The sequence below is a fragment of the Synechococcus sp. MIT S9220 genome (assembly GCF_014304815.1).
In the GTDB taxonomy this organism is placed as follows: domain Bacteria; phylum Cyanobacteriota; class Cyanobacteriia; order PCC-6307; family Cyanobiaceae; genus Synechococcus_C.
Map to the genome: position 1 here is coordinate 393,791 of NZ_CP047958.1, position 104,950 is coordinate 498,740.

A 104,950-nucleotide genomic window follows, 5' to 3' on the forward strand; every position below is an offset into this window, starting at 1 on the left:
CAGTCACGTGGTCCTTCTTCCACGCCCACATCCTTGTGGTGGGCGGCTGACCTTTCCTGAACTTTCCCTCTAATGGCAACGAAATTTCCTTCGTTCAGCCAGGGTCTGGCACAGGACCCGACAACCCGCCGCATCTGGTACGGGATCGCCACGGCTCACGACTTCGAGAGCCATGACGGAATGACGGAGGAGAGGCTTTACCAAAAGCTCTTCTCCACCCATTTCGGGCATCTCGCGATCATCGGTCTCTGGGTTTCGGGAAACCTGTTCCATATCGCCTGGCAGGGCAACTTCGAACAGTGGGTCGCCGACCCTCTGCACGTGAAGCCCATTGCTCACGCAATCTGGGATCCCCATTTCGGTCAAGGCGCCATAACCGCCTTCACCCAAGCGGGAGCCACATCGCCAGTGAACATCGCCTACTCAGGCCTGTACCACTGGTTTTACACAATTGGCATGACCAAGAATGCCGAGCTGTATCAGGGTTCCATCTTCATGATGATCCTGTCGGCCTGGGCACTCTTCGCCGGTTGGCTGCACCTGCAGCCCAAGTTCCGCCCGTCACTCGCATGGTTCAAGAATGCTGAGTCGCGTCTGAACCACCACCTGGCTGTCCTCTTCGGTTTCAGCTCTATTGCCTGGACCGGACACCTGGTGCACGTGGCGATTCCTGAATCCAGGGGTCAGCACGTTGGGTGGGACAACTTTCTGAGCGTGATGCCTCACCCCGCCGGTCTTGGACCTTTCTTCACCGGCAACTGGGGTGTGTATGCACAGAATCCTGATTCAGCGGGTCAAATCTTCGGTACGGCCGAAGGCTCTGGAACTGCGATTCTCACCTTCCTCGGTGGCTTCCATCCTCAGACAGAAGCTCTCTGGCTCACTGACATCGCCCACCACCACCTGGCGATTGGTTGCCTGTTTGTGATCGCTGGTCACATGTACAGGACCAACTTCGGTATCGGACACTCCATCAAGGAGATCCTCGAAGCTCACAACCCTCCCAAAGGCACTCCCGGTGATCTCGGCGCTGGCCACAAGGGTCTTTACGACACCTTGAACAACAGCCTTCACATGCAGCTCGGCCTGGCTCTTGCTTCGCTGGGTGTGGTCACCTCCTTGGTGGCACAACACATGTATGCGATGCCGTCGTATGCCTTCATCGCGAAGGCCTACACGACACAGGCTGCTCTCTATACGCACCATCAATACATCGCCATCTTCCTGATGTGCGGTGCGTTCGCCCACGGAGCGATCTTCTTCATCCGTGACTACGACCCCGAAGCCAATAAGGACAATGTCCTGGCCCGGATGCTTGAGCACAAGGAAGCGATCATCAGCCACCTGAGCTGGATCACCCTCTTCCTTGGTTTCCACACGCTTGGTCTTTACGTTCACAACGACGTTGTTGTGGCGTTCGGAACACCTGAGAAGCAGATTCTGGTTGAGCCCGTCTTTGCCCAGTTCGTTCAGGCCGCTTCCGGTAAGGCGATCTACGGTTTCGACGTTCTGCTCTCCAATTCCGCTGGTGCTGCAGCCAATGCCAACGCTGCTTACATGGGTGGCTGGATGGATGCCATCAACGGGAACACCGACGTGTTCTTGCCGATCGGCCCTGGTGACTTCATGGTTCACCACGCCATCGCTCTTGGTCTGCACACCACAACTCTGATCCTGGTCAAAGGTGCTCTGGATGCCCGTGGCTCCAAGCTCATGCCAGACAAAAAGGACTTTGGTTACTCCTTCCCCTGCGACGGCCCTGGCCGTGGTGGTACTTGTGACATCTCTGCCTGGGACGCCTTCTATCTGGCAGTCTTCTGGGCCCTGAACACAATCGGTTGGGTCACCTTCTACTGGCATTGGAAGCACCTGGCTATCTGGCAGGGCAACGTGGCTCAGTTCAATGAGTCCAGCACCTACCTGATGGGTTGGTTCCGCGACTATCTGTGGCTGAATTCCTCCCAGCTGATCAACGGTTACAACCCCTTCGGTAGTAACAATCTCGCCGTTTGGGCCTGGATGTTCCTGTTCGGCCACCTCGTCTGGGCGACTGGATTCATGTTCCTGATCTCCTGGCGTGGTTACTGGCAGGAGCTGATCGAGACCATTGTTTGGGCTCATCAGCGCACACCGCTCGCCAACCTTGTTGGCTGGCGCGACAAGCCTGTGGCTCTGTCCATCGTTCAGGCTCGTGTTGTGGGTCTCGCCCATTTCACGATTGGCTACATCCTCACGTACGCCGCCTTCCTGATTGCATCGACATCCGGCAAGTTCGGCTGATCAATCCTGATTGCCCTCACTGCAGGGCAATCTTTCATTCACCCCTGTCCAGATCATCTGGCGGGGGTTTTTTGTTGGCTAAATCTGAATGGCGGAGAACAATTCAGCCGTTGATCAGCCGCTAAAAAGAATGTCGAGCGTTCGCAGATAAGTGTGGAGTCCTGCGTCCTGAATCGGCAGCACATAGGCATCTGTACCTGACTCGTTGTGGTGGGAATGCCAGTAGCCCGGTGGAGTCACAAAAGCGGCACCAGCTGCCCAATCTTCTCTGTGTGGGTTTCGGATTCTTCCCTGATCATCGAGCTCAGTGCCAATCAGGGTGTAGCAACCGGGTTCGCAGTTCACGGCGAAATCCAGGGCGATCGATTGGTGGCGATGGGGCTTTTGTTCCTGTCCTGCGGGAAGAATGCCGAGCATGGCCCAAAGGGTGTGACTGACCGTTCTTGTTTGGGGAAACGCTGAATTACCCAGCAGCACGCTGACTCGGTTGGCACGCGCTCCGCTGGGGCTGGCTGCGATCTCAGCCAGTCGCCTCTGGCTGTCGTGATGGCTGTAAAACGTTGGCTCAAAACGGGCTTCATTGGGAGTCACACCCAGAAAACGCAGCAGTGGCGCGTCGTGCACCCAGTAGAGAGCCGCTTTGCCAGAGCAGCAGTGAATGGCATCTCCTCCGGCGGGGAGAACGAGCATGTCGCCCTTGCTCCACTGGAAGTGTTCGCCGCAAGCTTCCGTGTCTCCCTGGCCATCGGCCACGAAGAACAACTGGCTTGTTGCCACCGCGGCAGTGCGCAGCTCGTCGCCATCCAGTCGGATGAAGTTGGCGCACAACGATGGGCCGGTGGCAGGTCCACTGCACTGCAGTTCTTCGCTCAGATCCAGAGGCATCACGGCACTGCCGTTCTGGGAAAAGAAAGCCGGGGAAAAGGAGCGATAGGGAACGGTGCCCGTCAGTCCGCTGCGAATCGGATTGGCCGCTTCGCCGTAGGAGAAATACTGAGCCTGAGCAGATGACGTTTGGCGATTCGTTGCGCTGCTCAGCATGCCGTGTCGTCTCAGCGCTTCAGGGAGCACACACCTTACAAATCTGTGCGTCTGGTTTTCGTATGCAAAGCGTCATGGCTTTGATCGATCTCAGTCACGTTTTGATCCTGTTGTCCGCGTCTACTGGACCTTCACCGCTTTGGTTGAGTTCTGGATGTCATTCCCTTCCCTTCCCCCCAAGCTGGAGCTGGTGGTGCTGCTGGTTGGCGTCGCGGCCGGTTACAACCTCACCTTGCAGATCCTGCCCAGAGAGCGAATCGATCTGGCTCAGCTTGAGGCGGATGAGCAGATTGCTGAGCGTGCAGCACCTCAGCCGCCATTTGCTCCGACGACGTTCGCTTCGATCGCGACTAGGGCGTTAGCCGCTGAATCGTCGTCCGGCGGGGCGTGCCTTATCCCTCCTGGGGGTGGCCCTGCTGTGAACGATCGTTTTGAGCCCTGTTGAAATCAGCCGTCCAGCTCCGGACTTGCCGCATCGACTCCTCGCCAGCGCTTGAACAGCAGATAGGTTGCCGGCACGATGAAGAGTGAGAGCAGCGTGGACACCAGCAGCCCGCTGAACACAACGGTGCCGATGCTGATGCGGCTGGCGGAGCCTGTGCCTGTGGCGAGCAGCAATGGCAGAAATCCGGCCAACGACGTCACTGCGGTCAGCAGGATCGGTCGCATCCTGTTCAGCGCTGCTTCCTCGATTGCATCCGTCAATGCGACGCCTTGCTTTAGACGCTGATTGGCGAATTCAACAATCAGGATTCCATTCTTGGCGGCCAGGCTCACCAGCACCAGCAGGCCCATCTGGGCGAAAACGTCGAGGCTGAGACCGCGCAGCTTCAGGCCGATCAGTGCTCCCAGCAGTGCCATCGGCACTGTGAGCAAGATGATCAGTGGGTCTACGAAGCTTTCATAGAGGCCCGCCAGCAACAGATACACCACCGTGACGCCAAGGCCGAACAGCACCCAGGACACGGATTCCGCCCGGGTCTCCTCTCTGGCAAGACCGGTGAAGGCGAGACCCAGGTTGTTGCCTCCGGTCTGATCACTGATCGACTGCAGGAGATCGATGGCCTGGCCGCTGCTGATCCCCTCCGCTGTGACGGCAGTAATGCTGATGGATCGGTTCTGGTTGTAATGGGTGATTCGATTCGCTCCTGAATCACGCTTCAGCCGCGCAACGTTTGCCACAGAGACCAGATCGCCGCTGCGGTTGCGCACCATCAGGCTGGTGAGATCTCCAGGCGTGCTGCGATCTGTTCCCTCCAGTTGGAGATAGATGCTGCGGATTTCCCCTCCCGCGAAGGTGTCATCAATGAAACGGCCTCCGATGGCGGTTCCGATGTCCCTGAGAGTGGGACCCACCGGAAGGTCCAGAGCAGCCATCTGGCTTCGGTCCAGCTCTAGTCGCCATCGTGGTGAGCTTGCATCGAAGCGCGTGCTGACGCGCTGGAATTGTCCGGAGTTCTGGGCAGCAAGGATGAACTGTTGGGCCTGGGTCTCGAAATCCTGCAGGCTCAGCTGGCCGCTACTGCGATCCAGCAATTCCATCTGCAGGCCCGATTCGCTGCTGAAACCGCGCACTGTGGGCGGTGTGGTCACGATCACCTGAGCATCGGTGATGCGTCGTCTCAGCTCGCTGTTCAGGCGCTGCTTCACAGCTTCACTGCTGTTCTGCCGCCCTAAGCGTTCTTTCATGGGTGTGAGGCGCAGATAGAACGATCCCGTGTCCTCGCCTCTCTGTCCGAACGAGCTTCCGGCATAGAAATTGCCGCTGCGGATCAGGGGCTCTTCGGCAACCACCTCGCGGATGCGTTCCATCACAGCCTCGGTTCGTTCCAGGCTTGCCCCCTCCGGAAGCGTGAAATACCCGCGTACCTGGCCCTGATCTTCGTTGGGGATGAAGGAGGTGGGGATCGTCGCCAGACCAATGCCGGTGAGCATCAGGCCTGCCAGCACCAGAGCGACCACGGTTCTGCCACGCGTTAGCCAAACCGCCAGCGTCCGTGCGTAAAGACGTTGCAACCGGGCCATGCCCGATTGCAGTCTGCGACTGATCAACCTCAGCGGTCCTGGCAAGCGTCCGTCGCCCTGTCCGAGCACGCGGGCGCAGGCCATCGGAGTGAAGGTGAGGGCATTGAACGTTGAGAACAGAATGGCGCCACTGATGGCCAGTGCAATCGGTTGATATAGGCGGCCTATGGAGCCAGGGATCAGCAGAACAGGCAGGAAGACTGCAGCCAGAACAAGCGATGTGGCCAACACGGCGCCCGCTAGTTCTGCCATGGCATCTTCCGCAGCCCCCTTCGGCTCCTCGCCCCGCTCGATCCGACCTGCGATGTCTTCGCTGACGACAATGGCGTCGTCGACCACGATGCCTGTGGCCAGCACGAGGCCAAACAGGATCAGGCTGTTGAGATTGGACCCGCTGAGGCGCACCACCACAAGACTGCCGATCAATGCCACAGGCACCGCCAGGCCAGGAATCAAGGCAAGGCGCCAGCGTCCCAGAAACAGCACCAGCACTAGCAAAACCAGCAGCACCGCGTCCCTGAGGGTGTCTCTGGTGCGATCGAGATTGGCCTGGACGGTTTCGGCCACATCCACGATCACCTGAACATCCAATCCGGGGGGAAAGCTGCTTTCCAGGCTTTTCAGCCTGTCTCGAACCGCACGGCTGACTTCCAGTGCATTCGATCCATCCCGCTGGAAGATGCCAACAGCCACGGAGCTTTCGCCCTGAAGGTTGAGGGCGCTGCTGCCGTAGCTGCGTTGCCCCAGCTCAACGCGACCCACATCCTTCAGCCGAACTAGGCCTCCGTTTTCGGTGCGTTTCACCACCATGGCTTCAAAGTCGGCCTGGCTGCGTAGACGCCCTTCGGCATCCACCGGCAGGCTGAACAACTGCCCTGCCGGTGCCGGTGCCTCACCCAGATTGCCCACTGCGGCAAGAACGTTCTGCTCTGCCAGAGCATTGGTGATGTCGTTGGTGGAGAGATTGAACTGCTCCAGCCGACTGGGATCCAGCCAGAGTCGATAGGCGAGCTCGCTACTGCCAAACACACGGATGTCGCCAACTCCAGGCGTGGTTCGCAGGCCTTCACTCAGTCGCTGGTCGAGCCAGCCACCGATGAAGATCGGCTCATACAGCCCGGGAGGAGCGCTGAAGCCGAGGATCAGCAGGAGATCATTCGTGGAGCGGTTCACATTCAGCCCCTGCCGCGTCACGGCCTGGGGCAATCGGCGGCTGGCCAGGTTGACCTCGTTCTGAACCTTGATCGCGTTGAGTTCTGGGTCGCCAGCCTCGAAGCGCAGGCTGAGACTTGCACTGCCCTGTCTGCTGTTAGAGGTGATGCTCTCCAGGCCGTCGAGGTCACTGAGCTGGTTTTCCAGTACTGCTGTGACGCTTTGCTCGACAACTTCAGGACCTGCGGCAGGAAAACTGGCGCTCACGCTGACGCGGGTGGGAGCCAGTTGAGGCAGGTCTTCCAGCCCGAGGCCCACCAGAGACACCACACCCGCCAGCAGCACCAGCAAGCTGCAGACGATGGTGAAGACGGGCCGTCTCAGAAATGGCTGGGAGATGGACCGCAAGTCGGCAACCGCTCAGCAAGGGCCCAGATCCTGGCAGCAGAAAGCCCCAAATGAGTCATCGATGACGTCATCCGGGGCATCTCAAACAGTGATTTCAAGCTTCCATTTTGAAGTTTGAAAGGAGTGAATCAGCCGACTGGCGCGACACCACCAGCGATCTTCGCCAAGTAGAGCAACGGAGTTGCACTTACAAGGAACCAAGCAAATGCTGCTCCCCCGCAACCACCAAGCCAGAAGCCACTGGCAAATTCTGACCAGCCTTCTTTCGTGAAGAGGTCAGACGGTGGATTGTCGATGGTGGCGTCAGCGGGTTGGACCTTGGGTCCGTTGCCAGCGGTGCCATAGATGGACAGACATACAGTCAGGATCGACACCAATCCGATCGAAGCAAGGAGTCCTGCTGTGGATGCGTAATCGCTGTTTCGGAGAGGACCGCAGACGGCGAAGGGCCCATACAGCAGATACCCATGGGTCATGCCGATTTCCAGGCCGCGTCTGTTCGGCGAGAGCGATGGTCGATAGATCGGTAACGCGTTGAGGAACGCCTTGACGAAATAGCTGCTGTTCACCGGGGTGGCGAGATTGCCAACCGTTGGATCGGCGACGGGGGAAACAGACATGGATGAGGAAGCGGTGGGTGGGCAGTGCGCTTGATCGTTGGCTGAGGCCTGCTAGGGATTAGTCGGCGGTGGTTTCGATCAGGTTGAACATCAGAACCATCACGACAGCTGGACCCAAAACCCCAGCCAGTGGGATGAAAACCGAGGGCATCCAGGCAGCGGCGAATTCTCCAGTCATGGCAGCGACCCAAATGTCTCCAGTTACTGTAAAGACTGCCTTTCTGGTGGTCTTCGACCGATCGGGTCGGTGACATAAAAATTCAATCCGTTTGGCCTCCGTCGCCCTGAACCCATGAATCAGCTGCTTGCAGGTGGTGCCGCCCTTGTGCTGGTAGTCGTGCTCTGGAGTCTTGGTCGACGGCCTGGAAAAACGCTGTTGAGCAGCACGGATGCAACCTCTGTGGCAGCCATCAACAGAGCCCAGCTGGGATTAGTGCAGGTTTCATCGCCGCAGCAGAACCCTGAGACTCAGGAAGGATCTGGCCAGGGAACCGGCGATTTGGCCCCGTTCCAGCCTCCAGTCAGCAGCGCTGAGCGGATCTCACTTGAGCGTCGGTTACGCGAGGCGATGGATCAAGGCAACCCAGACCAGAGGCTTGAGGCCGTGAGGGTGGCGGGTCAGTGGGGGCATGCCTCCGTTCTGCCGCTGCTGAGGCGTGGTCTGCGTGATGCTGACAGTCTTGTCGTCGAAGCCGCTGCAACAGCCATTGAGCGTCACCGTGGAGCGACCCGACCGTCTCCGACTCAGGTGGCCCGGCCCCCTCGCAACGTTGCCCGGATGCGATAGATCGGGCGCCCCTGGCTTTCGTGGTAGGTCCGGATCAGCAGTTCTCCCAATAATCCGAAACAGAACAGCTGAATCCCGGCCAGGCCGAGTACGACAGCCATCGTGAGCAGTGGCCTGTTGCCGATGTCTTCACCCGTCAGTTTGATCACCAGCAAATAGGCGCTTGCCACCAGGCTTGTTGCAATGGCGACGAGGCCTCCAAACCCAAAGACGTACATCGGCCGGGTGAGGAAGCGTTTCATGAACCAAACCGTGAGCAGGTCCATCAGGACTCGAAAGGTGCGATCAATTCCGTATTTGCTGGTTCCGTACTGACGCGCACGGTGATTCACCTTCACTTCTGTGATGCGGGCTCCTTCGATGAAGGCCAGCGCCGGCAGAAAGCGATGCAGCTCGCCGTACAAGCGCATGTCGGACAGCACGTCGCGGTCATAGGCCTTGAGTGAGCAGCCATAGTCATGCAGGCGAACCCCAGTGACGCGCCCGATCAGACGATTGGCCAGCCTGGAGGGAAGTTTTCTCTGGAGCTCGGCATCCTGGCGATCAAAACGCCAACCGCTCACCAGGTCATAGCCCTCGCGCAGCTTGTTCAGGAGCAGGGGGATGTCGGCGGGATCGTTCTGTAGATCACCATCGAGGCTCACGATCACCTGCCCCTGAGCGACATCAAAACCTGCCGCCATGGCAGCTGTTTGACCGTAGTTCTTGCGCAGCAGAACACCCACCAGCTCCGGCACTTGCTCACTGATGCTTTCCAGCACTGATGCGGTGTTGTCGGTTGAACCGTCATTGACCAGCACCAGTTCAAAGTGCTCTCCAATGGGTCGCAGCGCCTTCAGCAACTGGTCCACCAGCTCAGGCAGGCTTTCCTCTTCGTTGTAGAGCGGCACCACAACCGAAAGGTCCAGCCCAGCCGTCATCAGGATCCGATCGAGATCCATGCAACCTAATCGGCGCCTGACGGACTAACTCTGAGCAGACAAGGCAAGCAGAGAGTCAGACCATCAACAGGAGCCGTTAGGGCAGGGTGCTGCCGTCATGGCAGCGCGTCACCCTGCCTGCACCCCGCAGTTCAGCCCTGTAGTGACTGGCCACGGGGTGTAGATCCTGGGGATTCAGGCTGTCGATGCCGATGCCATTGCGGCCATGTTCAATCCCCGAGCTGTGGATGTAGCGGCCGTTTTCGAGATGGATGCCGACGTGCGTGCAGCGCTCAGGTGTGCCGAAGAAGATCAGATCACCGGAGCGCAACGCGTTCACATCATTCGCTTGCACCGCCAGCGGCTTGCAGAACTGTTCCTGCTGATAAGCATCTCTGGGCAGCCAGATCCCAGTGCTAGCAAAGGCTGTCTGCACAAGGCCGGAGCAGTCCAGGTCAGGCCCGATGGTGCCTCCCCACAGGTAGGTGTTGTTGAGCCCGGCAGCGGCTTGCAGCCACTTCAGAACCGTATTCAGACGGCTGGTGATCTCCGAGCTTGAGAGCAGGCATGGTTGCCAGGCCTCGCAGGCCACAGCCTGATCCGCCAGTTCATCCATGGATAGCCAGCAGGGGTAGCCGTCCTCGAGTAGCACAACCTGCAAACGCCCCTGATTTTCGTGGCGCAACGGTGCAGCGACCTTGAAGCATCGGCCTGCTGCGGCCTGGGTGGCCAGTCCGCTCTTTGTTGGGGAGGCGTAGCCGTTCTGGCCACGCAGCAGTTTCCAGCAGCTCCCTGGGCTGATCAGGTCCGGAGTGATCGGGGTGCCTAGGGTCGGCATTGCCAGTAGCCAGTGCCATGGCGTTCTACCGTCCCGAGCCGGCGATGCAGCAGCACCTCGTTGCTCTGATCGACAGGCTGGCGGCCGATGGCCGTCCCGGTCTGCACGATCAGATGGCAGTGTCCTGGGTGCGTTACGACACCATGTTTCCGACCAATGGCAGCGGCACCGGTGCGGCTTGGGCTGACCAGAAGCTCCTCTATCCCGCGAGTGTGGTGAAGCTGTTGTACGCGGTGGCGGCCGAGCACTGGTTGCAGCGGGATCTGATTCCAGACAGCGATGAACTTCGTCGTGCGCTCCGCGACATGCTGGCTGACTCCAGCAATGACGCCACGGGGTTGATCGTGGATCTGCTGACCGGCACAACAAGTGGTCCGCCCTTGCGTTCCCCTGCTTGGGAGCAGTGGCAGCAGCAGCGCCGCCGAGTGAACGACTGGTTTCATGGTTTCGGCTGGCCTGAGTTGGAGCGCGTCAACTGTTGCCAGAAAACCTGGGGGGATGGTCCCTATGGACGCGAACGAGTGTTCTACGGGGAGAACAACAACAATCGCAATGCCCTCTGCACAGCCGCTGTTGCCAGGATTCTCGAGGCTGTCATGACCGATGGCGTGCTCTCACCTCCGGCTTGTCAGCGACTTCGAGCCCGATTGGCGCGTTCACTCGGCAAGGCAGACCGGCTCGAAGATCCTGAGAATCAAGTGGATGGGTTCCTCGGCGAGGGTTTGCCGGAAGGCAGTCAGCTCTGGAGTAAAGCAGGCTGGATGAGTCAGGCTCGTCACGACGCAGCATGGTGGTGCATCGACGGGCAGGCACCTTGTCTGTTGGTGGTCTTCAGCGAAGGTCAGGAGCGCGCCGGCGACGACCAACTGCTGCCACTGATGGCAAGGGAACTCGCTGCCTATGGAGCCGATTGACGACTCACTGTTCAATTCAACGGAGAGGGAGGGATTCGAACCCTCGACAGAAGTTGCCTCCTGTAACTCCTTAGCAGGGAGCCGCTTTCAACCACTCAGCCACCTCTCCAGCGGCCCGCCCACCATATCAAGAGGGTGCCCGTTCAGACCACCAGTCGCGGTAGGCGGTGCTTGAAGCCGCACAACACCTCCCAGGGGATGGAACCCGACAGTTCTGCCCAGTCCTGAGGGCGGATCACCTGCTGATCATCCTCTCCCAGCAGCGTGACCACATCACCGCTCTCAAGATCAGGATGGTCGGTGACATCCAGCATCAGTTGATCCATGGTGATCGCACCAACCTGAGGAAGGGGCTGGCCACGATGCAGGGCGTGGATTTGCCCTGACAGGCAGCGGCTCACGCCATCGGCGTAGCCGATGCCGATGACGGCCAGCCGACTGGGCCGACTGGTGACGAAGCGGTGCCCGTAGCTCACCCCCACACCTGCTGCGACCTCACGGATCAGACTGACTCGAGCTTTGACGGTCATCGCCGGTTGAAGATCCAGGCTCTGCTCCAGATGGGCACTGGGGGCATGGCCATAGAGAGCCAATCCCACGCGCACCTGATCGTGATGCAGTGATCGATCCCGCAGGGTGCCTGCTGAATTGGCCAGATGTCGCTGTAAACCCTGCTGTCGGTGTTTGCGTGTTACGGCTTCGAAACGCTCTTGTTGCAGGCGCGTAATCCGATCGGCATGCCCTTCAAGTTCGCCATCGGCCAGGGCGAGATGGCTGTAGACCCCACCCAGATTCAATTGATCGAGCTGGAGGATCGCTTCCGTCAGGCGCTCCCCGTCCTCCCAGTGGCAGCCAAGCCGAGTCATGCCGGTGTCGAGCTTGAGCTGCACCGTGAACTCTCGGCCGCTGCCACTGGCGAGGTTTTGGCAGAGCAGTGCCTCGCGCATGCTGCTCAGCGTGGGCATCAGCTGCCAGTGCAGACAGGCGCGCAGCTCTTCGGGTTGGGTGAGGTTGCCCAGCACGAGGACCGGTAACTCCAGCCCGGCCCGTCGCAATTCAATTCCCTCTTGCAGGGTGGCGACTCCCAGGCTGGTCGCCCCCCCGCAGATGGCGGCCCTGGCAACTGTTTCGGCGCCATGTCCGTAGCCGTCAGCCTTGACGACCGCCATCAGGGAGCAGTCGGATGCCAGCAACTGCTTCAACGCTCTGGCGTTGTGTTCAACGGCTGAAGCCGACACCTCCATCCAGGCTCGCTGTCGCGGGTCAGCGCCAGCAGCCGTTTCAGGGCCGGTAGGGCTGGGGCGATCGGCGGACAGGTCAGGCATCGGGACTGGGTAGTGAAGGTCACAAAGCTGCCCTTGTGACCCCGATAGCATGGCGTGTAATCAGGGAGCTGGCATGGGCCAGGTTCTCGTTCTCAATGCGTCCTACGAGCCGTTGAACATCACCACCTGGCGTCGAGCCGTCGTGATGATGATCAAGGGCAAAGCCGAGGGTCTGGAACACGATTCCAAACACCTTGTTCGCAGTGATATGCATCTGCCAACGGTGATCCGTCTGCGTCAGTTTGTGCGAGTGCCCTTCCGCCAGGTGCCACTGACACGCCGCAATCTGTTTCAGCGTGACAATCACACCTGTCAGTACTGCGGCAGCCACGAACTCCTGTCCATCGACCATGTAATCCCTCGCAGCCGAGGTGGAACCGATGCCTGGGACAACGTGACCACGGCTTGCACCAGTTGCAATGTGCGCAAAGCCAGTCGTACTCCCTCTGAAGCCGGCATGCCTCTTAAACGGGTTCCGCGGCGTCCCCTCAGCAGTTTGAGTTTCGAGGCTGTTCGCCAGATTGATTCAGGTCGCCACAGTGAATGGGCCAAATATGTGATCGGCGCCTGAACCGTTCTGGTTAATCGTCGCTCTGTTGGCTGAGTTGCTCCAGTTTGCTGCGCTGTTCCTCGGCGACACAGGCACCGATGACATCTTCCATTTGTCCTTGAAGAACGGACTCAAGGCTGAAATTTCTGCCGAGTCGATGGTCGGTGACCCTGTTGTCTTTGGCGTTGTAGGTGCGGATCTTTTCGCTGCGGTCTCCCGTACCCACCTGGGAGCGTCGGGCTGAACTCTCCCGTTCATTGGCTTCGGCGAGCTGTCGCTCATAGAGCTTGGCTCGCAGAATCTCCATGGCCCGTTCGCGGTTCTGGAGCTGGGAGCGTTGCTGCGTGCAGAACACACGGATGCCGCTCGGTTTGTGCAGCAGGTCGACGGCTGTCTCGACTTTGTTCACGTTCTGTCCGCCGGCTCCTCCTGATCGAGCCGTGCTGATCTCTAGGTCACCGGGTTCGATCTGAACCTCCACGGGATCGGCCTCAGGCATCACAGCCACCGTCGCCGTGGATGTGTGCACACGGCCCTGGGATTCGGTGGCAGGGACACGCTGTACACGATGCACACCGGCTTCAAATTTCAATTCGCTGAAGACGGCATCGCCTTTCACGGAAAGAATCAGTTCCTTGTAACCGCCAAGGTCGGCTTCGCTAGCGCTCACGGGCTGGACCGTCCAACCACGACGGCTGCTGAATCGCTCATACATGCGGGCAAGATCTCCGGCCCAGAGCGAGGCTTCATCGCCGCCGGCACCGGCTCTGATTTCCAGCATCACACTGCGTTGATCGCGCGGATCCTGGGGCAGTAATGCAAGCGTCAGCCGCTGGATCAGTTCGTCATGGCGTTGCTCCAGAGACTGCAGTTCGAGCTGAGCGAGTTCTTCCATCTCGGCATCGCCGCGGCTTTCACGCAGCAGCGTCCGCGCCTGTTCCCTTTCCTGGAGAACGTTCTGCAGGCTGGTGTAGTCGATGACCAGCGGTTCAAGGCGTGAACGCTCTTTGGCCACCGACTGCAGACGATCCGGGTCTGAAGCCACATCGGGGTCAGCGAGCTGGCGTTCCAGATTGTGGAAACTGCTGGTCGCGGCCTCAAGACGGCTGATCAGAGTTGAGGAGTCCATGGCCTCAGAAGCATGGTCGGCAAAGGACCTGATGGTGATGTCCTTTCAGAAAAAAGCCCCGAAAGCAGAGCTTGGTCTGCATTCGGGGGCAAAAATCCTGGCGATCGATCGCTTCTGCGTCGATTGCAGAGCGCATCAGGCTTCCTTCTTCGCCTCGTCCTTGGCGGGAGCTGTTTTCTCCTCGTTGACACTGGCGGTGCTGCCCATGCCGTACTTGCGCATGAAGCGATCCACGCGGCCCTCGGTGTCGAGGATTTTCTGGGTGCCTGTGAAGAACGGATGGTTTCCGCTCCAGACGTCCACATGGATTTCGGGCTGTGTGGAGCCAGTGGTCATGACCACTTCTCCATTGCAGATCACCTTGGCGTCGGGATACCAGGTGGGATGAATGTCGGGCTTGGGCATGACAGGGATCAGCGCTTGGAGAACTGGGGAGCTTTGCGGGCTTTCTTGAGGCCGTACTTGCGACGTTCCTTAGCCCTAGGGTCACGGCTGAGGTGACCTTCCGTTTTCAGAGGCTTGCGGTTGTCGGAGGAGAGCTCGCACAGAGCCCTGGCAGCTCCCTGCTTGATGGCATCAGCCTGTCCGGTGAGACCACCACCTCTGACGTTGACGAGCACGTCGTATTCAGTGGTTAGACCCAGCGTCTGCAACGGAGCCTTGACGGCAGCGATGTAGGCGGGGTTGTAGTTGAGATAGTTATCTCCAGGCCGGCCATTGATGGTGATCGTGCCGTTGCCGGGGATCAGGCGAACGCGTGCAACTGAGGTCTTACGGCGACCTGTGCCCCAGTAAACGACGGAATTAGACGTGCTCATTTGGCGGAAGCGGCGGGATCAAGCTGCAGGGGCTGAGGCTGCTGGGCGGAATGCGGATGATCGGCACCCTTGTACACCTTCAGTTTGCGGAACATCTGGCGACCCAAAGCGTTGTGGGGAAGCATGCCCTTGATGGCTTTTTCCACGATTCGCTCAGGAAGACGCTCCTGCAGATGAGCGAAGGTCTCCACCTTCATCCCACCGGGGCGTCCGGAATGCCTGCGGTACAGCTTCTGTTGCGGCTTGCTGCCACTCACCTTCACCTTGTCGGCGTTGACGACAACGACAAAATCGCCGGTGTCGAGATGTGGGGTGTAGCTGGCTTTGTTCTTGCCGCGGAGCACGGAAGCAACTTCGGTCGCTAAGCGGCCGAGCGTTTGATTCTCAGCGTCCACCAGATACCACTGGCGGTCGATTGAATCGATGGAGGGGACGGAGGTCTTGTTCATCGCGCCGGCATGCCGGTTCGGTTATGCCCCGTCGCGAGCGACGAAGCTGGGCAGGGAGCTTCAGTCACGCCGTGGCGTGCTGGACGGAGCTCAAAGAACGACTTTACCTGTCGGTGGTTCCCCCACTGATCGAGTCAGTTGAGTGGAATCGACCGCTTAGGTACTGATTGGCCATGGGGGAGGATCCTGGGGTGGGTCCTCTGAGGCCAGAAAAAACGTCGGTTGACAATCGTACCAGCCGCCCTTGCTGAAGATGGTGTCCGGATAGCCAGCGCGCAGCAGGCAGAGTCCCTGCGCTGGTGCTCCATCTTTTACTTCACTGCGGCGACGTTCTCTCCAACGGCGTTCAAAGTGCTCCGGGGTCAGTCGGTGCTCTCCCACAGCCACGAGCTGGCCCGTCAGCAGACGCACCATTCCATAGAGAAAACCGCTGGCCTGGATCTCAAAGTGAATCAGGTCTCCTTGACGCTGAATGGACACGTCCTGGATCGTTGTGCGTGAGTGGGATCGTCGGCTTCCTGTGCGTTGGAACGCTGCGAAGTCGTGAAGTCCCAGCAGGCCACGAAGCGCCTGTTCCATCGCCTTTTCATCGAGCCGTGTCTGATAGCGATGCCAGCTCCAGGGCGCCAGAAACAGGTTCGGCCTTCGACCGTTGTAAAGGGTGTAGCGATAACGCCGGTAGCTGGCGGAGTAGCAGGCGTGCCATCCAAGAGGGCGTTCCACCGCTTCTCGCACCCGGATCGAGGACGGCAAACGGCCATTGAGAGCTGGGGCCCAGCGCCTGGCTGGAATCGGTCCGCAGCTGTCGAAATGCACCACCTGGCCGGATGCATGCACGCCAGCATCCGTTCGCCCCGCTGCCACGGTCTGAATCGGCCGATGGGGGTCGAGCGCTGAGATGGCCTCGTCGAGCACCGATTGCACACTGGTGCCGTTGGGTTGACGTTGCCATCCACAAAATGAAGACCCCTCGTACTGGAGACTGAGAGCAATCCTTTTGAGGCGGATGCCGACAGAATCAGCCGAGGGTTTCAGGATGGTGATTTCCGTGATGCTGGAGCCGGACTTCAGACCAGTTCGATGATGGCCATCTCGGCATTGTCCCCACGACGACGCACGGTGCGGGTGATGCGGGTATATCCACCTTTGCGATCGCTGTAGCGATCAGGAGCTTTCTCGAACAAAGCATGCACCAGCTGCTTGTCGTAGACGTATCCCAGAACCCTGCGCCGGGAGGCAAGACTGCCCTCCTTGGCCAGTGTGATCATCCGTTCAGCTTCGTCACGCAGTGCTTTGGCACGAGCTTTGGTGGTGGTGACGCGACCTTCGCGGATCAGCTGAGTTGTGAGGCCGCGAAGCATGGCTTTGCGTTGGTCAGCGGGGCGTCCCAGCTTTGGGACTCGGCATTGGTGACGCATGGTTCTGAAGGGGCTGCAGTAAAGGGCGGGTAAGAGTCAGACGCTGGTGCGGCTTTGGGGGATCTGGATGCCGATCCTTTCAAGCGCTTCAATCACCTCATCAGCCGACTTGGAACCGAAGTTCTTGATCTCCAGTAGGTCCTCGTAGCTGAAGCCCATCAGATCGGAGACGGAATTGACCTGAGCGCGCTTCAGACAGTTGTAGGCACGCACAGAAAGATTCAATTCCTCGAGAGGAATCTGAGCTTCAGCTGTGGGCTCAGGCTCTACCGGAACTTCTTCCACCATGGTGACGGTGGCGAGCGGTTGGAAGAGCTCGATCAGCTGGTTTGCGGACTGAGCAATGGCATCGTCAGGTGTGATCGAACCATCGGTCACCACTTCCATGCGCAGGCGCTCTCGAGCGGAACCACCCTCAGCTACTGCCGTTTCATCAATGGTGAAGTTCACCCGGTGCACGGGCATGAACACGGAGTCGATCTGCAGAAGATCGATGGCACTGGTGTCTTCGTTATGACGATCCACTGGGCGATAGCCCACGCCGCGTTCCACATGAACCTCGAGCTCGAGGCTGTAGCCATCGCTCACCGTGGCGATCACGCGTTCACCATCCACCACCTGGACCTGGGAGGAGAACTGCAGATCGCGGGCTTTGACCGTTGCAGGGCCAGCAACCACCAGCCGGCCGATCTCCAGATCGTTGGTGCGGCTGTTGACGGTGATCTGCTTGCAGTTCAGCAGAATGTCGAGCACGTCCTCCCGAACTCCCGGGATGGTCGCGTACTCGTGATTGACGCCGGCAATGCGGACTGCTGTAACCGCTGTGCCTTCAAGGTTGCCCATCAGCACACGCCGCAGGGAATTACCCAGGGTTGTGGCCTGGCCCCGCTCAAGGGGGCCGATGAGAAACACACCGGTTTGGGAGCGATCGTCAGCGATCTGATGCTCGATACGGTCGATCTGGTATTGCAACACGGTCTGAGTCGGGGGAGAGAGGGACCTGAACGGGGACGCGTTGGCTCAGACGCGCCGACGCTTGGCACGGCGGCAGCCGTTGTGAGGCAGTGGAGTGACGTCACGGATCAGCGTGATTTCCAGACCTGCAACCTGTAAAGCACGGATCGCGGTTTCACGACCTGATCCGGGGCCACGCACAAGCACTTCGATCTGGCGCATGCCCTGCTCGAGAGCTCTGCGGGCGGCTGCTTCAGCTGCAGTCTGAGCAGCAAATGGTGTGCCTTTGCGTGCACCCTTGAAACCGCTCGCACCTGCCGAAGACCAGGAGATGACTTCTCCAGTGGTATCGGTGATCGAAACAATCGTGTTGTTGAAGGTGCTTTGGATGTGGGCAACGCCGTTGGGAACGTTGCGCTTGGCCTTCTTGGGGCCTGATTTTTTAACTGTTTTGGCCATGGGCCTGGAGATGGAGGGGGCTTAAGGAACTGAAGGGTCCGAATGGGCCGAAGCGGCTTACTTCTTCTTGCCGGCCACGGTCTTGCGAGCTCCGCGACGGGTCCGCGCATTCGTGCGAGTTCGTTGTCCACGCACCGGGAGGCTCATGCGATGGCGACGACCACGAACGCAGCCGATGTCCTGCAGGCGCTTGAGTGCCATCCCCTCCTGCCTGCGCAGGTCACCCTCGATGGTGAAGGCCTCGGTGGCACCGCGCAATTTCTGCACATCACCGTCTTCCAGATCTTTCACCCTGATGTCGGGGTTGACACCAGCCTTGGAAAGGATGGTTCTGGCCCGTGTTGGGCCAATTCCGTAGATGTAGGTGAGGGCGACTTCGATCCGCTTTTCGCGGGGAATGTCGACACCAGCAATCCGTGCCACTGAGCAATTAATCGAGGTGGACAATGACTTCCTTTGCCTGGGAAGTCTTCAATTCAGGGTGGCAGGGACAGGGACCCTGCCTTGAGACAGCAGACCGAGGCTTCAGCCTTGGCGTTGCTTGTTGCGAGGGCGCTTCTTGTTGATCACGTAGATGCGACCTCTGCGCTTGACGATTTGATCGTCAGGGCTGATTTTTTTAACTGAGGAACGCACCTTCATGGGGCGAAGCTCTCCATTGTTGCAAACAGCTAACGTACCACAGCGGGTCAAGCAACGATGCTTTCAATTCGCTCAGCAATGGCGTCAACACTGCCGTTGGCTTGCACTCTGGCCAGCAGGTTCTGACTGCTGTAGTGATCAATCAGAGGAGCTGTCTGCTGCTTGTAGACCTCAAGACGGTTGCGGATCACCTCCTCGTTGTCGTCAGCACGACCGCGGCCCAGCAGTCGCTCGATCAGAACTGCATCATCCAGCTCGAGCAACACGACGCTCTCAATCGCTTGATCGAGTTCCTGAAGCAGTGGCGCCAGTGCCTCGGCCTGCGCCACGTTGCGCGGAAAGCCATCCATCAGCCAGCCCTGGCCATTGAGAGCAGAGAGCTGTGCTTTGACGATGGCCAGCACCAGGCTGTCTGTGACCAGTTCGCCCCGGTTCATCACGGCTTCCGCTTCCTTGCCAAGCTCACTGCCTGCGGCCACCTCAGCTCTGAGCAGATCGCCGGTGGACAGGTGCCGAAGACCGTGCTTTTCGCAGAGGCGGGCCGCTTGCGTGCCTTTGCCGGCACCGGGCGGGCCCACAAACAGAAGACGTTGTTTCATGGCGATTCTGGGTGGTTGGGGTAGACGAGGTCAGCAGGTGTTGAGGATCCACCGCTGTTGTGTTGTTTCGGAGCGACTGCTCGAACGTGCCGTGTTACTGGCGCACCATTCCCTCGTAGCGCTGAGAGATCACGTAGGTCTGCACCTGCTTGGCAGTGTCGATGGCAACACCCACCAGGATCAGCAGTGAGGTGGCTCCAAGTCCCTGGAACGTCTGCACATTGGTTGCTCGTTCCACGGCGGAAGGAATGATGGCGACAGCGCCGAGGAAGAGTCCGCCAAGCAGGGTGAGTCTGTTTTTCACACCTTCGAGGTAATTCGCTGTTGCTGTTCCAGGCCTAACGCCTGGGATTGCCACCCCTCCGCGCTTGAGATTGCTGGCGACATCCACCGGGTTAAAGGTCAGGGACGCATAGAAATAGGAGAAGCCGAGAATCAGGGAGAAGAACACCAGGGCATAAGGCCATGGATTCGAGCTGCCTGGATTCAGGGCAGTGGCTGCTCTGATCAGAAAAGGGTTCTGGCTGAAGTTGGCAATCGTGATCGGCAGGAAAATCAGGGCCGAGGCAAAGATGATCGGCATCACGCCGCCGGCATTGAGCTTCAAGGGCAGGTAGCTCTGGCGATTAGGCAAGACGGCACCGCCGCCCACCTGACGCTTTGCACTGACGATCGGAAGCCGGCGTTGTCCTTCCTGCACAAAGATGATTCCCACGATCGTGACCAGGAACACCAGAACCAGGATCACGATTCCGAACACGTCGTTGCGATCACCGGTTTGGGCCTTCTCAATCGTGGAGCCGAGAGCCTGAGGCAAGGTGGCCACGATGTTCAGGAAGATCACGAGTGAGGCGCCCTGGCCAATGCCTCGTTCTGTGATCACTTCACTCAGCCACATCACTATCATCGATCCGGTGACCAGCGCGAGTGCCGTCTGCACCACGAACACAGCAACGGGAAGTCCCTCCATTGCATAGGGGCGCAGGATCATGGCGAACACCACGCTCTGAATCAGACCCCAGCCGAGTGCGACGTAGCGGGTGATCTGAGCGAGTTTGCGACGACCCGCTTCTCCCTCATTTTTCTGCAGATCCTCCAGCTGCGGAAGGGAGGCTGTGAGTAGCTGAAGGATGATCGAGGCATTGATGAACGGCAGAATCCCAAGAGCAAAGATGCCCAGGGTGGAGATGCCGCCACCAGTGAAGATGTCGAGGAAACCAATCAGCTGTCCACCCTGTTGGATGAACTGTTCGAAAGCCACACGGTCAATGCCTGGCATCGGGATGTAGATGCCGAGACGCACCAACATCAGCAGGCCCAGAGTGGTGAGAACCCTGCCTCGCAGCTCAGGGTTCTGAACCAGCTGGGTGATGACTTCAGTGGCGCTGGGATTTCGTCCCCGACTGACGAGCATGAAACAGAGATTGGGGTGATTGAGCTTGATGCAGCAAAGCCGTCCGCGGATGATGATCCGGCGGACGGCTCAGACGTTAGATCTGTAGAGGTCGATCGACGGATCTCAGTCCAACAGTTCGCAGGTGCCACCGGCTGCTTCGATTTTGGTTCGTGCCGATGCCGTGAAAGCGGCGGCTTGAACCGTGAGCTTGGCCTTGAGTTCCCCGTTGCCGAGGATTTTCAGCGGGTGCTTGGGGCTGGTGACAACACCATCCTTGACCAGTGAGTCGAGGTTGACGGTGCTGCCGGCCTTGAGCTCATTCAGTGCTGACACATTCACAACGGTGAAGTGTTTGGGATTCACCAATGTGAAGTGCTTCAGCTTGGGCACGCGCCTGTAAAGAGGCATCTGGCCACCCTCAAAACCGGGACGGGTGGGCCGGCCGGAACGGGATTTCTGGCCGCGCATGCCGAAGCCGCAGCTCGCACCCTGGCCAGCGGCAATGCCGCGACCTTTGCGCAGTTTGCGGCGTCGGGCGCCTTTGTTGGGCTTTAGGGAATCAAGTCGGAGAGTCATGGGGAATCAGGAATAGATCTGCTCGAGGGAGATCCCCCGTTCCTTGGCGGTCTCCTTATGTGTGCGGAGACTATCGAGAGCCACCATGGCAGCTCGGGCGTTGTTCAGCGGAGTCTTGCTGCCCAGTCGCTTGGCCAGCACATTTTTAATGCCGGCAAGCTCGAGAACTGTGCGAATCGAGCCGCCTGCAATTACCCCGGTTCCGGGAGCTGCGGGGCGAATCAACACGCTGGCTGCGCCATCGCGACCATTGGACAGGGTCGGAATGGAGTTGTGACGTGTTAGAGGCACTTTGACGAGATGCTTCTTGCCGTCTGCAACACCTTTGCGGACTGCACCGATCACGTCGCCGGCCTTGCCAACGCCGACGCCGACCTGACCGCGCTCATTTCCGACAACAACAATGGCCCGGAAGCTCATCTTCTTGCCGCCCTTCACGGTCTTGGACACGCGGCGGATCTGGACAACCCGCTCCTGCCACTCGGAATCACGCTCCTGGTTGCGTCGGTCACCACGGCGTCCGCCACGTCGGTCACCACGGTCGCGGCCTCCTCCACGGCGTTGCTCCTGCTGCTGCTGGCCTTCAGCTGCAGCAGGAACATCGGCCGCCGAGGGCACGTCGTTGGGATTGGTCTGGGGGTTGGAATCGGTCATGTTGAGAGCAGGATCAGAACTGAAGGCCCGCTTCCCGGGCGGCGTCGGCAAGGGCTTTCACCCGGCCGTGATACAGGTTGCCGCCGCGATCGAAGACCACCTGTTGGATGCCCTTGGCAAGGGCGCGTTTGGCCACCAGTTCACCGACGGCTACGGATGCATTGCAGTCGTTGCCGTTGGCTTTGAGACTAGTGCGCAGGTCCTTGTCAACGGTTGACGCTGAGCAGAGTGTGCTCTGGGCGTCATCGTCAATGACCTGGGCATAGATGTGGCTGTTGGAGCGGAACACGGCCAGGCGGGGTTTGCCGGCGGTGCCGCTGAGGTGACGACGCAGGCGTCGATGACGCTTCTGGGTCTGTTGTTTACGGGAGAGGGTCGACATGGTGGGTAAAGAAGAACGGCGTCTAGTAGTGGATTACTTTTTGCCCGACTTGCCTGCCTTGCGGAGGATCCATTCGCCCTCGTACCGGATCCCTTTGCCCTTGTAGGGCTCGGGCGGACGGATGGAACGAATTTTGGCGGCTTCATTACCCACCAATTCCTTGTCGATCCCCGACACAGTCACCTTGGTGTTGTTCTCAACTTTGAAGGTGATGCCGTCAGGAGCTGCAACCTCGACGGGGTGGCTGTAACCAGCAGAGACGACCAGGGTGGTGCCTTTCACCTGAGCCCTGGAGCCAACACCAATGATTTCCAGGCTTTTGCTGAAACCGCTCTCGACGCCAACAATCATGTTGTTTACGAGAGCGCGGCACAGGCCATGGCGCTCACGGGAGGTGCGCTTGCTGCTGGTGGGAGACAACACGATGGTGTTCTCCACCTGATCGATGCTCACGCCCTCAGGCAGTGTGCGTTTGAGTTCTCCCTTCGGTCCCTTCACGGTGACAGCGAGGCCGTTGAGGCTCACGGTCACCTTCTCAGGGATGGGGATGGGGGCTTTACCGATACGTGACATGGTTTTGGCTCCAGATCAAAGGACGTAGCAGAGCACTTCACCGCCCACGCCCTGCTTTCGGGCATCGCGGTCGCTCATGACACCCTTGGAGGTGGAGATGATCGCCACCCCCAGTCCGCCGAGGACCTTGGGAAGGCCGCGGGTGTTCTTGTAGATGCGCAGACCAGGCTTGCTCACCCGCTGCATGGAACGGATGGTGGGTTGGCGGTTCTTGCCGCTGTACTTCAGTTCCAGCACCAAGTTGGTGTGGACTCCCTCGCCTTCTTCGCTGATCTCAGCGATGAAGCCTTCCTGCTGCAGCACTTTGGCGATGCTGCGAGACATGCGGGAGGCAGGTACTTTCGTGCTCTGGTGACGTTTCTCACTCGCATTGCGAATGCGGGTGAGCATGTCGGAAATAGGGTCGTGATTGGCCATAGTGGTTTCCGAGGAGGGCTTAGTTGCTGCGGAACGGCATTCCCATCTCGCGGAGGAGGGACCGGCCCTCTTCATCCGAACGGGCAGTGGTCACGATGGTGATGTCCATGCCCCTGATGGCGTCGATCTTGTCGAAGGAGATCTCAGGGAAGATGATCTGCTCTCTTACCCCCAGGGTGTAATTGCCACGTCCGTCGAAGCTTTTGGGGCTGACGCCACGGAAGTCACGGATGCGGGGCAGTGCCAGGTTGATCAGTCGCTCCAGGAAGGCGTACATGCGATCGCCGCGCAGAGTCACGGCACAGCCGATCGGCATGCCTTCGCGGATCTTGAAGCTCGCGATGGCTTTCTTGGCTCGGGTCACCACCACTTTCTGGCCGGTGATCTGAGCAAGTTCGTTCACCGAGGCCTCTAGGGCCTTGGCATTCGCGGCAGCTTCGCCAAGTCCCCGGTTCACGGTGACTTTGACCACCTTGGGGACTTCATGGATGTTGGAGAGACTTAGATCTTTCAGCAATTTGGGCTGAATGGTCTCCCTGTAGCGCTGTTTCAGTGACATGGCTGGGGAATGGGACTTCTGGGCTTGGTCAGAAGGCGGATCGGGGTGATCAGTCGATCACCTCGCCGGTTTTCTTGAGGCGGCGCTTTTTGCTGCCGTCCTTCTCAGTGATCAGCTCGACTCGGCTGGTCACCTTCTTGTCTGTGGAGTAGATCATCACGTTGGAGGCATGCAGTGAAGCCTCTTCAGTGACGATCCGACCGCTTTCACCCTCCTGAGTGGGTTTGACGTGGCGGGTGCGCATATTGACGCCCTCCACGATCACGCGGTTTTCATTGGGCAGGGTGCGCAGGACCTCTCCGGTCTTGCCCTTGTCCTTGCCGGTGATCACCTGAACGGTGTCGCCTTTGCGCAGACGCATCTTGATGCGCTTCGCTGCGGCGGATTTCGGAGTTGCAGTTGCCATCTCAGATCACCTCCGGAGCGAGGGAGACGATTTTGGTGAAGTTCCGGTCGCGCAGTTCGCGTGCCACAGGTCCAAAGACACGAGTGCCCTTGGGGTTTTTGTCGTCGTTAATGATGACGGCAGCATTGTCGTCAAACCGGATGGAGTTGCCGGTGTCACGACGCAGCGTGGCTTTGGTGCGGACCACCACTGCCTTGATCACATCGGACTTTTTCACGCCCATGTTGGGCATGGCGTCCTTCACGGTGGCCACGATCACGTCGCCCACATGGGCGTAGCGACGATTGCTTCCCAGCACGCGGATGCACTGGATGCGCTTGGCTCCGCTGTTGTCAGCAACGGTGAGAAAAGATTCCTGTTGAATCATTTGTTGACCTCCTCAGCCTTCGGGCTGTGGCTGAGAACCTCAGCGATGGCCCAGCGCTTGTGACGGCTGAGAGGACGGGTCTCGGTGATGCGAACACGGTCACCAACGCGAACAGTGTTGTTCTCGTCGTGAGCTTTGTAACGGGTGGTACGGCTGACCGTCTTTTGGTAGATGGGGTGGGGAAAGCGGTTTTCCACCGCAACCACCACCGTTTTGTCCATCTTGTCGCTGACGACGGTGCCGACCCTTTCCTTGAGTGCCATAGGTATGAAGCGAAGGATCAGGAGGCGGTGGAGCTAAGGCGCTCCTTCTGCACCGTCAGCAGTTGGGCCAGCTTGGTGCGGCTCTGCTTGAAGCGGTGGGTGTTGGCCAGCTGCCTTGTGGCTTGCTGGAAGCGCAGATCGAACAGCTCTCGGCGGAGACTGACGATTTGCTCTGTGAGGTCTGCGTCGGAGAGCTGACGCAGTTCGGAGGCATTGGGACGGGCCATGGTCAGGACTCCACGGTGGCGGCAGCAGCGGCCGGAGCTTGCGCACCGGATGTCTGCTCCTGTTCATCGAGAGTGATGAACTTGGTCTTCACAGGAAGCTTGTATTGCGCGAGGCGCATGGCTTCCTTGGCGATTTCGGGGGTGATTTCTTCACCACCCATCTCGAACAGGATCCTGCCCGGCTTGATCACCGCCACCCAGAATTCCGGGTTGCCCTTACCTGAACCCATTCGGGTTTCGGCAGCGCGCATGGTGACCGGTTTGTCAGGGAAAATCCTGATCCAGATTTTTCCGCCACGCTTGACGTAGCGGGTCATGGCACGACGGCTGGCCTCGATCTGGCGCGAGGTGATCCAGCCGCATTCCTGTGCCTGCAGAGCGAACTGACCGAAGGCGATGGTGTTGCCACGAGTGGCGACACCGCGCATGCGGCCGCGTTGCTGCTTACGGAATTTGACGCGTTTTGGACTCAGCATGGTTCAGGCCTCCTGTTCAACCCTCGTTGGAGCGGTCTTCGAACTGTTGGGGCCTGCGACCGGCCCGACGCCGCGGGGTTGCCCCCACTGGCAGCTGTTGCTGGGCTTCGTCGCCCAGCACTTCGCCTTTGAACACCCAGACCTTGATGCCGAGCACCCCATAGGTGGTGCTGGCGACCTTGGTGGCGTAGTCGATGTCAGCGCGAAGGGTGTGCAGAGGCACCCGACCTTCTCGCGTCCACTCGGTACGAGCGATCTCAGCACCATTTAGGCGTCCTGAAACCTGGATTTTCAGGCCCAGAACACCCGCTCGCTGTGCTCGCTGCACGGCCATGCGGATCGTGCGACGGAATGCCACACGTTTCTCAAGTTGCTGAGCGATGTATTCGGCAAGTAGGAAAGCGTCGGCGTCGACACGCTCGACCTCGACCACATTGATCCGAACCTGACGGTTCAGATCACCGACGGTTTTCTGGATGCCGGAGCGCAGCTCTTCGATGCCACTGCCCTGGCGTCCAACCAACACGCCGGGGCGTGCGGTTTTCAGCTCAACTTCGAGCTGATCGGCCTTGCGGGCGATCAGCACATCACTGATACCGGCGGAGCCGTATTTCTTGTGGATGAACTTGCGAATCCGATCGTCCTCCTGAAGGAGGCTCGGATAACTCTTGCTGGGTGCGTACCAGCGTGACCGGTGCTCCTGGGTAATCCCCAGGCGTAAGCCGGTTGGATGGATTTTGTGTCCCATCAGTCGGGGTGCTCGGGGGTCAGGAGTCGGTCTGGGGTGCCACAGCAATGCTGATGTGGCAGGTCTGCTTTTTGATCGCGAAAGCGCGACCTTGGGCACGGGGGCGGTAGCGCTTCATGGATGGACCCATGTCTGCGCTGGCCTGGGAGATCACCAGGGTTGAAGGGTCAAGTCCGAGGTTGTGCTCGGCATTGGCCACTGCAGAACGCAGAACCTTGGTGATGGGACCCGTGGAGCGGTAAGGCATGAACTCGAGCATGATCAGCGCATCGCGATAACTGCGACCGCGGATCTGATCGAGAACCCGCCGGACCTTGGACACGGAGCCGCGGATGAAGCGACCGTGGGCTTGGGCGGTAGTTGCCGTTGGGGATGACGTTGTCATGGTCTCAGCGGCCTCCTTTCTTGTCTTTGATGTGGCCTTTAAAGGTGCGGGTGGGGGCGAATTCGCCAAGCTTGTGGCCCACCATCTGTTCAGTCACGAAGACCGGCACGTGGGTGCGGCCGTTGTGAACCGCGATTGTGTGGCCGATCATCATCGGCAGGATCGTGGAAGCCCTTGACCACGTTTTGATCACCGATTTGTCATCGGCGGCGTTTTGCTTTTCAACCTTGCGAAGCAGGCTGTCGGCAATGAAGGGGCCTTTTTTAAGTGAACGTCCCATGGCGGATTAAGCGAACGACAGAATGGTGAGCAGCATCATGAGTCGCGTCCGCCACGGCTCCGCTTGGACGTCTTGCGACGTTTGCGGAGGACGAACTTGTTACTCGGCTTGTTGCGCTTGCGGGTCTTGAGTCCCAGCGCAGGCTTGCCCCAAGGGGTTACAGGACCGGAACGCCCGATCGGAGCTCGGCCTTCACCACCACCATGGGGGTGGTCGCAGGGATTCATCACACTGCCTCGCACCTGAGGTCGGCGTCCGAGCCAGCGCCGGCGCCCAGCCTTGCCAAGGCTGGTGTTGCGGATCTCCGAGTTGCCGACTTCGCCGATGGTGGCGTAGCACTCACGGCGCACCAGGCGAACCTCAGTGGATGGCAGTTTCAGGGCGACGTAATCGCCCTCCTTGGCCATCACCTGAGCGCTGGCTCCGGCAGTTCGGACCATTTGTCCACCGCGACCGGCGTAAAGCTCGACACAGTGAACGCTGGAACCGAGGGGAATGTCAGAGAGCGGCATGGCGTTGCCGATCTCGATAGGAGATTCAGGCCCTGAGACCACCGTCTGACCGATGGTGACTCCTGCTGGAGCCAGGATGTATCTCTTCTCACCATCGGTGTAGAAGAGAAGGGCCAGCCGCGCATTGCGGTGCGGGTCGTAGTGAATGGCGGCCACCTTGGCGGGGACGCCGTGCTTGTTGCGTCGGAAATCGACGATGCGGTATTGCCGCTTGTGGCCACCGCCACGATGGCGACAGGTGATCACGCCGCGGTTGTTGCGTCCCTTGCGGCGGTGCTTGGACACCACAAGCGAACGCTCCGGCTTGCGGCCGGTGACTTCACTGAAGTCGGTGACGACCCGGGTGCGGGTACCGGGTGTGTAGGGGCGGAAGGTACGGATTGCCATGACGTTTCAGACCCCTCAGGACTCAGGGAAGAGTTGGATGGAGTTGCCCTCAGCGAGGCGCACCACAGCCTTCTTCACCTGAGAGCGCTTGCCGGCAAATTTGCCGACCCGACGACTGCGGCGGGGAGGATTCATGGTGCTTACGCCGGTGACCTTGACATCGAATAGCTGCTCAACAGCGGCTTTGATGTCGGGCTTGGCAGCTCGGTGGTCCACCTCGAAGGTGTACTGGTTCAGTTCCAGTGCTCGGGTGGCTTTTTCTGTGATGAGGGGCCTGCGGATCACATCCGCCAGGCGTCCTGTGAAGCGCTCAGTCATCTCCGTAGACCTCCTGGATGGTTGCGAGTGCCTCTTCGCCCAACACCAATGCATTGGCGTGGAGCAGATCGAAGACGTTGAGCTGGTCAGCAGTGATCAGCTTGACCTTCTCGAGGTTGCGAACGGACCGTTTCACAACTTCGCTAGGGGCGGTGAGCACAATCAAAACCTTCGCGTCGGCAGCAACTCCGAGGCGCCCGAGTGCGTCAACGACTTCACGGGTTTTTGGCGCTTCGAGGGCTGCCCCGAAGTCCTTCACCACAATCACGTCGTCGATGCGGGCCATCAGCGCGGTGCGCAGGGCCAGACGACGCTCCTTGCGATTCATCGCAAGGTTGTAGGTGCGTGGCTTGGGACCAAACACGATGCCGCCGCCGGGACGCAGAGGCGTACGGATCGATCCCTGACGGGCACGACCGGTTCCTTTCTGCTTGTAAGGCTTGCGTCCGCCACCTCGTACTTCGGCACGGGTGAGGGTGCTTGCAGTTCCCTGACGGCTGTGGGCCTGCTGGCGCAGCACCGCACGGTGCATCAGGTCAACGGCAGTGGTTTCCTTGGCCACCTTCAGGTCAATGGAAGCCTTGCCGGTTTCCTTGCCCTGCCAGTCACGAACAACACAATTGGCCATCACTTACCTCCTTTGGTGGGCTTGGCACCCACACGATTGGCGGGCCGGATGTTCAGAAGAGATCCAGGCTTGCCAGGAACAGAGCCCTTGACCACGAGCAGGTTGCGGTCGCTGTCCACCTTGAGGATCGTGAGGGCCCTCGTGGTGATTTTCTTGCCGCCGTAGCGACCAGCCATTCGCTTGCCGGGGTAGATCCGACCAGGTGTGGTGCCGGCGCCGGTTGAACCGGGCTCACGATGGTTCTTCGAGCCGTGGGTCATCGGACCTCGGCTGAAGCCATGACGCTTTTGATAACCGGCGAAGCCACGACCCATGGTGTCGCCGCTGACGTCAACCTTCTGGCCTGCCTCGAAATCACCCACGGTGATTGCGCCACCCAGCTCGAGACCCTTCAGGTCGTCGACGCGATATTCACGCAGGTGGCGGAGGATCCCCTCGCCGGATTTGGCGAGGTGACCCTTCGCGGGCTTGTTGATCAGCTTTTCGCGTGTTTCGCCAAAACCGATCTGCACGGCTTCATAGCCGTCAGTTTCAGTGGTCTTGAGTTGGGTAATTCGGCAAGGCCCCGCCTCGATCAAAGTGACCGGGACGGCTTTGCCTTGCTCGTCGAAGAACTGGGACATACCCAGTTTCTTCCCAAGGATGCCGATGGACATGGGAGGTAATGACGCCAGCGTGGACAACCTCAGCTGTTGCAACTTGACGCTGCTGGAGCTGTGGCCTGAAGGGCGCTGATTGAGATGACGCAGTCATGGCCGAAAGCTTCAACGGAAACCGCTGGGGCAATTCGGATTGGGGCTAGCGAGCGAATCAGCTGGCTGGGACTTAATCAACCGGTGAAGGTCGGTAGTTTCCCGGCAATGCAACGAATGAAATCGCTGAATTGCACTGGCCTGAAGATCCGGCGCACACGCCGGACCTGCTCTTGGAACTGGAGGCCCGGCTAGCGGACGGGCACAGATCGGCAGAGCAAACAAAAACCCTACACCACTGCCTTCCGGCTTCCATTCATCCCTGATCAGCTGCCAGACTCATTCCATCTGGACTAATTCCATGCCGCTGCTGCTTTCAGGTCGGGGTTTCCGCCGTGAACTGGAATCCGCAGGTGTCATGGCAGTCCATGCTCCCCTTGAGGGCGGCGCAGAGACGCGCCTGCTGAGGCGACTGCGTGCCGCTGGGTACCGCACTCAGATCACCTCAGCACGCGGTTTCGGAGATCCGGAGGTGTTTCTGTTGCAGAAACACGGCGTGCGCCCTCCACACCTTGGACATCAAAGCGTTGGCCGTGGTGCGGCGGTTGGAGAGGTGCAGGAAGTCATGCCTCAGCTTGGAGAGATTCTGCTTGGAAACAAGCCGGTCGTTCTCTGGCTGATCGAGGGGCAGGTGCTGTCTCGATCGGAATTGCTGTCCCTCTGCGACCTTTGCCGGCGTGAGCCGCGCTTGAAGATTGTGGTGGAAATGGGTGGTGCACGCAGCCTGCGCTGGCAGCCGATGACACGGCTGCTGGGAGCCTGACCACCTGTCTTCTGCCGGTCACCGGTTCACAGACCGCCGGTGATGAAGCCCTCGGGGAGGGGCGTTGGGTCAAATTGATCTGTGGGGCCAGTAATCAGGATTTGGCTGCGGTTGCAGACCTTTGTGCCCTGTATGCCGTGGCCGGCGTTCAGTGTGTCGACGTGGCAGCCGACGCCGCTGTCGTCAATGCTGCTCGCACCGGTCTCAGCTGGGCTCGGGAACGCACTGGTCACTCCCCCTGGTTGATGGTCAGCGTCAGCGATGGACGTGATGCCCATTTTCGTAAGGCTGTCTTTGACCCGTCCCGTTGCCCACCTGATTGCGCGCGCCCCTGCGAGAGGGTCTGCCCGGCTGATGCCATTCATGCCGGTCCTGGTGTCGACCCCAACCGTTGCTACGGCTGTGGGCGCTGTTTGCCGGCCTGCCCCCTTGGCCTGATTGAAACCTCCGATCACCGAGTGGGGCTCGACAACCTCGCCCTTCTGCTGGCCGAGCTCCAACCCGATGCGATTGAGGTTCATACCGCACCTGGGCGTGAGCAGGACTTTGATCGCACGCTTGAGCAGGTTGCAGCTGCCTCGATTCCTCTGCGCAGGCTGGCGGTCAGTTGCGGTCTTGAGGGGCATGGTCTTCGCTCCGAAGATCTGGTCACGGAGCTGTGGGGTCGCCATGAGGCCCTGCGCAAGCATGGTTTTCGACCTCTCTGGCAGCTGGATGGACGTCCGATGAGCGGCGATGTCGGTGCAGGCACGGCCCGTGCGGCACTGCGGCTCTGGCAACAGGTGCGGACCAGCGCACCTCCGGGGCCGTTGCAGCTGGCGGGAGGCACCAATGGCGCGACGATTGGTTTGCTGGACGGCCTGGGGCTGCCGCGTTCCAGTGGTCCTGCAGGCGTCGCCTTTGGTGGCATGGCCCGTTCGATCGTGCAACCTCTTCTGCAGGAGGCGGAATGCCGCCGGACCACCCTGCGTGACTGGCCCTTCGGCTGGGAGCAGGCCCTGGCGCTGGCCCGTGATCTTGTCATCCCCTGGCTTTCACGCCCCTGACGGTCCCGATTGGGGCCCCAATCCTGCTAGAAGGCGTTTAGGTCCTGATGAGCACTGGGAGCCTGGGCCATGAGTACCGAGCGCATCACCGATGATCTGCAGCGGCTGCTCGCGTTGTTGCCCACCGCAGTTCAGGAAGCTCTTGCATCCGCTGAACGTCGTGATCAGCTGCTTGAGGTCGTGCTCGATCTCGGTCGGATTCCGGAAGCGCGCTATCCAGGTCGCTCGGTTGAACTTGGTGGCCGCTGCCTGGAGCGCAACGATCTCGAAGAGATGGTGAGCAGGATCGGCCAGTTCGGTGCTGATAATCGTGCCGGCATCGAGCGAACACTCCATCGCATCAGCGCCGTCCGTAATCGCAGCGGGGATGTGGTCGGCCTCACCTGTCGCGTTGGACGCGCCGTTTTCGGAACAGTCGCCATCGTTCGTGATCTGCTCGACAGCGGTGAGTCACTGCTGCTGATGGGACGCCCCGGTGTGGGCAAGACCACAGCTCTTAGGGAAATTGCCCGTGTGTTGGCCGATGATCTGCACAAGCGGGTCGTTGTGATCGACACCAGCAATGAAATCGCTGGTGATGGAGACATTCCACATCCTGCAATCGGTCGTGCCAGGCGCATGCAGGTGGCCAGGCCCGAACTTCAGCACCAGGTGATGATCGAGGCGGTTGAAAATCACATGCCCGAAGTCATCGTGATCGATGAGATCGGTACTGAGCTGGAAGCTCAGGCGGCACGCACGATCGCCGAGAGGGGAGTGATGCTTGTGGCCACCGCCCACGGCAATGCACTCGCCAATCTGATCAAGAATCCGACACTGTGCGATCTGGTGGGGGGGATTGAGTCCGTCACCCTTGGCGACGATGAGGCACGCCGGCGCCGAACGCAGAAAACCGTTCTGGAGCGTGCTGCTGAACCCACCTTCCCGCTCGCTGTGGAGATGCACAGCCGCCATCGCTGGGCAGTTCACGACGATGTCGGGCGCACCGTGGATCTGTTGCTGCGTGGACAAAGCCCCAGGCCTCAGCAGCGCGAACTGATGGCGGACGGCGGCGTCAGGCTTGTCGACCCAGAGCCTTCAACGCCGCAGCCTCCTCAGCGGCGGCCTGCCCTGGCCGTTGTTCCTTTGCCCGATCCCAGGCGTTCCGTTCCCAGGGACCATGCTCCCGAAAAGTCCACCGTTGATGAGGCTCCGCGTGCGCTGAAGCTGCAGGTGCTCTGTTGTGGACTCAGTCAGCAGCGACTCGAAGAAGCTGTCCGCTGCCATGGTTGGCCTGTCAGTGCTGTTGACGATCTGGCGAGTGCGGATGTGCTGCTGAGCGTGCGTCGAGGGTTAGGACGGCAGCCCGAGCTTCGCCGACAGGCAAGGGAGGCCGGGGTACCGATTCTTGTGATCAAGTCAGATTCTCTGGCCCAGGTGGAGCGAGCTCTTGAGCGACTGCTCAACCGCCAGCCTCTGCCCAGACAAGACCATGAGTCTGAGAGGTCATTCGTTCATCCGGATCGAGGCGACGCCTTGGCGGCTCTCGAGGAATGCCGTCTTGCAGTCGAGCAGATTGTGATGCCGCAGGGGCGTCCGGTTGAACTTCTACCTCGCAACGAGAACGTTCTTCAGATGCAGGCAGATCTTGTGGCGCGTTACAGCCTTCAGAGCGATGTCTATGGATCCAGTGATCAGCGCCGGCTCAGGGTCTTCCCGCCATGATCTCGCACCTGGATGCTCGGATGGATTGACGAAGGTCACTCCGTTGTGAGTAACTATTTGAACCCCAGAGTTGACCTCCGTAGGGAGTTTCATCACTGGAATCAATGGGCCGTCGCCAAGCGGTAAGGCAGCGGGTTTTGGTCTCGCCATTCCTAGGTTCGAATCCTAGCGGCCCAGTTTTTCTTGATCCTCAGTGCGGTCACCCAGTCTGCTGGTCTTCGATTTTGACGGCGTGATTGTGGATGGGATGAACGAATACTGGTGGAGTGCTCGTCGTGCCTGCCTGCAGCTCAATCCCGCTGTCGATCTTCCTGAGTCCACACCGCCACAGTTCCGGCAGCTCAGGCCCTGGATTCATCACGGTTGGGAGATGGTGCTGAGCGCGGCATTGATTTCCGAGCAACGCGGTCCTCTCGATCAGCTCGGGGTCCAGGCATTTGTGCACGACTACACGGCGCAATGCACAGCTGCCCTGGAGCGTTTCGGCTGGACTCCTGCCTTGCTGCAGCAGACCCTGGAGATTGTGCGGGCCGATGCCGTGCGGACCGATCGGGACTCATGGCTGGCTCTGCATCAGCCCTATCCGGGAGTGCCTGAGCGTTTGACTGCTTTTTCGGAAGAGAACATGGCCTGGGCGGTGCTCACCACCAAGGCACGGGATTTCACCGCTGAGCTGCTCGCCTCGATGGGGCTCAAGCCAGAACGGCTGGATGGGCATGAGTCGGGATCCAAGCCTGAGGTGCTGCGCCGCCTGGCCTGCGACTGGACACTGGAGGGTTTTGTCGAGGACCGTCGCCCCACCTTGGAAACCGTTCGAACCACCCCAGGCCTCGAAACCCTGCCCTGCTGGCTGGTCAGCTGGGGCTACCTGAGACCCACGGATGTGACGGACCTCTCCAGTGGAATTCGCCTATTGAGGCCAGAGCAGTTCGCAGCCCCCTTGGCGGACTGGCCCTGATTCGATAACGTACATCTGTACTACGTGAGACGGATGGCCTGGATCGGGGCACTGGATGATCTGTCCGGTCTCTGATCCCACCGAGGCGTCGGTTCATCCGCCGTCCCGATCAGCTGCCTGCGGCGTTCTTCTGCTCCTTAACTGTTTCAGCCATGCCAGCCGACGTGAAAGCCTCCCAGTCCTCCGGCGGAGATGTCCGCCCCGGTGAGCGCGATAAAGCGCTCAATCTCGTGCTCGGTCAGATCGAGCGCAACTTCGGCAAGGGTTCGATCATGCGTCTCGGGGACGCATCCAGGATGAGGGTGGAAACCATTTCCACTGGAGCTCTCACCCTTGATCTCGCCCTCGGTGGTGGGTATCCCAAGGGACGAGTCGTTGAGGTCTACGGGCCCGAAAGTTCCGGTAAGACCACGTTGACCTTGCATGCCATCGCCGAGGTTCAGCGCAATGGAGGCGTCGCGGCCTTTGTTGATGCCGAGCATGCACTCGACCCGGTTTATGCCGCATCGCTGGGAGTGGATGTGGAAAACCTGCTGGTTTCTCAGCCGGACACCGGCGAGATGGCGCTGGAAATCGTGGACCAGTTGGTCCGTTCTGCGGCTGTCGACATCGTGGTGGTTGACTCTGTCGCCGCTCTGACGCCCCGTGCTGAGATCGAAGGTGAGATGGGCGACCTTGCCGTGGGCAGTCAGGCCCGTCTGATGAGCCAGGCGATGCGCAAGATCACAGGCAATATCGGCAAGTCCGGTTGCACGGTGATTTTCCTCAACCAACTGCGTCTCAAGATTGGTGTTACCTACGGCAACCCAGAAACCACCACCGGTGGTAACGCTCTCAAGTTTTACGCCTCGGTGCGTCTTGATATCCGCCGTATTCAGACGCTCAAGCGCGGTACTGAGGAATATGGCATCCGCGCCAAGGTGAAGGTGGCCAAAAACAAAGTGGCTCCTCCCTTCCGCATCGCGGAATTCGACATCCTCTTTGGTCGTGGGATCAGCACGCTGGGTTGTCTGCTTGATCTGGCGGAGGAGACGGGCGTCGTGACTCGCAAGGGTGCCTGGTACAGCTATGAGGGCGACAACATCGGTCAGGGTCGTGACAACACCATTGGTTGGCTGGAGCAAAATTCGGAGGCCAAGGATGCCATTGAGGTTTTGGTGCGTCAGAAGCTGACGGAGGGTTCGGAAGTCACGTCCAACTCCATGCGTCCTCTTGCTGCTGCGGCACGCTCGGCTGCTGCCAAGCCTCTCGCCAAGTCCGCTGAGGTTGCTGCGCCGTCGAAGGACGCAGCCTGATTAGCCCTGCTTGAGCTGTGAGGAGCTGCATTCGCTGCGGCTTCTCTGCAGGTTCCCTGTGATGCGCTGAAGTTCCTGAATGGCTTCAGCGCCTTCGAATTTCACCAGTTCGCGGCCGTTGCGGGATTCGACCCAGCTGATGCCGAAGTCAGAGACCAGAAAGCGCACCATATGTTGCTCGCCAAGCTCGGCCATAAATGAGGCTCCACTTCCGTGCTGGCCGTCATCGCAGACGTAGCAGGTTGCTGTGATGCCCTGTTTGCTGAGATTTGTCGCAAGAGCCTGAAGGCTCATGACCAGATCTTGGACGACCGAGCGGTATTGCTCGGCAAGTCGGAGGAACACGCAGAACACCATCCAGGTGCATATGAGCCTAAAGGTTTTCTTCCGAATTCAGGGCTGAGGTGAGCTTTCGCGGCTTTATGGGCTGTCGGCAAGTGTCCAGAATCCGGCGGCAGGCCCGATGAAGCGCACCACCACCCAGAACAGCACCAGGGCTGCGATGCCGATCCAGGCGCCTCGTGTGGTGATGGACACGAATTGCGTGGCCTGCGCTCGAGTCAGCGGTAGCCAGGCGATAAATCGCTCAGCGTCCTTGGGATCGGGCTTGCTCTGGCGAGGTGGCAGTCCCTGACTGGCACGGCGTCGTGCTTCTCCCATCTCAGGCCTCACAAGCTGTTGGTCAGCCTAGAAGTGAATGTCAGTCTGGCCGAAGTCTCTGCAACGAGTCCCAGGGTTCCAGCGCACGCAGCACCTGCTCTCCCCAGCTGCGTCCTCGGACCCGTCCGTCGAGGATGGCCAGCCGACCACCGCTGCGTCTGAGCGAGGCAATAGCAGGGATCAAAATGGCCAGTGCTTCGGGGAGCAGAAGCGTGCGAAACCAATCACGCCTCTGGCGCTTCAGCAACTCCACACGGGCTGCGGTCAGAGGGTCCTCCAGGCTGGCGATCGGCAGCATGGCTGCAATCAGCTGTTCCGGGTCCGGAAGCAGATGCTGATGACTCAACCACCAGTTCCAGCTGCAGCAGATCACGCCGTTGGACTCCGGTGCGGTGCTTTCCAACGTGACCCTGCTTCCGAATTCCGCTGCAAGCTCGCTGCAGAGACGCTGACGCATACATGGCGCATCCACCAAGACTGCGGTTAATCCCGTTCGGCCAAGGATCAGGCGTCGGCTCTGCTCCAGAAGATGGCCGGCGAAAATTTCAGTGTTTGGCAGTGGCTGACGCCTCGGCAGATAGATCGGCAATGGCTCTCCACGCGGTGCATCGCGTAGATCGATTCGCAGCTCATCGCTGTCGATGCTCGGCTCTTCGCCATGACGTCGACAGCCTCCATCTGCGTGGATCAATGTCCAGGGATGCTTTAGGAAGAGCGATTCCAGCGTGATCAGTGGTTCAAGCGGTTGCAACTGCCAGCTCCACTGCAGGGTGTTCGAATCCACGCGAGCCCAGCTGGCCCAAGATGACCTGTCCATGGACATCAGCTGGCACCAGGGTTCTGGTGTTGAACCCAGCAGCTGCAGCAGATCGCGAACCCGGGTCAGAGCGCTCTCGGGCATGGCGAGGTCGCGGTTCGTTCCGCCACCAAGGGCGACAAGCTGGCGGCTCAGGCGTTCATGCAGATCCAGCAAACCCTCTCCTGCGGAGGGAAATGCTGCTCGCAGTTCCTCCCAGTGACAGGATTCGATGTTCACGGTCATGGCCCGTCGCAGACGGTCTTGAAGCCACTCCGCCTCGGGAACAACAAGATGATCGTCAGGACGGAGCTGTCCGCGGCGATGGACATCCAGAAGCTGTTGGGGTGTCAACAGCCAGATCTGGTTTCCAGGCGGGGGATCAAAGCCTGTCCAGCATCCCAGCTTTAATCCGCTCTCCAGCAGGCGCGGCCGTTCAACATGCAGCAACCGCTGGTGTTGAGTCCGGTCGAGAACCAGCACGGTGTGATGGCTGCGGAGGCTGAGCGGCACCAGCAGGGCTAGCCACCAACGGTCGCTGCTGCCCGCAGACAGCTGGATTCTGGTTCGATCCTGGCGTCGCAGACTTCGGCCTACCAGGCGACTCAGGGTCAGTTGGTGCTCCCATTGGCCCGCTTCTCCTCGAAGCAGGTGCTTGAGCTGCTGATGGGCCTGGACTTCCAGCATTCAAAAAGCCTAAGAACCGCCGGGCCCCTTATCGGTTCAGGCTGAGCTGTTCCGATCCCTGCACAAGTCGAGCAACATGGGCTGGATGTGGACAGCAGTGATGGATCAGGAGCGGATCGCAGAACTCGCTGGTGTCAGCAGGGTCGGTGTTGTGGGTCTTGGCCTGATCGGTGGCTCGATCGGGCTGGATCTGCGTGCTCTTGGGGTGAGCGTTCAGGGCCTCGTGCATCGCGACAGCACAGCGGAGCGTGCCCTTCAGCGCGGGCTTGTCGATACTGTCAGCTGCGACCCTGCCTGCCTCGCGGGATGTGATCTTGTCGTGCTGGCATTGCCGCTCGAGGCCTTGCTGCAGCCGCAAGATGTGCTGCTTCAAGCCCTGCCGTCTGAGGCCGTCGTCACGGATGTGGGGTCGGTGAAGGGAGCCGTCCTCGATGTCTGGAGAGATCGCCATCCCCGCTTCGTGGCGTCTCACCCCATGGCAGGGACTGCGGAGTCAGGAGTGGACTCCGGTTGCCGTGGTCTGTTCAGAGGACGCGCCTGGGTTGGAACTCCAGAGGCTGAGACAGATCCCGAAGCTCTGACTCAGGTGAGAGCTTTGGCTTGCTCGCTCGGTGCGCACTGGATCAGTGCGGATCCGTTCATTCATGACCAGGCCGTTGCCCTGATCTCCCATCTGCCCGTGATGGTGAGCGCAGCACTGCTGCGCGTGCTCGGGGAGGAGCGAGACCCACGCGTGCGCGATCTTGCGCGTCAATTGGCGTCCAGTGGTTTCGCGGATACAACGCGGGTTGGTGGCGGCAATCCAGCGCTGGGAACGGCAATGGCTTGCCGCAATACCTCTGCATTGCTGAAGTCTCTTGCCGCCTATCGATGGAGCCTCGAACAGCTTGAAGAGGCAATCCTCAACGGCCATTGGGCTCAATTGGAGCAGGAGTTGGAAAAGACTCGCGCCTTGCGTCCAGGGTTTCTGGAGCCCCCTTCTGATCCAGTTAGCCCGCAAGCCTGAGGGTCAGACCTCGCGCAGCCATCAATTGCCTGCATGCCATCAGTGCGGACAGGCTGACGCCGGCGGTGCCCTCTCCGGGATGAATGGAATCACCGCACAGCCACAGCTGGGGAATCGGTGTGCGGCTGGCCAGTCCAAAGGGGCCGAAGCGATCTGGGCTCTGCCCAAGACCACCCACCACGCCATCCGGACGACCGGTCCAGTGGGCGAATCCTCTAGGAGTTGCCAGCTCCTGATGCAGCCAGGAGTCATCCGGCAGTTTCAAAGCGGCGTTCACGTCTTGTCGAATGGAATCCCGAAGCTCCCGTTTGCGTTGCTGGTAAGCCTTCTCATCCATGTCATGCCAGCCCTCCGGCGAGGTGAAGACGCTGGCGATCACGGTGGCCTGGCCCTCCGGGGCTCGTCCGTCACCCTCGTGGCTGATCGACAAAAAGAGTGAACCGGGGGAGTTGCCGTCGCGCTGCAGGTGTCCAGGGCATTCGTCCGGCAGGTGATGCCGTTCCACAGCGCCGTAGAACACAATCGCTCCGCTCGGTGCTTTGAGGCTGTTCAGGTGCTTGCGGTACGTGTCGGGCATCTGTTCCCGATCCGGAATCAGGCCTGGCAGACACTGCGGAGGAAGGCTGCAGATGATCTCGCTGGCCTGCAGGCATCGTTGCGCTGTCCCAGGAGCTTCAACCGTGACCGACCATCCAGATTGATCGCCATCGCGCTCCAGTTTGAGAGCACGATGGCGCAGAAACACACGTCCACCATCGCGTTCCAGGGCTGTCTCCAGCCGGTGGCTAAGGCTCTGCATCGATCCGTGCAGATGCCACAGACCGAGTGGGGCCTGGCACATCTGTAAGACCGTGGCGCCATAGAGAGCTGCTGTGCGGTCACTCGGTTGCTGTGAATACAGCCGTAGCTGGAGGTCGAGGAAGCGTCGCAGTCGCCGGTCTCCAGCGCATCCGCTGAGGGTCAGTAGATCAGACACCGTGAGCAGACTGAGTGGGGCACAAGCCAGATTTCCGGGGGTCAGGGCAGCCAGGGTGCGTCCGAAATCCCAGCCAGTGCGAATCGGCAGCACTGGATCAGCTGCAGCAAACTGCCAGTTCTGACGATGAATCCAGCTGCACAGCTGCCAAAAGCGTTCGCTGCCAGGGAATTGCTGGTTGCGCTCCTGGCGCCAGCGCTGAGGATCGTGCCAGAGATGCACCGGTGGCGACCCGTCATTGAGGTCCACCACACATCCGGGGTCCAGCTGTTCGGCTTCCGGAGGTTGGATGTCCAGGTGCTGGAAGAGCCGTGCATGACTTCCTCCAGGTTCCAGTCCCGCAACCTGTGTTGCGCCCACATCAAAGGTGAACGGACCCCGTCGGAACGTTCCAGCACAACCACCAAGCTGGTGGTGTGCCTCCAGCAGGGTGACGCCCAAACCCTCATGGGCCAGCAGGGCTGCGGCGGTGAGACCGGCAATGCCGCCACCGATCACGATCACGTCCTGGACTGGTTCCATCGCGGCATGCTGGCAGCAGAGTTAGATCAGCGTGGATGCGTGATCAGCTGGAACAGGCACTGGCGGCTGCCCCTGAGTTGCTTGAGGGACGACAGGTCGTTGATGTGCTCAGTGTGGGCGGCAGCAGTGTGGGTTCCACGTGGCGGCTGAACCTGAACGATGGTGAGCAACTCTTCGTCAAGGTGGCCGAAACGGCCAACTTGCTTGCGGAACAGTCCGGTCTGCAGGCGTTACGTCACTGGGCAGATCCAGCCTTGATCGAAGTGCCTCAGGTGCTCGGCTGCTTGCCAATGCCTGAGAACTCAGCCTTGGTGATGGCCTGGTGGGATGCCAGTAGCGGCGATCAGTTCTGTCTTGGCCGGGGACTGGCGCAGCTCCATCGTGCGTCGGCTGAGGCCGGACCAGGTCGTTTTGGCTGGGATCGTGATGGCTTTATCGGTCTTGGTCCCCAGCCATCCGGATGGCGTGACAGCTGGGGCGATGCGTTCACCCAACTCAGACTTCAGCCCCAGCTGCGTCTGGCCTCTGAGTGGGGGCTAGCTGTGCAGGACTGGGAGCCAGTGCTTGAACCGATCGCTGCATGGCTGAATCGTCATGCCCCTGCACCCTGCCTGGTTCATGGCGATCTATGGGCTGGCAATGCAGCGGTGTTGGCTGATGGTCGTGGTCTCTTGATTGATCCCGCCAGTTGGTGGGCTGATCGCGAAGTGGATCTGGCCATGACCCATCTATTCGGTGGATTCTCTCGTCGCTTTATGGAGGGATACAGCCGTGAATGGCCACTGCCAGCGGGGGCAGAGCAGAGAATCGAGGCTCTCAATCTCTATCACCTGTTAAATCACGCCAACCTTTTTGGCGGTGGATACCAACAACAAAGCCGCAGGATCCTGAAGGATCTGCGGCTCGCCTTGCTCTGAAAGGATCGTGAATGAACCTGATGGCTCATGCCAACCAAGTGGCTTCAGCCCAGGTACTCCTTGCGAAGCGTCTGAATTCTGTCAACTAGAGCATTGCGCTTGTCGCTTGTGGTGAGATTCTTCCAGCTCCATTGCCCAACCACCACAACGCCGAGCAGTTCCAGCAGGCCCGGGACAACCGGCAGCAAATTGATCGTGTCGAGAATGCCTTTGATCAGGATCTGGGCAACGATCACAGCGGCAAAAATGCCAACAACCTTGCCGATGCGCCCTGCCTGGCTCCAATCGACCTTGTCGAGAGTTTCGTTCACCTTGCCGAGGACGTCTTTGTAGCGCTCGGCGAAGGCGATGTTGTCGCCTGTGGCGCTTTCAGTCGACTGCGTAGTGGTTTCGTCGCTCATGACGCCTAGGCTGGCTACTAATACTCCGCGACGATATCGGCAAGATCACTGGAATGCCATGCCGGCTCCGTATCGATCTCGATTGTCTGATGATTCTCAGGGCTTCTCTTGGAGCTGTATCACCGGAAGAGGGTTGCGCATTGCTGCTTGGGGAGTCAGCACCTGATCTCAATGTGCGCTTCGTGTGGCCCTGTTGCAATGTCTGGCGCCCTGGTTTCGGCGGATTCAACGATGCGATCACGGGAGACCGAGATCAACCGCTGGTTTCTGCTTCGCGCCGATCACGTTTCGCACTCGATCCTCGTGAGCAAATCGCTGCCCAGCGTTGGTCTCGCCAGAGAGGTTGGCGGGTTCTTGGCAGTGCGCATTCCCATCCAGAGGGCCAGCCGCTGCCCAGTGCACTGGATAGGCAATGGGCTGCCGGCGAGGGAGTCATGGTCATTGATGCCGGTGTCGCCGGCGTCCGTGCCTGGTGGTTACAGGGGGCCGGGCCGGGGGGACCTGACAAGCCTGTCAGTGCTCTTTCGTTGGTTGTCCACAGTCAGGCAACGGTGGGAGACACTGTGATGTCGTGTCCCGATGGCGTCTTTCTGCCTCTGCAATGACGGAACACCTTCCAGATCCCGATCTGAGTGCTCAGGAGCGTGGACGTTATGCCCGTCACCTCACACTCCCGGAGTTTGGGGTTGCTGGTCAGCGCCGGTTGAAAACAGCATCGGTGTTGTGTGTTGGCGCTGGTGGGCTCGGCTCGCCTTTATTGATGTACCTGGCGGCGGCTGGTGTTGGTCGCATCGGCATCGTTGACGATGACCGAGTGGAGGTCTCCAACCTTCAGCGGCAGGTCATTCATGCCGAAAGTGGCCTTGGCCAGCTCAAGACGGATTCCGCTCGTCAAAGGATCGTGGGCTTGAATTCCCATTGCCTGGTTGAGCAGCACGCTTGCCGGCTCACCACCACCAATGCCATCGAGCTGGTCGAGGGCCATGACCTGGTGGTGGATGGGTCCGATAACTTTCCGACTCGCTATCTGATCAACGACGTCTGTGCCTTGCTCAACAAGCCGTGGGTGTATGGCTCCGTCCAGCGTTTCGAAGGTCAGGTCAGTGTCTTCAACCAAGGCCCTCAGTCGCCGGATTACCGCGATCTGGTTCCGGAGCCACCGCCCCCTGGCCTTGTTCCCTCCTGCGCAGATGGTGGAGTTGTTGGGGTGATGCCGGGATTGATCGGGCTGCTTCAAGCCACCGAAACCATCAAGTTGCTGGCAGGACTTGGTGAATCTCTGGATGGGAGGCTGCTGCTTGTGGACGGCCTGACCATGCGTTTCCGTGAGCTGCGTTTGCAGCGCCGCCCCCAGCGCCCTCCCATCACAGGCCTGATCGATTACGAGGCGTTCTGTAGCGTCGACGATTCTGGCCGTCTTGAGGGAGCGTCAAGCGTGAGAAGCATTTCCGTGAAGGAGCTCAGCGCACTGTTGGACGACGGCGGTGAGCTGGTACTGATTGATGTGCGCAATCCCTCGGAGGCAGACGTGGCCGTGATTCCACGATCGCAACTGATCCCGCTTGCACAAATTGAGAACGGAGAGGGGATCGAGGAGATTCGTCGCCTTGCGGGTCAAGGTCCGATCTATGTGCATTGCAAGCTGGGAGGGCGTTCTGCTCGGGCGGTCGAGCTGCTGTCCCAGCAAGGAATCGACGCCACCAATGTGGCGGGAGGGATCGATGCCTGGTCGCAGCAGGTTGATCCTGGAGTTGCTCGTTACTGAGGCTGGATCAGGCCGTCAGTAGTCAACCCCACGCTTGAGGTCGACTCCCTGTTCGGCGTAGTGCTTGTGGCACACCATCTCAGAGTGAACACTCGCCAGATCGAAGTAGGCCGGTGGGTGTTTGCAGCGCCCTGTGATGATCACTTCAGTTTCGGAGGGCTTGCGCACCAGGGCTTGCACGATGGGTTCGACCGGTAGCAGTTCCAGGTCAACGGTGGGATTGAGTTCGTCCAGGATCACGGTCTTGTAGAGGCCGCTGGCGATTGCCGCTCGGGCAATTTCCCAGGCGCGTTCAGCCTCCACGTAATCGATCGGTTCCTGTTGACCACGCCAGACGATCGCGTCCCGTCCAGAACGCAGGTGGTCGACCAGGTGCGGATAGCTCTCACGCAGAGCTGCAATCGCAGCATCCTCGGTGTAACCGTTGCCTCCCTTGAGCCATTGCAGGATCAGCACGCGATGACTTTTGTCCTGACTGATGCCTCGACCGATGGCCTGGAGACCTTTGCCCAGGGCGCTGGTCGACTTCCCTTTGCCTTCGCCGGTGTAAATCTCGATTCCACCCGGTGACGGGAATGGAAGCAGCGAATCATCTTTGGGCTCGATCCGTCTGTGGGCCCGCATCTCAGAGTGCAGATCGGCGATCTGAATCAACGGTTGGGGGGCAGCGCGTCCGGTCACGATGATTTCCATGCCCTCCGGTCGTGCCGAGAGGGTCTTCACCACGTCGTTGATATCGAGCAGACCGAGATCCAGCACCGGGTTCAGTTCGTCCAGAACCACAACGGAATAGAGGGCGCTGGCAATCGCGCCTCGCGCGATGTCCCAACCTCTCTGGGCTTCCTGTTGGTCGAATTTGGTGGCCTCGTCAGCATTGAAGTAGTCGGCGCGCCCTGTCCGGACCTGATCGATGAGGTGGGGGAAACCCTGCTGCAATGCTTCGATCGCTGCATCCTCGTCGTAGGCCCGTCCAGGCCCTTTGAGGAATCGCAGCAGCAGAACCCTGGTTCGCCGTTGTTCGCAGATGCCCAGACCAATCGTGCGCAGCACAACACCAAGTGCGGCCTGGCTTTTGCCCTTGCCTTCTCCGTCGTATACATGCAGCTGACCCAGGCTGCGTTCACGGCTGTCGGCAGCTGTGACGATGCCGATGCCTGGCTTGCTGTTGCGTCGGGTTCCGCTCGAGCTATCGGATGACTGGACTGCGTCCATCGTCGATTCCTGGATGGCGCTTCTTACGATCGGAGCATAACGAGATTCCTATTTTCAGCAGTGGCTTTCGAGACCTTGCGCCTGCTGGAATCTTTGTCGGTGGAGGATGAGCTTCGCCTGAAGCACCTTCGTGAATGGATCCTGGGCTGTGATCGCGTGTTCGTGGCTTACTCCGGTGGGGTGGATAGCACCTTGGTGGCTGCCATCGCCCAGGAACAGCTTGGCGACTGCGCGTGTGCCATCACCGGCGTGTCGCCTTCGCTGGCTCCTCATCTGTTGGCTGAAGCGCGTCAGCAGGCGCACTGGCTGGGAATCCGCCACCGTGAGGTGGAAACCAGGGAGCTCGAAGACCCCGCCTACAGCAGCAATCCCACGGATCGTTGCTATGCCTGCAAACGCGAGCTGCACAGTCATCTCGCCCCCATTGCTGAGGCTGCTGAAGGAGCAAGGGTGCTGGATGGTGTGAATCTCGATGACCTCGGCGATCATCGGCCTGGCCTACAGGCGGCCAGTGAAGCAGGTGTGGGTTCGCCGCTGGCGGATCTGAAGATCGATAAGTCCTGCGTGCGACGACTGTCCAAGGCGCTGGGATTTCCCTGGTGGGACAAGCCGGCTCAGCCTTGTCTGGCCTCACGTTTTCCCTATGGGGAAGCCATCAGCCATGACCGGCTCAGACAGGTTGGTCATGCGGAAGCCTGGCTGATCGAACGGGGCTTCGCTCGCGTGAGAGTTCGATCCCAAGGCCTTTCGGCCCGGATCGAGGTCCCTCAGGAGCGGCTTGCGGAACTGCTTGCTCCTGAGCTCAGAGACGCATTGGTTCGGGCCATGCTCGAACTCGGCTTCACCAGTGTGAGCCTCGATTTGGAAGGGTTGGTGAGTGGAAAACTCAACCGGGTTATCCCCGGTTGAGGGCCGATTCAGCCGGCCTGGACGCTCGGTGTCCGTTCTGCTTCAGCCACGGCTGACGGTGTTTCACGCAGAAAGCTGCGCATGGAGTGGCGCCCTGCGCCCAGCTCTTGCCTGAGGTGTTCACAGGCTGATTCGGGCATGGTGTGATCTCCGCAGGTGAACACATCCACTGCTGCGTAACCGTTTTCAGGCCAGGTGTGAATGGAGATATGGGACTCGGCAAGGAGCGCCAGCCCGGTCACACCCTGAGGTTCGAATCGGTGGGTGATGAGGTTGAGAAGAGTGGCACCAGCACGTTTCGCTGCCATCGTGATGGTGGTCCTCAGGAAGGCTTCGTCGTTGAGCTTGCGCTGATCGCAGCCGTAGAGCTCAAGGATGCAATGTTTTCCCACCATGTCAGTCGCACTCGTCTGACTGGGGCTGGGGGCTGAAATGGTCAAAGCGTCGTCCCATCCCGGGTTGGGATGCAGGCAGGACAGGGTCTGCTCCATCAGGGCATCGAAGAAAAGAGCTCCAGACCCTAGCTTTTTCTCAGTCCGTTTCTCAAGTGATCAGCGTTGAGAATCTGCGAACGCTGCCGCCATTGGCCTTCGAAGGCGTCCAGGTGCGTAGCGCTCACCAGGCATTGATGGGAATCACCCACGGCTTCCAGCAGGGTGAGCTGGCGACGCGGATCCAGTTCCGCCAGCACGTCATCCAGCAGCAGCAGAGGGGGATGACCACACAATTCACCCACCAATTCCAGTTCGGCCAGCTTCAGTGCCAGCACCACGGTGCGCTGCTGCCCTGCAGATCCGAAGCGGCGAGCTGCAGTGCCATTGAGCATCAGATCGATTTCATCGCGATGGGGTCCCACCCTGCAGCTGCCCAGCCTCTCCTCGTCTGGCCGCTGCCGCTGCAGTTGCTCTTCGATGGACAGCCGCCAGGTTTCCTCGGCCTCTTCCCCTTCCAGCACGCTTCCAGGCGAGTAGCGCAGTTCAAGTTGTTCATCGCCCTGGCTGAGACGTTGCTGCCAGGCTGCGGCGAGGGGCTCGAGTCGTGCCAAGGCACGGCGACGGCGGCGGTGAATGCGTGTGCACACCAGTGCCATCTGGGTGTCGAAGCTGTCCAGCAGCACGTTCCGTTCCAGCGACGTGCCGAGCCCACCTCGTCTCCAGAACTGACTGCGTTGTCGCAGCAGGCGGTTGTAGCGACCAATCAGGTCGCCATAGACCGGTTCCAGTTGCAACACGACCCGATCGAGCCACTGACGCCTCAGTGCTGGCTCTCCACGCACCAGATGGAGATCCAGCGCACTGAACCCAACACAGCGCAGGGGGCCGATCAGATCCATCTGACGCTGCAGCACCTTGCCGTTGCGTCGAGCCTGTCGTCCTCCCCGTCGCCGCAGTTCGAGTTCGACCACATCCTCATCAAGGCAGGTGGCCTTAAGCAGAGCGCGGGAGGCATCCCAGTGGATCAGATCCGCATCCTGGCTGGATCGATGTGAGCGCAGGCTGCCCAGCAGCTCCACTGATTCGAGCAGGTTGGATTTGCCAACGCCGTTGCTGCCGATCACCAGCAGACGCGGCGCATCAATCTCCAGCTGCAGATTGCAGTGGTTGCGGAACTCCTGCAGTTCGAGCCGGAGAAGCCGAATCGGTCCGGGTGCGGTGTGTGGCTAAGGTAACTGGAGCGTGGTTGTTCTCCCAGCCGCCGCGTGGGCATGTAGCTCAGTTGGATAGAGCATCAGATTCCGGTTCTGAGGGTCGGGGGTTCGAGTCCCTCCATGCTCGTGTTCAGAAAGATCGACCGGTTATCGCAGCCGCAGGCCCATCGCCCTGATCCCGCCAGGATCAAGAATGAAGCCGCGCGATTTCAGTGCATCCAGCGCCTCGGCAGGTGCTGCAATCGAAATGCTGCATCCGGGCAAATCTCTGCGTAAACAGGCCAGTGAACGGTGAACCAGCACCTCCAGCAATCTGGCTTGATCAGGTCCTGAAGCGGCTGCCAGGTTCCAGAGATTGGCATTCAGCGCCTGATCACTGGTGGCTCTGACGAAGCCCACAAGCCGCTGCTCTTCACTGTCGAGGATGCTCAGGTGCCAGATGCTGCGTTGCAGTGCCAGCGGCCAGCGTTCCACCGGGTGGGGTTGATCGCCGCAGTCTTCCAGCAGGGCATTGATGCTGTTCCCATCGGGAACGAACTCCATGCTCACGCTGTAGCGCTCTGGGAGCCGTGGAACGGCGGCCTGTTGGCGAAAGGGAAGCAGTGCCACCGCGACTCAACCGGTGTTGCGCATGCCTGCGGCAATGCCGTTGATGGTGAGCAGGGCGCCGCGCAGAAGCTCACTGCGGCTGTAGGTCCGACCGTCGCCGTCACTCGGAAATTCGCTCATCGGTGGCTGACGGTTCTGATCACGCAGGCGTTTGAGTAAGGCCACCTGCAAGAACCCCAGCGGCACGATCGTGCGGTTGCGCAGGTTCACCGACAGCTGCAGTGCCGGGTCGGCATCCAGCAATCTGTCCTGTCTGGTGATGTCCAGAACCAGGCGTCGAGTGAGTGTGTATTCATCAGCGATCGTCGTGTAGATCCGTTCAAAGGCATCGCGATGGCTTGCACTGCCGAGGCTGGTCACGTAGTGACGGGCCAGATCGAGATCGACTTTGGAGAGAGTCATCTCCACTTTGGAAATCAGCATCCGGAAGAAGGGCCAGCGCTGGTGCAGGGTGCGCAGCAAGGTCATCTGCTCTGGATCAGCTTCCAGCTCTTCACTGAGAGCTGTGCCCACACCGAACCAGCTGGGCAGCAGGAATCGGCTCTGGGTCCAGCCAAACACCCAGGGAATCGCACGCAGGCTGGACAGATCCCTGGCGCCGGATTTGCGCCGTGCTGGACGACTGGAGATCTGCAGTTTGCTGATCTCTTCAATTGGAGTCACCTGCTCGAAAAAGGCCACTAGGTCGGGATTGTCATGCACAAGGGCCCGGTAGTGGCGTCGTGAGCATTTCGCGAGTCGAGCCATGAGCTCGTTCCAGCTTGGGGTGGCATCCAGCTGATTGGTGACCAGGCTGTTTTGCACCACTGCTGTGGTGACCGTTTCAAGGTTGTAAAGAGCCAGCTCAGGCAGGCTGTACTTGGAAGCCAGCACTTCGCCCTGCTCGGTGATCTTGATGCGTCCCTGCAGCGTGCCGCTCGGTTGGGCCAGGATTGCCTGGTAAGCGGGGCCACCGCCTCTGCCGACGGAGCCTCCACGGCCGTGGAACAAACGCAGGGCCACACCATTGCGAGCAGCCAGATCCTGCAGCGCAATCTGAGCCTTGTGAATTTCCCAGTTGCTGGAGAGGAATCCAGAGTCCTTATTGCTGTCGGAATAACCGAGCATCAGTTCCTGGAGCGGCAGTCCCTGACTGCCCACGCGAGGCAACAGGTTTCTGTACAGCTTTGTCTGGAAGAGCTCGCCCATCACTTCAGGAGCTCGTTGAAGATCCTCCACGGTTTCGAACAGAGGAACCACCAACAGATCGGCATGGCCAGCGGAGGGATCCACGAGGCCCGCCTCCTTGGCCAGCAGCAGCACCTCCAGTAAGTCGGAAACGCTGTGACTCATGGAAATGACGTACGTGCGGCAGATGCGGCTGCCGAATTCGTCCTGAAGGCGATGCAGCATCCGGAACACATCCACCGTTTCCGCGGTGGTGGCAGACCAATCCACTGCAGGAGGTATCAAGGGGCGACGCGTCTGCAGTTCCTGCAGCAACCAGTTCACGCGCTCCGGCTCATTCAGGTCTCCATAGGCCTGGTCTGGATTGAGATATCGGCTGAGTTCATCCAGCGCGTCACTGTGCCGCGTGCTTTCCTGACGGATATCGAGCCCCGCAAGCGAGAAGCCGTAGATGTGAACCTGTGTGAGCAGGGTGTCGAGGGGCTCACAAGTGAGATCAGTGCTCACCAGGCTTGTGCGGATCAGCTCAAGATCACTGCGGAATTCGGCGACCGACCCGTAATGGAGGGCTTCGCTCGGCTGATTTTCGGGAGCAAACGGCTGGAGGCTCTCAGCCGGAGCTCGCCATCCGGCATCGGCCAGCTGATCATTTCTCAACTTGGTGAGACGCAACCGTTCGAGCATGAAGCTCATCTTTAAGCGGTAGGGCTCGAGGCGGTAGCGAGTGGCTCGCTCCTCGTAGACCTCCGGGAAGCGAAACCGATCCATTTCCAGTGATTCGAGCAGCGAAGCACTCACCTGACTCCACTGCATCGAGATGCTGAGCTGGTCGCGCAGGCTCTGGACGGCACTGATGTAGCGGTCCAGCATCAACTGACGCTGATAACAGGCTGTCCGCCAGGTGATGTCTGTAGTGACGGAAGGGTTGCCGTCGCGATCGGATCCCACCCAAGACCCGAAGGTGCAGAAGGAGGACGGGGGCAGCTGTACATCGGGGTAACTACCGGAGAGTGCGGTGGTCAGACGGCGACGCAGCTGCGGCATGGCGTCGAACAGAACCTGCTGGAAATAGTGCAGGGCGTAATCGACCTCATCGAGCACGGATGGCTTGAACTGGTGCAGTTCATCCGTACGCCACCAGAGCCTGATTTCCTCTTCCAATTGAAGACGGATGCCGTCGGCTTCGCGTGGACTGGTTTCGAAGGCGGTTTCCAGCTGTTGCAGGAGGCTGGCAACACGCCGCTGCTTGTGCCTCACCGTGTGACGCACGATTTCCGTGGGATGGGCTGTGAAGACCAGTCGGATGTCGAGCTCCTGAAGCAAGGTCTCCAGCTGTGCGGGAGGCACGTTCAGGCGCCGCAGGCGCTCAAACAGTTCGCTGAACGTGGCGGGTTCTGTCTGAGTTGCCAGTGGTGGAGTGAAGGGATCAACCTGCTCGGCCAGTTCCTGAGAGCGGACGATGCTTTCGAGGTAGCTGTCCTCCTCGATGCGCTGCTCGAGGATGTTCACCAGCTGGAAATACAGCGAGAAGGCTCTGGCCGCTGCAATGGCTTCCGACAGGTCCATATCTCGAATCAGCGAGACCACGGAATCCGAACTGACGGCACTGGGTTCGGGTAAGGCCGGATCACTGAGCTGCTTCATGCGCAGCAGGCGTTCAGCCTGTTCCGCAGGGCATTCGCTGCGCAGCACGGTTTGCCACAGGTCTTCCACCAGAGCCAGGCGCTGCTGCAGCAGATGGCCATTGCCAGATGTCTCCTGCACCGCAGCCCTGGGCTGATCGCTCGCAGGAATCATTGCGGGGGAGGAGGACATCGAAAGCGGGTCGGGATCTGGAGTCGTCATGATCATCCCAAAGAACGTTCGGCCGGCGTGCACACTCCACGCATCTCCTCCTCTTGCATGGCCGTGATGCTCTCTCGAAGCACCGATTCGATGCTTTCTCCGGAGTGGATGCCCTGCAGCCATCGCATGGCCTGATTGCCTTCTTGTAAAACGGCTGAGAGTGGTTCGAGTTGCTGCTTCAATCCAAGCTCTTCAGCCAGCGGCGTCACGCTGTCGATTAGCTGCTCCAGCCAGTCTCTGCAGGAGCGTTCGCGTCCGTCGCGCCAGTTGTGCAATGTGGCCTCAAGACTGGAACGGGCCGCGGCTCGATCGTTGCTCATACTCAGCTCTTCCAGTTGCTGAAGATTGAGTGCACTGCTTTGCAGGGGGTCGTGCTGTTCGGGCTGTCGCAGCACCTGCTGCACCCGTAGTTCCAGAAGAACGGTCACTGCAATCAGCACCTCTGGGTCGGTGATCAGATCGCAGATCCGCAGCTCAAGACGATTCAGTTGGTGCGGACGGTCCGGTCCGTTCGGTCGCACGGAGGTCCAGAGGTGCCGGACGTTGTGCATGGAACCGGCCTCAATCTGCTGATTGGTCCAGGAGATGAAGTGCTGGTGGTCAAGGAAGAGAGGAACGCGTGCCGGCGTGAGCGGGAACTGGAGCCAACGCTGCGAATGCGCTCCGGTGATCCGGCCGTTGAGGAAGGGTGAACTGGCACTCAAAGACAACAACAGAGCCGCTTCACAGCGCACAAGACGCAGAGCAGCGAACAGTTCAGCTGGATTATCGATCCCCAGATTGATATGGATGCTTGCTGTCACCACTGCTGTGCCGTAGGTGGCTTCGATCAGTGAGTGATAAGGGTTGTCCGGGTCTGAACGCTCAAAACGGTCGGTGTCCCCGAGGCTGAGGGTGCTGCCTGGCAGCAGGGTGAGATCTTGCTCCATCAGCCAGCGACGCAGCTTGCGGCGAGGAGAGAGCAAGGCCTCTGCAATGCCGTCGTAATTGGCCTGCGGATCGGTCACATATTCAAGATTGCGGTGATCTGGCTCCGTCACGAAGCCCTCGAGCTCCCGCTTGGCACGGGCTGCGATGCCGACATTGCGGCCATCGGGTCGGCCGGTGAACAGCTCGACTTCAAAGCCTTTGAGCAACCTGTTCCGGCTCATGCTTCGACGTCCTCGAGACAGGCCAGCGCTGTGAGCATCCCGCGCGCCTTGTTGAGTGTCTCCTGGAACTCTGCTTCTGGCTGGGAATCGGCCACGATTCCTGCTCCAGCCTGCACTTGCAGGGTCCAGCCACCGTGGGATCTTGGTTGTACCACCATGGTGCGGATCGTGATGGCGGTATTGAGTGCTCCGGCCAGGTCCACCGAGCCGTAGACACCGGAGTAGGGACCACGGGCGTCGGGTTCAAGCTCGTGGATCAGCTGCATTGCCCTGATCTTTGGAGCTCCGCTCACAGTCCCTGCCGGGAAGGAGGCCATCAACAGATCCCAGATGTCCTTGCCAGGGGCAAGACGCCCCTCCACTTCGCTCACGATGTGCATGACATGGGAATAACGCTCGATCACCATCAGTTCGCGCACGGAGACCGAACCGGGCGCACAGACCCTGCCCAGGTCATTGCGTCCCAGGTCAACGAGCATCACATGCTCGGCGCGCTCCTTGGGATCGGCCAGCAGGTCGGCTTCGAAGTTCCTGTCTTCAACAGGATTACTGCCTCGGGGCCTCGTACCGGCAATCGGTCGCAGCACCGTCCGGATCCCACCCTGATCCGGTTCCGCTTTCACCATCACCTCGGGACTGGAGCCGATCAGCTGCCAGTCACCGAAGTCGAAAAACGCCATGTAAGGCGAGGGGTTGATCATCCGCAGACTGCGGTACAGATCCAGCGGTGGATGATCGACATCAACGCTTAGCCGCTGACTCACGACGAGCTGGAAGGCATCACCAGCAGCAATGTGATCACGCGCCTGGTCCACCGCCTGGTGGAAATCCTCCTGGGTGCGATTGCTTCGGGTCTCTGGGGTTGCACCTTTGTCTGGTCTCCAGTTGAGAGGTCGCACCGGCGGTAAGGGGGCTGCCATGCGCTCGCGCAGTGAGTTGATGCGCGCCAACGCCCCGTCCCAGGCATCCTCAGGACTTGTGGCTGCATTGCGCTGTCCGCTGAGGTCTCCGTAGGCAACAGCGGTAATCAGGCGTTTCACCTGGTCGAAGATCAGGATGCTGTCCATCAGCATCCACAGCCCATCGGGCGGACCATCGGCGCTCGCGGGATGGACAGGAACGCTGGGCTCGATCCAGCGGATCAGCTCGTATCCCCACATTCCATAGAGCTGGCCCAGCGGAGGCAGCCCCGGCAGCGTTGCAGGCCGGTAAGGCTCCAGACAGCTTTTCAAGCAATCGAAGGGGTTCCCGCTGAAGGTCTCGCGGTGATTGTCTCGCCAGGTCCGCTCCAGCCCATCACGCGCTGCTGACAACGTCCAGACAGGGTCACAGGCCACCACGCTCCAGCGACCGAGGGTTTCGCCACCTTCAACAGATTCCAGCAGCACACCAGGTGGTCGTTGATGTCCGACCTTTAACCACGTGGTCAGCGGGGTCTCGAGATCCGCAGGCCAGCTGCAGGCCACGGGGATCATCGTGGCGCCTGATTGAGCGGCTTCCAGAAAGGCTTTGCGGTCGGGACTGAGCATGAAGAAGTCGTCGAAACCGACCGCCGACCATCATGCCGTTCAACAGAACGACGGGATGGATTTAAGCGAGGAGGGGATCAGGTATCGAACGTGTCGCGGCCACTGAACTTGATCTTGGCAGGATTGGTGTTCTGGCCGATGCGGCGTGGGTTATGGCCCACCATTTCACGACCCTCATTGACTTTTTCGGGGAAGACGCCGTCCTTGGGATGCAGGAATTCAGTGTCGCCACCGGGGTAGATCCGGTAAATCTTGTAGTCCTCGATCCGGGGCTTGAATTTGGTGCGCAGCTGGGTGCCCAGCGCCAGGCACTGTTCCTTACGAGCGAAATACATGATGTTTTCGCCGGTGTTCATCACGGCAGCACCGCCGGTTGGCAGCTCGAAGACCTGATCGGTTTTGCTGCTCCAGGTGATTGCGTATTTCTCTTCTGTTAACGCGGAATTGAGCAGGCCACCGGTGCTTCCGATGTACTGGGGAAGCTGTCCTGTCAAAGGAGTTGATGTCATGGCTGTCCTGAGGAAATCCGCATGCCGATCTGTTTGGAAAGTAGCAAATGATTCGGCTCCGATTTGGTGATCTGACCCGGACCTTCACACCCGTCAACAATGATCGGCGATCGGAAAGAACACCGTCAGCCCGCGGTCCCTGCGCTGGGTGAGGCGTCCGCCAAGTCGTTCAAGCAGTCGACGGGTTGCCGTCTGGCTCAGCTGCAGCCCACCCGTGCTGGTGTTCCAGCTGAGAACGGGACCAAGGTTTTCCTGCGACAAGTCGTTGGCGTCGGCTGCTGTGGTGGAGAGCTGATCAGGTGTTCTCGTGAGAATCTGCAGCTTCAGGCGCGCACCAGCAGGTTGAAGGGTCAATTCAAGGCTGCTTCCTGCCGGCAAGCTGCGGCTGCAGCGGTCAATCAGTCCGCCAAGCATGGGCTCCAGTCGACCTGGATCGCTCAGCACAGGGGGAAGCCCACTCTCCAGGTTCAGCTCGAGATGTAATCCCCGGCGTTGCAGCTGCTGTTCCCATCCCGGCGCCAGAAGATTGAGCATCGCTCCAAGGTCGGTGCGGGCCAGCGTGGATGAGCTATGGGGCTGCCGCTGCAGTTCGGCCGCCTGAAAAATCAGCCCGAACCGATCGATCTGCTCGCTGCATTCGGTGTCGATCTGCTGCAGGCGACCGAGCACCTGCTCTGGAAGGTCACGGCGGCGCAGCAGGGAACGGATCAAGGTGCGGATGGTGGCCAAGGGTGTGCGCACTTCATGCGTGATGGCCTCCAGCAGCGACAGCTCAGCATCCTCATCTCCGTTGTCGTTAGCAGGCTGTGGTGGAGGTGGTGTGGATTTGGGCCCCTGCGCTGTCTGCAACATGACCGTGGGCGCCATTCCAGCGAGCCGCTCCGCCAGACGGGGCCAGAAGCGTGTGGCCAGATCGCTGCTGCTCTGCAAAGGACCGAGTTGTCGAACCGCCTGTTGCAGTTCGTCGGCTTGTTCAGGCGCATCCAGGCGCAGACGCTGTTCAACCAGCGTCAGGGCCTGGCCAAGGATGTCGGGCTCGCTGCGCATTAGCAGCTGCCGCTGTCCCTCTTCGCCATGGAGGGCCAGGGCCACCTGGAGCCGGCTTGTGATCACGATCAGCAGCGGATCGTGACTGTCGGACTCTCTCAGGGGCAGGCGCTGGAAGTGCTCGTTGGACGTGGCCAATGCGACCTGGCTTTGTCTGGCATTGAGGCGATCCGGTGGGAGCAGGGTTGATCGCTCGGCGGCACTCAGGACATCCAGGGCCTCAGGTGCCCAAACCCAGCCTTGAAAACGCTGAAGCAGATCGGGGGCGTAAAGGGCTGGCAGCGGTGCCGCCAGCCAGATGCCTGCGGCAGTGTTGTCTTGAATCTCCAGCAGATCCTGCAGCACTTCCAAGCCGCCCCACCACAGCCGTCTGGCATTGGTGTCGCTGGCCTGGCCGGGAGGGACACCCGTCGCCATACAGGCCTGAATTGACTGCAGCAGCGGTGTGGAGTCCTTCAACGGATCAGAGCTCGCCTTGCACGCCTTGCCACGGATAGGCAGAGGCCAAGGGCGATGAAATTCACCACCATGGCGCTGCGTCCGTAGCTCATGAAGGGCAGTGGAATTCCGGTGACGGGCCCAAGGCCGATGGTCATGAAGATGTTCACCACAACCTGGAACATCAGCATCGTGGCGACGCCGATTACCACCAACGATTCGAAGTCGGTTCGAGCTTTTCCTGCCACCTGAAGCATGCGCCCCATCAGTAGTGCGAAGCCGACAACCACCAGAATTGTGCCCACGAATCCCAGCTCCTCACCCAGCGCACTGAAGATGAAATCGGTGTGCTGCTCGGGGATGAAGCGCAGCTTGGTGAGTTGTCCCTGCAGCAGGCCAGTGCCGAACAGTCCTCCAGAACCAATTCCCACAGTGCTCTGCAGGAGGTGATAGCCACCACCCAAGGGGTCCTTGGTGGGGTCGAGAAACAGCACTAGTCGGTCGCGCTGATAATCCTGCAGGCCATTGGCCCACAGCCAGGGAGTCACCAGTGCAGCTGCACTTTGAACCGCCAGGACAAGAGCCAGCGCGACTTTTTTCCAGGGCAGAGACCGGTAGGCGATGCCCAGGGTGAATGGGATCCAGGCGGCGAGTCCCCAGGGGAACAGTCCTGCGAGCAGGGCCGTGATCAGGGGGGAGAGCAGCAGAACCAGCCACTCGAAAGGCATTCCCGACCAGTAGAGCATCGTTAACAACAGCGCCCCGAACACCAGCGACGTGCCCAGATCGGGCTGGATGAACACCAGCACCCAGGGGAGTGAAATCACACCTACTGGTCTGAGCAGATCCACCGGGCGTTCAACAGGGTGTCGATCCAATACCGCTGCCAGCAGCAGGATTGCTGCCAGCTTCGCGAATTCGGAGGGTTGCACATGCACGCCCCCGATGCTGATCCAGCGTTGTGCGCCTAGTGCTGTGGTGCCGATCATTCGAACAGCGACGAGGCTGATCACGGTGAGTCCGTAAATGGGGATCAGCAGGGGGCGGAGTCGCAGCAACGACAACCTCGCCAGCACCAGTGCGATTCCCACGCCGACACCGGCAGTGATCCAGTGGTGATACCAGTCGGCGTAATCGGCCTGACGCTGCGTGCTGGCGATCAGAAGTCCAGCCACGGCCACCATGGCGAGCGGTACTCCCCACAGAATCCAGTCCCGCTCGCGTCCTCGACCCCGCCGTTTGTCGGGCCTTCTGAACAGGGGTTGTCCACCGAGGCCGACTCCGGACACCATGATCAGGCTTCGTTGGTCACCATGGGTGAGAGACGATCTGCCAGCGCCAGAAATGTCTTGGCGCTGACCGAGTCGGGCTTTGACAAGGTGATCGGTTTGCCCTGATCGCCGCCTTCCTGAACAGGCATCTCCATGGGAATTTCAGCGAGTAGGGGGACGTCGAAAGCATCGGCCAGCGTCTGGCCACCGCCTGTGCCGAAGAGGGCATATCTGCGATCGGGCTGGTCTGGCGGAATGAACGCGCTCATGTTTTCGACTACACCCAGCACCGGGATATTCATCTGGCGAAACATCGCCAATCCGCGTCGCGCATCCTGAAGGGCCACCTGCTGTGGGGTGGTCACGATCACGACGCCCGCCATGGGAACAGCCTGGGCTAACGACAATTGGGCATCGCCGGTGCCAGGCGGCAGGTCAACCACCAAGACATCGCGCTCTCCCCACTGCACTTGATAGAGAAACTGGCGAATGATCCCGTTGAGCATGGGTCCGCGCCAGATCACGGGCTGGTTCTCTTCAATCAGCAGCCCCATCGACACCATGGCGACGCCGCAGGTCTCGATCGGCTGCATGCACTGGTTGTCTCCACTGCCGCTCACCTCAGGCGTACGGTCCGCCACCCCGAGCATGGTTGGGGCGTTGGGGCCATAAATATCGGCATCCAGAAGCCCTACCTTCAGTCCACGCACGGCTAGAGAACAGGCCAGATTCACCGCCACCGTGCTCTTGCCAACGCCACCCTTGCCGCTGCTCACCGCGATGACATGGCGGACACCGGGAATCGACTGTCGTTCGGCGACCTGGCCGTGGCCAGCCTGTCCGATTCCTCCCTGGGAGGGTGGTTGCCCGAGTTCGATCTGGACATCGTCGATGTCCTCCAGTTGCAGCAGTCGCTGCCTCGCACCGCTCACAATCTGATCACGCTGGTTCTGTGCGAATCCAGGCAGGTTCAACCGGATCACTGCCCTTGGAGGCGTCACCCGCACCTGGTCGAGCCAACCGAGGTCCAACAGAGAACGGTCACTTCCCGCATCGCGGAGGTCGCTGAGCGCCTGAGTGGCCTGTTCCGCAGTGGTCATGCGTCCCATTCGTTGGCTGGATCCTAGGGGCGCTTTTCCATGACAGTCCTTCACACGAACTTGTCGGAGACGGCGCTGGGCTGAAATGGTCAGGAGTTCAACGACACTGTCGACCATGGTCCGTTCCCTGCTTAAGCGTCTGAAGGGCCGGATGCTCGGGGCCGTGCCCTCGTCGTCTGCGGCTGTCTCGGGAGAGCGTCCCCCCGCCGACTCCCGCGAGCGTGCCCGTGCGCTGGTGATGGGCCTGCAAGATGAGATCTGCTCAGGCCTCGAAGAGATCGACGGCGTTGGCAAGTTTCAGGAAGAGAGCTGGGATCGGCCTGAAGGAGGCGGTGGGCGTTCCCGCGTGATGCGTGAAGGCCGCATCTTTGAACAGGGAGGCGTGAATTTCTCTGAAGTGCATGGCAAGGAGCTGCCACCTTCAATCCTTAAACAGCGGCCTGAAGCCAAAGGGCATCCATGGTTTGCCACCGGCACCTCCATGGTTCTGCATCCCAGAAATCCATTCGTTCCGACGGTGCATCTCAACTACCGCTACTTCGAGGCTGGACCGGTCTGGTGGTTCGGAGGTGGTGCTGATCTCACGCCTTACTACCCCTTTCTTGAGGATGCCCGCCATTTTCATCGCACCCATCAGCAGGCTTGCGATTCAGTCGATGAGCGTCTTTATCAGGTGTTCAAGCCCTGGTGTGACGAGTATTTCTTCCTGAAGCATCGCCAGGAGACGAGGGGGATCGGCGGCATCTTTTACGACTACCAAGACGGGTCTGGGCGTCTTTACCGCGGCCAGGATCCTGAAGGCCCAGCTGCTCGCAAAGCGGCTGAGATCGGTTCAGTGAATCTCTCCTGGGAGCAGCTGCATGATCTGGCGAGGGCTAACGGAACGGCATTCCTTCCTGCTTATATGCCGATTATCGACAAGCGCAATGGCCTTGCTTACGGAGACCGTGAGCGTCAGTTCCAGTTGTATCGACGGGGCAGATATGTGGAATTCAATCTGGTCTGGGATCGAGGAACCATCTTCGGATTGCAGACCAATGGCCGCACGGAATCGATCCTGATGTCTCTGCCGCCTCTAGCTCGCTGGGAATATGGCTATCAGGCCGAGGAGGGGTCTCGTGAGGCCCTGCTTACGGATCTGTTCACCCGTCCACAGCAGTGGTTCGACGATCCATCGCTTGAGGAACGTTGTCGTCCACATCAGGCGGTGAACTGAGCCTCTGGGTTGCTGGGCCCGGGGTCCCCCCGATGCCCAGCTCAATGGCTTCAACGATGCGAAGGGCCAGCGCGGCAACTACTGCCTTGCGACTGTGCGGAGCCCGCAAAGCCCGCTCCAGCTGTCCCTCCAGTTTGCCGATCTCGAGAATGCTGATGCCTCGCCTGGGTGCGCCGAGACCGCCGCGAAAGTTGATGGGATAGCGCCCGAAATTGAGGGCCAGGCTCTCGTCAATCCTTGTCGCTGGACTGCGCAGGTTGGGGATCAGGCCAGAGCCGACGCCGTGGCGGCCGTAGGCATCGAAATGGATCTCCAAGGCGTAACCACCTGCATCGTGGTGACGTCGCCCCACCGACCAGTTGGTGCGTGGATCCTCTTCATTCGCAATCGTGAGTTGATCCGGTTCATAGGAACGGATCTTGAGTCCGCGAGCCTGGCCTGTTGTCACCACGGCATCACGAACCCGCCGATTCCAGAACAGTTCATCGCGCATGCGCGCATCCATGGGGCGGGCTCCCCCACGGTCAACAGCTGCGCCCGAAGTCCCGGCTCCCTCGATTCCCTGGGAGTCGGCATGGCCTGCCAGAACCAGAATCTCCATGGACTCTGAGGGTGTTGCTCGGCCCGTCCAGCTGGCAGGCAAGCCAACCCTGACTCCCGTGAGGGGGTCGTCGTCCTGGGGGTGTGGAGTTTTGGCGGCCGTTGCCATTACGGCTGACAGGATCAGTCCAGCGGTCATCAATGCCGCGGGCAGGACCAGCCGTCGCGGAGTCACGTCAGATCGGTGAGGACAGCAACGCGCCATCGCTGGCCAGTTCCAGCGGATCGGCAAGGGCGAGCTCAAGGGCGATGAGCTCATCACGATGAGCACGCAGGCGAAGTGTGCTGCCTTCGCCTGCCTCAGACTCGATGAGCCGGATCTGAATCTCCTCCACGCGTCTTGCTCGGCGGGTGTAGATCCACCCGGCCAAGGGACCAAGAGTGGCAATCAGCAGAGGCCACCAATTCAAGGATGGGTTCATCTGTCGCACGACCAGTCCAAGGCTGCCAGCGCCGACGGTTCCCAGCAGTGACAGCAGGATTGCCAGAGGGACACTGCTGTCGACCTGGCCTCTGTATTCCAGCAGGCAGCGATCGGCATCCCCGCCCTGCTGGCTCCAGCCCCGCTGCTTCAACCAGGCGTCGAGGCCATTCAGCACTTCCACCGGAGGCTGCGGTGATCGAACTTCCACAACAGTGGTTCGATCCTTGCTGGCAGCTCGCAGGAAGAAGACCAGTCCAATCCCCAGCAACGCTGTGAGCAGCAGAGTGGACGTCTGGGGGGATGGCATCCGGCTAGCTGCTGTCCGAACAGAGGACTGTTCTACGTGGTCAGTGGCTAGGGGGTCAGTGGATCGTGTTCATGAAGCCAGCGGCTCCAGGGTTCCATCAGGCGTTCAGCCTGCCCTCTGGCGTCCTGATGCAGATGCAGCATGCGGCGGGGGCGACCCCTGCTTGGACAACGCTTGGTGTAGGAATCAAGCATTTCCTGCTGCTCGAGAAAATCGACCGCCTGATGCAGCACCGTTTCGGAGAGCCGCAGCTTGGGATGATCACTCTGCAGGCGCTGAAGCAGTCCGGAGGGGTAGGTGTCGTTCTGCAGTAGGCAGTCCAGAACCCAGCAGACCGCCAGCTCGAGATCCAGGAAGAGCGGCGGGGGCTGCTGGAAATAGTGTTCGATGTCCGCCAGACAGGAGCGCGTTGGTTTGCGTTGGGTGAGCATGAAAACAAGCTGTCTCGATTTTGTCTAACTCGGTCTCGTTCTGATTTTCAAGCGCTCAGTTAAAACTCGTTCGATTGCCTGCTGAGGCCAGAGTGGTGGTTGGTTGTCGTCCCTTGCTTTCCTTCCATGGCTGAGATCCCTAATGAGCCCTGCGCATTCGCAGTCTTTGATGGAGACCTGGATCAGGACTGGTATGACCGCTTCGTCCAGGCGAAGGCCCTTGCGGTCGACACCGAAGCCATGGGACTGATTCATGGACGTGACCGACTCTGTCTGGTGCAGATCTGCGACGACAGAGACCAGGTTGCTTGCATTCGCGTTGGTCTCGGCCAGACGGAGGCCCCGCGGCTGAAGTCACTGATGGAGGCTCAATCCATTGAAAAGGTGTTCCATTTCGCCCGGTTTGACGTGGCAGCGCTGGCCACGGGGCTTTCGATCCGAGTCAATCCTGTGTTTTGCACCAAGGTTGGGAGTCGTCTGGCACGCACCTACACCCCGCGGCACGGCCTCAAGGATCTGGTCATGGAACTGGTCGGAGTTGAGCTGGATAAACAGGCCCAGAGCAGTGATTGGGGCAGGGTTGATGAGTTAAGCGACGCCCAGCTGGCCTACGCCGCCAACGATGCCCGTTATCTGCTGCCCGCGCGCCGCCAGTTGGAGGTGATGTTGCGGCGAGAGGGTCGCTGGGAGCTGGCGCAGCGTTGCTTCGCATGCGTTCCAGTGATGTCCGATCTGGATCGTTTTCGCTTTGTCAACACCTTCGAGCACTGAGCGGTTTCAGTCTTCGAGCATGAAGTGTTGATCCATGGGCTCCGCCTCCAGCAGCGTGTCCAGGTTGCTGCCCGCTGAGCCCTGGCCCTGTTCGGCTTTCGCTGCATCAAGCAGGCTTGTTGCCACGGCTTTTCGGGTTTCCACATCCCGTGCACCGTCCATGGCTGCTTGCTGGTCGACCCGTCTGCGGGCAGAGGCCTGGCTAATGCTGAGCAGACTTGCCAGTTCCGCGCAAAGCCTCAGATAGTCGCGGTCCTGAATGGCGGCCATGGCGGTGGGAAGGAGATCCTTCGTTCTGAAGTGAAACCCAGTATCAGCGTTCGGGTGCGAGCTGGCTGATCACGTCCCTGGCAATGGCTTCGCTGCCGCCGGCCGGGCCCATCCTCTGGCGCCCCATACGTCCCATCTCCTGCCGCAGCAGAGGGTCATTGAGCAGCTGGGCAAGACGGCGGCCCAGCTCCTGTTCCGATTCACAGGTGCGGACGGCGCCACCCAGAAGTCGGCTCTGCCTCTCGGCAAACCCACGGGTGAACTGCGGACCACGACCTGGCAAGGACAGGGCTGGGATTCCCAGTCCCACCATTTGTTCTGTGGCTGTGCCGGCGGTGGCAACACCTGCTTCCGCCCAAGCCACCCACTGTTGGAATCGCCCTGGTCCAATCAGGAGAAGCACCGGCCCGTTTACCCAGCATTCGGCGGCTTCGAGGGCGCTGCTTGGAGGAGGGCAGCTGCGGAATCCAAGGTTTTGCAGCAGTTCACCCAGCTCGTTCTGATGGGGGCTGGAGCCAAGGGCTGCCAGAACGGCCAGAGGCACGGGGCTTGGCATCTGCAGGAGTCCGCTGATCAGGCGGCGGAAGTTGTTCAGTGCCTCGGGCATCCGGCTGCCGCACAGCAGCAGGATGCGTCGGCATCGCTCCAGGCTGGCCGGGGGGTCTGATGGGATAAGCCCATCCATCATTGGGTTCCCGGGGCTGGTCGCGTTGACGCCGTGGCGGCGCAGTCCCCTTGCGGTGAGACGGTCGCGCATGGCAACCAGGCGGCAGCCACGCCGTTTCATCACATGCCATTCCCAGGGATCCCACTCGCTGCCTTTCAGTGCGTGATAGCGATCACTCAGGGCTTGTCCTGGCCCGCTGCTCCAGGTGTAGTCGCTCTTGGGCGTGCCGATGAACCCAAACGGCCGACGGGTGCTCCAGGCCATCAGCAGCGGCAGCAGGTCTCCCACGGCCAGGATTGCAGCAGTGGACTTGCGCTCCTTCTGCAGGCAGATCCATTGCTTCCAGGTGAGCAGCGGCAGACCGGCCATGAGATCTGAGAGGAGAGCGCCCAGGCTCTGATTGCTGAATCCTCCGCTGGGAAGTCGTGCTCCCGGACCGATCTTCTGCACCCAGCCGTTGTCAATTGCGCCCTGAAAGCAGCTGCCCTGGCCGACGAGAGGAAGCACCTTCACGGTCCAGGCCGGTTGCAGTCGGTGCAGCGCTTCGATGATTTTCAGTGCGATCAGATCCTCGCCGTGTCCGTTGCTGATCACCAGCAGGGCAGGGGCGGTCTCGCTGATACGATCCGCCAGTGGAGCGGATTTGCTCCGAGCGGCGGCATGGCCAAGTGGTAAGGCAGAGGATTGCAAATCCTTTATCCCCAGTTCGAATCTGGGTGCCGCCTTCGTTCTCATCACACGGTCTGGATGATCAGAGTTGTGCTTCAGCACTGACCTGTCCTCCTGCTGGTCTATCGGCACGACAGAGAATGCGTCCTGTACGGACGCTGCAGTTCCCCAGGCTCACAGCCCAGGCCTTCGGCAATCCTTCAGCCAGCCCATCGGCGTTGTAGTTCGCTTCGGACACACTGTTGATCCTGCCTTGCCAGTTGGCCGTGTTCAGTTGGCAGTTGCCTCGGCTGCACTTCAAAACGGGCGTTGTTGACAACTCCGACACCACGAATGTGAGCCTCTGGCTGGAGCCTGGCTGATCGCCAGCTCCAACAAAGCGGATGCTGATGACCGCCGGCGTTCGGCCATCGATCTGAATGAAACGGCAACCACGCTTTTGTCCATTCATCGGCTGGAAGCGACAGTTGCTGCTTTTGGTCTGATATCGACCTGAAAAGGATTCGAGTTGGGGTTGAGCAGCGAGGGGGGAGCTCAGACCAAGCAACAGAGCGCATCCAAGGGCCGCGTGTTGGTGGAGGGGTAGGACGCGCATCACTTCAGTAGTCGCTGTCGGCCACGCACATGCCGATGCAGCTGATGCCGTTGCTGGAGGTGCGACCACAGTGAGAGCAGAGCACACGCTCATCTGCAGCACCGCTGGCTGAATCCTGCGCGGAGCCCTCGTCCCGCCGATTGCGAGCTGTTTCGGCAGCAGTGAGTGACATCACATGGACCGTACTGAAGCGATCATGGCGTGCAGCGATCCACGGCGTTGTGACAGGAATCGGATTCGGGACTTGGGCCTGGGGCAACCAACTGCTCTGGGGCTATCGCTCCGAAACAGACGATCCAGAACTGAAAGCAACGTTTGCAGCGGCCGTTACTGCCGGATTGCAGCTCGTGGACACGGCGGACTCCTATGGCACTGGTCGATTGAATGGTCGAAGTGAAGAGCTGCTGGGTCAGTGTCTGGAGGGCCTTGAGCTCTCGTCCCGCAACAACCTCATCGTTGCCACCAAGTTGGCTCCATTCCCCTGGCGCCTTGGTCGTCGCGGCCTGGTGAAAGCATTTCAAGCCAGCCGGCAGCGTCTACGGGGTCAGCTCGATCGGGTGCAGCTGCACTGGAGCACAGCCCGATACGCCCCATGGCAGGAACGACCACTGCTTGACGGTCTCGCTGATCTGGTGGACCAGGGTGAAGTGCGTGAGCTTGGTGTGTCCAATGTCGGCCCCCAGCGTCTAAGGCTGCTTCACGATCATCTGGCGCGTCGGGGTGTACGGCTGGCCAGTGTGCAGGTGCAGCTGTCACTGCTTGCGCCAGAACCAATCAGACCTGGCGGCATCCTCGACGTGTGTCGCGACCTCGGTGTGGAGGTCCTGGCTTACAGCCCTCTTGCTCTTGGCGTTCTGGCGCGACACCCTGGCTGGACACCCAGTGATGCAACGCTCTTGCGTTCGGGGCTGTTTCGGCGCCTGTTGCCGGATTCTCTCCCTCTGCGTCAGGCGATGGCTGACATGGCGCAGGCAAGGGGGGTAAATCAGATGCAGGTGGCCCTGAACTGGTGCCGGGCTCACGCAACCTGCCCGATTCCTGGATTTCGCCGACCCGCTCAGGTCGAGGATGCCAAGCAGGCACTTGGCTGGACCCTCACCGAGCAAGAGCGCAGTCTGCTCGATCAGCTCAGTCTCGATTGTCCGGTGCGCATGCCGGACAATCCGTTTCAGAGCGCTTGATCGGTTGGTTCCGGATCTGGACTGACGACCACTGGCAGTGATGATGCCTGGGGTTGCAGGGAAACCACCTTGAGTGGTGGCTTGATGGCAGGTGAAGGTTCTGCCGCCGACTGTTCGCAGGCTGAGAGTGCTTCCTGCAGCAAAGAATCAAACGTTGCGCCCGGAAGGCGGTGGCGTGCTATCTCCAGGAATGTTCGAGGCAGAGACTCTCCTGCAGCGCGGCGAACGGCGGGATTGTCCCGGCGCTGTTGTTGCTCCTCCTCGATTGCTCTCAGGAAACGATGGGTGACATCGCGCTTCGTGCAGGCCTTGATCAACGTGTCACGGTCACCCTGAACCTGCTCCAGCTCGGTGATGCGACGCTCAAGACTAAGGAGAACTTCCGCAGCTTCTTTACTGATGTTGGCCAGTTGCCCATCAGAGAGAAAGGGCATGTCGGCAACGAAGACCTTGCCGTGGTCCTTCAGCGCCAGAAAAGTCGGTCTTGGTCCGCCCTGACGGTGAGCTCCGCTTTTGTCATATCCAGAACTGACCGGGCGTCTGGGAGGTGTGGGACCTGCCGACGAACGTCGTCGGGTCGTGCGCTGAGGTCTATCAAATGGCATGGCTTACTAGGGCGTATGTCGCGACGCATTGATCGATGCAAGATCGATCTGTCTGCTGGGAGACTAACGGGGTTAGAAGGCCTCAGTGCGCTTTGTCCTCCAGCTGTTGGAGATTGTTGGATCCAGGTCTGGTTCAGGCGGGTAAGCCGAGCACTGGGGAGTCGTCATGGCCAGTCATGGCCATGATCTCGCCGATGTCCCAAGCCTTGAAGCCCTGTTGTTCACAGTGTTCGATTGCCGCTTCGACCGCCGCGCCAGGAAGCACCAGGCAATAACCAATTCCCAGATTGAAGGTGTGCCAGAGATCGCGCTCCTTGATCTCTCCGTGAGATTGCAGCCAGCTGAACAGTTCCGAGCGCGGCCAGCGTTCGGGGGCCACCTTGGCGATCAAGCCGTCAGGAAGGCAGCGGGGCAGGTTCTCGGGAATGCCTCCGCCTGTGATGTGGGCCATGGCATGCAGAGGAGTGCCTGATTCGATCAATCGCTTCACCAGTGCCCCGTACAGATGGGTTGGCTTCAAGAGCGCCTGAATCAGAGGTTGATCATCGGAGCCGAAGCGTGTTTCGGCCGATACGCCATTGGTCTCGAGAATTTTGCGCACCAGGCTGAAACCATTGCTGTGAACTCCGCTGCTGCTGACCCCAACGATGCGATCGCCGGCTTGAACTTGGCTGCCGTCAATCACCGCATCCTCGTCAACGACGGCCACGCAGAAACCCGCCAGGTCATAGCGGCCTGGTGGATAAAAGCCCGGCATCTCTGCTGTTTCACCGCCGAGCAGTGCGCAGCCGCTCTGGCGGCAGCCATCGGCAATGCCCTCGACCACCGTGGCCATGGCATCAGGGCTCAGGGCTCCTGTGGCCATGTAGTCGAGGAAAAACAGGGGTTCGGCGCCGCTGGTGATGACGTCGTTGACGCACATGGCAACCAAGTCGATGCCCACGTCGTGATGGTTGTGATGTTCCTGGGCGAGTTCAAGCTTGGTGCCAACGCCGTCGGTTCCCGACACCAGTAGTGGACGTTTCAGCCCTTGCGGCAGCCGGATCATGCCTCCAAAGCCGCCCAGCCCGCCGACCACCTCTGGACGATGCGTCGCTTCGACACCGGTTTTGATCCGCTGCACGAAAGCTCGCCCAGCTTCCACGTCCACACCGGCGGCTCGGTAGTCCATCAGCAGCAGTAGTTCTGCCTTGATCCTCTCCCCTCGTGAGCGGGGCGTTGTGTCGTGCTCTTGTGCCGCTGCGATCGCTGGTCCCCTGGTCATCAGTGGGGCTTGTTGTTCGGATTGCCTGAGCTGATCAATGGCCCCTCGGTGCGTTGTGCTTGCAACCCAGTTGCTGCATCCTCTCCGGGCGGCTGATCAGCGTCTTGGCCTGCTCGGCGTGAGCTTTTCCCTGCCGGCAGGGGCGTCCAGACATTTTTACGTTCAAGCGACTTTCATTCGCTTTGGTCGCGGTGTTTTGGCCCTTAACGGCCGAAGCAACGGTCTTTCCCAGACCGCCGTTGACCCACCTCTTATGGCTCGTTTTTTTCCTGCCATTGCTGCATTTGCTGGAGTTTCGCTCACAGGCCTCGCTCTCTATCCGGTGCTGGCGAGAGACCTTGATGGCTTTGGGATCACTGACCCTCTGGACCTTGTGCTGCCTTCCGAGCCTGTTTCCGCTCTCGAAGTCGCTGAACCATCGATCGAGGCGCCACTGGATCCACTGGTCACTGATCCAGTGACAGCCATTGCCGAGCCTGAGCCAGTGGTGGTTCCGATTCCGCCGCAGCCACCCAAGCCTGTTGTTCCGCTTGTGATCTCCACGCATTCGGGCGAAGCCAGCTGGTATGGCCCCGGTTTCTATGGGAATCGCACCGCCAATGGAGAGGTGTTTCGCCCGGGAACAATGACTGCCGCTCATCGCACCTTGCCGTTCGGTACGCGTGTGCGAGTGACCAACCTCTGGAACGGTCGCAAAGCAGTGGTGCGCATTAATGATCGTGGCCCATTCGCTGGGGACAGGGTGATTGATCTGGCGCATGGTGCTGCAAGCGAGCTGGGGTTGACGAGCAGTGGCATTGCCCAGGTTCGTCTTGAGGTGCTTCGCTGAGCCTTCGCGTCCTCCGAACTCGCTCAGAACTCACGGCCTGGCGTGCATCACGGCCTGGCCCGATTGATTTTGTTCCCACGATGGGGGGGCTGCATCAAGGTCACGCCCAGCTGATCCAGCGTGCGGTTGCTGGCTGCCCGGAGCCGGGATCCGTTCTGGTGAGTGTGTTTGTCAATCCTCTGCAGTTCGGAGAGGGGGAGGACTTTGATCGTTACCCCCGCTCCTTCGAGGCTGACTGCCTTCTGGCACAGCAGGCCGGTGCGTCAGCAATCTGGTGTCCGGATGAGCGCCAGATTTATCCGCAAGGTGTCGCGTCGGGTTGGAGGCTGCAAGCGCCGTCAGCTTTGCAGTCGGGTTTGTGCGGTCCCTGGCGACCAGGCCATTTCGATGGAGTTGCCACCGTGGTCAGCCGCCTGTTGGCACTGGTCCAGCCAAGACAGCTCTGGCTGGGTGAGAAGGATTGGCAGCAAATCGCGATCGTGCGCCGGATGGTGAGCGACCTGGGATTGTCGGTTCGGGTCAGGGGATGTGCCACCGTGCGGGAGCCCGATGGTCTGGCTGCCAGTTCGCGCAATTTGTACCTGCTTCCAGAGCAGCGACGTAGCGCGGTCTCGATCGGAGTCGCTCTCCGTCGTGCTGCGACGCAACTTCAGAACAGGCTGGCTAGCCAGGGGGATGTTCTGATCCAACTCAGACGGCAGCTCGAAACCGCAGGCCTTGAGGTGGAGTATGTAGAGGTCGTGGATCCATCCACGCTGCAGCCTGCTGCGGAAACACAGTCCTTGCGACTTTTGGCCGCGGCCGTCTGCTCTGGATCCACACGCCTGATCGATCACATTTTTGTCATGACCCGCTCTCCCATCGTTGCCATCGATGGCCCCGCCGGTGCTGGAAAGAGCACGGTTACCCGGGCCTTCGCTGAACGCATGGGTCTGCTGTATCTCGATACCGGCGCCATGTATCGGGCCGTGACCTTATGGGTCCAGGAGCATGGGGCTGATCCGGCCAACGCAGACGCCGTCGAGCGGCTTCTGAGCGGGTTGGAGGTGGATCTTTCGCCGTTGCGGAATGGAGTGCAGACCGTTTATGTGAACGGCAGGGATGTCACGGATGCAATCCGTGATCCCAAAGTCACCGGTGCGGTGTCGTTGGTTGCTGCCCATGCTTGCGTTCGGGCACTGCTGACGCGGCAGCAGCAGAGACTCGGTGAGAAGGGAGGCCTGGTGGCTGAAGGCCGCGATATCGGCACAGCTGTGTTTCCGGATGCCGAGCTCAAGGTGTTCCTGACGGCGACTCCTGAAGAACGGGCTCGTCGTCGTGCCAAGGATCTGGAGACGCGCGGTCATGCCGTGCCTGCGCTCAGCGAAATCGAAGCGCAGATTGTTGAGCGAGACCGACTCGATAGCACCAGAACAATTGCGCCGTTGGTGCAGGCGGATGACGCCACCGAGCTGATCACCGACGGGATGGGGATCGAAGCCGTGATTGACGCACTCGAGGACCTGTTCCGTGGGCGGGTTGCTGAAGAGGTCTGGCCCACTCCCGAGCGCTGATCGCTGTTCAGGGCTGGATGGTTGCTGTTTAATCCTGTGCGCTCAGTTCATCGAGCATCGCTGCGCAGGCATCTTCCAGTAGATCCAGCACATGATCGAAGCCGGCATCCCCTCCGTAATAAGGGTCAGGAACTTCGCTTTCGCTATAGCGCTCTCTGTAGCTGAGCATCGGCCGGATCTGGGCGGTGGCCCTTTCCCCCCCCTCTCGGGCTAGGCCGCTGACAGCCCTGAAATTGTCGTCGTCCATGGTTAATACCAGGTCGAACTCTTCCAGGTCATTGAGGTCGATCTGACGGGCTCGGCTTGGCAGATGAATGCCACGCCGCTTGGCCGCGGCCTGCATCCGACGGTCTGCGGGATTTCCCACATGCCAGCTGCCGGTGCCGGCGGAGTCCACCACGAAGCGGTCGTTTAATCCTCGTTCGTTCAGAAGATGCAGAAACACCCCCTCCGCAGCGGGTGATCGGCAGATGTTGCCGAGACAGACGAAAAGTATTTTCACGGTTTTTTCAAGTAAACATTTTTGGGCTTTTTGATGCCCCTTGATTGAGGCGCACATTGGTGGCTTCGTGGGTTTGAAACTTTAAAAAATATTGGGTGAGCTTATTTCGGATAAAGCAATGTCGATGCGTTTCAAAATCACAGGGTCGGCTTCTTTTGCGCTTGATTCAAGCAGAAGGGCTCTGGCTCTGCTATTGCCGATGCCTTCTAGTGCGATGCATGCGCTGTAGCGCAATCCCCAGTCGTCAGGGTATTGCAATGTCCAGCTCAGCTTATCCATTGTGATAGTGAGTGATGGACAATCGTCTTGCTGAATCCAGTCAATGTCTCCAAGCGCGCATGCTGCCACACGTCGGATGTTGCCCTGGCAGTGATTACCGATTTCGACTCCAACAGCATCGATCAAGGCTGGTACATAATCACTGTTTTTTAGCGTTGCCATGGCTTTAACAAGGCCCATTTTGATGTCTTGATCTGATTCTGAAAAGTAAAGATTGTGCAGATCTTCTTTGATGCTTTCCGGGCTTTCGGCCAGCATCCTGATGCCTTCCTCGCGTTCCACCAAAGATGGCGATCTGAGCTTTTTAAAGGCAAGGGAGAGTATGTCTGCTGTTGATTTGATTGGTTGCTCGGGGTTGGTCGATTTTGGAATGTCTTGATTGATGAGCAAATTGCCCGCAAAGTTTTCTCTGGTTAATTCGTCAAGTGTTTTGAAGAGAGAATCATGCATCTCTTGATTCTGTGCCCCTTGCTCATTTTCTCCCTTGGCTGATTTGAGTAGCGAATCGCTCAGGATTGCCCTGATGGCATACATTTTGACGTTATTGGGGATTGGGGCTGCCAGGATGGATTTTGCTGCTGAGATCGTTCCGATTCGGGCAAGGTCGAAAGCTGCTGATTGCCTCACAAAACGATTCTCGTGATTCAGGAGGGTAATCACTTGATCGAGATAGCTTTTCTCGCCAGTGCATTCATAGAAGAATGCTGCTGCTGAGCTCACCACTCTCTTGCAGTCTGATTCAAGGAAAGGCTTGATTTTCTCAGCAACCTGCCAAACTTGATTTGAAGCCAGTGCTTCAATGAGAGCTTCTATTGGTTTGTTATCAATATCTTTGTCTAGATAGCTGATCAGTGAATGAGAGCATTGATCGTTTTTGATTTCGATCAATGCTCTCAATGTCGCTTCATGGAGTTGAACATCATTGGTATTCAGTGTTTCAAGAAGTGAGTGAATGCAACTTGCATCTTTGATCATCCCGAGCGATCGTGCTGCTTGCCTTCGCAGTGGGTAGCCACCTGTAGAGGTCACCTCTCGTTCATCCTTCAGACAGTCGACCAGCTTGGGGATTGCTTCGATCGCTCGGTGTTTGCCCAGCCACCAGGCGCCGTGGTAGCGAACACCAGCATCTTCATGATCTAGGGCTTCAAGGGCTGATTGTGTTGAGTTGATTGGGATCAAGTCTCTATTCTGTGGCGGCAGCTCTTGGGCTTTAGCTTAAAAGGCCGCGTCCCTGTGCTGTTTCTCTGAAAAGACCGCATCATGCCTGGGATCTTTCTGCGGAGGGTTGACACCACTTTGCTTCCCATGATGCAGTTTTTTTGAAGCGAAATTCACCTGCGATTGAGCCCCAGCATCGCTCTTTAGTCACTGGGTCCTGGCCACGATCAAGCGTTGAAAGAGTGTCTCGATTCAGGTGGAATGAGCTAACAAGAATGGTGTCTTTGCCGTCTCGTTTGACAATGCAGCAAGCGCCTGGCTCTATTTCTCCATGATATCCGTCTTTTCTTTCGGTGACTTGGTAGTGGCAATTGTTCAATGGTATGAGATCTGATTCTTTGATCTGCTTTCGTAGAGTTATATCTGTCGTTGCTTTTGAGAATTGATCGGGTTCCCTAAAAATATGGTTCCAGAGTTTGATGATTCCATTCTCAATTTCTTCTGCTCGTATCATTCGTAATCGGTATGGGTTTTTCGGGTCGACTGCATAAGTTTGTTCCAGAAGAATAGATCCCTGCTGAAGATGCTCAATCGGTCGATATTTAAGAAAGATATGAGCAAACAATGGAGGGTTGTCGAAGGCTTGCTGTTGATTGCTGTACTCTCCGCATAAAAGGTCTAGGAATCGTTGCAGAGATGGTTTCATCAGTGAGTGACTGAAAAAAAAGCCCCCAGATGGGGGCTTATGGAGAGTCTGAACAACGATGTTGTTCAGATCAAGGCGTTGATGGCGTAGTCGAGATAGCTATTGGCTTCTGTAGCCGCATCACCAGAAAGACCGTGGTTGGCCTTGATGTGCTTCAGCGCTTCAACGTACCAGGTCGGTGAAAGCTCAAATGTACGGTTGATTTCGGCAAGGCCAGCAATCAGGTAGTCATCCATAGGGCCTGTGCCTCCAGCAACGAGGCAATAGGTCACCATGCGCAGGTAATAGCCGATGTCTCTTGAACACTTGGCTTTGCCTTCAGTGGTTGAGGCGTAGTTCGAACCTTCCATCTGGGTGGTGAAAGGGAACTTGGTGTAAACAGCTTGTGCAGCTCCGTTGACCAGGGCATCACCCTTAGAAGTGAGAGCCTTGGCAGCCTCCAGGCTCGCTTTGGCGCGAGTGAAACGGCCGGAAGCAGCTTGCACTTCGGCGTTGGTGAGGAAGCGACCTTGAGAATCTGCTGCCGCGACGGCTTCGGTGAGGGGTGTTTTCATGATGAAGAAGGATTTAAGCGAAAAAAGTGGCTATCGGTATCAAGCGACAGAGGCTGCTGCGCGATCGAAGTAGGTTCCGATCTCGCTGTTGAGAGATGCACAATCACCTGAGGTGATTCCGTCTTTGTCGTTGACGATGGCCAGTGCGGCTTCTTTCATGAGGTTGACGCCAGCGGCTACAGATGAGCCGGGAGTACCCAGTGCCAGGTAGGTCTCACGCAGGCCATTGAGGCAGCGATCTTCCATCACAGAGGCGTCACCGGTGAAGACCGAGTAGGTGACATAGCGAAGGATGATTTCCATGTCGCGCAGGCAGGCAGCCATGCGACGGGAGGTGTAGGCGTTGCCGCCTGGGGCAATCAGTGCAGGCTGCTGAGCAAACAGAGCGCGTGCAGCATTCGCAACGATTGTTGAGGCGTTGCTGGAAATGCGGTTCACGGCGTCCAGACGCTTATTGCTGTCAGAGACGACGGCGGCGAGAGCATCAATCTCGCTGGTGTTGATGAACTGTCCCCGGGCGTCGGCCTGGGCGACAACCTTGGTGAAGGCGTCGAACATTTGGAACTCCTCTTGGCAGCGTCTAAATGGGTGTCACAGACACCGGAGGGACATCGTAAAAGTCCCGTCGGGGTCGGATGCAATTCTCGCTAAGTGGTCGAAGCGCACCCGATGGCTGTTCATAATGCTTAACCCCCAGTCCAGGCAGGGTATTTGCTCAGTTCAGAGCAGCACACCGGCGATTAGAGGTCAAACAGCACATCGTGGATGTACGCCTCGGTCCATTCACTGCCATGGAATCGAGTCAGCATTCCCCTGGCAGGATCTTTCTCTGCTCTGTAATCGGTGTAACGGCGTTGACCCGCCAGGAGATGCTCCATGCGTTGATCGGAGACAGGCTCGGCCGCAGCGGCGAGTTCCAGATAAAGGTTGAGGTAGTCATTGAAAGCTGGTCGCACCACGCTTTTGATGAGCTGATCTCCTTCTTCTCCAAGAGGCAGTCGTGTCCAAAGGAACCCCGGCGAGAAGAAGGGCTGGGCTTCGTCAGGAATTGGACCTCCGTCTGGTAACTGAGAACGCCAGCGATCAAAAATCGGCATCAGCCGATCCCAAACGCCTTGAGTGTGTTCGTTGTCCTGCTTGTCAGCCGGTTGAAGATCAAGCGCGAGCAAATGGCCCGATGGCAGGGTGACAAGGTCTCCGCCGAAGAAGGGCAGGTCATACCTCGGCAGAGGGTTGATCACAAAGTTCAGAACCGATGCGGATGAGCCCGCACTGACGCAAGCCGCCCTCACTTGGCGAAATTTCTCGCTCTTGCAGGCCCAGGTGGCCGTGGTCACGCTGACAGGCTTGGCTTTCGATCCTGTTTGATCCTGTTTGAACAAAAACGCATCGTTGACCGGATAGGGCTCGATCCCTAGAGGCAGCAGAGAGTTGACAGCGTCCTCTAGGAACGGTTGCCAGCTCCAGCCTTCAATGGCAACAGGATCAAGGCTGTTGAGTCGGTTTGAACTCATTGCTTGGCGGATGCTGGGAACAGAAATTCGCTCAGGAATCGGTCGGACCACTCTTTGCCGAAATGACTGGTGAAGAGTCCGTGAGCCGGGTCGCGTTCGGCGCTGTAAACGTCGTAGTTGTCCTGGAGGCGTTTCACTTCATCCGACTGAATGAGCGCGTCGGTTTTCAGAGCGGTGTCGTGAAGCTCCCAGTAGGCCTTCAGGAATGCACTGAATGCCGGCGGCAACGAGGTCTCCGCTTGATCAGCACCGCCACGACAAAACAACAACCAGGATGAGAAGTATTGATTCGGGTCGAACGAGCGCATCGTCTCTTCGCCATTGAGATCAGGAAATTCCTGATTCAGTTGTTTGAGGCCGGAGAAATATCGATCGAGATAATTTTCATCCTGAACCAGAGGTTGGAAATCGAGAACGGCAACGAGCTTTTGCCGCGCGCCAAACCAGAGCAGGTCGACTCCCATCAGAGGATGGTCAAGGCTGTAATCGGGATAGGCAACCGAATTCAGAACCTGCAGCTTGTCACCAGCATCAAGCCTGGTGACCCGCCAGCGACGGAAATTCGGGACCTCCCAAAGCCAGCTGCGGATCACGCTGGTGCCTTTCTTGGATTGGCATTCTTCGAGCCCAGCGGGCACGTCTATGGCCTTACCCCCTCGTTGCTGGATGCCGTGGTGAAGTTCCTTGAGAAATGGATCAAACACGTTTCAGCTCTCCTGGATTGGAGGATTGTTGTCAGCTCTCTCTCTGGTGGCTGACGACAGGGCCGCAATCTCAGCGTTACTGGGACAGCGAAATTCAGTGCAGTACGTGGTCATGGCAACACCGTTGAGAAATTGCACCGAGCTCACCCGCATTCTGATTTGATCATTCACAAACCAGCATCGTTCGATACCTGTGTTGGTGTCATATCGGGTTTTGATCGTCAACACGCCATCATCAGCAAAGGAATAGGTGCTGACGACTGATTTTTTTTCCACATAACCGACATCTCTCAACAGAAATCCTTGACGGGGGTCTTCTGGATTAGGGGCATCGACAACCACTGCGGCGTAGTCGTTATTGCGCGTATCTTCCATCAAGTTGCTCTCCCAGTAAAACCTTGCTCCACCGCTGGTATCGCTGATTTTCACGTTCAGCGCTGAACACACTTTTTCAACTACTGGGTCATTGGTGTCGAACGGTTCGATGATCAAATTTGAATCTGCAGCTTCATCGTCTTGGCAATCCAAGTGATGGACGACTCGGCGATTCAGCCAAGTACCCCGACTTGCTTCAAAAAAGCTGGCCATCGTCATCGGGGTGATCCCCTCTGGTCTCATCATTGGCCGCTCTGAGCATTTCTTTGCGCCTTGAGTTGATCCAACACCTCATCGATTCGTGTGAGCTCAGGGTGTTCGCTGAGCGTGGCATCTATTTTCTTTTGGGATAAACGAAGTTTTTTACCCAGCCCTAGAACGTCGTTATAAAGTCGTTCTCGATAGGTGGATAGTTCATCAATCGATTCCTGCAATTCTTCAATGCTGGGTGCTTGCTGAGGAGGTTGATCCGCCATGCTGAGCAAATGAACAGAAAAGCGAGTGTGAGCCTACCCGCCCACTGAAGCCCAAGTGTTGCCTGCGTTGCGATTGGTGATCTAGTGGTTTGACGGACAGATTTTCCCTTGCTCAGTGCCTTTTGTACTGTTCATTGTTAGGGCTATGGGGACCTTGAAGCCTGTTGATGGCCTTGTTGAGCTCACAAGGTGACGAACTCTTGCGTGATCAGCTGATCCCGAACCACTGCTTGGTTGACCCGGCTTAGCTTGTTAAAGCGCTTCCAACCCCTTGGGTTTTTCAGCCATCGGCTCAAGACACCTTCAAAGGCCTTGTTTCAGTGGTTGCCTCTCGGCATCAGAAGCCTCTCCCCCACAAAACTGTCTGGCCCCAAATGCTCGACGCATTCTCCCGTTCGGTCGTCAGCGCTGACGCCAAAACCGCACCTGTAGGTGGTAGCGACCTCGCTGTCCTTCGCAGCTATGTCAGCCAAGGCAATAAGCGCCTGGACGCTGTCAACGCCATCACCTCCAACGCCTCCTGCATCGTTTCCGATGCTGTGACCGGCATGATCTGTGAGAACACCGGCCTGATTCAGGCTGGTGGTAACTGCTATCCCAATCGCCGCATGGCTGCATGCCTGCGCGATGGTGAGATCGTGCTCCGCTACATCAGCTATGCGCTGCTTGCAGGCGACGCTTCCGTGCTGGATGACCGTTGCCTGAATGGTCTGAAAGAGACCTACATCGCTCTGGGAGTTCCCACCCAGTCTGCAGCACGTGCCGTGGCCATCATGAAGGCTTCAGCAACTGCTCTCATCGGCGAAACCAACTCTCCTGCCTCTGGCGGCAAGCGTTTCCGCAAGATGGAGACCACACAAGGCGACTGCTCAGCTCTTGTTGCTGAAGCTGGTTCCTATTTCGATCGCGTGATCGGCGCCGTCTCCTGAACGGCTTCTCGCTTTCTTTTCAGACACTCTCCCTCTTAAAGGAACCCATCAATGAAGTCCGTCGTTACCACAGTTGTGACTGCTGCAGACGCAGCAGGTCGCTTCCCTTCCCAGAACGATCTTGAAGCCGTTCAGGGCAACATCCAACGTGCCGCTGCTCGCCTTGAAGCTGCTGAAAAGCTGGCTGCTGGTCTAGATGCCGTTACTCGTGAAGCCGGTGATGCCTGCTTCAACAAGTACGCCTATCTGAAGCAGCCTGGTGAGGCTGGTGATAGCCAGGTCAAGGTTGACAAGTGCTACCGCGATCTGGGCCACTATCTGCGCCTGATCAACTACTGCCTCGTTGTTGGCGGCACTGGTCCTCTGGATGAGTGGGGAATTGCTGGTGCCCGTGAGGTGTACCGCTCACTAAGCCTTCCTACAGGCCCCTACGTTGAAGCACTCACCTACACCCGTGACCGTGCTTGTGCTCCTCGTGACATGAGCCCTCAGGCTCTCAACGAGTTCAAGTCCTACCTGGATTATGTGATCAACGCTCTCTCCTGAGCTTGTTTACAGCAACTAGCTGAATCGGGGGGTGCTCAGGCATCCCCCTTTTTCATGATTGTTTTTCTCAGGATTGTTGGAGTCGATCAATCGCAAGCTGTAAAACGTTGCGGACTACTGGGTCAGATTCGCTTTCGAGTTGTTTTTGAAGATTAGGAATACTTGAACTGCAGCCGAGCTTCATCAGTGATAAAGCAGTGTTTTTTCTGACCAAACTCTCCTGATCTGAGAGAGCAGAGGAGAGTAAAGGTAATGTCCATTCTGAATCCTCAAGATTTCCAAGCAGGATGACCGCTTCAGAACGAATTTCAGCGCACGAATCCAGAAGAGACTTTTGAAGCAGGTCTCGATCCTCTTGGGAGTTTAGGGATTGAATCTGACTTGCAAGGGCTGATATTGCTGCTTTTCGAACTCTGGCATTGTCTGAGGTCAATGCACCTTTGAGGGTTTCTGGGGCTCGATCACCAATGATCGTGAGTGCCCAATTCGCTAGGCCAATTTGCATTTCTGTGCTGTCGACATTTTCAACGATGCTCAGAATTGCTCCGATTGATTCCTTTCCCATGGATGCCATCGCTCCCATGGTTGAGCCTTGCACCACTGAATCTGTATCGGTCAGAAAAGTCGTCAGTAGATCTGGCAGGCTATTCCGATCAGCAATCAAAGTCAGAGTTTTAGCAGCTGCTCTTCTCACTGTGACCTGATCACTGCGTCGCATGGCCTGGCATAAAGCAGGAACAGCTGCTTTCCCAATCGATCCCAAGCCCTCGGAAATTTGACGGCGAAGCAGCCCTCGAGGATCCCCTAGCCCGGCTACCATGATCGCGATGGAGTCTGGATCAGCGTCAATCGGCAATCCTGCACTCAATTTTTCTTTGAGATGATTGGCAAGATCAAGGGCTTCTTCTTGACTCAACTGTGTTTCAGCGAAGTCATTCATTGAGCCCTCCATCACACTTGACTTTGACCATAGCCCAAACCATGACCGTTTTTATTGTCTCTCATAATCTTCAGATCACATCAGATAGTGTTCCTGCAATATCTGCTCAAGCGTTAGCTGATGGATTGAAGGGGCAATCAAATGCTTTTGATCATGCCGAAGCTTTAAGTCATCCGCATTGGCTGATTCGTTTAGAGTCTTCTTTATCACCTGAAGATATGGGCAAAGAGCTCGTTCAGGCATGGAAAAAATTTCGAATTTCTTCTTCTCACGGTTCCGAGCATCATTGGCTTGCTCTTGGAGGTCGTAAGGATTCTCCGGGATCAGCTGGTTCCCCACTGCAAGATGGATCTTGGGGAGTTGATGTCGTTGAATGTACCAATCCTGATCAATTTCTGCTTGGCATCAACTGGGAAGCACTGAAAAGTGGACGACCCAGCGATGCAGTCTTTGAAATCAAGGCCTAAATCGAGTTAGTCAGAGTTGTTCTATTTGCGTCGTTGACGACGATTCCTTTGGCTTGACTTTTTATCCGCTTTAGTGCTTTCAGCTTTATTCTCTGATTTCAGTTCCGTGTTCTTGGGGCTGGACGGTTTTGCTGGCGATAGTTCTGCATTCTTCTCTTTCAAGTTGCTCTTGCTAGTAGTTGCTTGAGCTTGAGGCTCGCTTTTTGCGTAATCTGTATTCAGCGCAGTTACACTAAAGCCAGCTCGATGCATCACTTGCATCCCCTGACATAGACCATTGAATGGAATGTTGAAATGTACGGACATCGATGGCCTTGAACGATTCATGGTCGTTGTTTGTACGATGAATCGCTTCCCAGAAAAAGGTCCCACAATGTTCAAGTAACTGATGTAACTCTATGCTGTTTTCGCTTTTCAATGCATCGAGTTAGTTTTTTTTGACTAGTTTGAGTTTAGTGAAGACATCTTGCTTGATTTTAAGGTACAATTTATACGTGATTTTATCCCTTGATGACAGGTCGTTTTGACAATATTCATCCCGAGCTGACATGTGAGCATGCACGCCGGATTCTTCTTCAGCCCATCAATGAGTTGGAGTCGCAAAGCGATTACTATATGGCCGCGTCTCATTTGATCAATTGCCCAGGATCGGAGACGGAACAAGCTTTAGTGAATTTGTTAGATAATCCTCTCAATGAACAAGCTGTTAATATTGCTAAAAGAAAGGCTGTCGAAGTTCTTGGAAGGTTAGGTGCTTCATCGTCGATCTCTGAAATTGGGCAATGCCTTTGGTCTGAAGATCAATATTTGGTCGAAAACACTATATTTGCTCTTCAGCAATTGAAATGCAATAATCCCCGACTGACTGCAAAGATGATTGATCTGTTGGAAGATAATCGATCTAATCAGCGGGTTTTAATTCAATGCTTGGCAAGTCTGTCTGTGCAAGAATGCCTCGCCACAATTCAGGCTTTAAAGAATTCCGAATCTCCTGGAATCAGAGGAGCCGCAATTGCTGCAGATGCTCAACTCTCCGGTAGTAGAAAGCAGCTTTCTGTTGTGGCTGAGCATCTTTTGCTCCCAAACCAGATGGACCGTCAATGCGCAATCCAGGACTTAATTGATGCGCAAGCCGTTGAGTATCTGCCTTCAATTGTGGCGTCGCCAGTTTCCCCAGCTTTTCGAATGCGTGCTTGCAGGCTTCTGCTTAACGTTCAAGATCAGCATCCAGCCTTGAGGGAATCAATTCATCTTATTGACACCATTCTAATTGATGAACCTGATGATATTACGCTTGTCCATGAGTATGACAGCACTCCTAATCCTGATTTTTTAGTGCGGGACCTCTTTAATACCGATTTCAGCCGTTGTTACCTTGCCTTGAAGATGTTGAGATCTATCCCTTCGGATGTACTCTGGCCAGTCATCTCAAAACAATGGGATGAAGAAGCACATAATGACTATGGTGCCCATTATTTCTTTATGCGCTTGATGGGTTCGCGGGGTGATTGGTCGCAGCAGGCTTTAAGTTGTATTGACGAAATCCTGAAGTCATCTGCAATCAATCTGCGGCCTCAGTTTCAAAAAAGCCGTGCTGCAGCGATATACTCTATAGCTCAATTAGATCCATCTCATTTTCTTGAGCTGATTCCTCAGTTTTTGGCCGATCAATACTTGCCTCCTTGGGATTGTCGTTACGCGGTGATCCTGGCGTTGGAATCAATTTATAATCGGGTCAATCAACTTGATGTTGATAATTGTTTGAAGCTACTTGCTGATGATGGCGATTGTTTTGTCCAAGCTAAGCTGTCATCGATGCAATCGGCTTGATTGACGGTGTTATCTGAATATTGATTGAATGTGCCTTAGGGTCCTCTTCTCAGTAGTGTAGGATTGCTTTGAATTTGCAGGTATTTATATGGACGTGTCCGGCAATTCCATTGACTCTTTGTTTGCTGATTTAGTTCATCCAAATCCTAATATTCGCTTCACTGCTTGTTCGCTCCTTGCAGAGCAATTCCCTGAAGAGGCAATGCCTCGACTGTTCGAGTTGATGCATGATCCTGATCCAGGTGTTTATCGCACTGCAGTTAAAGCGTTAGGGATGATTGGCCATAAGAGTGTCCCCGAACTGATTCAATTATTCAACGCATCTGATAATGGAACTATTAGAGCGTGTTGTATTAAGGCAATTGTTCAGGTCTCGGTGTGTTTTCCTGATCAAGCTTTTTCACTCGACACGTTACTGATGTTAGAAAAAGCTCTAGATGATGGCAGCCCAGTGGTCGCTCAGTCCGCTTTGATGACTCTTGGCCACCTTTCCAAGCAAGCATCAGAAGAATCTCGTGTTATTCCGCTGTTGATTAAGGCTTGCGATAGCAGCAATATTGCACACGTTCAAGGTGCGGCTATGTCGCTAGCTGAATTAGATTCTCCTTTGGTTAATCAGTGCCTTCAAGGGTTGGCTCAAGATGAGAGAAAAGACGAATTAATCCGTGAAGTCGCTCAAGCAAGTCTTGAGAGGCGCCAGAGTTTGGGCCTGGATTGATCAGGTTTTTAGTCTTGTTCTAATACCTTAATTGCCACATTCATCACTGATTTGACTTTTTCGTCTTTTTCGATTGCTGCTGCATTTTTTAGCGGCCTGATGGCTTCTTCGGCTTCCATTTTCATCAGCGCCAGCGATGTATTCTTTCGGACTTGTACGGACTCATCGGACAGCAACTCGCAGAGTTTTTCGCTGGCATCTTCTGGCTCTAATGTTTTCCCAACCATCGTTGCTGCTTCTGCTCTGACCTCACTTGATTGATCCGACAAAGCCTTGAGGAGCGTCTTGCCCGCAGATTGGTATCTTCCCGATTGAATCTGCTCTGCCAAGACTGTAATGGCAGCGATACGGATTTCTATATTCTCTGATTGTATTGCGTTGTTCAGTGCATCCGGAGCTTTTGAGCCGATAAAGCTTAATGCCAGGTTGATCAGTCCTACTTGGAAGGCTGTGCAGTTTGGCTCGGTGAGAATTTTCAGAAGATCTTCAATTGCAGGGACGCCTATCGTTGCCATTGCGCCGGCTGAGGATCCTTGAACGACAGGATCAGGATCTGTTTTAAATGCCTCAATCAAATTAGGTAAGGCTTGTTCACTGCCAATCAGATTGAGCGTTTTTGCCGATGCGCGTCGAATGATCACATTTGGATTGTTCTTCATGGCATCGCATAAATATGGAATAGCTGCTTCCCCGACGTTCCCTAGGCTTTGGGCGAATGTCAGTCGTAAAGCACCCCGTTGATCTCCCAATCCAGCAACCATTTGTTTGATCGACGTTTGATCAGAGCTTGGTGTTTCTTGATCGACTAATTTTTGCTTGAGTACTTCGGCCAACTCCAAGGCTTCTTGCTCGGTAAGACCTTCTAGTTCATTGATTTGCTGATTAGATGTTGCCTCATTCATGGTTTTCATTCACTTGGATTGAATCTAATTGATTGTCTCGCCGCTCTGTTGGTCGGGAAATATCATGCCAAAGATTTGGCAAAAAAAACCCCATCAAAGGATGGGGTTCATGGTCTATTTGATCAAACTTAAGTTTGGATCAGAAGTGAACTCCGAAAGGACGGAATGCCACGTAATCGGTCATCTTGGGAGGCTGATGTCCGCTGTACTGCTGTTGGGGCAGTTTGACAGGAGTTTTCTGAACGGCAGTGTAAGAGAACGCCTGAGGCTTGGATTCCTCTCTGGATGCAATCGCCAGTGGGTTGATGGTGCGGCTGTTGCGGCCCTGGGCGTTGTCGCTGACGGCAACCTTCATGCCGCCAAGCTCACGCATCAGATTGAAGGAACGTGTGAACATTCCCGCATAGGAATCGTGGCTTCTTTCGTAGGGGACGATGTCAGAGCCAAACACCTCGGTGTATTCAGCTGAGTCGGTCAGCTTGTCAATCAGCGCATCAAAGCCTTCTTCTGCTTGAAGCTTGATGTGGTCCTGCACTTCTGTCTGGTTCAGAGGTGCTCGGCCGAGCAGGTGCTTGAAGTTCAGTTCGATGCCACGTTGGGCGCCTACGGCATGGAAGAAGTTGGTCTTGTAAAAGTCCGACTTAGCCAGGCCGTTGACGAAATCACGAACAGTGATTTCACCGTTCATCAGCCTCACTTCCAAAGAAGTTTCGCGCTGATTGTCTGTTGGAGGAAGATTTCCAAGGACTTGGCGGTAAGCAGCCGCGATCACGCGTTCAAGGGCTGCGCTGTTCTCTGGGCTGTACTGATCAAAGGTGACTCCGAAGGGGCACTCGGAGTGGAGTCTTGGCCCAATACCAATACCCATCGCGGAACAATGCTGACGCTTGTAATCAGCAATGGCGCCTGCAACGGTGCGAGGAGCGGTGTTTTTGCCGGCTTTGCTCGCTGTGGAGAACGAAGCGGGCCCTGTTCTGGTGGCTGACGTGAGGGCTTTCAGGCTGGTTTCTGTGCCGAGCATGATGAGAATTGGGGATAGGTGTGTTTGTTTGTTCCGAATTACCCCTGAAAAATGCTTTTAATCGTGAAGCTCAAGAGCAAGTCGGTTGCAAACTTTGATGCAACAAGAAATCAAGGATTTTTTGCTGTTGCCACAGATGATTGGCGTCATTCTGTTTTAACGCCCAATTGGCTAGTTGACTGAGATTATCTCGTGTTCAGCAACTTCTTGACTTGGCTGATTTCACCTTTCGAGTCGAAGGTAAAAAAAAGGGTGGGCAGAAATGCCCACCCATGTCACATTGCTGAATTGAATCAACCGATGAGCTGTGATCAGCCCAGGGAGTTGATCACGTAGTCCAGCAGGGTGTTGTAAGCGGTCAGAGCCTGGGGGCTCATGTCGCGAGGTGAGCAACCGTCGTTACGCATCTGGGAGAAACCAGCAACGTAGGTGCCAGCGTCGATGCTGAGGGCCTTGTAGACCTCTTTCTGGCCGTTGATAGCCAGCTCGTCCAGGGGGCCGGTGCCGCCGGTGACGAGGCAGTAGTTGATCAGACGCAGGTAGTGAACGAAGTCACGCTTGCACTTCTCTTTGCCTTCGGTGGCGCACTTGCGAGGCTGGCGGCCTGTAGCACCGTTGGGGTACTGGGCATACACAGCGTCAACTGCACGCTGAGCAATGGCGTCGTAGCCAGATGCCAGCTTTTCAGCAGCTTCCAAACGTGCAGCAGCACGCTGGATGGAACCCTGAACGGATTCCATGTCGGAAGCGGAGGGGAAGCGGGAAGCGCTATCGGCTGCGCCGACAACAGTGGTGATGACGGACTTCATGATGAAGGATGTGTGTTGTTTTGAACGATCAAACAGAAGTGGTTCAGCTGATGGCGCTGATCACCATGTCGAAGTAGCTGCCGGCTTCAGCAGACAGACTTGCGCAGTCACCCTGGGTGAGAGCAGCCTTCTTGACACCACTGTTGGTGTTGGTGATCAGAGCAGAAGCAGCAGCCTTCATGATGGCCACAGCGCGGGAAGCGGAACCGGTGGGAACGCCCAGAGCGGCGTAGGTTTCGCGGAGACCGTTCAGGCAGCGGTCCTGCAGCACGGATGCGTCACCGGCGAGCAGGGCGTAGCTCACGTAGCGGAGAACGATTTCACCGTCGCGCAGGCAAGCAGCCATTTTGCGGTTGGTGTACACACCACCGTTAGGGGCTGTCAGGCCGGTGTTCTCGCAACAGATACCTGCAACAGCATCAGAAACGATGCAGGCAGAGTTGCCGGAGATGGCGTTAACAGCGTCGAGGCGCTTGTTGCCATCAGCAATGAAGGACTTGAGGGAGGCCAGCTCGCCTCCGCCGATGAAAGCGCCGCTGGAATCGGCCGAGACGGCCTTCCGGGAGAATGCGTCGAGCATGGGTGCTTCGGAAAGTTTAGAGGGGGATGCAAATCCGCATCACGAATGACGTTAACCCTGCTTTCTGCCTCGCCACCAAAAGCAGATTGTCAGGACACACAAGTTTGCAAAACCAATTCGAAGGAAAAAATAAAAATTCCAAAGTCCTTAAGCAGTTGCCTCTGAACTCCCTGCGCCGCAGTCGAAGTGGTGGTTATGACATCTGTTTAAGCACCTGCTCGCAGCTCCATTTCAGTGGTAACCAACGCGTATTCATTTGAATGTCTTGGAGGAGCTCGATTTGGTCATTGAGTTCAAGTCTGAGACAGGCCCATGCAGCGGCAACTCTGGATTTTGCGTATTGCGGCAGCGTCTCAGCCAGGGCCGTTCGCACCAGATCACTGCGTTCGTGCACTCTGTTCAGTCCGATGACTGCTGTGAGTAGGTAGTTCGCTCCATAGTCACTCCAGAACTTGGCGTGAATGTGATCGATTGCCTCCAGCTGGTGTGGGCTGGGCATCTTCATCAGAGTGAGTGCGCCTCCGTACTGCTTGCCTTCGTCACGGTGCTGGAGATTTTTTTCGATTTCGCTCAGCGAGCTTTCGCAGATCCAGTCTTGTTGTAAGGCCATATTCAAAGGATTGTCCTGAAGCAGCCTCGTGATCAGTTCTGCGTAGGGGGCCGGAACCAGTCCTGTTTTCTCGGGATCCACGATTTGAAAGGCGCTCTTCGCTCTGAGCGGCATCGACACCGGAGATGACACCAGATGCTCCAGCACGGAACTCTCGCCGGCATCTCCTAAGTCGATCACAGCAGATCGGCGTCGCCCAGCGATGGGATCGGTGAGTTGAGGAATCAGGGGCTTCAGCCGATCGATCCGACCGTGAATCTTGGCGGCATAGGCACGAGCAGCCCCTGCAACGAGTGGATTGGCGTCGTCCTCCAGCACGGAAATTTCATGGTCTGCTTTTTCGATCCCAAGACGTGTGTGCGCCTGAATCACGGATCTTTTCTGGTTGTCGCTTCCCTTTAAGGCGTTGAGAAGAGCTCTGCGTTGCTCGTTATCAAGGGCGGAACCAATCTGCGCAATCGAGTCAACCGCATTGATCACTGAGGGTTCATCATCAAATCTCAGTGCACTGAAGAGTCCTGGTAAGGCGCGGGAATCTCGGCGTCGCCCTAGAGCTTCCAGCACCTTTCGGCGCGTAATTCGATTGAACAGATTCTCTTGTTCAAGGCCGATCGCTTCGATCAGAGCCTCAAGTGATTCATCGCTCTGGCATGCAGCAAGGCGAGTCGCTGCCGTGTATTTCTCTACAGGATTTTTGAGTTCTTCAGGGTTTGTTTTCAGTAACTCAATCGCTTTTTCTTCGGCTAGTCCGGCAAAGAGAACATCAAACCGTTCAGACATGATTGATGATGCCGCCTATTTCCTAAGTCTTTTTGATTCTACATCCCCAGCCCTCGCAAGGATGATCCCATTTTAGGTGTTTGTTTTTTCTGTTAAAATAGAGTGTCTTGTCTTGTTGTTATGCCTGCCTCTGCAGAAGCGGAACAAGCGTTGCCACGTTTTGTGGACTCGCTTCAGAGTGATCAGACAATTCGGGATCGGCTCAATCTCACCACTGATATAGAAACACTGCGCCAGGTCGTTCAATCGGTTGATGCCTCGATAACAGGGGCAGCTTTGATTCCCCTCGAGCAAGCAACGAGTGCAGCAAAGATTCTCGTGGATTCTGGTGTGATGGATCAAGCGATCTCTTGGCGGATGCTTCGCTGCCCCGGTGGACCGCTGGTCTTGCAAATGATCTGTAGCAAAGCCAATTTTGCAATCTGGATCGAGAGTTGCTGATGCATTCCGAAGAGCTCACTCGCTTTATTCACGAGGTGATTCGTTCTCACGAACTTGCGACTGGTTTAAAACCTCTGAGTTCTCATCAAGAGATCATTACCTACGGCCAGAATCAGGGTTTTGATTTCAGCGAAGCACAATGGAATGCATGTTATGAGCGTGAATTCTCCAATTTGTCAGTTTCCATACAACAAAAAGTGCTCAGTGCTGATCCCGAGCACTGGTCATGGGCTTTCCGTCAACTCACAGCTTGGAGAGCTATGCTGATGGAAGGAGCGGATAGTTAATTTGCTTAATTGCCGCGTTTTAAGCACTTTTTCAGAGCTTTTTTATGACTGATGGTAATCACGACGAAGTTCTTGAGCAATTTATTGCTTTAGCAAAGACAGATCAAGCTCTTCAAGATGAGATCAAATCGGCGCTGAATCAAGATCAAGTGATTGCGATCGCAGCTGAGCGAGGTTTTCAAATCGATTCGCTCGCAATTTTACGTAAGTGGAGCAAGCACACTGATTTCTCGACGCCAACTTGGATGGGTTGGTTTGGTGAATAGCTTTATGTATTGATATCTGCATATCGTGTTTGTTTCCCGCCACGTTTTGCCCAATACGTCACTAAATCTTCTCCTCCAGGTCGGGGCACACTGGCAACAGCTCTCAGGATTTTAAATGATCGATTTGGCCCCATTGGCCAATTTCCAACAGCTTTAACTTGTCGCACTTGACCACCAATTTCCAGCATACAGGCTTCAAATTTTTCAAGTTGTGTTTGATCAACGGTTTCAAATATAAAGTCAGTACCTTCGCAGATCAGATGTTGTGAACGGATCCAACCTTTAAGCTGTTTTTCGCTACTTTCCATTCACTATTTTTCTTCTTCGATCCAAGACGGAGTCACTATATCAGAGATATCTTCAATTCTTTTGAATTTGAGTGGTCCATGCTCCGAACCCCATTTCACCTCATCTGTCTCTGGGTCAAATCCTCGGTCTCGACTCACCCAAGTGTGTTGATTCACCTCAACTTCGCTAACTAAGTAGGTTAGTTTTCCGTCTCGAGGCACCAAACATTCTTTCCCTGGTTCAACATTTCCAACGTAATGATTTGCTGTTGTTTCTTTGAAATGCATTGAACAGCCGCAGCGTTTTTTGAGGCTATCGCTATCAAGCGAATCAAGTAATTCTGGATGTCTGCCAGATCCAGCCAGTCGTTCCTTATTATTAAAATCAAAGTTTTCAATCACAAAAACATCGTCTTGGCAGATGAGGCGATGAACTCCTTGCCTGTAGGGATCCCAAGGAGAGTAATCGTAAAACTGCTCTGAATAAAAACCAGGACCTTTGAAAACAGTCCAAGGTAATGGCCGGAAGACAATGTTGATGCGTGCGAAGTCTTTGGGCCTTTCTTGTGATTGAGCGAAATTATCGTAGATACCTGATAGTGTTTTCGCGAATCTGAGCTTATCTTGATTATCCATGGCTGAGGTTTTTAGGCTTGAGTTATTAGGTTGAAATTTTTCTGACTTCAGATGCAAAAGAAGACTGAAGGATTCCAGATCCAGCCGATGTTTTTAAGACTGAAGATCGACAGCGAACGTGCTCTGATATGAACCAGATGCGTTCTTCTGCTATTGATTGATCATAGTGAGTCTTAAGAATAAACGTGCCATCGTCAAGAAAGCGGTAGTCTGATTCTGCTGCTACAGCTTCTGCGTAACCCACGCTTCTTAGAAGTTTTCCCGATGTTTCGTCCGATGGGATCGGTACGATCAGGCAAGATCCACTTGAGACTTCGCTTGGATCGTCGGGTTCCCAGTCACTTTCAGCATTCCACTCCATGCTAAAGGGAGATTGATACTGACTATCAGAAGGTTGAGATGATGCTTTGATCAGCTCTGAAATTTTGTTTTGATCATCGTTGAATGCCTTGATTGATATTTCACTCAGTACATCTTCGAATTGTTGAAATGCAAGTGAGTGGCCGCTTCTCATAGAGCGCCATTCTCCGATGCTTTGAGCAACAAACTGCTCAATATTCATCATTAATTCTGCCTTGAGTGTCGAATCCTTCGGTGTTTTTAGGTAAATTGGCTTGCATCATGTTGACCATGGAGTCAACCATCATCGACATTGCCATGGGAACCGATGAAACAGACTTGTTGAAAGCGTCTGTTTGATTGGGGTCAGACCTGGTGGTGTCTCTAAGAATTGGCATGTCAGGGTGTGTCGACGAAAAAACTAGGAGTCTGTCCGGTTGATTGATGGAATTGGATTGGCGTTCACTAGCGCCAATCCAATTATCTCTGATTCAAAGAAGAATCAGCGGACAACTCCTTGAAGGGTTAAGCCTTCGAAATAGAAATGATCCGACCACCTTGGGCTTGGATGCTCCGAAGCGTTGCAGACATGGAGCTTTGAGTCACAACTGATTTCTGCATCACACGCCGATTAGCGCTGACCTGACGACTAGTCGTCCAAAAGATTGAGATTCCCTTGGCGTTGCCAACGCTCTTGCGATCGACAATTGCAGGTGCATTGCCAGTGGAGAGACTGCTCAGCAGTTTTGAACCATTGCTGGCTGCGTCGTAGCCTGCGTAGCCGGCATCAACTGCAATTCCACGTGTGTAGTTAATGGTTCGTCCGCCAGTAATTGATTCGCCTGATCGATTGTGGGGGACTTGGTCGATCCCAAAGGCAGCTAGATATTCTTCGCTGTAGGTGTAGCTTGCAATTTCTGCCTCATACCCTTCAGTGTTCATGCGGGTGACATGCTCCATCAGTTCGTTCTGATCATGAGGAGGTCGTCCCAATAAATGCTTGAAATTGAGCTCTACAAATTGATAGGGGCTCTTGTCTTCTAGGAAAAGTCTCTTGTAAGTATCAGATTGCGCAAGCGCTGTCACGAACCCTTGAACCGAAAGATCGCCATTCATAAACAAGGCTTCGAGAGACTTGTTGACGTCCAACTCCATGAGGTGACGGTTACCGAAAACCTGCTTGTAAATGCTTTGAATCACTTCATCAGCATGTCCCAGATCTGCATTGGCCTGGGTTGCCAGTGTGGTGGTTTCCGTCATGTCTCAGGTGATTAGGTGATGGGTCAATTTTTTAGGCCCTTTGATCATCAAAGGGCCTATTCAACAAGTCGTTGATGGAAATTCGCTTACATCACTTCGGTGATGGAGACGATTTTTCCACCTCTGGCATGGATGTACTTCATCTGGCTGGACATGTCTTTGCCAGACACCAAGTAGGTGCTTCCTGCAGTGCGTTGCCTGGAGCGTGCAGCTTGAGCTGCAACTACAATCCGGAAGCGCTTTTTGGTGGGATCTGGTGCACCAGATTGGGTGCCAGTTCTGTTGATTCTCGTTGTGGTGGAGCTCCATCCGCCCGGAACCATTCCTGTTGCCACTGAAGTGACCAACGAAGAACTGGTTAGAACTGTGTCGCTTGCCGCGAAACCTTCGGCCAGCTTGAGATGACGGTTGAAGGCAACCTGTGAGCGGCCGTCTTCGGAGAGAATTCGTGCGAAAGGCACGGTGTCTTCACCGAACGTGCTTTGGTATTCCTCGCAGTCAACGTAACTGCAAATTTCCGCGTCGTAACCACCTTCAGCAAGAATTCGAGTGTGCTCACTGATTTCTGCTTGGGATTTTGGCGCACGTCCAAGGAAATGCTTGAAGTTCAGTTCGATGAAGCGATAGGGGGCATTGGTCTCGAAGAAACGCTTTTTGTATTCGGCGGAAAGGCCAATCGCCCGCACAAATTCGCGAGTGCTCAGATAGCCATCGATGAATTTGCTTTCTGCAGATACGGACCGTTCGAATTCCATGAGATGGGGGTTGCCCATCACCTGCTTGTAAGAGGCCCGAATCAGTGCATTCAGTTGATCTGCACTATCGCCAGGACAACGTTGGAACGTTTCTTGCTCCCTTTGCCCCAACCCAAAGAACACGTAGGAGTCACCGCGCATCGGCGCGCTATCGCTGCCGCTGGTGATTCCAGGAGCTTTGCTTGGAATCTGACCACGCGAGAATGCTGTGGAGGGGCGGACTCCGATGGCTTCGGAAGGACGGCCGATGCGGGGGGCGATTCCTGACGCCATGCTGCTTGTCAGTGCACTGCTGCCTCCGCGTGCGCTGTCACTTCCAGCAAAGCTTTTTTGCAGTGCTGCCAGCATTGAGAATGCTGAGGTGGCCAGATCTGCGGGTGAGCTCCAAGCACGTGCATAGGGAACGATGTCACTGCCAAATACCTCGAGGTATTCAGCCGAGTCGATGATGCTGTCGATCAGTGCAGCGTGGCCGCATTCAGCCTGCAAGCTGATTTTTTGAGACACCTCAGCCTGAGAATGGGGTGCGCGACCCAGCAGATGCTTGAAGTTCAGTTCGATTCCACGTTGTGGGGCAACCGCAGAGAAGAAACGAGACTTGTAAAAGCTTGACTGCGCCAGCCCTCGGATGAAGTCCCTAACTGTGAGCCTGCCGTCTCTCAGTTGTGCTTCCAGTTCAGTGCAGCGTTCAAAATCCATGACGTGCGCGTTGCCGAACACCTGTCGGTAACTGGCAGCAATCACGTCATCCAGTGATGCCTGGTCGTCGGGGCTGTAGCACTCCGCTGTCACGCGGTGGGGACAATCCTCATGGCTGCGAGGACCAACGCCGATCGCCATCTGATCGCATGACTGTTTGAGGAATTCGCCAATAGTCAGTGCAGGCTTCTGAGCGTTTTGCCCTTTCCTTTGGAAGCTGACAGGGCTATTCCACTTGGTTTCAGCGCCGAATCCGTTCGAAGTTTGGTTGGTTGCCATGGTTCAGATCTAATGAAAGGTTGTTGGGTTGTGGTCGAATGCTTGTTCAGATGAGATCAGGTCACCGGAGTGATGCTTGCGATCTTTCCGCCTTCTCGGTGAATCCTTTTGAATTGCTCAGAAAGCTTGTCGAACGGAACGTAGAAGACCCGGTTGCTGCGGGTATAGCGAGAGATGCGCCGCAGATTGTTGGCGCTGTAGCCCGTGACTTCCACGCGGTACGTCATGCCCTCCTCGCCAGCACCTGCACCCAGTCGGGTCGGTGCATCCTGCAAATTGGTTGAAGGGCGGAAACTCCAGCCTGTGGCCTGAGTGGATGACGGAGGAACGACCGGAAGTGGCAGGTTCTGATAGGCCGCACCGCCAAGCTTGCTGCGGTTGCCAGCCAGATCACCCTTCAGGCTGCTGCTGCTGTTTCCACGCAACAACTGGAAGCTCCAGGTGAATTCCTGGAGAGTCGTGCAACATTCGGTTTTCCAACCGCGTTGATAGGGAACGGTCCACTCACCGAATGCATTCTGGTAATCGTCTGAATCCAGAAAACTGTCGATATCGGCTTCATATCCCTTGCTGTCTAGGCGTTCAGCATGGGTGCGCATTTCCTGGAAGTCTTCAGGAGCCCTTCCGAGAAAGTGGCGGAAGGCCAGCTCGATGTAGCGATAACGCGCGCAGCTGTCGAAAAAGCGTGTGCGATACAGCTCGCTCTTGGCGATGCGTCGCACCAGTTCTCGCACGCTGATTTCACCGAGCTTGAACTGCGATTCAGCAATGATTTGGCGCTCGCTTTCCATGACGTAAGCGTTGCCAAGCACCTGCTGATACACCTTGCGGATGACCTGCTCCTTCTTGGCATCGTCGTCGCCAGGGAGCAGTTCGAGGGGTGCTTCACTCTCGTCCGAGAAGCGCTCGACCCCCAAAAGCGAGGCAGGACCGAAGGGCATGAAGGTTCTCGCGATATTCGCAGGCCCTATCGTCTGTCAGAACTGCCGTGCGCGAGCGCCTTCTTTATAAAGCTCAATCAAGTGTGTCTAAATATTGCGTGACGTGACAATTCAGTGCTCCTGGAAGGGGTCTTGAGCAGGCATCAGTTTTGGTTTTCTGAACCATTTTTCGCTTTCAGCGATTCCAGGCTTGTCCGCGTTGAGCTGCGTGTTAGCGGGTTCCATTGATCCAGTTCAAGCGCTCCACGGTTCAGCAATGTCTCCAGCTGCTGTCCAAGACCTCGGCACAGACTGAAGTCAGCTCCCCGAATCGATTCGACGCAGTCAAGTGCTGCAGCTTCGAGGTCTGCGCCTCGGAAATCGGCCATATCCAGCTGGCTGGTTCCAAAGCGTGTGCCTCTGCACATCGCACCTCGCAAGTTGGCGTGTCGAAGATCTGCCCCAGCCATCGCCGTGCCATCGAGAATTGCCCCGCTGAGATCGGTCCCGCTGAGATAGGCACCCATTAACACCGCTTTGCGCAGGTCAACTCCTCTTAAATCTGCGTTATTCAGAAAAGCACCATTGAGCTTTGCTCCTGGACCAACAGCACCGCTGTTTTGATGATCGAAATTCTCAGGAAACTTGGTGCTCGAGTCGTATACCGCCAGACGTAGATCTGCGCCTTCCAGTTTGCATTGGCTTAAATCACTGCCACGCAGGTTGCAACGGCAGAGCAAGGCGCCGCTCAGATCACGTTGACCTAAATCCTGTTGGCTCCAGTCGGAACCACGAGCATCCACTGCTGAACCTTGTGCGTTTTCAGGCGTTTGCGTCTCGGGGGCCGTCCAGTTGCGAAGGTCGATGAATTGAGACGTCAGAGCTCGATCCTCCTGAATTGCATTGCATCGAGGCTACCTCTCCTCCACCTGAATGATCTAATTCAATCAGTGCTCAAGGGTGATGGTTGTTGAGATTGAGTTGGTCCTTGCTCCTTGTGTGGGCCCTATCAATCGATCATCCCTTGATGGAGTGCTGAATTGCGCTGTTTTGGGACTGGATGCATTCATCAAAAAGCACCGACTGGATCAGTCGGTGCCGTGATGTTCAACTCTTCGTTGAGCTTGGTTTGCTGAATCCTCAGCCTCTTTCCTTATGCCCAGGTTTTAGCATTCTTAGACTGATACATGCGTTGGAATGCACCGCTGTAAGGGTCTTTGACGGCTTTGGAGTAAACGAATCCACTGACGTCGTATCCAGAACCTGATTGAGAAATTCGGCGAGCGTTGCTGAATTCCACCACCAGTTGGCTGCGCCCTTCGATTGTTGTATCTGAAGCAGCGTTGGCTGGAGTGACTCTGGCAAGATTGGTGAATGTGGAGCAATAAGCACCAGCTGCCGAAGTCCAGGCGCGTGGATACGGAACAGTGTCTGTTCCAAACACCTCCAGATACTCCCCAGAGTGGGTGATTTTGTAGATCAATGCATCAAATCCACCTTCGGCGATGAGCGTGATCGCTGCACTCACTTCAGCTTGATTAATGGGGGGTCTTCCAAGCAAATGCTTGTAGTTCAATTCGATGCCGCGAATCGGCGAAACACGATAGAAATACTTTTCTTTGTAGAGGTCTGACTTGGCAAGTCCTGCCACGAAATCCCTCACGCTGATTTCGCCGGTGCTGAGTTGCGACTCCAGCTCAGTGCAGCGCTGGTTACCCATGGGGCCCAGGTTGCCGAAAACCTGCTTGTAGCTTGCGGCGATCGCTGTCTCTAGGGCATCGCTTCCGTTGGCTGCGTAAACCTCGTTGACACTGCTGAAAGGACATTCGCTGTGAACCCTTGGTCCGATGCCAATGCCCATGGAGGAACACAGGTTTGCTTTGTATTCCTCAGGTGTTGAAGCAGCGAGGCCCTGGCGCGGAATCAAGTTGCCTTTTTCGCATTCCTGGCGGTAGAGATTGGTCGCCGTGTTGCGTCGTGTTTTGGTGGAGTTCCCTGCGGCGTAGGAGACGCGGTTCAGGTTCGTGAAATCACGTGTCGGCTTGATGGCGACCATTACTGATCTCAAAGGAGTGCTTGTGAACAGACAGTAATCGCGTTTTCGGATGAACTCCTCAGAGCAAGGAGGCTTGCAACAAAATGTTTTCTCGCGATTCTTCGACTTTCTTAATGGTCGCCGATTAGATGCTTAATGCTTCTTCACCTCAAGTATTTTGTGGTGCATTGGTTGTCATCAAATGATGCTCTTTTTTGCTTCCAGTAGCTCTTTTGCCGCAAATCTTCGCGTCATCTCGTGCCTCCATCATGGGAATGGCCGTTCTGCGTCGTCAGTTGTGCCTAAAAACGATGTCTAAATCAACCGTACTTCAATTAGCGAGTGCCATACATTTCTCCGGCAACAATAAGGAGAACTCTGATGATTTCAAAGGCTCCAATCGCAGCCAGGCCAAGCCAGGCCTTTTTAGCCCACTCAGGGGTTTTGATATAGGCAGGGACAAGCGTCTCAATTTCAAGCCTGGCTTGTAGTTTCTGGTCCCATTGTTGATCTCTCCAGTCGCTTCCGTAGCGAGGATATTGCTGGTAGATCGGCATTACTCCGGTTGAGGCACCTGGAATCACGCGTGAGCGCTGACTTGGAACATCGTCATAGCCAAATGAATCCAGATATTCGCTGCTGTCGAGCACAGCATCAACAAAGCTGCTGAAGCCTTTCTCTGCAATCAGGATTGACCAGCTGATTCGCTCGCTTTGGCCATGCACTTCTCTGCCGAGAACGCGGCCAACCACCTGATCGACAAGCCTGTAATTTGTGCTGCAGGCCACATAGCCTTCTTGGAAGCGTCTTGACAGCAGTAAGCCGCGGATGAAGTCCCTGGTTGTGATGCTTCCATCACGAAACTGGGATTCAAGGTTCACGTCACGATCGCATTCCATGGCGTGAAAGAAGATCTGCCGATAGGCCTGCTCGATCTGGAAGCCCCGGTCTTCACGGCTTGGATATGTCGCGCGATTCAGCTCAGACTTCAGGCCGCCCTGGTCGCCAACACGGTTGTTCTGGCTGGTCAGCGGGTAGTCGAGCAGCTGAAGCGCCATCCGTAGAAATGCTCAGTCAATGCTGCTTATTTTATGTCTGCTTCACTGCTTTCCCGCTGAGACCCGTCGTGTCTCTTCATCTCCTTGCGAATCATGTTGCCGAGGTGAGATAACGCATCACCCAGTGCTTCGGCATTGGCTCCTGCTCCCAATCTGCTGTAACTGGCCACTGAATGCAGGCGCAGTCGATCCAGAGCTAGCAGTAAGCCAGACACTGGCACGTCGAGTAGTGCATAAAGCTCTGCCAGGCATTGCATGCCCTCGCTATCCGTAACGTCGCTTTTACGTAATGCGGTGCCGTAAATGCTGACGCGCAGAAAATGAAAGCAGTCGCGCCAGCAGGCGTCGGCCCGATCCTGCGGGAACAACTTGCCGCCTGGTTGCACCAGCTGCGGCTGCTCTCTCAGAAGATCGGCACGCGCCTGGTCAACAAGATCTGAAACTTGCCATTGAAGTGCAGTCAGTGGAGCGGCTTCAAGACCTGACCAGTCACAACACTCTTGAATCTCTTCATCGCTGAGTAAGCGTTTGCTCTGATCGGCCTCATGGATCAGATCACGCAGGTTCTCCGGAAGGCTGGGATCTCCACTAAGCCCACACACCTTCGAATTGCGTGCAAGTTGTTTGATGCGTTCTGCTGAAGCGGAGCTCACGGATGAACCGCCTTGTTTCTCAAAGTCTTGGGAAGAATTGGGCATGCGGTCAGCCAGCCGTGGCGTTCCAGATAGAACGCCCAGGCAATCTCCTGCCCCACTCCTGGGCAGTGATCGGGGACGGCATCGGCAATTGGATCACTCACTCCAAGGCTTTTCAGCAGTGCTCCAACATCGGAAGCAGACCTCGCTGCCGTGCTGCGGATGGCGGCACCAACAACCCAGGTGAGTTTGGTTGCACCTAATGGGCAGGCGTCGCTTTCGCAGGCGAGCAGCACATTTCCAGGCTTCGTCATGGCTGCGAAGGTGTCCTGCCAGAGCTGCAGGTCATCTGGTTTGAGATTCAGCCGCAGGATCTGATCCCCGACCGAATGGAGCTGTTCGTTGTCAGCTCCAACCCCCTCGAGCAACGACATGAGGTTGGCCTGCTGTGATCCATCCATCGCTCAAATCCGGCCTTGGGAACTGTATCCGTACTGTTCGGAATCTCAGTTGCCGTGCGTCAGGGATGTCACCTGAAGTCGAATGGGGTGAGGTGGGGTTTGGCTCGCGCCAGGCACTCCTGGACAACCCACGCACGATCGATACGATCGGGCCGCCAACGCTCGTGTCCCATGGCTGCAGCTGAATCCAATGCGCTGATGGTCCAGCAGCTCAGTCGACAGCTGCATGCAGTGAGTGAGATCGCTGAGTCACTCACGCTGCGTTTGCTGGCCATGGAGGAGCGTTTTGAGCAGTTGCAACTGAATGCTTTGTCTGCTGGATCAGACCCTGCTCCAGATGAAGCCAGCCAACAGCTGCTTGATGACAGTGGTGACCGTCTCAGGCATCTCCAAGGACTGCTCGACGAAGACGCTCCCGGCCAGGTGCTCGAACTCGTGACTCCATCAGCCGATGAAATGGCTTCTGGCTGCGTTGATGAAGCCATCTCTGATCGTGAGGATCTCGATGAGCTTGAGCCCTCGCTGAATGAGACCGTTTATGTGGATGACCCGCAGATTGATCCTGCTCATGACCAGCTCAATGATCAGCACGACAATGATCAGGACGACAATGATCAAATTGATCTGTTGAGTGCCTGATCGTTGGGGTTCAAGGTTGCCTCAGCTGCTCACAGCTCCAGCAGGCGGACCCTGAACTGAGCAACTTGGCGAGCTTGTGTTGGATCTGACTGCACAAAAGGATGGTCGTTCAAATGGTCGATCACTGTTTCGATTTTTTCATCGACTGATTTGTTCTCAAGCTCGCCACGCTTGAGACATTCTTTCCAGGCGGGATCGAACACCATGGCGAATCCATCGGCGTTGTTGAACTGTCGATCGTCGTTAACCGGGATTGGAATCAATGAGCGGTTCTGCGAAGTGCCAGGACCAGGATTTGAGCTGGGGCTGATGCGACTATTGACCCGTTAAAACACTCAATTTGGTTGAGCAGTGATCAAGACAACGCCTTTTGGCAAAGGCTGGTCTTGCTGCTCCCATACCGCGACCTTGCGTTTGGTTTGGTTCGGCGGTAGCTCCTTCGCCCTCCTGATCGTTGGCGTTGGTAGGGCAACTCTATGTCTCGCTCTCTTCCCCAGAACTGGATCGACGGCACTCTGCACAGTCTGAATGTGGTGCGAGACCTGGGCTGGGCAGGGGCGATCGTTCATCCATCTCTATCCGTCTTCCGCCAGAAACCAAGCGCCAAAAGCAGGAAGACCAAGAATCTTCAATGGCGTTTTCTTCCAGAAAAGGCCGATGATCCGCGTCTTTTTCAGGGAAGAACCAACCGAGGACAAGGCAAGCGTCTGTCGATTGAGGGAACCTGTGGAACCACTGATCCCTGGGAAGCCGTCACTATTGCTGTGGCTGCTTCCCAGGAGCGGTGGCGAACTCTGCATCAGCAGCTGGAGCAGCTTCAGCGTGAGCAAAGCCAAGCCCTTTCGGTGTATTGGGAGCGCTGGTATGCCCATGCAGAGCAGCAACCAAGGAGCAATCGCAATCGCTGGTTAAGTGACAAGCGGAACCTCTGGAATGGAGCGATCGGCATTGGTCTTCAGCCGTGGGCCACGACCAAGACAATTGAGCGAATTTCCAGCAACGATTTTTTGGAGTTTTTGCTCATCGTTCGCAAGCACTGTGAAGCGCAGGGGCTCTCTGTGGACGACACCAGGCGTCAATACAAAGTCCTGATTCGTCACCTCTTCATGGAGGCAAGAGCCGATTTTCCTGCTCTCACTTGCCCGGAATTCCCTGTGATCAAGAAGCACGCCAGGAAAAGTGGCACGTCTGATCACCCTTCAGAAGATGCTTAGAGATGAGCTGGATGGGCTTTGAAGGTTTAGGCCGTCAGAGGACTTCAAGAGGTTTGTGCTGGTTGGGGAGCAGAACAAACACTTGTTTTGATGCTCTCTAGGTGTTGTTCCTTTTAGAACCTTGGTGCGGTTATTACGTCCGAAATCTGCTTCGGCGCATGGTCCCAGTCCATAACGTTCTTAAAACGTTCCTTTTTCCATGACTGAAGACAACTCCTCCCAAAATTCTCCCAGCAAGAAGAAAGGGAAGAAAGGTTGTGCTGGCAACAAGAAGGCGATGCTGGCCTATGGCGTGATTCAGATTTCTGCCACCGTCGTCTCCGCTATATCACTGGCAGCAATCGCCTTGGGGCTCTGTGCTGTCAAGCAGGAAAGCAAGGCGTTCAATGGTTGTGTAGACGAGGTCATCGCAAAGGGCGTGACCAATGCCGAAGCAGTTCGCTTCTGCAATGGCGGCTGATGGCTTCAATTGACGCCTGACGGCCCCTTTTCTCTGAACTGTGCCTTTGACGACGTTGTGTATCATATTGATACATAACACTGTGCTTGTCCGCTTGGAGGAGGTGCTGACTGAATCGGGAAGACACCAATAGGGGAATCACGGGGTGGCGCGAGAAACCATCCCGTTTTTTTGTTCGCTTTTGCGCTGATGCAACGCGGATGGATTTCAGGAGAGTCGGGCACTCAAAAGCACCCAACGGTGCCATTCCAGGAACCATTCGGTGCTCTTTGGGCGCTTAAGAAAGGTGCCAGGACCCAGATTTGAACTGGGGACACGGCGATTTTCAGTCGCCTGCTCTACCAACTGAGCTATCCCGGCGCGTTCTCTACGCGACCTTTGAATCTTAAATCACGGGGTGGAGCTCCCAGGGGGTTCTGGCCAGGCAAAGCACCCCTTGGATGTTGACTCCTGAAGCCTGAAGGGCCTGCTTCGCGGCCAGAACGGTTGCACCTGTTGTCACGATGTCATCGACCAGCCAGACCTGCTGCTGACTGCGCAGGTTCGTCCAGGCATGGCTTGTCCACTGAGTGGAAACCTGGTTCAGCCTGAAGCTGCCGCACTGGTTGCTCACTCTCTGTCGACGGTTCAGCCGGTGCTGACCCACCGTGGGGCGGCAACGCTGCAGCAGCTGAAGTGTTGGTCGTTCCAGGCAGCGGCAGATCAGTTCCGGAAGCGGATTCGACCGGCTCTTCGCCTTCCAGCCAGGGATCGGTATCAGCAGACTGCCTTGTGGCAGATCGCACTGAAGACTCGTGCAAATCGCTTGCAGAGAGCCAATCTTCGGATTCCTGCGCAACGACAGAATCAACTGACGCATGGCGCCTCTGTACCAAGAGGCCGCGCGCCAGGGCAGGGGGCTCATGCCCCTCTGCCCTGATTCTGCAAGCCCCAGACGTTGTTGGCAGGTCTGGCAGAGGCCTGATTGATCAGCTTCTGAGCTGGTCTGTCGCTTGCAGATCGCGCAACTGGGTTCGATCAGTAGCTGCTTCAGACAGCTCTTGATGCTGGTCAGCAAGGCAACGATCTGCGATTGACCTCAGGATTCCCCTTGGTCAGCACCGGCAGGCATGGCTCTCAACATGGCCACGAGAGTGCGGTGTGCGTCCTCGCTGTCGGTGAGCATGTGGTCGAAGGGAATGCTGAGGGTCTCGCCATTCACCTCAAGGGTCATGGCTTCTGCGGTCACTCCTGTCATCGAGGCTGCCGTTGCGGATGTCAGGCCTCCGTAGTGGTGGGCGTAGCGGAGCACAGCATCACTGTGGTCGTCATTCATATGACGACAGATGCGTTCGCTGATGGCTGGAGTGAGCGGTTCGGCGGCCATTGGAAAGATTCAGGGATTGATGAACGAAATCAGCTAAAGCGCTGCCAGAGCAGCAGGGCCAGTCGAAAACCGCTGTACCCCACGTATCCGGCCAACACGACGAACAACCCGATGGCGAGCGCGTCACGGAGTTTGTTTGCCAAAGGCTCATGGAAGCTCAGTCGATTCTCTCCCGGAATGGCTGATTTGGTCATGCTGCTGTTGCAGAGCGCTGAGTGCGAGTCGCGCCACCCCCGCAGCAGGAGGGCTGTCACAACTGCGGATCGGAACACCGATCAGCCGTTGCCTCAGGCGCCGCCACTGGGGGTTTCTGGCGCCCCCCCCCAGGGTCACGAGTCGTTGTGGCGCGGGTGCGCCGAGTTCAGTGAGCTTGGTCCAGCCCTGGCATTCAATCCGGCTCAGACCTTCCAAAAGACCATGCAGATAGAGCGCATCACTCACTGGTCGAGGAGTGAGGATTGGCTCAAGATCGGGATCATCCACGGGAAAGCGCTCTCCTTGACCGATCAGGGGCAGCAGCTTCAGTCCACTGTCTTGATCAGGGTCGATCTGTCGGCTCAGTTCCTCGAGGTCGATCCCTGGAAAGCAATCCCGCAGCACTGCACCGCCGCTGTTGGAGGCTCCCCCGGCCAGCCAGCGACCGCCCACTCGGTGGGTGGATGTCCCTGCACCAGCTCGTAAAGGGATGCTGGTGAAGCGTTTGAGCACAAGCGTGCTCCCAAGCACGGTGATGCCTTCATCGTCGGCGGCATCGGCGGTGAGGACTGCCGCATTGGCATCGGTTGTGCCTGCAATCACGAGCATGTCCTCCGATAGCCCCAGCTGTCTGGCTCGGGCAGCGTTTATGAATCCGAGCTTTGAGCCGCTGGGTCGGATCTGCGGCAGTGCCTCACGCCAGGCTTGCCGCTCAAAGGCACCAGGCCATCGTTGATCGCTGAGCGACCAGCCCAGGCGAAGGTTGTTGCCTTCTTCTCCAAACCTCCAGTCTTCAAGCAGCCAGCCGCTGATCCAATCAGCCTGGTGACGAAGAATCAGCGGCTGCGAGTGCTGTTCCAGCAGCCTCAGTGCGCGGGCCAAGCTGCCACTGGCGCTTGCCGCCGGCTGGCCTGCTTGCACCAGCCCACGCACCTGATCCAGCTGTTCCGGACAGGCAACGTTGTAAGGCAAAGCCTGTCCTAGGGGGGTGCCATGTGGATCGCAGGCCACCAATGTCCCTGAGGTTCCATCGACAGCCACAGCCCTGAGCTGGCTGCGCAGCTCGTGTGGGATGGCCTTGATCAGCTGGATGCAGCTTTTCAGCCAGTCATCTGGATCAGCCAGGCCTCGCTCGTAGCCGCTGGAATCCGTGTGGAGCAGATCGCGCTGTTGATTGAGAACCGCAACCCGCACTCCACTGGTGCCCAGATCAATTCCGAGCACCAGTGAATCGTGCATCAACCGATCAGGCGTTGCGTAGTTCTGCCGCCTTGGCGTCAACGTTCTCCCAGGGAGCCTTCAGGTCATTGCGGCCGAAGTGTCCGTAGGCCGCCGTGTCCTGGTAGAAGCGTCCACCACGTTGCTGAGGCAGGTTGCGCAGTCCGAAACTTTCGATGATGGCTCCGGGGCGCAGGTCAAAGTGCTCCTGAACCAGGCCTGTCAGCGCATCGTTGGCCAACTGGCTTGTTCCGAAGGATTCCACCAAAATCGACACCGGCTTGGCAACGCCGATGGCATAGCTCAGCTGGACCTCGGCCCTTTCGGCCAGACCAGCTGCTACAAGGCATTTCGCCACGTAACGAGCTGCATAGGCTGCTGAGCGGTCCACTTTGGTGGGGTCCTTGCCTGAGAAGGCGCCGCCGCCATGACGGGCATACCCCCCGTACGTATCCACGATGATCTTGCGACCGGTGAGCCCGGCATCACCCTGGGGACCGCCGACAACAAACTTTCCGGTCGGGTTGACGAGATATTTGGTCGCTTCGCGACTGGGTTTCAGGGCTAGATCGGCTGTTGCCGGCTCCACGACGTGGGTCCAGAGGTCCTCCGTGATCCGCTCACGGATGCCCTGTTCATCACTCATGCCTCCCACCTCAGCCGTGTGCTGGGTTGAGATCAGGATCGTGTCGATCGCAACCGGCTTGTCATTCTCATAAACCACACTCACCTGCGTTTTGCCGTCAGGCAAGAGGTAATCGAGGGTGCCGTTGTGACGTACTTCCGCCAGCCTTCTTGCCAGCCGGTGGGCCAGGCTGATGGGCAGGGGCATCAGCTCGGGTGTCTCGTTGCATGCATAGCCGAACATGATCCCCTGATCGCCGGCGCCAACCAAATCCAGCGGATCGCCAGCGTGGTCGTCGGCTTCATTCACACCCTGAGCGATGTCGGGCGACTGCTGGTCAAGGGCGACCAAGACAGCACAGCTGTTGGCATCAAAGCCACCGGCGCGAGCCCCGCTGTATCCGATTTCCTTGATCACATTGCGAACAAGGTGGATGAAGTCCACTTGCGCTTTGGATGTCACTTCGCCTGTGATCATGCAAAGGCCAGTGTTCACAACTGTTTCGCAGGCCACACGGCTGGTTGGATCCTGCGCCAGAAGGGCGTCGAGTACGGCATCACTGACCTGATCGCAGATCTTGTCGGGATGCCCCTCCGTCACGGATTCAGAGGTAAAAACGTATCGACTCATGGCCATCTGTCATTGGCGGCGACTTTACGGGGTCGACCCTTTAATCCTTTGACATTGCGTCTGTTGTTGCGGTCAGTTCGCTCCAGTGACTGATCAGATGTTCATGGGCGGTGAGCGTTGGCTCGCGATGCCATCCGGCCACATAGCCGATGGTCAGTCCGATCCCTGCCTGTCGTGCCATCAACAGATCGGTGTCGGCATCTCCGATCAGGGCGCAGTTCTCCACTCGGAGGTCCAGCTGTGAGCACAGTCCCTGAACAGCTCCAGGGTCTGGTTTGGCTGGGTGGTGATCGGCACTCCAGAGCCCACTGATGCAGTCATTCAGTTGGTGCTGGTGCAGAAAGTTCTCAATGCCCTCTGTGGTGTCATTACTGATCACGGCACAAGTGATTCCAGCAGCGGCCAGCTCTCTGAGAAGCCTTGCTGCATCAGGCAACAAGCCAATCGGGTACCCACCTGGATGCAGCGCCTGTCTGTGGTGATCCACATGATCAAACACCTCCTGAGCCAGGACCAGTGATTGAGGCCAGCTCAGATTCATCTGACAGAACACCGTTGCAGTGCTCAGCAGGTTGTGATGTCGCGACGCGACGGCCAGCGTGCCGTCAGGGATGACCCCGGCACTACAGCGTCCGTAGGTTCGCGCTAGCAGATCGTTCAGCTCCTGAAGCTCGCCAGCTGAGGCACCTCTCGATCTAAAACGGCGCCCTGCTTCATCAAGCCTGGCGTCTGCCAGTTCGATTAAACGCGGCTCGCTATGGGAAAGGGTGCCGTCCTTATCGAACAGCACCCCCTGCACTGAACCGAGCTCGCGGTCCTTGAGTTTGAGATGAGCCATTGGCTCGGCTCCCTCAAATCATCATTGAACCCAGGGGCTCTTCGCCTTCCTCGGCTTGCTCAAGCAACATCTGCTTGTAGCGAGCAGCCATTTCTTCAGCCTTGTCAAAGACCTTCTGCGGATCCGTGAGCATGTCACCAGGCTCCGGTTCAAGCGCTTTGGTGGAGAGTGAAATGCGGCCTCGTTCGGCGTCGAGATCGATGATCATCACTTTCATCTGATCATTCACGTTCAGCACCGAGTGTGGCGTTTCGATGTGCTCGTGACTGATTTCAGAGATGTGCAGCAGACCGCTGACACCGCCGATGTCGATAAAAGCGCCGTAAGGCTTGATGCCGCGAACGGTACCCACGACCACCTCACCCACTTCGAGGCGGTTCATCTTGCGTTCGACCAAAGCGCGCCTGTGACTCAGCACCAGACGATTGCGCTCTTCATCGACCTCAAGGAACTTGAGGGGGAGGAAGTCGGCAACAAGTTCTTCCTTGGGTTTACGGGTGCTGATATGGGATCCGGGGATGAAGCCACGCAGTCCTTCCACCCTCACCAGGGCTCCACCTCTGTTGGTGGCAAACACCTCGGAGTAGATGGTGGCGTCTTCCTTCTGCAGCTGGCGGACACGTTCCCAGGCTCGCTGGTATTCGATCCGGCGAATGGAGAGGGAGAGCTGTCCGTCTTCGTTCTCCTCGCTCATGATGAAGAACTCCCGGATTTCTCCGGGTTGCAGCACATCGCTGAGTCCTTCAACGCGATTGATCGACACCTCCTGAAGAGGCATGAATGCAGCGGTTTTGGCTCCGATATCGATCATTGCGCCCTTGGATTCCAGGGCGAAAACCGTGCCGTTGACAATGTCTCCGGGCTTGAAGTTGTAGTCGTACTTACTGAGTAATGCCGCGAATTCATCAAGGGTGAATCCAGCACTGTCGATGTCCCGGCTCGTCGCCCGGCTGCTGGGATCATCAGCCGTGGGGATGTCTTCGGGAATGCCGAGGTCTTCATCGGTACCGAAGTCGGCTTGATCAGCTGACCCTTCAGCTACGGCTTCGGTTTCGGATGTGACCGCTTCTGCGGTGTCCACTGCAGATTCCTGGGAAGGATCTGTGGGAGTGACAGTCATGGAACGTTGGCGGTCTGCCTCTTGGACAGAGCGATGGGATCTGATACAGGCCCGCCGACCTGGATCAGGCAATTGCCGAGTCTACAGATCGACGACCAAGCTCAGATCGCGGCTGTCAGCTCCGCCTTGGTTGCATTGATACCTTCCAGGGTGGCGACAAAATCACTCACACCGCTGAACTGGCGATAAACGGATGCAAAGCGGATATAGGCGACTTCGCTGAGACTTTTCAACTTGTCGAGCACAAGTTCACCGATGTCGCTGCTGCAGACTTCACGGCCGCTGCGTTGTTGAAGGCTGAGTTCCAGCTCTTCAACCATGGTTTCAAGGCGTTCTGGAGGAATCCCAGTTTTCTCGCAAGCTCGACTTAAGCCATGAAGCAATTTGCTCCGACTGAAAGTTTCACGATTGCCATTTCGCTTAATCACTGTGATTGGAACGGTTTCAACCCGTTCGTATGTTGTGAAACGAAATTCGCAATTGAGGCACTCCCTGCGCCGACGCACGCTTCTACCTCCGTCGGCGGCTCTTGATTCGAGCACCCGGCTATCGGTGTTCTGGCAGGAGGGGCACTGCACGCCCAAGCAATTACGTAGATGTATGAATTGTAAGGCTCGCGTCCACCCATGACATCTGCGGAGCGAATTCACGTTTTAGACATAAAAAAAGCCCCGCTGAAAGCGGGGCGGAGATGATCACTTGCCGATCTTCGGGGGATCGCGGAATGCGATCGCGAAGAACAGAGTTGCAATCGCGAGAGTGAGGATGAGGATGTAAGCGAAGCTTTCCATCGGTTATCTCCTAAGGACTGATCAGCTGAGCGGTGTGCCTGCAGGGGGAACGTAGCCCTCTGGCAATCGGCGGGTGGAACGGTCTCCCAGTTTTTGGAAGAGTCCAAATTCCACCTGTTCGCCGAGGTCGGGATCAATTCCGGCGAACA

The 104,950-nt window shown here is 57.4% G+C and carries 130 protein-coding genes and 5 tRNA genes (2 of these 135 cut by a window edge); 35 read left to right on the forward strand and 100 right to left on the reverse strand.

Going from position 1 to position 104,950, the window contains the following annotated elements; all coding sequences use genetic code 11:
- Both psaA and psaB read left to right on the forward strand, forming a co-directional pair.
- Positions 1 to 50, forward strand: partial view of a photosystem I core protein PsaA gene (psaA, locus tag SynMITS9220_RS01875; protein WP_186990367.1) — the end only. Its footprint begins 2,257 nt before the window's first position; only the last 50 of its 2,307 coding nucleotides appear in the window; its start codon lies beyond the left edge, outside the window; its stop codon occupies positions 48 to 50.
- A gap of 22 nt (positions 51 to 72) precedes the next feature.
- A complete protein-coding gene (gene psaB / locus SynMITS9220_RS01880) occupies positions 73 to 2,280 on the forward strand; it encodes a photosystem I core protein PsaB (RefSeq protein ID WP_067095224.1) in 2,208 nt (735 codons plus the stop codon).
- A 114-nt stretch (positions 2,281 to 2,394) separates the two neighbouring features.
- Here psaB and SynMITS9220_RS01885 read toward each other — a convergent pair whose 3' ends face one another.
- Complete coding sequence (locus SynMITS9220_RS01885) at positions 2,395 to 3,321, reverse strand: cupin (protein WP_186990369.1); 927 nt, start codon at positions 3,319 to 3,321, stop codon at positions 2,395 to 2,397.
- A gap of 154 nt (positions 3,322 to 3,475) precedes the next feature.
- On the opposite strand from SynMITS9220_RS01885, the gene SynMITS9220_RS01890 reads away from it, so the two are divergent.
- Positions 3,476 to 3,766, forward strand: a complete 291-nt coding sequence (locus tag SynMITS9220_RS01890) for a hypothetical protein (protein ID WP_115124942.1) — start codon at positions 3,476 to 3,478, stop codon at positions 3,764 to 3,766.
- 2 nt (positions 3,767 to 3,768) lie between these two features.
- Here SynMITS9220_RS01890 and SynMITS9220_RS01895 read toward each other — a convergent pair whose 3' ends face one another.
- The 3 genes from SynMITS9220_RS01895 to SynMITS9220_RS01905 all read right to left on the reverse strand — a co-directional run bounded on the left by SynMITS9220_RS01895 (position 3,769) and on the right by SynMITS9220_RS01905 (position 7,704).
- The gene (locus tag SynMITS9220_RS01895; protein WP_186990371.1) at positions 3,769 to 6,906 is read right to left on the reverse strand and encodes an efflux RND transporter permease subunit; all 3,138 of its coding nucleotides are present in this window, start codon (positions 6,904 to 6,906) and stop codon (positions 3,769 to 3,771) included.
- Between the two features lie 128 nt (positions 6,907 to 7,034).
- Entirely contained in the window at positions 7,035 to 7,526 is a 492-nt protein-coding gene (locus SynMITS9220_RS01900) for a photosystem I reaction center subunit XI (RefSeq protein WP_186990373.1), read from the reverse strand.
- A 58-nt stretch (positions 7,527 to 7,584) separates the two neighbouring features.
- Entirely contained in the window at positions 7,585 to 7,704 is a 120-nt protein-coding gene (locus tag SynMITS9220_RS01905) for a photosystem I reaction center subunit VIII (protein WP_067095236.1), read from the reverse strand.
- Positions 7,705 to 7,818: 114 nt separating this feature from the next.
- Between SynMITS9220_RS01905 and SynMITS9220_RS01910 the strand changes: the two genes are divergently transcribed.
- Positions 7,819 to 8,313, forward strand: coding sequence for a HEAT repeat domain-containing protein (locus SynMITS9220_RS01910; RefSeq protein ID WP_186990375.1), 495 nt, complete (start codon positions 7,819 to 7,821; stop codon positions 8,311 to 8,313).
- Here SynMITS9220_RS01910 and SynMITS9220_RS01915 read toward each other — a convergent pair.
- Positions 8,271 to 9,233 (reverse strand): glycosyltransferase family 2 protein, encoded by a 963-nt coding sequence (locus tag SynMITS9220_RS01915; protein ID WP_186991743.1) that lies wholly within the window; start codon positions 9,231 to 9,233, stop codon positions 8,271 to 8,273. The two genes, SynMITS9220_RS01910 and SynMITS9220_RS01915, sit on opposite strands and share 43 nt — an antisense overlap.
- 97 nt (positions 9,234 to 9,330) lie before the next feature.
- Positions 9,331 to 10,071 carry a C40 family peptidase gene (locus tag SynMITS9220_RS01920; protein ID WP_186990377.1) on the reverse strand — a complete coding sequence of 247 codons (741 nt, stop codon included), beginning with the start codon at positions 10,069 to 10,071 and terminating at the stop codon, positions 9,331 to 9,333.
- Positions 10,072 to 10,088: 17 nt separating this feature from the next.
- Here SynMITS9220_RS01920 and SynMITS9220_RS01925 point away from each other — a divergent pair, with 17 nt between their 5' ends.
- Positions 10,089 to 10,985 (forward strand): serine hydrolase, encoded by an 897-nt coding sequence (locus tag SynMITS9220_RS01925; protein ID WP_186990379.1) that lies wholly within the window; start codon positions 10,089 to 10,091, stop codon positions 10,983 to 10,985.
- Between the two features lie 20 nt (positions 10,986 to 11,005).
- On the opposite strand, the gene SynMITS9220_RS01930 is transcribed toward SynMITS9220_RS01925, so the two are convergent.
- Positions 11,006 to 11,094, reverse strand: a tRNA-Ser gene (locus SynMITS9220_RS01930).
- A 34-nt stretch (positions 11,095 to 11,128) separates the two neighbouring features.
- On the reverse strand, positions 11,129 to 12,310 hold the full coding sequence (gene alr / locus SynMITS9220_RS01935) for an alanine racemase (RefSeq protein ID WP_186990381.1): 1,182 nt from the start codon (positions 12,308 to 12,310) through the stop codon (positions 11,129 to 11,131).
- A gap of 73 nt (positions 12,311 to 12,383) precedes the next feature.
- Here alr and SynMITS9220_RS01940 point away from each other — a divergent pair, with 73 nt between their 5' ends.
- Positions 12,384 to 12,881 carry an HNH endonuclease gene (locus SynMITS9220_RS01940; protein ID WP_067095271.1) on the forward strand — a complete coding sequence of 166 codons (498 nt, stop codon included), beginning with the start codon at positions 12,384 to 12,386 and terminating at the stop codon, positions 12,879 to 12,881.
- A gap of 10 nt (positions 12,882 to 12,891) precedes the next feature.
- Here SynMITS9220_RS01940 and prfA read toward each other — a convergent pair whose 3' ends face one another.
- From prfA to rplC, 30 genes are all read right to left on the reverse strand, one after another.
- Complete coding sequence (gene prfA / locus SynMITS9220_RS01945) at positions 12,892 to 13,989, reverse strand: peptide chain release factor 1 (protein ID WP_186990383.1); 1,098 nt, start codon at positions 13,987 to 13,989, stop codon at positions 12,892 to 12,894.
- Between the two features lie 135 nt (positions 13,990 to 14,124).
- The gene (gene rpmE, locus SynMITS9220_RS01950) at positions 14,125 to 14,394 is read right to left on the reverse strand and encodes a 50S ribosomal protein L31 (protein WP_186990385.1); all 270 of its coding nucleotides are present in this window, start codon (positions 14,392 to 14,394) and stop codon (positions 14,125 to 14,127) included.
- A gap of 8 nt (positions 14,395 to 14,402) precedes the next feature.
- Positions 14,403 to 14,807 carry a 30S ribosomal protein S9 gene (gene rpsI, locus SynMITS9220_RS01955; protein WP_066904513.1) on the reverse strand — a complete coding sequence of 135 codons (405 nt, stop codon included), beginning with the start codon at positions 14,805 to 14,807 and terminating at the stop codon, positions 14,403 to 14,405.
- A complete protein-coding gene (gene rplM / locus SynMITS9220_RS01960) occupies positions 14,804 to 15,256 on the reverse strand; it encodes a 50S ribosomal protein L13 (protein WP_067095280.1) in 453 nt (150 codons plus the stop codon). The genes rpsI and rplM overlap by 4 nt, the downstream gene beginning before the upstream one ends.
- A 156-nt stretch (positions 15,257 to 15,412) precedes the next feature.
- Positions 15,413 to 16,300, reverse strand: coding sequence for a tRNA pseudouridine(38-40) synthase TruA (gene truA, locus SynMITS9220_RS01965; RefSeq protein ID WP_186991745.1), 888 nt, complete (start codon positions 16,298 to 16,300; stop codon positions 15,413 to 15,415).
- Between the two features lie 23 nt (positions 16,301 to 16,323).
- Positions 16,324 to 16,674, reverse strand: a complete 351-nt coding sequence (gene rplQ, locus SynMITS9220_RS01970; protein ID WP_067095286.1) for a 50S ribosomal protein L17 — start codon at positions 16,672 to 16,674, stop codon at positions 16,324 to 16,326.
- Between the two features lie 36 nt (positions 16,675 to 16,710).
- Complete coding sequence (locus SynMITS9220_RS01975; RefSeq protein ID WP_067095289.1) at positions 16,711 to 17,649, reverse strand: DNA-directed RNA polymerase subunit alpha; 939 nt, start codon at positions 17,647 to 17,649, stop codon at positions 16,711 to 16,713.
- A 45-nt stretch (positions 17,650 to 17,694) separates the two neighbouring features.
- Positions 17,695 to 18,087 carry a 30S ribosomal protein S11 gene (rpsK, locus tag SynMITS9220_RS01980; protein WP_066904496.1) on the reverse strand — a complete coding sequence of 131 codons (393 nt, stop codon included), beginning with the start codon at positions 18,085 to 18,087 and terminating at the stop codon, positions 17,695 to 17,697.
- A gap of 57 nt (positions 18,088 to 18,144) precedes the next feature.
- A complete protein-coding gene (rpsM, locus tag SynMITS9220_RS01985) occupies positions 18,145 to 18,510 on the reverse strand; it encodes a 30S ribosomal protein S13 (RefSeq protein ID WP_067095292.1) in 366 nt (121 codons plus the stop codon).
- 102 nt (positions 18,511 to 18,612) lie between these two features.
- On the reverse strand, positions 18,613 to 18,729 hold the full coding sequence (gene rpmJ, locus SynMITS9220_RS01990; protein ID WP_066904998.1) for a 50S ribosomal protein L36: 117 nt from the start codon (positions 18,727 to 18,729) through the stop codon (positions 18,613 to 18,615).
- A 47-nt stretch (positions 18,730 to 18,776) separates the two neighbouring features.
- On the reverse strand, positions 18,777 to 19,328 hold the full coding sequence (locus SynMITS9220_RS01995; protein ID WP_186990388.1) for an adenylate kinase: 552 nt from the start codon (positions 19,326 to 19,328) through the stop codon (positions 18,777 to 18,779).
- A gap of 94 nt (positions 19,329 to 19,422) precedes the next feature.
- Complete coding sequence (gene secY / locus SynMITS9220_RS02000; RefSeq protein WP_186990390.1) at positions 19,423 to 20,742, reverse strand: preprotein translocase subunit SecY; 1,320 nt, start codon at positions 20,740 to 20,742, stop codon at positions 19,423 to 19,425.
- Positions 20,743 to 20,847: 105 nt separating this feature from the next.
- Complete coding sequence (gene rplO, locus SynMITS9220_RS02005; RefSeq protein ID WP_066904488.1) at positions 20,848 to 21,300, reverse strand: 50S ribosomal protein L15; 453 nt, start codon at positions 21,298 to 21,300, stop codon at positions 20,848 to 20,850.
- Positions 21,301 to 21,306: 6 nt separating this feature from the next.
- Positions 21,307 to 21,954 (reverse strand): 30S ribosomal protein S5, encoded by a 648-nt coding sequence (gene rpsE / locus SynMITS9220_RS02010; RefSeq protein WP_186990393.1) that lies wholly within the window; start codon positions 21,952 to 21,954, stop codon positions 21,307 to 21,309.
- 13 nt (positions 21,955 to 21,967) lie between these two features.
- Positions 21,968 to 22,336: a 50S ribosomal protein L18 gene (gene rplR / locus SynMITS9220_RS02015; protein WP_066904482.1), complete on the reverse strand. Its 369-nt coding sequence runs from the start codon at positions 22,334 to 22,336 to the stop codon at positions 21,968 to 21,970.
- Positions 22,337 to 22,369: 33 nt separating this feature from the next.
- Positions 22,370 to 22,909 (reverse strand): 50S ribosomal protein L6, encoded by a 540-nt coding sequence (gene rplF, locus SynMITS9220_RS02020; protein ID WP_066904479.1) that lies wholly within the window; start codon positions 22,907 to 22,909, stop codon positions 22,370 to 22,372.
- Between the two features lie 15 nt (positions 22,910 to 22,924).
- Positions 22,925 to 23,326 carry a 30S ribosomal protein S8 gene (rpsH, locus tag SynMITS9220_RS02025; RefSeq protein WP_066904475.1) on the reverse strand — a complete coding sequence of 134 codons (402 nt, stop codon included), beginning with the start codon at positions 23,324 to 23,326 and terminating at the stop codon, positions 22,925 to 22,927.
- Between the two features lie 19 nt (positions 23,327 to 23,345).
- A complete protein-coding gene (rplE, locus tag SynMITS9220_RS02030; protein WP_115124896.1) occupies positions 23,346 to 23,885 on the reverse strand; it encodes a 50S ribosomal protein L5 in 540 nt (179 codons plus the stop codon).
- Positions 23,886 to 23,934: 49 nt separating this feature from the next.
- A complete protein-coding gene (gene rplX / locus SynMITS9220_RS02035; RefSeq protein WP_067095313.1) occupies positions 23,935 to 24,291 on the reverse strand; it encodes a 50S ribosomal protein L24 in 357 nt (118 codons plus the stop codon).
- 1 nt (position 24,292) lies between these two features.
- The gene (gene rplN / locus SynMITS9220_RS02040) at positions 24,293 to 24,658 is read right to left on the reverse strand and encodes a 50S ribosomal protein L14 (RefSeq protein WP_066904467.1); all 366 of its coding nucleotides are present in this window, start codon (positions 24,656 to 24,658) and stop codon (positions 24,293 to 24,295) included.
- Positions 24,655 to 24,921, reverse strand: a complete 267-nt coding sequence (gene rpsQ / locus SynMITS9220_RS02045; protein WP_066904462.1) for a 30S ribosomal protein S17 — start codon at positions 24,919 to 24,921, stop codon at positions 24,655 to 24,657. The genes rplN and rpsQ overlap by 4 nt, the downstream gene beginning before the upstream one ends.
- 17 nt (positions 24,922 to 24,938) lie before the next feature.
- Positions 24,939 to 25,148 (reverse strand): 50S ribosomal protein L29, encoded by a 210-nt coding sequence (gene rpmC, locus SynMITS9220_RS02050; RefSeq protein ID WP_067095316.1) that lies wholly within the window; start codon positions 25,146 to 25,148, stop codon positions 24,939 to 24,941.
- 2 nt (positions 25,149 to 25,150) lie between these two features.
- The gene (gene rplP, locus SynMITS9220_RS02055) at positions 25,151 to 25,624 is read right to left on the reverse strand and encodes a 50S ribosomal protein L16 (RefSeq protein ID WP_186990396.1); all 474 of its coding nucleotides are present in this window, start codon (positions 25,622 to 25,624) and stop codon (positions 25,151 to 25,153) included.
- A 16-nt stretch (positions 25,625 to 25,640) separates the two neighbouring features.
- Positions 25,641 to 26,372 (reverse strand): 30S ribosomal protein S3, encoded by a 732-nt coding sequence (rpsC, locus tag SynMITS9220_RS02060; protein WP_066904453.1) that lies wholly within the window; start codon positions 26,370 to 26,372, stop codon positions 25,641 to 25,643.
- 19 nt (positions 26,373 to 26,391) lie between these two features.
- The gene (gene rplV, locus SynMITS9220_RS02065; protein WP_186491767.1) at positions 26,392 to 26,757 is read right to left on the reverse strand and encodes a 50S ribosomal protein L22; all 366 of its coding nucleotides are present in this window, start codon (positions 26,755 to 26,757) and stop codon (positions 26,392 to 26,394) included.
- A gap of 4 nt (positions 26,758 to 26,761) precedes the next feature.
- Positions 26,762 to 27,037, reverse strand: a complete 276-nt coding sequence (gene rpsS / locus SynMITS9220_RS02070) for a 30S ribosomal protein S19 (RefSeq protein WP_006854824.1) — start codon at positions 27,035 to 27,037, stop codon at positions 26,762 to 26,764.
- A 35-nt stretch (positions 27,038 to 27,072) separates the two neighbouring features.
- A complete protein-coding gene (gene rplB / locus SynMITS9220_RS02075) occupies positions 27,073 to 27,936 on the reverse strand; it encodes a 50S ribosomal protein L2 (RefSeq protein WP_067095330.1) in 864 nt (287 codons plus the stop codon).
- Positions 27,937 to 27,951: 15 nt separating this feature from the next.
- On the reverse strand, positions 27,952 to 28,254 hold the full coding sequence (locus SynMITS9220_RS02080) for a 50S ribosomal protein L23 (RefSeq protein WP_067095333.1): 303 nt from the start codon (positions 28,252 to 28,254) through the stop codon (positions 27,952 to 27,954).
- Entirely contained in the window at positions 28,247 to 28,882 is a 636-nt protein-coding gene (rplD, locus tag SynMITS9220_RS02085; protein WP_115124893.1) for a 50S ribosomal protein L4, read from the reverse strand. The genes SynMITS9220_RS02080 and rplD overlap by 8 nt, the downstream gene beginning before the upstream one ends.
- Positions 28,882 to 29,538: a 50S ribosomal protein L3 gene (gene rplC, locus SynMITS9220_RS02090; protein WP_186990398.1), complete on the reverse strand. Its 657-nt coding sequence runs from the start codon at positions 29,536 to 29,538 to the stop codon at positions 28,882 to 28,884. The genes rplD and rplC overlap by 1 nt, the downstream gene beginning before the upstream one ends.
- 397 nt (positions 29,539 to 29,935) lie before the next feature.
- Between rplC and SynMITS9220_RS02095 the strand changes: the two genes are divergently transcribed.
- The 6 genes from SynMITS9220_RS02095 (at position 29,936) to recA (ending at position 35,400) form a co-directional block, all read left to right on the forward strand.
- Positions 29,936 to 30,397, forward strand: a complete 462-nt coding sequence (locus tag SynMITS9220_RS02095; RefSeq protein ID WP_067095342.1) for an NAD(P)H-quinone oxidoreductase subunit N — start codon at positions 29,936 to 29,938, stop codon at positions 30,395 to 30,397.
- 11 nt (positions 30,398 to 30,408) lie between these two features.
- Positions 30,409 to 31,443, forward strand: coding sequence for an LdpA C-terminal domain-containing domain (locus SynMITS9220_RS02100; protein WP_067095344.1), 1,035 nt, complete (start codon positions 30,409 to 30,411; stop codon positions 31,441 to 31,443).
- A gap of 69 nt (positions 31,444 to 31,512) precedes the next feature.
- Positions 31,513 to 33,147, forward strand: coding sequence for an AAA family ATPase (locus SynMITS9220_RS02105; protein WP_186990400.1), 1,635 nt, complete (start codon positions 31,513 to 31,515; stop codon positions 33,145 to 33,147).
- Positions 33,148 to 33,252: 105 nt separating this feature from the next.
- Positions 33,253 to 33,324, forward strand: a tRNA-Gln gene (locus tag SynMITS9220_RS02110).
- A gap of 16 nt (positions 33,325 to 33,340) precedes the next feature.
- Positions 33,341 to 34,105, forward strand: a complete 765-nt coding sequence (locus SynMITS9220_RS02115; protein ID WP_370594356.1) for an HAD family hydrolase — start codon at positions 33,341 to 33,343, stop codon at positions 34,103 to 34,105.
- Between the two features lie 152 nt (positions 34,106 to 34,257).
- Positions 34,258 to 35,400, forward strand: coding sequence for a recombinase RecA (gene recA / locus SynMITS9220_RS02120; protein ID WP_067095349.1), 1,143 nt, complete (start codon positions 34,258 to 34,260; stop codon positions 35,398 to 35,400).
- Here recA and SynMITS9220_RS02125 read toward each other — a convergent pair whose 3' ends face one another.
- The 3 genes from SynMITS9220_RS02125 to SynMITS9220_RS02135 form a co-directional block, all read right to left on the reverse strand.
- Positions 35,401 to 35,745, reverse strand: coding sequence for a DUF1815 family protein (locus SynMITS9220_RS02125; protein ID WP_186990401.1), 345 nt, complete (start codon positions 35,743 to 35,745; stop codon positions 35,401 to 35,403). It abuts the gene before it with no gap.
- 75 nt (positions 35,746 to 35,820) lie between these two features.
- Entirely contained in the window at positions 35,821 to 36,060 is a 240-nt protein-coding gene (locus SynMITS9220_RS02130) for a DUF2839 domain-containing protein (protein ID WP_186990404.1), read from the reverse strand.
- A gap of 40 nt (positions 36,061 to 36,100) precedes the next feature.
- Entirely contained in the window at positions 36,101 to 37,543 is a 1,443-nt protein-coding gene (locus tag SynMITS9220_RS02135; protein WP_186990406.1) for a helicase, read from the reverse strand.
- A gap of 85 nt (positions 37,544 to 37,628) precedes the next feature.
- Here SynMITS9220_RS02135 and SynMITS9220_RS02140 point away from each other — a divergent pair, with 85 nt between their 5' ends.
- Positions 37,629 to 38,549, forward strand: coding sequence for a prephenate/arogenate dehydrogenase (locus SynMITS9220_RS02140; protein ID WP_255483263.1), 921 nt, complete (start codon positions 37,629 to 37,631; stop codon positions 38,547 to 38,549).
- Here SynMITS9220_RS02140 and crtD read toward each other — a convergent pair.
- Positions 38,533 to 40,047, reverse strand: a complete 1,515-nt coding sequence (gene crtD, locus SynMITS9220_RS02145) for a C-3',4' desaturase CrtD (RefSeq protein WP_186990408.1) — start codon at positions 40,045 to 40,047, stop codon at positions 38,533 to 38,535. The genes SynMITS9220_RS02140 and crtD overlap by 17 nt on opposite strands.
- 35 nt (positions 40,048 to 40,082) lie before the next feature.
- On the opposite strand from crtD, the gene SynMITS9220_RS02150 reads away from it, so the two are divergent.
- On the forward strand, positions 40,083 to 40,964 hold the full coding sequence (locus SynMITS9220_RS02150) for a fructosamine kinase family protein (RefSeq protein ID WP_186990410.1): 882 nt from the start codon (positions 40,083 to 40,085) through the stop codon (positions 40,962 to 40,964).
- A gap of 44 nt (positions 40,965 to 41,008) precedes the next feature.
- Here the strand turns inward: SynMITS9220_RS02150 and SynMITS9220_RS02155 are convergent, their stop codons facing one another.
- On the reverse strand, positions 41,009 to 41,365 hold the full coding sequence (locus SynMITS9220_RS02155; protein ID WP_067095364.1) for a CAAD domain-containing protein: 357 nt from the start codon (positions 41,363 to 41,365) through the stop codon (positions 41,009 to 41,011).
- A 53-nt stretch (positions 41,366 to 41,418) separates the two neighbouring features.
- Between SynMITS9220_RS02155 and SynMITS9220_RS02160 the strand changes: the two genes are divergently transcribed.
- Together SynMITS9220_RS02160 and moeB are read left to right on the forward strand one after the other, a co-directional pair.
- Positions 41,419 to 41,970, forward strand: coding sequence for a M67 family metallopeptidase (locus SynMITS9220_RS02160; protein WP_186990411.1), 552 nt, complete (start codon positions 41,419 to 41,421; stop codon positions 41,968 to 41,970).
- Positions 41,967 to 43,130, forward strand: a complete 1,164-nt coding sequence (gene moeB, locus SynMITS9220_RS02165) for a molybdopterin-synthase adenylyltransferase MoeB (RefSeq protein WP_186990413.1) — start codon at positions 41,967 to 41,969, stop codon at positions 43,128 to 43,130. The genes SynMITS9220_RS02160 and moeB overlap by 4 nt, the downstream gene beginning before the upstream one ends.
- 15 nt (positions 43,131 to 43,145) lie before the next feature.
- Here moeB and SynMITS9220_RS02170 read toward each other — a convergent pair whose 3' ends face one another.
- The gene (locus tag SynMITS9220_RS02170; protein WP_067095375.1) at positions 43,146 to 44,342 is read right to left on the reverse strand and encodes a cob(I)yrinic acid a,c-diamide adenosyltransferase; all 1,197 of its coding nucleotides are present in this window, start codon (positions 44,340 to 44,342) and stop codon (positions 43,146 to 43,148) included.
- Positions 44,343 to 44,402: 60 nt separating this feature from the next.
- On the opposite strand from SynMITS9220_RS02170, the gene larE reads away from it, so the two are divergent.
- Entirely contained in the window at positions 44,403 to 45,251 is an 849-nt protein-coding gene (gene larE, locus SynMITS9220_RS02175) for an ATP-dependent sacrificial sulfur transferase LarE (RefSeq protein WP_186990415.1), read from the forward strand.
- An 8-nt stretch (positions 45,252 to 45,259) separates the two neighbouring features.
- Here larE and speD read toward each other — a convergent pair whose 3' ends face one another.
- Both speD and recF read right to left on the reverse strand, forming a co-directional pair.
- Positions 45,260 to 45,742, reverse strand: a complete 483-nt coding sequence (gene speD, locus SynMITS9220_RS02180) for an adenosylmethionine decarboxylase (RefSeq protein ID WP_186990417.1) — start codon at positions 45,740 to 45,742, stop codon at positions 45,260 to 45,262.
- Between the two features lie 29 nt (positions 45,743 to 45,771).
- Positions 45,772 to 46,869 carry a DNA replication/repair protein RecF gene (gene recF / locus SynMITS9220_RS02185; protein WP_244276759.1) on the reverse strand — a complete coding sequence of 366 codons (1,098 nt, stop codon included), beginning with the start codon at positions 46,867 to 46,869 and terminating at the stop codon, positions 45,772 to 45,774.
- Between the two features lie 83 nt (positions 46,870 to 46,952).
- Here recF and SynMITS9220_RS02190 point away from each other — a divergent pair.
- A tRNA-Arg gene (locus SynMITS9220_RS02190) sits at positions 46,953 to 47,026 on the forward strand.
- A gap of 20 nt (positions 47,027 to 47,046) precedes the next feature.
- On the opposite strand, the gene SynMITS9220_RS02195 is transcribed toward SynMITS9220_RS02190, so the two are convergent.
- The 8 genes from SynMITS9220_RS02195 to SynMITS9220_RS02230 all read right to left on the reverse strand — a co-directional run bounded on the left by SynMITS9220_RS02195 (position 47,047) and on the right by SynMITS9220_RS02230 (position 57,565).
- The gene (locus tag SynMITS9220_RS02195) at positions 47,047 to 47,508 is read right to left on the reverse strand and encodes an N-acetyltransferase (RefSeq protein ID WP_255483182.1); all 462 of its coding nucleotides are present in this window, start codon (positions 47,506 to 47,508) and stop codon (positions 47,047 to 47,049) included.
- Positions 47,509 to 47,514: 6 nt separating this feature from the next.
- Positions 47,515 to 50,526, reverse strand: a complete 3,012-nt coding sequence (gene ppc, locus SynMITS9220_RS02200; RefSeq protein ID WP_186990419.1) for a phosphoenolpyruvate carboxylase — start codon at positions 50,524 to 50,526, stop codon at positions 47,515 to 47,517.
- Positions 50,523 to 51,671 (reverse strand): glutamate--cysteine ligase, encoded by a 1,149-nt coding sequence (gene gshA, locus SynMITS9220_RS02205; protein ID WP_186990421.1) that lies wholly within the window; start codon positions 51,669 to 51,671, stop codon positions 50,523 to 50,525. Before gshA ends, ppc begins: the two co-directional genes overlap by 4 nt.
- On the reverse strand, positions 51,668 to 53,200 hold the full coding sequence (locus SynMITS9220_RS02210; RefSeq protein WP_186990423.1) for an anthranilate synthase component I family protein: 1,533 nt from the start codon (positions 53,198 to 53,200) through the stop codon (positions 51,668 to 51,670). Before SynMITS9220_RS02210 ends, gshA begins: the two co-directional genes overlap by 4 nt.
- 77 nt (positions 53,201 to 53,277) lie before the next feature.
- Positions 53,278 to 53,709, reverse strand: a complete 432-nt coding sequence (locus tag SynMITS9220_RS02215) for a photosystem I reaction center subunit II PsaD (protein ID WP_186990425.1) — start codon at positions 53,707 to 53,709, stop codon at positions 53,278 to 53,280.
- A gap of 93 nt (positions 53,710 to 53,802) precedes the next feature.
- Positions 53,803 to 55,173, reverse strand: coding sequence for a sensor histidine kinase KdpD (locus SynMITS9220_RS02220; protein ID WP_186991754.1), 1,371 nt, complete (start codon positions 55,171 to 55,173; stop codon positions 53,803 to 53,805).
- 38 nt (positions 55,174 to 55,211) lie between these two features.
- Entirely contained in the window at positions 55,212 to 56,486 is a 1,275-nt protein-coding gene (gene rodA / locus SynMITS9220_RS02225) for a rod shape-determining protein RodA (RefSeq protein ID WP_186990427.1), read from the reverse strand.
- A gap of 2 nt (positions 56,487 to 56,488) precedes the next feature.
- Positions 56,489 to 57,565 (reverse strand): Mrp/NBP35 family ATP-binding protein, encoded by a 1,077-nt coding sequence (locus SynMITS9220_RS02230; protein ID WP_115124934.1) that lies wholly within the window; start codon positions 57,563 to 57,565, stop codon positions 56,489 to 56,491.
- A 115-nt stretch (positions 57,566 to 57,680) separates the two neighbouring features.
- Between SynMITS9220_RS02230 and hemF the strand changes: the two genes are divergently transcribed.
- Entirely contained in the window at positions 57,681 to 58,781 is a 1,101-nt protein-coding gene (gene hemF, locus SynMITS9220_RS02235; protein WP_186990429.1) for an oxygen-dependent coproporphyrinogen oxidase, read from the forward strand.
- Here hemF and SynMITS9220_RS02240 read toward each other — a convergent pair.
- Genes SynMITS9220_RS02240 through SynMITS9220_RS02250 form a run of 3 tightly spaced genes read right to left on the reverse strand, consistent with a single transcriptional unit; the run spans position 58,708 to position 60,543 of the window.
- Entirely contained in the window at positions 58,708 to 59,520 is an 813-nt protein-coding gene (locus SynMITS9220_RS02240; protein ID WP_255483184.1) for an N-acetylmuramoyl-L-alanine amidase, read from the reverse strand. The genes hemF and SynMITS9220_RS02240 overlap by 74 nt on opposite strands.
- 37 nt (positions 59,521 to 59,557) lie before the next feature.
- On the reverse strand, positions 59,558 to 60,112 hold the full coding sequence (locus tag SynMITS9220_RS02245) for a cofactor assembly of complex C subunit B (RefSeq protein ID WP_186990431.1): 555 nt from the start codon (positions 60,110 to 60,112) through the stop codon (positions 59,558 to 59,560).
- 47 nt (positions 60,113 to 60,159) lie between these two features.
- Positions 60,160 to 60,543: a helix-turn-helix transcriptional regulator gene (locus tag SynMITS9220_RS02250; protein ID WP_186990433.1), complete on the reverse strand. Its 384-nt coding sequence runs from the start codon at positions 60,541 to 60,543 to the stop codon at positions 60,160 to 60,162.
- Positions 60,544 to 60,669: 126 nt separating this feature from the next.
- Between SynMITS9220_RS02250 and SynMITS9220_RS02255 the strand changes: the two genes are divergently transcribed.
- Positions 60,670 to 61,314 (forward strand): ribonuclease D, encoded by a 645-nt coding sequence (locus SynMITS9220_RS02255; RefSeq protein ID WP_186990435.1) that lies wholly within the window; start codon positions 60,670 to 60,672, stop codon positions 61,312 to 61,314.
- Between the two features lie 6 nt (positions 61,315 to 61,320).
- On the opposite strand, the gene SynMITS9220_RS02260 is transcribed toward SynMITS9220_RS02255, so the two are convergent.
- On the reverse strand, positions 61,321 to 61,584 hold the full coding sequence (locus SynMITS9220_RS02260; protein WP_186990437.1) for a hypothetical protein: 264 nt from the start codon (positions 61,582 to 61,584) through the stop codon (positions 61,321 to 61,323).
- Positions 61,585 to 61,627: 43 nt separating this feature from the next.
- Complete coding sequence (locus SynMITS9220_RS02265; RefSeq protein ID WP_186991758.1) at positions 61,628 to 62,851, reverse strand: lipid-A-disaccharide synthase-related protein; 1,224 nt, start codon at positions 62,849 to 62,851, stop codon at positions 61,628 to 61,630.
- On the opposite strand from SynMITS9220_RS02265, the gene SynMITS9220_RS02270 reads away from it, so the two are divergent.
- Complete coding sequence (locus SynMITS9220_RS02270) at positions 62,786 to 62,926, forward strand: hypothetical protein (RefSeq protein ID WP_186990439.1); 141 nt, start codon at positions 62,786 to 62,788, stop codon at positions 62,924 to 62,926. The genes SynMITS9220_RS02265 and SynMITS9220_RS02270 overlap by 66 nt on opposite strands.
- Positions 62,906 to 62,976: transfer RNA gene (locus tag SynMITS9220_RS02275), tRNA-Cys, on the forward strand. Before SynMITS9220_RS02270 ends, SynMITS9220_RS02275 begins: the two co-directional genes overlap by 21 nt.
- A gap of 26 nt (positions 62,977 to 63,002) precedes the next feature.
- Here the strand turns inward: SynMITS9220_RS02275 and SynMITS9220_RS02280 are convergent.
- Together SynMITS9220_RS02280 and SynMITS9220_RS02285 are read right to left on the reverse strand one after the other, a co-directional pair.
- Complete coding sequence (locus tag SynMITS9220_RS02280; protein WP_186990440.1) at positions 63,003 to 63,515, reverse strand: hypothetical protein; 513 nt, start codon at positions 63,513 to 63,515, stop codon at positions 63,003 to 63,005.
- A gap of 4 nt (positions 63,516 to 63,519) precedes the next feature.
- Positions 63,520 to 63,687 (reverse strand): hypothetical protein, encoded by a 168-nt coding sequence (locus SynMITS9220_RS02285; RefSeq protein ID WP_186992294.1) that lies wholly within the window; start codon positions 63,685 to 63,687, stop codon positions 63,520 to 63,522.
- A gap of 49 nt (positions 63,688 to 63,736) precedes the next feature.
- Between SynMITS9220_RS02285 and SynMITS9220_RS02290 the strand changes: the two genes are divergently transcribed.
- Positions 63,737 to 64,696 carry an aldo/keto reductase gene (locus SynMITS9220_RS02290; protein ID WP_186991759.1) on the forward strand — a complete coding sequence of 320 codons (960 nt, stop codon included), beginning with the start codon at positions 63,737 to 63,739 and terminating at the stop codon, positions 64,694 to 64,696.
- Here the strand turns inward: SynMITS9220_RS02290 and SynMITS9220_RS02295 are convergent.
- Together SynMITS9220_RS02295 and purM are read right to left on the reverse strand one after the other, a co-directional pair.
- Positions 64,684 to 65,301 (reverse strand): histidine phosphotransferase, encoded by a 618-nt coding sequence (locus tag SynMITS9220_RS02295; protein ID WP_186990443.1) that lies wholly within the window; start codon positions 65,299 to 65,301, stop codon positions 64,684 to 64,686. The two genes, SynMITS9220_RS02290 and SynMITS9220_RS02295, sit on opposite strands and share 13 nt — an antisense overlap.
- A gap of 133 nt (positions 65,302 to 65,434) precedes the next feature.
- The gene (purM, locus tag SynMITS9220_RS02300; protein WP_186991762.1) at positions 65,435 to 66,472 is read right to left on the reverse strand and encodes a phosphoribosylformylglycinamidine cyclo-ligase; all 1,038 of its coding nucleotides are present in this window, start codon (positions 66,470 to 66,472) and stop codon (positions 65,435 to 65,437) included.
- 346 nt (positions 66,473 to 66,818) lie between these two features.
- Here purM and SynMITS9220_RS02305 point away from each other — a divergent pair, with 346 nt between their 5' ends.
- Both SynMITS9220_RS02305 and SynMITS9220_RS02310 read left to right on the forward strand, forming a co-directional pair.
- Entirely contained in the window at positions 66,819 to 67,394 is a 576-nt protein-coding gene (locus SynMITS9220_RS02305; RefSeq protein WP_186991764.1) for a septal ring lytic transglycosylase RlpA family protein, read from the forward strand.
- A gap of 62 nt (positions 67,395 to 67,456) precedes the next feature.
- The gene (locus SynMITS9220_RS02310; RefSeq protein WP_370594386.1) at positions 67,457 to 68,947 is read left to right on the forward strand and encodes a bifunctional pantoate--beta-alanine ligase/(d)CMP kinase; all 1,491 of its coding nucleotides are present in this window, start codon (positions 67,457 to 67,459) and stop codon (positions 68,945 to 68,947) included.
- A gap of 28 nt (positions 68,948 to 68,975) precedes the next feature.
- Here the strand turns inward: SynMITS9220_RS02310 and SynMITS9220_RS02315 are convergent, their stop codons facing one another.
- The 9 genes from SynMITS9220_RS02315 to SynMITS9220_RS02355 all read right to left on the reverse strand — a co-directional run bounded on the left by SynMITS9220_RS02315 (position 68,976) and on the right by SynMITS9220_RS02355 (position 75,215).
- Positions 68,976 to 69,506: a low molecular weight protein-tyrosine-phosphatase gene (locus SynMITS9220_RS02315; RefSeq protein ID WP_186990445.1), complete on the reverse strand. Its 531-nt coding sequence runs from the start codon at positions 69,504 to 69,506 to the stop codon at positions 68,976 to 68,978.
- Positions 69,507 to 69,530: 24 nt separating this feature from the next.
- Entirely contained in the window at positions 69,531 to 70,907 is a 1,377-nt protein-coding gene (locus SynMITS9220_RS02320) for a HEAT repeat domain-containing protein (RefSeq protein WP_186990447.1), read from the reverse strand.
- Between the two features lie 79 nt (positions 70,908 to 70,986).
- A complete protein-coding gene (locus tag SynMITS9220_RS02325; protein ID WP_186990448.1) occupies positions 70,987 to 71,592 on the reverse strand; it encodes a chromophore lyase CpcT/CpeT in 606 nt (201 codons plus the stop codon).
- 65 nt (positions 71,593 to 71,657) lie between these two features.
- Entirely contained in the window at positions 71,658 to 72,146 is a 489-nt protein-coding gene (gene cpcA, locus SynMITS9220_RS02330; protein WP_186990450.1) for a phycocyanin subunit alpha, read from the reverse strand.
- Positions 72,147 to 72,185: 39 nt separating this feature from the next.
- Positions 72,186 to 72,704: a phycocyanin subunit beta gene (locus SynMITS9220_RS02335; protein WP_066904331.1), complete on the reverse strand. Its 519-nt coding sequence runs from the start codon at positions 72,702 to 72,704 to the stop codon at positions 72,186 to 72,188.
- Between the two features lie 182 nt (positions 72,705 to 72,886).
- Positions 72,887 to 73,660: a phycoerythrobilin:ferredoxin oxidoreductase gene (locus SynMITS9220_RS02340; RefSeq protein ID WP_186990452.1), complete on the reverse strand. Its 774-nt coding sequence runs from the start codon at positions 73,658 to 73,660 to the stop codon at positions 72,887 to 72,889.
- Positions 73,657 to 74,364, reverse strand: a complete 708-nt coding sequence (locus tag SynMITS9220_RS02345; RefSeq protein ID WP_186990454.1) for a 15,16-dihydrobiliverdin:ferredoxin oxidoreductase — start codon at positions 74,362 to 74,364, stop codon at positions 73,657 to 73,659. Before SynMITS9220_RS02345 ends, SynMITS9220_RS02340 begins: the two co-directional genes overlap by 4 nt.
- Before the next feature lie 3 nt (positions 74,365 to 74,367).
- A complete protein-coding gene (locus tag SynMITS9220_RS02350) occupies positions 74,368 to 74,982 on the reverse strand; it encodes a phycobiliprotein lyase (protein ID WP_255483264.1) in 615 nt (204 codons plus the stop codon).
- The gene (locus tag SynMITS9220_RS02355; protein WP_186990456.1) at positions 74,982 to 75,215 is read right to left on the reverse strand and encodes a hypothetical protein; all 234 of its coding nucleotides are present in this window, start codon (positions 75,213 to 75,215) and stop codon (positions 74,982 to 74,984) included. The genes SynMITS9220_RS02350 and SynMITS9220_RS02355 overlap by 1 nt, the downstream gene beginning before the upstream one ends.
- 374 nt (positions 75,216 to 75,589) lie before the next feature.
- On the opposite strand from SynMITS9220_RS02355, the gene cpeB reads away from it, so the two are divergent.
- Positions 75,590 to 76,144 (forward strand): class 1 C-phycoerythrin subunit beta, encoded by a 555-nt coding sequence (gene cpeB / locus SynMITS9220_RS02360; RefSeq protein WP_067095448.1) that lies wholly within the window; start codon positions 75,590 to 75,592, stop codon positions 76,142 to 76,144.
- Positions 76,145 to 76,195: 51 nt separating this feature from the next.
- Positions 76,196 to 76,690: a class 1 C-phycoerythrin subunit alpha gene (gene cpeA / locus SynMITS9220_RS02365; protein ID WP_066904317.1), complete on the forward strand. Its 495-nt coding sequence runs from the start codon at positions 76,196 to 76,198 to the stop codon at positions 76,688 to 76,690.
- Between the two features lie 67 nt (positions 76,691 to 76,757).
- On the opposite strand, the gene SynMITS9220_RS02370 is transcribed toward cpeA, so the two are convergent.
- A complete protein-coding gene (locus tag SynMITS9220_RS02370; RefSeq protein ID WP_255483186.1) occupies positions 76,758 to 77,630 on the reverse strand; it encodes a HEAT repeat domain-containing protein in 873 nt (290 codons plus the stop codon).
- A 41-nt stretch (positions 77,631 to 77,671) separates the two neighbouring features.
- Here SynMITS9220_RS02370 and SynMITS9220_RS02375 point away from each other — a divergent pair, with 41 nt between their 5' ends.
- From SynMITS9220_RS02375 to SynMITS9220_RS02385, 3 genes are all read left to right on the forward strand, one after another.
- Positions 77,672 to 78,097: a DUF2656 family protein gene (locus SynMITS9220_RS02375; RefSeq protein WP_186990460.1), complete on the forward strand. Its 426-nt coding sequence runs from the start codon at positions 77,672 to 77,674 to the stop codon at positions 78,095 to 78,097.
- Positions 78,098 to 78,607: 510 nt separating this feature from the next.
- Positions 78,608 to 79,927, forward strand: coding sequence for a HEAT repeat domain-containing protein (locus SynMITS9220_RS02380; RefSeq protein ID WP_255483187.1), 1,320 nt, complete (start codon positions 78,608 to 78,610; stop codon positions 79,925 to 79,927).
- Between the two features lie 88 nt (positions 79,928 to 80,015).
- Complete coding sequence (locus tag SynMITS9220_RS02385) at positions 80,016 to 80,645, forward strand: HEAT repeat domain-containing protein (RefSeq protein ID WP_186990462.1); 630 nt, start codon at positions 80,016 to 80,018, stop codon at positions 80,643 to 80,645.
- Between the two features lie 8 nt (positions 80,646 to 80,653).
- Here the strand turns inward: SynMITS9220_RS02385 and SynMITS9220_RS02390 are convergent, their stop codons facing one another.
- The 5 genes from SynMITS9220_RS02390 to SynMITS9220_RS02410 form a co-directional block, all read right to left on the reverse strand.
- Positions 80,654 to 81,556, reverse strand: coding sequence for a HEAT repeat domain-containing protein (locus SynMITS9220_RS02390; RefSeq protein ID WP_255483188.1), 903 nt, complete (start codon positions 81,554 to 81,556; stop codon positions 80,654 to 80,656).
- A gap of 130 nt (positions 81,557 to 81,686) precedes the next feature.
- The gene (locus SynMITS9220_RS02395; RefSeq protein WP_186990464.1) at positions 81,687 to 82,568 is read right to left on the reverse strand and encodes a phycobilisome rod-core linker polypeptide; all 882 of its coding nucleotides are present in this window, start codon (positions 82,566 to 82,568) and stop codon (positions 81,687 to 81,689) included.
- A gap of 311 nt (positions 82,569 to 82,879) precedes the next feature.
- Positions 82,880 to 83,377 carry a class 2 C-phycoerythrin subunit alpha gene (gene mpeA, locus SynMITS9220_RS02400; protein WP_067095466.1) on the reverse strand — a complete coding sequence of 166 codons (498 nt, stop codon included), beginning with the start codon at positions 83,375 to 83,377 and terminating at the stop codon, positions 82,880 to 82,882.
- A gap of 43 nt (positions 83,378 to 83,420) precedes the next feature.
- Positions 83,421 to 83,957, reverse strand: coding sequence for a bleomycin hydrolase (locus SynMITS9220_RS02405; protein WP_067095469.1), 537 nt, complete (start codon positions 83,955 to 83,957; stop codon positions 83,421 to 83,423).
- Between the two features lie 193 nt (positions 83,958 to 84,150).
- Complete coding sequence (locus SynMITS9220_RS02410) at positions 84,151 to 85,347, reverse strand: HEAT repeat domain-containing protein (RefSeq protein ID WP_186990465.1); 1,197 nt, start codon at positions 85,345 to 85,347, stop codon at positions 84,151 to 84,153.
- A gap of 440 nt (positions 85,348 to 85,787) precedes the next feature.
- On the opposite strand from SynMITS9220_RS02410, the gene SynMITS9220_RS02415 reads away from it, so the two are divergent.
- Positions 85,788 to 86,075, forward strand: a complete 288-nt coding sequence (locus SynMITS9220_RS02415; RefSeq protein ID WP_186990467.1) for a Nif11-like leader peptide family natural product precursor — start codon at positions 85,788 to 85,790, stop codon at positions 86,073 to 86,075.
- 44 nt (positions 86,076 to 86,119) lie between these two features.
- On the forward strand, positions 86,120 to 86,341 hold the full coding sequence (locus tag SynMITS9220_RS02420) for a Nif11-like leader peptide family natural product precursor (RefSeq protein WP_186990468.1): 222 nt from the start codon (positions 86,120 to 86,122) through the stop codon (positions 86,339 to 86,341).
- A gap of 2 nt (positions 86,342 to 86,343) precedes the next feature.
- Here SynMITS9220_RS02420 and SynMITS9220_RS02425 read toward each other — a convergent pair whose 3' ends face one another.
- The 11 genes from SynMITS9220_RS02425 to SynMITS9220_RS02475 all read right to left on the reverse strand — a co-directional run bounded on the left by SynMITS9220_RS02425 (position 86,344) and on the right by SynMITS9220_RS02475 (position 95,705).
- Positions 86,344 to 86,649, reverse strand: a complete 306-nt coding sequence (locus SynMITS9220_RS02425; RefSeq protein WP_074160749.1) for a CpeR family transcriptional regulator — start codon at positions 86,647 to 86,649, stop codon at positions 86,344 to 86,346.
- Positions 86,650 to 86,652: 3 nt separating this feature from the next.
- Positions 86,653 to 87,264, reverse strand: a complete 612-nt coding sequence (locus SynMITS9220_RS02430) for a chromophore lyase CpcT/CpeT (protein WP_186990471.1) — start codon at positions 87,262 to 87,264, stop codon at positions 86,653 to 86,655.
- A 25-nt stretch (positions 87,265 to 87,289) separates the two neighbouring features.
- Positions 87,290 to 87,826, reverse strand: coding sequence for a phycobiliprotein lyase (locus SynMITS9220_RS02435; RefSeq protein WP_186990473.1), 537 nt, complete (start codon positions 87,824 to 87,826; stop codon positions 87,290 to 87,292).
- Between the two features lie 302 nt (positions 87,827 to 88,128).
- Positions 88,129 to 88,863 (reverse strand): phycobilisome rod-core linker polypeptide, encoded by a 735-nt coding sequence (locus SynMITS9220_RS02440; protein WP_186990474.1) that lies wholly within the window; start codon positions 88,861 to 88,863, stop codon positions 88,129 to 88,131.
- A gap of 86 nt (positions 88,864 to 88,949) precedes the next feature.
- Positions 88,950 to 90,596, reverse strand: a complete 1,647-nt coding sequence (locus tag SynMITS9220_RS02445; RefSeq protein WP_186990476.1) for a phycobilisome rod-core linker polypeptide — start codon at positions 90,594 to 90,596, stop codon at positions 88,950 to 88,952.
- A gap of 56 nt (positions 90,597 to 90,652) precedes the next feature.
- Entirely contained in the window at positions 90,653 to 91,537 is an 885-nt protein-coding gene (locus SynMITS9220_RS02450; RefSeq protein WP_186990478.1) for a phycobilisome linker polypeptide, read from the reverse strand.
- Between the two features lie 143 nt (positions 91,538 to 91,680).
- Entirely contained in the window at positions 91,681 to 92,397 is a 717-nt protein-coding gene (locus SynMITS9220_RS02455) for a pentapeptide repeat-containing protein (protein ID WP_186991775.1), read from the reverse strand.
- Between the two features lie 272 nt (positions 92,398 to 92,669).
- Positions 92,670 to 93,572, reverse strand: a complete 903-nt coding sequence (locus SynMITS9220_RS02460; RefSeq protein ID WP_186990480.1) for a phycobilisome rod-core linker polypeptide — start codon at positions 93,570 to 93,572, stop codon at positions 92,670 to 92,672.
- Positions 93,573 to 93,886: 314 nt separating this feature from the next.
- The gene (locus tag SynMITS9220_RS02465; RefSeq protein WP_186990482.1) at positions 93,887 to 94,609 is read right to left on the reverse strand and encodes a phycobilisome rod-core linker polypeptide; all 723 of its coding nucleotides are present in this window, start codon (positions 94,607 to 94,609) and stop codon (positions 93,887 to 93,889) included.
- A gap of 26 nt (positions 94,610 to 94,635) precedes the next feature.
- On the reverse strand, positions 94,636 to 95,262 hold the full coding sequence (locus SynMITS9220_RS02470) for a phycobilisome polypeptide (RefSeq protein ID WP_186990484.1): 627 nt from the start codon (positions 95,260 to 95,262) through the stop codon (positions 94,636 to 94,638).
- Positions 95,259 to 95,705 (reverse strand): hypothetical protein, encoded by a 447-nt coding sequence (locus SynMITS9220_RS02475; RefSeq protein WP_186990485.1) that lies wholly within the window; start codon positions 95,703 to 95,705, stop codon positions 95,259 to 95,261. The genes SynMITS9220_RS02470 and SynMITS9220_RS02475 overlap by 4 nt, the downstream gene beginning before the upstream one ends.
- 171 nt (positions 95,706 to 95,876) lie before the next feature.
- Here SynMITS9220_RS02475 and SynMITS9220_RS02480 point away from each other — a divergent pair, with 171 nt between their 5' ends.
- Complete coding sequence (locus SynMITS9220_RS02480; protein WP_186990487.1) at positions 95,877 to 96,344, forward strand: hypothetical protein; 468 nt, start codon at positions 95,877 to 95,879, stop codon at positions 96,342 to 96,344.
- A 29-nt stretch (positions 96,345 to 96,373) separates the two neighbouring features.
- Here the strand turns inward: SynMITS9220_RS02480 and SynMITS9220_RS02485 are convergent, their stop codons facing one another.
- The gene (locus SynMITS9220_RS02485) at positions 96,374 to 96,607 is read right to left on the reverse strand and encodes a hypothetical protein (protein WP_186990489.1); all 234 of its coding nucleotides are present in this window, start codon (positions 96,605 to 96,607) and stop codon (positions 96,374 to 96,376) included.
- 213 nt (positions 96,608 to 96,820) lie between these two features.
- Between SynMITS9220_RS02485 and SynMITS9220_RS02490 the strand changes: the two genes are divergently transcribed.
- Together SynMITS9220_RS02490 and SynMITS9220_RS02495 are read left to right on the forward strand one after the other, a co-directional pair.
- Positions 96,821 to 97,558 (forward strand): hypothetical protein, encoded by a 738-nt coding sequence (locus tag SynMITS9220_RS02490; protein WP_186990491.1) that lies wholly within the window; start codon positions 96,821 to 96,823, stop codon positions 97,556 to 97,558.
- Between the two features lie 199 nt (positions 97,559 to 97,757).
- The gene (locus SynMITS9220_RS02495) at positions 97,758 to 98,018 is read left to right on the forward strand and encodes a hypothetical protein (RefSeq protein WP_255483190.1); all 261 of its coding nucleotides are present in this window, start codon (positions 97,758 to 97,760) and stop codon (positions 98,016 to 98,018) included.
- 287 nt (positions 98,019 to 98,305) lie between these two features.
- Here the strand turns inward: SynMITS9220_RS02495 and SynMITS9220_RS02500 are convergent.
- The 10 genes from SynMITS9220_RS02500 to psbB form a co-directional block, all read right to left on the reverse strand.
- Positions 98,306 to 98,378: transfer RNA gene (locus SynMITS9220_RS02500), tRNA-Phe, on the reverse strand.
- A 25-nt stretch (positions 98,379 to 98,403) separates the two neighbouring features.
- Positions 98,404 to 99,075 (reverse strand): ComF family protein, encoded by a 672-nt coding sequence (locus tag SynMITS9220_RS02505; RefSeq protein WP_186990493.1) that lies wholly within the window; start codon positions 99,073 to 99,075, stop codon positions 98,404 to 98,406.
- A gap of 21 nt (positions 99,076 to 99,096) precedes the next feature.
- Entirely contained in the window at positions 99,097 to 99,384 is a 288-nt protein-coding gene (locus SynMITS9220_RS02510) for a DUF2470 domain-containing protein (RefSeq protein WP_067095513.1), read from the reverse strand.
- Positions 99,385 to 99,531: 147 nt separating this feature from the next.
- Entirely contained in the window at positions 99,532 to 100,821 is a 1,290-nt protein-coding gene (locus SynMITS9220_RS02515; RefSeq protein ID WP_186991779.1) for an FGGY-family carbohydrate kinase, read from the reverse strand.
- Between the two features lie 4 nt (positions 100,822 to 100,825).
- Positions 100,826 to 102,052 carry a methionine adenosyltransferase gene (gene metK, locus SynMITS9220_RS02520; protein ID WP_186990495.1) on the reverse strand — a complete coding sequence of 409 codons (1,227 nt, stop codon included), beginning with the start codon at positions 102,050 to 102,052 and terminating at the stop codon, positions 100,826 to 100,828.
- Positions 102,053 to 102,092: 40 nt separating this feature from the next.
- Positions 102,093 to 102,890: an HAD family hydrolase gene (locus SynMITS9220_RS02525; RefSeq protein WP_186990497.1), complete on the reverse strand. Its 798-nt coding sequence runs from the start codon at positions 102,888 to 102,890 to the stop codon at positions 102,093 to 102,095.
- A 13-nt stretch (positions 102,891 to 102,903) separates the two neighbouring features.
- Positions 102,904 to 104,010, reverse strand: coding sequence for a 30S ribosomal protein S1 (locus SynMITS9220_RS02530; protein WP_186990499.1), 1,107 nt, complete (start codon positions 104,008 to 104,010; stop codon positions 102,904 to 102,906).
- Between the two features lie 101 nt (positions 104,011 to 104,111).
- On the reverse strand, positions 104,112 to 104,588 hold the full coding sequence (gene nrdR / locus SynMITS9220_RS02535) for a transcriptional regulator NrdR (RefSeq protein WP_115124927.1): 477 nt from the start codon (positions 104,586 to 104,588) through the stop codon (positions 104,112 to 104,114).
- Between the two features lie 117 nt (positions 104,589 to 104,705).
- Entirely contained in the window at positions 104,706 to 104,801 is a 96-nt protein-coding gene (locus SynMITS9220_RS02540; protein ID WP_006042122.1) for a photosystem II reaction center protein T, read from the reverse strand.
- Positions 104,802 to 104,822: 21 nt separating this feature from the next.
- Positions 104,823 to 104,950: the 3' end of a photosystem II chlorophyll-binding protein CP47 gene (gene psbB / locus SynMITS9220_RS02545; protein WP_115124822.1), read on the reverse strand. It continues 1,432 nt past the right edge of the window; the window shows 128 of its 1,560 coding nt (coding positions 1,433–1,560); its start codon lies beyond the right edge, outside the window; the stop codon is at positions 104,823 to 104,825.

Coding starts and splice junctions, on each gene's coding strand:
- SynMITS9220_RS02465 (WP_186990482.1), bottom strand. CDS start 94,609: ATGGCGCTTCAGCTGCTCGACTACCCGCTGACCAGCCAGAACAACCGT.
- SynMITS9220_RS01915 (WP_186991743.1), bottom strand. CDS start 9,233: ATGACGGCTGGGCTGGACCTTTCGGTTGTGGTGCCGCTCTACAACGAA.
- alr (WP_186990381.1), bottom strand. CDS start 12,310: ATGCCTGACCTGTCCGCCGATCGCCCCAGCCCTACCGGCCCTGAAACG.
- SynMITS9220_RS02285 (WP_186992294.1), bottom strand. CDS start 63,687: ATGTCACTCACTGCTGCCGAAACAGCTCGCAATCGGCGGGACGAGGGC.
- SynMITS9220_RS02220 (WP_186991754.1), bottom strand. CDS start 55,173: ATGGCGACGGGTGTCCCTCCCGGCCAGGCCAGCGACACCAATGCCAGA.
- crtD (WP_186990408.1), bottom strand. CDS start 40,047: ATGGAACCAGTCCAGGACGTGATCGTGATCGGTGGCGGCATTGCCGGT.
- cpcA (WP_186990450.1), bottom strand. CDS start 72,146: ATGAAAACACCCCTCACCGAAGCCGTCGCGGCAGCAGATTCTCAAGGT.
- SynMITS9220_RS01910 (WP_186990375.1), top strand. CDS start 7,819: ATGAATCAGCTGCTTGCAGGTGGTGCCGCCCTTGTGCTGGTAGTCGTG.
- purM (WP_186991762.1), bottom strand. CDS start 66,472: ATGGACTACCGAGCCGCCGGTGTGGACGTGGAAGCTGGGCGAGCTTTC.
- SynMITS9220_RS02425 (WP_074160749.1), bottom strand. CDS start 86,649: ATGGAAAGTAGCGAAAAACAGCTTAAAGGTTGGATCCGTTCACAACAT.
- SynMITS9220_RS02475 (WP_186990485.1), bottom strand. CDS start 95,705: ATGGATGGATCACAGCAGGCCAACCTCATGTCGTTGCTCGAGGGGGTT.
- SynMITS9220_RS02170 (WP_067095375.1), bottom strand. CDS start 44,342: ATGGACGCAGTCCAGTCATCCGATAGCTCGAGCGGAACCCGACGCAAC.
- SynMITS9220_RS02255 (WP_186990435.1), top strand. CDS start 60,670: ATGGCTGAGATCCCTAATGAGCCCTGCGCATTCGCAGTCTTTGATGGA.
- rplQ (WP_067095286.1), bottom strand. CDS start 16,674: ATGCGTCACCAATGCCGAGTCCCAAAGCTGGGACGCCCCGCTGACCAA.
- speD (WP_186990417.1), bottom strand. CDS start 45,742: ATGGAGCAGACCCTGTCCTGCCTGCATCCCAACCCGGGATGGGACGAC.
- SynMITS9220_RS02380 (WP_255483187.1), top strand. CDS start 78,608: ATGACAGGTCGTTTTGACAATATTCATCCCGAGCTGACATGTGAGCAT.
- SynMITS9220_RS02095 (WP_067095342.1), top strand. CDS start 29,936: ATGCCGCTGCTGCTTTCAGGTCGGGGTTTCCGCCGTGAACTGGAATCC.
- SynMITS9220_RS02355 (WP_186990456.1), bottom strand. CDS start 75,215: ATGGCGGATCAACCTCCTCAGCAAGCACCCAGCATTGAAGAATTGCAG.
- SynMITS9220_RS02450 (WP_186990478.1), bottom strand. CDS start 91,537: ATGCCCTTCGGTCCTGCCTCGCTTTTGGGGGTCGAGCGCTTCTCGGAC.
- rplD (WP_115124893.1), bottom strand. CDS start 28,882: ATGGCCAATTGTGTTGTTCGTGACTGGCAGGGCAAGGAAACCGGCAAG.
- SynMITS9220_RS02430 (WP_186990471.1), bottom strand. CDS start 87,264: ATGGATAATCAAGATAAGCTCAGATTCGCGAAAACACTATCAGGTATC.
- SynMITS9220_RS02080 (WP_067095333.1), bottom strand. CDS start 28,254: ATGACTGAGCGCTTCACAGGACGCCTGGCGGATGTGATCCGCAGGCCC.
- SynMITS9220_RS02530 (WP_186990499.1), bottom strand. CDS start 104,010: ATGACTGTCACTCCCACAGATCCTTCCCAGGAATCTGCAGTGGACACC.
- hemF (WP_186990429.1), top strand. CDS start 57,681: ATGGTCCGTTCCCTGCTTAAGCGTCTGAAGGGCCGGATGCTCGGGGCC.
- recA (WP_067095349.1), top strand. CDS start 34,258: ATGCCAGCCGACGTGAAAGCCTCCCAGTCCTCCGGCGGAGATGTCCGC.
- SynMITS9220_RS02335 (WP_066904331.1), bottom strand. CDS start 72,704: ATGTTCGACGCCTTCACCAAGGTTGTCGCCCAGGCCGACGCCCGGGGA.
- rplO (WP_066904488.1), bottom strand. CDS start 21,300: ATGACTCTCCGACTTGATTCCCTAAAGCCCAACAAAGGCGCCCGACGC.
- SynMITS9220_RS02250 (WP_186990433.1), bottom strand. CDS start 60,543: ATGCTCACCCAACGCAAACCAACGCGCTCCTGTCTGGCGGACATCGAA.
- SynMITS9220_RS02510 (WP_067095513.1), bottom strand. CDS start 99,384: ATGGCCGCCGAACCGCTCACTCCAGCCATCAGCGAACGCATCTGTCGT.
- SynMITS9220_RS01940 (WP_067095271.1), top strand. CDS start 12,384: ATGGGCCAGGTTCTCGTTCTCAATGCGTCCTACGAGCCGTTGAACATC.
- SynMITS9220_RS02445 (WP_186990476.1), bottom strand. CDS start 90,596: ATGGCAACCAACCAAACTTCGAACGGATTCGGCGCTGAAACCAAGTGG.
- SynMITS9220_RS02240 (WP_255483184.1), bottom strand. CDS start 59,520: ATGACCGCTGGACTGATCCTGTCAGCCGTAATGGCAACGGCCGCCAAA.
- SynMITS9220_RS02140 (WP_255483263.1), top strand. CDS start 37,629: ATGTGGACAGCAGTGATGGATCAGGAGCGGATCGCAGAACTCGCTGGT.
- rplE (WP_115124896.1), bottom strand. CDS start 23,885: ATGTCACTGAAACAGCGCTACAGGGAGACCATTCAGCCCAAATTGCTG.
- cpeB (WP_067095448.1), top strand. CDS start 75,590: ATGCTCGACGCATTCTCCCGTTCGGTCGTCAGCGCTGACGCCAAAACC.
- SynMITS9220_RS02420 (WP_186990468.1), top strand. CDS start 86,120: ATGACTGATGGTAATCACGACGAAGTTCTTGAGCAATTTATTGCTTTA.
- rplN (WP_066904467.1), bottom strand. CDS start 24,658: ATGATTCAACAGGAATCTTTTCTCACCGTTGCTGACAACAGCGGAGCC.
- rpsS (WP_006854824.1), bottom strand. CDS start 27,037: ATGGGACGTTCACTTAAAAAAGGCCCCTTCATTGCCGACAGCCTGCTT.
- SynMITS9220_RS01925 (WP_186990379.1), top strand. CDS start 10,089: ATGGCGTTCTACCGTCCCGAGCCGGCGATGCAGCAGCACCTCGTTGCT.
- rplC (WP_186990398.1), bottom strand. CDS start 29,538: ATGTCCATCGGCATCCTTGGGAAGAAACTGGGTATGTCCCAGTTCTTC.
- rpsQ (WP_066904462.1), bottom strand. CDS start 24,921: ATGGCACTCAAGGAAAGGGTCGGCACCGTCGTCAGCGACAAGATGGAC.
- rplX (WP_067095313.1), bottom strand. CDS start 24,291: ATGGCAACTGCAACTCCGAAATCCGCCGCAGCGAAGCGCATCAAGATG.
- SynMITS9220_RS02480 (WP_186990487.1), top strand. CDS start 95,877: ATGGCTGCAGCTGAATCCAATGCGCTGATGGTCCAGCAGCTCAGTCGA.
- SynMITS9220_RS02395 (WP_186990464.1), bottom strand. CDS start 82,568: ATGCTCGGCACAGAAACCAGCCTGAAAGCCCTCACGTCAGCCACCAGA.
- rpsC (WP_066904453.1), bottom strand. CDS start 26,372: ATGGGACACAAAATCCATCCAACCGGCTTACGCCTGGGGATTACCCAG.
- SynMITS9220_RS02440 (WP_186990474.1), bottom strand. CDS start 88,863: ATGACGGAAACCACCACACTGGCAACCCAGGCCAATGCAGATCTGGGA.
- rplF (WP_066904479.1), bottom strand. CDS start 22,909: ATGTCACGTATCGGTAAAGCCCCCATCCCCATCCCTGAGAAGGTGACC.
- SynMITS9220_RS02155 (WP_067095364.1), bottom strand. CDS start 41,365: ATGAGCGACGAAACCACTACGCAGTCGACTGAAAGCGCCACAGGCGAC.
- gshA (WP_186990421.1), bottom strand. CDS start 51,671: ATGAGCCGGAACAGGTTGCTCAAAGGCTTTGAAGTCGAGCTGTTCACC.
- SynMITS9220_RS02315 (WP_186990445.1), bottom strand. CDS start 69,506: ATGTGCGCCTCAATCAAGGGGCATCAAAAAGCCCAAAAATGTTTACTT.
- rplV (WP_186491767.1), bottom strand. CDS start 26,757: ATGACAACGTCATCCCCAACGGCAACTACCGCCCAAGCCCACGGTCGC.
- SynMITS9220_RS02325 (WP_186990448.1), bottom strand. CDS start 71,592: ATGAAACCATCTCTGCAACGATTCCTAGACCTTTTATGCGGAGAGTAC.
- SynMITS9220_RS02305 (WP_186991764.1), top strand. CDS start 66,819: ATGGCTCGTTTTTTTCCTGCCATTGCTGCATTTGCTGGAGTTTCGCTC.
- SynMITS9220_RS02350 (WP_255483264.1), bottom strand. CDS start 74,982: ATGAGACCAGAGGGGATCACCCCGATGACGATGGCCAGCTTTTTTGAA.
- rpsE (WP_186990393.1), bottom strand. CDS start 21,954: ATGACCGATTCCAACCCCCAGACCAATCCCAACGACGTGCCCTCGGCG.
- SynMITS9220_RS02390 (WP_255483188.1), bottom strand. CDS start 81,556: ATGAAAACCATGAATGAGGCAACATCTAATCAGCAAATCAATGAACTA.
- SynMITS9220_RS02370 (WP_255483186.1), bottom strand. CDS start 77,630: ATGAATGACTTCGCTGAAACACAGTTGAGTCAAGAAGAAGCCCTTGAT.
- SynMITS9220_RS02340 (WP_186990452.1), bottom strand. CDS start 73,660: ATGAGTTCAAACCGACTCAACAGCCTTGATCCTGTTGCCATTGAAGGC.
- rpsK (WP_066904496.1), bottom strand. CDS start 18,087: ATGGCCAAAACAGTTAAAAAATCAGGCCCCAAGAAGGCCAAGCGCAAC.
- metK (WP_186990495.1), bottom strand. CDS start 102,052: ATGAGTCGATACGTTTTTACCTCTGAATCCGTGACGGAGGGGCATCCC.
- SynMITS9220_RS02295 (WP_186990443.1), bottom strand. CDS start 65,301: ATGCCATTTGATAGACCTCAGCGCACGACCCGACGACGTTCGTCGGCA.
- rpsI (WP_066904513.1), bottom strand. CDS start 14,807: ATGAGCACGTCTAATTCCGTCGTTTACTGGGGCACAGGTCGCCGTAAG.
- SynMITS9220_RS02495 (WP_255483190.1), top strand. CDS start 97,758: ATGACTGAAGACAACTCCTCCCAAAATTCTCCCAGCAAGAAGAAAGGG.
- psaB (WP_067095224.1), top strand. CDS start 73: ATGGCAACGAAATTTCCTTCGTTCAGCCAGGGTCTGGCACAGGACCCG.
- secY (WP_186990390.1), bottom strand. CDS start 20,742: ATGCTCGTCAGTCGGGGACGAAATCCCAGCGCCACTGAAGTCATCACC.
- SynMITS9220_RS02415 (WP_186990467.1), top strand. CDS start 85,788: ATGCATTCCGAAGAGCTCACTCGCTTTATTCACGAGGTGATTCGTTCT.
- rpmJ (WP_066904998.1), bottom strand. CDS start 18,729: ATGAAGGTGCGTTCCTCAGTTAAAAAAATCAGCCCTGACGATCAAATC.
- SynMITS9220_RS02410 (WP_186990465.1), bottom strand. CDS start 85,347: ATGTCTGAACGGTTTGATGTTCTCTTTGCCGGACTAGCCGAAGAAAAA.
- rodA (WP_186990427.1), bottom strand. CDS start 56,486: ATGGTGTCCGGAGTCGGCCTCGGTGGACAACCCCTGTTCAGAAGGCCC.
- SynMITS9220_RS01905 (WP_067095236.1), bottom strand. CDS start 7,704: ATGACTGGAGAATTCGCCGCTGCCTGGATGCCCTCGGTTTTCATCCCA.
- SynMITS9220_RS02105 (WP_186990400.1), top strand. CDS start 31,513: ATGAGTACCGAGCGCATCACCGATGATCTGCAGCGGCTGCTCGCGTTG.
- SynMITS9220_RS02260 (WP_186990437.1), bottom strand. CDS start 61,584: ATGGCCGCCATTCAGGACCGCGACTATCTGAGGCTTTGCGCGGAACTG.
- SynMITS9220_RS02460 (WP_186990480.1), bottom strand. CDS start 93,572: ATGGTCGCCATCAAGCCGACACGTGATTTCACGAACCTGAACCGCGTC.
- SynMITS9220_RS02245 (WP_186990431.1), bottom strand. CDS start 60,112: ATGCCATCCCCCCAGACGTCCACTCTGCTGCTCACAGCGTTGCTGGGG.
- prfA (WP_186990383.1), bottom strand. CDS start 13,989: ATGGACTCCTCAACTCTGATCAGCCGTCTTGAGGCCGCGACCAGCAGT.
- SynMITS9220_RS02405 (WP_067095469.1), bottom strand. CDS start 83,957: ATGCTCGACGCATTCTCCCGGAAGGCCGTCTCGGCCGATTCCAGCGGC.
- SynMITS9220_RS01920 (WP_186990377.1), bottom strand. CDS start 10,071: ATGCCGACCCTAGGCACCCCGATCACTCCGGACCTGATCAGCCCAGGG.
- SynMITS9220_RS02280 (WP_186990440.1), bottom strand. CDS start 63,515: ATGCGCGTCCTACCCCTCCACCAACACGCGGCCCTTGGATGCGCTCTG.
- mpeA (WP_067095466.1), bottom strand. CDS start 83,377: ATGAAGTCCGTCATCACCACTGTTGTCGGCGCAGCCGATAGCGCTTCC.
- SynMITS9220_RS02435 (WP_186990473.1), bottom strand. CDS start 87,826: ATGAATATTGAGCAGTTTGTTGCTCAAAGCATCGGAGAATGGCGCTCT.
- SynMITS9220_RS02215 (WP_186990425.1), bottom strand. CDS start 53,709: ATGACATCAACTCCTTTGACAGGACAGCTTCCCCAGTACATCGGAAGC.
- SynMITS9220_RS02385 (WP_186990462.1), top strand. CDS start 80,016: ATGGACGTGTCCGGCAATTCCATTGACTCTTTGTTTGCTGATTTAGTT.
- SynMITS9220_RS02230 (WP_115124934.1), bottom strand. CDS start 57,565: ATGACCACTGCGGAACAGGCCACTCAGGCGCTCAGCGACCTCCGCGAT.
- SynMITS9220_RS02160 (WP_186990411.1), top strand. CDS start 41,419: ATGCCATGCCGGCTCCGTATCGATCTCGATTGTCTGATGATTCTCAGG.
- rpmC (WP_067095316.1), bottom strand. CDS start 25,148: ATGGCCCGTCCCAATGCCTCCGAACTGCGTCAGCTCTCCGACGCAGAC.
- rpmE (WP_186990385.1), bottom strand. CDS start 14,394: ATGCCCAAGCCCGACATTCATCCCACCTGGTATCCCGACGCCAAGGTG.
- SynMITS9220_RS02210 (WP_186990423.1), bottom strand. CDS start 53,200: ATGCTCAGTCCCGACCGCAAAGCCTTTCTGGAAGCCGCTCAATCAGGC.
- SynMITS9220_RS02130 (WP_186990404.1), bottom strand. CDS start 36,060: ATGGGAGAAGCACGACGCCGTGCCAGTCAGGGACTGCCACCTCGCCAG.
- rplP (WP_186990396.1), bottom strand. CDS start 25,624: ATGCTGAGTCCAAAACGCGTCAAATTCCGTAAGCAGCAACGCGGCCGC.
- cpeA (WP_066904317.1), top strand. CDS start 76,196: ATGAAGTCCGTCGTTACCACAGTTGTGACTGCTGCAGACGCAGCAGGT.
- SynMITS9220_RS02525 (WP_186990497.1), bottom strand. CDS start 102,890: ATGGCTCATCTCAAACTCAAGGACCGCGAGCTCGGTTCAGTGCAGGGG.
- SynMITS9220_RS02150 (WP_186990410.1), top strand. CDS start 40,083: ATGCGTGATCAGCTGGAACAGGCACTGGCGGCTGCCCCTGAGTTGCTT.
- rpsH (WP_066904475.1), bottom strand. CDS start 23,326: ATGGCCAATCACGACCCTATTTCCGACATGCTCACCCGCATTCGCAAT.
- rplM (WP_067095280.1), bottom strand. CDS start 15,256: ATGAACAAGACCTCCGTCCCCTCCATCGATTCAATCGACCGCCAGTGG.
- moeB (WP_186990413.1), top strand. CDS start 41,967: ATGACGGAACACCTTCCAGATCCCGATCTGAGTGCTCAGGAGCGTGGA.
- rplB (WP_067095330.1), bottom strand. CDS start 27,936: ATGGCAATCCGTACCTTCCGCCCCTACACACCCGGTACCCGCACCCGG.
- SynMITS9220_RS01900 (WP_186990373.1), bottom strand. CDS start 7,526: ATGTCTGTTTCCCCCGTCGCCGATCCAACGGTTGGCAATCTCGCCACC.
- SynMITS9220_RS02540 (WP_006042122.1), bottom strand. CDS start 104,801: ATGGAAAGCTTCGCTTACATCCTCATCCTCACTCTCGCGATTGCAACT.
- SynMITS9220_RS02135 (WP_186990406.1), bottom strand. CDS start 37,543: ATGCTGGAAGTCCAGGCCCATCAGCAGCTCAAGCACCTGCTTCGAGGA.
- SynMITS9220_RS01995 (WP_186990388.1), bottom strand. CDS start 19,328: ATGAAACAACGTCTTCTGTTTGTGGGCCCGCCCGGTGCCGGCAAAGGC.
- rplR (WP_066904482.1), bottom strand. CDS start 22,336: ATGTCGACCCTCTCCCGTAAACAACAGACCCAGAAGCGTCATCGACGC.
- SynMITS9220_RS02490 (WP_186990491.1), top strand. CDS start 96,821: ATGTCTCGCTCTCTTCCCCAGAACTGGATCGACGGCACTCTGCACAGT.
- SynMITS9220_RS01890 (WP_115124942.1), top strand. CDS start 3,476: ATGTCATTCCCTTCCCTTCCCCCCAAGCTGGAGCTGGTGGTGCTGCTG.
- SynMITS9220_RS02375 (WP_186990460.1), top strand. CDS start 77,672: ATGACCGTTTTTATTGTCTCTCATAATCTTCAGATCACATCAGATAGT.
- ppc (WP_186990419.1), bottom strand. CDS start 50,526: ATGATCATGACGACTCCAGATCCCGACCCGCTTTCGATGTCCTCCTCC.
- SynMITS9220_RS01885 (WP_186990369.1), bottom strand. CDS start 3,321: ATGCTGAGCAGCGCAACGAATCGCCAAACGTCATCTGCTCAGGCTCAG.